The following is a 99,303-nucleotide window of genomic DNA, read 5'->3' as shown; positions in this document are numbered from 1 at the left end:
GTTGTGTGAGAACTCCAATCTTCCCAGTTCAGGGGGCACTTTCTTCAGTTCGACACGCTGCTACGCAGCTGATCCTTCGGTGGAATCAGGTTTAGTTATCGGCGTTGCGGCGCCGTCCTCAGCGAAGGTGAGCACCTGTTCGCTGAAGAAATCGCTGGCCCAGAGTTTTCCGTCATGCCAGCGAGGTGCCTCGAGAAACTGATGCCCGGTCGAGAATACTGTGGGTTGGTAGGTAGCCATCGCGTGAACTCCTAAGTCCGTGCGGGTTGAGGTACTGGGTGATTTTCACTCGGCTGTCAGGAATTGGGTCCCGTGCCAAGGATTCACACTTGGGCACGATTGTGGACTGGATCGGCTCCTTGTGGAGAGGGTGGTCGACGAAAGTTCGAAATCCTCTTCGGGAATCGTCGATTCCACTGCTCTAGATGGACGGCTCAAAGGTGAATGTCACGACAGGTATGAGCGTGTTTACCCTCGGTTCAGATCGGGGTGGTTGGTCAGGTGAGATCAGACAAGTTCGAATTGCTCCTGATATCCACCGGCAGCGGCCTTCTCGAGGATTTCGAGGTATACCGAAAGACCGCCGGGATACATGAGCATTTCGACGGTTTTGCCGGGTACGTTGGCGCCCATGTACCATGACTTGGCCAGCGGGAAGAGGGTGGCCGAGGTGAGATCTGCGATATGCGCACCCCAATATTGCTGGGCTTCCGGCTTGGCCTCGATGCGGGTATAGCCGTTGTTCCGCATGTGCTCGACGATTTGGATCAGATGTTCGCCTTCAAGTTCGGCGCATGTCGGACCATTGCAGAATGCGTTCGGGCTCTGGGGCCCGTAGACGTACAGAAGATTCGGGAAGCCTACTGTCGCCTTGCCCAGCGCTGTCCGGCTGCCGCCGCGGAACACCTCCTCGAAGGTCTCATTGCTGGTGCCGCGAATATCGATGGCAGTCAAACCTCCGGTGACCGAGTCGAAGCCGGTGGCCAGCACGATGACATCGACTTCGTGTCGGGTTCCGTCCGCGGTGACGATAGCGTCACTGGTGACCTCCCGGATCGGATTGGCAGAGGAATCGACGAGCTCGACATCGTCACGGCACAGGCTCTCGAAGTAGTTCTGCTCCAGGGAGACACGCTTGACGCCCCACGGATGGATCGGCTCGGTCGGTGCAAGCAGTTCCACCAGCTCGGGTCTGGTGATACGTTGACGTGTCTTGTCCCGCCAGAACGCATACAGGATGTCGTTGTCGTCCTTGTCGAACAGGACATTCAGGAAGCCACCCAGCCAGGGCTGCAACCCACCGTTGGTCCAGAGCTCCTCGAGTATTTCGTTGCGACGTTCCTCGCTCAGATCCTGGAGGTTCTCTTTGAGGAAGTCATAATCGAAACCGGCCCAGGTGTTCTTGCGGTTGGCGAATCGCTCCGGGTAGGTCTTCTTCATCTCGGCATTGTCCGCCTCAGTGAGCGCTCGCTGATTCATCGGAAGCGCGGTGTTGGGGGTGCGCTGGAACACCGTCAGATGATCTGCGACCTTCGAGGCCTCCTGGATTACCTGGATGCCGCTGGCTCCGGTGCCGATGACGGCGACCCGCTTGCCGGCAAGGTCGTAGCCCTCCAGTGGCCAGCGTGCTGTGTGGAAGTAGTCGCCCCCGAACTTCTCGAGGCCAGGGAGGTTGGGGAAGAGGGGCTTGGAGCCGGCACCGAGACACATGATCACGAACCGCGCCTGGGTGGTGAATTCCTCACCGGTGCGCTCGTTGCGGGAGACCAATGTCCACTTATGGGTTTCTTCATCGAACCGGCCTGCCAGGACACGGGTCTCGTAGCGGACGTCTTTGCTCAGGTCGAGCTTCTCGTCGACGTATTCGAAGTAGCGCACCAGCTCGTCACGACCGGGGTACATCTCGCTCCAGTTCCAGTCGCGCCAGAGCTCTTCACGCGAGAACTGGTAGACCGGCGCCCAGGTATCGACGCGTGCACCTGGATAGGAATTCCAATGCCAGACGCCGCCGAGTCCGGTGCCGGCCTCGTAGATCTTGACGTTGTAGCCGAGGGTGCGCAGCCGGTCGAGCTGGTAGACGCCGGAGAAGCCGCCGCCGATGACGAGGACGTCGAGTTCCTCGAGGAGTGTGGTGTTCACGGGAGTTTCCTTTCGGAAGGGGTACGAGGGAGATGGGGGAGTGCGATCAGACAGCCTTGTCGGAGGTCAGAGTGTCTCGGATTCGGTCACGCAGGACGAACTTTTGGATCTTGCCTGTCGCCGTCCGCGGTAGTTGTTCGACGACTTCGAGCCGCTCGGGCAGCTTCTGGGTAGCCATCCGATGTTCGCGCAGGAACGACGTGAGCTCGTCCAGGGCAGGTGGATGCGCCTGGTCGCTCGGTACCACATAGGCGCAGATGCGTTCGACCATGATCGGGTCGGGCATGCCGATCACCGCGATATCGGCAATACCGGGATATTCGAAGAGCAGGTCTTCGATCTCCTTGGCGGAAATGTTCTCCCCGCCCCGGACGATGATGTCCTTACGCCGGCCGGTGATCTGGATGTACCCGTCCTCGTCGATCACCGCCAGATCACCGGTCCGAAACCAGCCATCCGGGGTGAAGGCATCCGCATTGAGTGTCGAATCGAGGTATCCGGTGAACAGGTCAGGGCCGCGAACCTGCAGGTCGCCGACCGCGCCCGGAGGGACCGGAGTGTCGTGCTCATCGACAGTCCTCGCTTGTGCGGACCCGATGGGACGCCCGTCGGTGGTGGCGCGCTTGTCCAGCGGATCGCTCGCATTTCCGCCGGACAGAGTCGGGAATTCGGTCGATCCGTAGATGCGGGTCGCGGTGCAGCCCAGCTGCTCCTCGGCCTGCCGGATCAGTTCGGGGGGTACGTCGGCGCCACCGCAACCAAAAACCCGCAGGGCGATGTCGTACTCGGCGCGATCCGGGTGGTGTACCAGCCCGTGCAAGAAGGGTGTGGCACCGACGACGAACGTGCAGCGTCGGCGTTGCAGCAACTCCAGGCCGGCGCCGGGGTCCCAGATATCTTGGAACACGACATGGCTGCCGAGCATGAACGGCAACTGCAGTCCGTACAGAATGCCGGTGATGTGACCGACCGGTGAGGGCATGTACACGATGTCCTCGCCGGTCAGATCGAAGAGTTCGATGATGCTCCGGTTCTCGTAATCCAGGCTTTCGTGGGTGTGCAGAGCACCCTTCGGATCGGAGGTGGTTCCGGATGTGTACAGAAGCAATGCGATATCGATGCTGGCGTGCTCGACTGGATTGTCGAGTGGAGTTGCGCCCGAGAGGATTTGGTCGAACTCGTTGTCGGAACCGCGAACGGTGATCACATGCTCGAGGTCGGGGAGCGTGGGCGCCAGCTCGTCGAACATCCCGCGGTGGTCGAAGGTTCGGAACATGCCGGGCACAAACGCGATACGCGCTCGCGATTGCTTCAGAATGAACTGCACTTCGCGATGTCGATAGATCGGGATGATCGGGGTGGAGACCGCGCCGATCCGCAGCGCACCGTGATGTACGACGATCGCTTCGAGCCAGTTCGGCAACTGCCAGACCACCGAGTCGCCCGGCCGGATCCCACGCTCGAGTAGCACGCCGGCCAACCGGCGGATCATGGCGTCGAGTTCGGCATAACTGACCTGACGATCGCCATCGACCACAGCCAGCCGATCAGGGTGATGGTGTGCACACTCGGCCAAAGCAGAATCGATCGTGCTGCGGCTCCACTCGCCGCTGGTGAGGTAGCGGTCGCGGCGCGCGGAATCGGTGTGAGTTGCGGTGATCATCGGTCGACTCCGTCGGTCAGGCGCCGCGAACCGATGAGTGCGTGGAGTTCGTGCTCGTCCCCATACCAGGTCCGCAGGGCGAGGACGCGGCGGTAGTACCAGTGTAGGTCGTATTCGGTGGTGAAGCCGATCCCGCCATGCAACTGCAAGGCGTCCTCGACCACCTGTCGTCCGGCGCCGGCGGCATAGGCCTTGGCCGTCCACGTTGCCATCTCGATGTCGAAATCAACGTCAGCAGAGGCAATATCGGAAACCGTTGCCTCGCAGAGCGCCTCCATCGAGATGGTCGCCTGCGCCATCGACGCCGCAATGTGTTTCACGGCTTGGAACGATCCGACGAGCTTGCCGAATTGCTGACGTTGCGCGACGTACTCGACGGTTTTCTCGAGCATACGGCGGGCGATACCACTGATTTCGCAGGCGGTGAGAAGCCGGAACCATGCCCGGATCTGTCGTAGGAGTGTGGCCGCTTCGATTCCGGTGGCGAGGATCTCGGCGTCGGCGACAGTTCGCGATGCGATCTCCAGGCGCACGTAATGCGATGTGGGATCAGAACTGCTGATCGGCGTGAGCGTCAGCGCCGGGTCACTGCCCGGTAGGAGCAGCAGCGCCGGTCCGTCCGGGCCGTCGACTGCCAGTACCAGCGAATTGGCCTCGGCGCCACAGCGTACGAGTTCGATCGTTCCCTGGATCTGCCCCGATTCCATGTGCACGTAACCGATCGAGGAGGCCCAGTCGAGGGTGACGGCAGGGTCGGCGAAGGCGACGAGCGAACCTTCGGGAATGTCGAGGTACGCCGGCAGGATCAGTTGCTCGACCAGGGGGCCGGGTACGAGCCGATCACCGACCAAGGCGATCAGACCGGCGACCGCGGTCAGGTCGATGCCTAGACCACCGCGGTTTTCGGGGCGGGTCAGCTCGAACCAGCCGAGGTCGTCGAGTTCGGCGATCAGATCCGGGTCCCAACCGCCGCCGCTGAGCAGGGCATGACGGTAGTCGGATGTGACACGGCGGTCGAAGAATTCGCGGATAGGGGTGACGAGGTCCACGTCAGGTGCGGTGAGACTCATCATCAGCTCCTGGGTAGGCCGAGCAGCCGCTCGGCAACGATGTTGCGTTGGATCTGGGATGTACCGCCGTAGATTGATGCGGCACGCGAGAAGTAGTGATCGTGAATCAACTGTGCGGCGTTCAGGCCGAGAGGTTGTGATTCGGTGTCGAGGCGGAACGGTCCGAGAAGATCGGCGAGGGCGCGACCGACCACCTGCTCTGCGTCGTTGAGGACGAGCTTGTCGATCGAGTCGAGGGGATGTGGTCCCTCTTCGTCGATCAGGCGTTGCACAGTTCGGCGGATCTGGGCGTCCAACACCCGTAGCGCCACGTGTGACTCTCCGATGGCGGTGCTGATCCGACGATTGGTCGCCGATTCCGGGGAGGTGCCTCGTAGTCCGTCGATCGTCTTCTCGACACCCCAGCCGATCTCCACCTGTCGGCGCATTGCATAGTTGCCTCGTTCCTGAGACAGGGTGTCGAGGGCAATTCGCCAGCCGTCGTTTTCCTTGCCGACAAGGTTGCCGACCGGGACTTCGACGTTGTCGAAGAAGACTTCGCAGAATTCGGCATCGCCTGTCATCTGGACGAGTGGACGGACGGTGATTCCGGGGGAACTCATGTCGACGATGAGGTAGGAGATGCCGGCGTGCTTGGGACCGGCGTCGGGGTCGGTGCGGCACAGCAGTGCGCACCAATCGGCCTGATTACCCCAACTGGTCCAGACCTTCTGTCCGTTGACGACGTACTTGTCCCCGTGGCGAAGAGCGCGGGTCCGCAGTGATGCGAGGTCGGAGCCGGCGGAAGGTTCGGAGAACCCCTGACACCAGATGTCTTCACCGGCGAGCAGCGGTGGCAGAAAACGGGAGCGCTGCTCGGGCGAACCGTACCGGTGGATCGAGGGGCCGACCACATCGAGGCCGATCAACCCGATCGGGGCGGGTGCATGAGCGCGCGCCAGCTCCTCGGAAAAGACTTGCTGGTGGCGCGCGGTGAGGCCACGTCCGCCGGCTTCCCGTGACCATCCCAGCCCCATCCAGCCGGCATCGAATAGTGTGCGCTGCCATCGACGAAGGACGTTGAACCGTTCTTCCAGCTCCAACGGCACGGTGGGGATCTCTGCTTCGGCGAGCCACCTCCGAGCCTGGCGCCGCAGATCGGCGATCTCGGTGATCTGCTCGACCGGCACAGGTGAAACAGCATTCATCTCATGCTCCCGTGTAGGCCGGTGCGCGATGCTCGAAGAATGCTGCTACGGCCTCTTTGGCGTCTGAGTAAGCGGACAACTCGCCGGAAAGACCCTGCTCGAACTCGTAGCCGCCCTTGAGGTCCTGGTATTCGATCGCATTGAGGCTGCGCTTGGCGAACCGCAACGTGACCGGGGAGTGCCGAACCATCTTGGCCGCCACGTCGTAGGCTACGTCGAGTAGCTGATCGGGATCGACGACTTTCAAGACGCCGCCCTGCTGGGCGAGTTCCTCGGCAGACAGCGATTCGCCGGTGAGGTGCAGGTAGCGGACCAACTGCTGCGGTACCAGGCGTGAGGCATGTTTGGCGCCGCCCATAACACCGACGTTGACCTCGGGAAGTGTGAAGGTGGCGCCCTTGGCTGCGACGACCAGATCACACGACGCTGCGAGGGCCAATCCGGTGCCCACGGCCACTCCGTGGACAGCCGCGATCACCGGCAACGGGCAATCGTAGATCGACCAGAACGCTTCACGGACCGCAAGCATGCGCTCACCGGCGTTTTCCGGCGTCATCGTCTGGAATTCGGTGAGATCGTTGCCGCCGCAGAAGTGCTTGCCGGCGCCGGTCAAGACGATCGCCCGAGCCTCGGGGAGGTACTCCTCCGTGTGGGTGAAGAACCACTTGATCTCTGCGTACATCTCCCGGGTGACCGCGTTGACCGGTGGGCGGGTAAGCCAGACCGTGCCTACCTTCTGATCGGTCTTCCATTGCAGAAATTGCAGATCCTTCATCAAAGTTCCTTTGTTCGAACGGGTGTAAGCAGAAGCTGTGACCGGCCGGGTGCGGATGGTCACCTCCATGAGGCGGCATGTCCTTGATCCCTAGTGGTTTGCTTCACAACCTGATGTGCTTCTACTCACATTAGTAGGCCCCTCTCCGTAGATATGTCAATAGCTCGTATCTGAATATGTGGAACTGATCGGGGGCAGGAAGTTCAGAGGATGCATCATTGCACTTTCGTTCATTCGCAAACGTATGACCTGGTTGGGGCCGTAAACGCCGAGTAGGGAGGGCTGACTCCCCGCGAGTGAACCGCGGCAGCGCGAGGTGTGCCTCGCTGCGTGTTAAGACGAGAATGTCAGGCGAACGTATCTTCTGTTGAATCGAGCAGGTAGCATCTAGTCAAGGAAGTTTGTCCATGGCTCTTATCGTAAAATCTGCGTACAGTACGGACTGCGGCCGTAGTGGAGACCTCACCTACGCTCGGGCGCAGTGCGCCTGCGCCGCCCCGCGTGGGAAGGAGGCATTGCGTCCGATCGGCTCTCGAACGGCGGCAGTGCGGGATACTGCGGTGGACCGTCCGCCGCATCGCATAGGGGCGTCGAGGAGGAAAAGGGTGTCGTGACCGCATCGCAAATTGTGAAGGTGTCCACCGCCTCGCGCCGGCGACCCCGTGACCGGCGTGCGCAGATACTCCACAACGCCAGTGAATTGTTCACGAAATACGGGTTTCACGCCGTGCGGATGGAAGACATCGCTGAGGCAACCGACGTCACCGCACGGGCGATCTACCGGCACTTCGCCAACAAGCAGGATCTACTGTCGCAGGTGGTCCTCGAAGACCAGGACCGACTGCTCATGGCAGCCCAATCCGCCGAGAGCTCCGAATCCGGCGGCTGCAGCTTGGAGCAGTTGTTGACGTTGATGGTCGAGGCATCACTGGAGAGCCTTCGACTCGGCCCCCTATGGCAGCGAGAAGCACGGCACCTCACCGCCGATGACTTCGAGCGAGTGCGCGAGGGTACTCGTCGCGTCGGAGGCGCGGTGCGAAGGGCCATTGAAAAGGCCGATCCCTCCAAGAGCAGATTCGGTGCCGACGTACGCGCGTGGATGGCAGTGAGCATCATCACCAGCCCAGGGCACTACGACCGTTCGCTGTCACAGCGTCGCCTGTCCCCACTGCTGGTGTCTGCTGCGTTGGCAGCCATCAATACCCCCGAATGCGGTTCAGCGTCGCCCGATTCCGGCGATGCGCCAGCGGCGGAGGCTCCAGTCGCACATGAACGGCCAGGTACTTCACGTCGCGAACAGATCATCGCAGCAGCGGCGCGCGCGTTCCGGGAGCGCGGTTTCGGTGGAGTCAGCCTCGACGAGTTCGGCATCGCAGGCCCTGCCGTCTACAGGTACTTCGACAGCAAGGCAGACATCCTCTCCGCCTTGATCATTCGAGTACAGGAATGGATGGCCCTGGAAAGCTCCAGGGCGATGCATCACAGCGCCTCGGATGAACAGGTCATCGAAGGCCTCGTGAGAGGTTATGTGCGTATCGCAACCGAAGCAACGGATCTGCTCGCCGTTTCGGTTACCGAAGCCCTCAACCTCCCCGCCAGTGCTGCCGAGCGTAATCGGCGAGTCCGCCAGGACGACCTCGCCGAATGGGTCAAATGGCTACGAATCTCGCGTTCAGAAGTCACCGAGGCCGACGCACTCGCGCTGGTGAATGCGGTTCGCACGGCACTCAACGATCTTGTCCGTATTCCGCACCTCTCACGACACGCCGAGTTCCCCGAAGAGCTTGTTGCGTGCTCGCTGAATGCTCTTCTGAATACCCCGATGCCATCGGCACGATCGGGTCGGCGGCGTGATGAATAACCATGGTTGGCTAGAGAGCGGTGCCCGAGAGTCCGCTGCACCAGGGCCCCGAAAACGACTCAGGCCGTTGGCGAGCTGAGTAGCGGCATACTGTGCCGACATGGATTGCGAGCCGAGTCGGTCGAAGGCGAACCACGGGCACCGACGTGGGCGAGTGCCGCTCCGAGGTCAGTGTGTCCAGCGGCTCGTCCGTGGTAAGGCCTTTGCCGCACACGTGCTCCGCGGCACCGAGTTCGAAGCCTCCCCGCGAAGACCGCCACTCGCCCCCACGCCAGTTGTTCGATCGGCCCGGAACCGGGCTTGTCGGGGACTGACAGCCCGTAACGGGCTAACCTGCGCAGATGAGGTTCTTGGTCGGCTGCTCCTACGTCAGTGTGTTGTGTGCCTTACTGATCGGAGTGTGGGTGCTTCCCCAGCTGTTGACGAAGGGATATATCGATGTAGGCGGTTCCCCGGCCTTCGAGCCGTTGTTCATCTATCCAGGGGTGGTCGGGTTTGTCGTCTGCATCATGGCCGCTGCGACTTCGTTGGTCCTGATTGGACGCCGCAGACTTACCTCGGTCGGTCAACGCCTCATCGCGGCTGGCCAGGTGTTCACAGTCACCTTGTTCGCCGCATGCATTGCGTCGTTGTGGCTGCCATCGGCGACTGGATGGGAACTACTCGCACTGCCCGGAGCATTGCTGATCGGTCAGACCGCGGTGGGGGCCGGCTTGGTGTTTTCGAGATCGCTGAGGGGCACCTGATGAACGGGATGCTGTGAGCGCTTGCTTGCCGCGACTGGGCACGCACTTCGTGGTGGATAATCGCCTCGGCGAGCCGCACGTCGACGGGTGCGGCGCAGCCGCAACACGCCCTTGCCCTCCGCAGATAGGGCGATCCCGCCGTGACCACCGCAACCGGGAGATCGTTGGACGTGCCATGACCTCACGGTATGAAGCGAGGGTGCTAGCGTCGGCTTCCTTACTCGGGAACCAGGAGAGCTCCGCCATGAAGTACACCGTCTCGATCGAGATCGCCCTGCCTCTGGAGACAGTGGTACAGCTGCTCGCCGACTCGGCACACCTGCCGAAGTGGCTGCGGGGTCTGGTGCTGCACGAGCCGCTGAGTGGGGTGCACGGGCAGGTCGGTACCAGATCGCGAGTCGTGATGCAGATGGGGAAGCACAAGTTCGAGGGCACCGAGACCATCACGCGTCGGGAACCGGCAGACCTGCGCGGGATCCCGAAAGGGAGCGTCGTTCACTTCGACCGCGAGATCGTCGGCGAGGGCATGTGGAGTGCCGTGCGCGACCGGCTGACCGAAGCGGGTCCGGAGATCACGCTCTGGGTGAGCGAGAGCGAATACCGGTTCGACGGCTTGCTGATGCGCCTGGTGGGGCTCCTGATGCCCGGCTCCTTCCGCAAGCAGTCGCTACAGCACATGCAGGACTTCAAGGCGTTCGCCGAGCAGGGAAAGGACGTCCGCGAAGCGAAGGACTGATCTACGAGCAGCTCTCCCGAAGAGTAGGAGCAGCCGGACGTGACCTCATGAGGCACCGCAAGGGGTCCGCTTTCGGAAACCGCTCGGAAGCTCGAGGTTCCGATTCGGGCGATCGGGCTGGGCGAGCGCGGTGGGGACGAGTTGCGGGTCGCCGCGGCCGAGCTGGTACTTTGTGTGCAGTGCTTACCATAAGTCGTCTGTGACCCAGACCCTTAGCGTTGATTGTGTGCCGCGCCTTCGTGCGGTGGTGATTCCGTGTGCCTCGAGAGGGAACCCGTTGGCGGGTTCCCTCCTCCTGTCCTGCATTGGAATCGCCACTTGGAGCTCACTTGATCATTTCATCGACAACCATGTCCATGCCGCGTCGGCGGCGCCCGTTCGTCCTCCGCCGTGCTGAGCTGGAGATTCTGCGATGACCGCCGCTCCTGCGCCTCAGCGCCGTCAGGATCTGCGCGCCGACTGCGGAAGCTGTTTCGCTTTGTGCTGCACTGCGTTCGGGTTCTCCCGATCGGTGGATTTCGCCGAGGACAAGCCAGCCGGCACACCATGCCGGCACCTCGGTTCGGAGTTCTCCTGCACCGTCCACGCGGGACTCCGCTCACGGGGGTTCCGCGGCTGTACAGTTTTCGACTGTTTCGGCGCCGGCCAGGCCGTATCCCAGCGATTGTTCTCAGGGATCAGCTGGCGCGAGCGTCCGGATTTGCAGCAACGCATGTTTGCCGCCTTCAAGGTCATGAAGCAACTGCACGAGATGCTGTGGTACCTGCTCGAGGCGCAGGCGCGTACCTATGACCCGGACGCTGCACGTGAAGCTCGCGAACTCGCCTCAGTCATCACCGCACTGACTCGTGGCGGCCTGCCCGAGCTACTCACGGTCGATATGAATGCTCTGCATTCCGATGTCAGAGCAGTCCTCGTCGACACCAGTGAGGAAGTTCGAGCTTCCTACTTCGCCGAAAGTGGACACCTGGACAAGGTCCTCGCTCCCGGGGCGGACCTTGTCGGTAAGAATTTGCGCGCACGCAGATTGTGCGGCGCGGACCTACGCGGAGCCTGTCTGATTGCCGCAGACCTGAGGGAAAGCGACCTCACCGCGGTTGATCTGCTCGGAGCGGATCTTCGTGATGCCAGGTTGGAGGGCGCCGATTTGTCGGCCGCGTTGTACGTCACCCAACCTCAAATCAACGCCGCCCGAGGTAGCGGCGAAACGCGTTTGCCCACCGGTATTTCTGCTCCCGCACACTGGCACAGTCAGTAGCCGGTCGGCCGACCACATCGTTCCGTCACAGACTATTCCGCCGGATAGAGGGATGTCGACCGTCGGCGTGCTTGCTACGGACACCGGGCACTTGACCGATCTGGCCGCCGGTGTGGCTCACGGCATGGCCATCCCTCTATCCGGCCTGTTCGACGCAACGAAGCTCGGCGGCCTTCGGCAAACCCTCGCGACGCGGTGTTCGACGAGCTTCCTGCACCGTGATGCACTCACACATCTGTCGACACGGATTCGGAGCACGCGGGGCGCACTGCAGAACCGTGATCGGTGCGAGCTACCGGTGGACGATCGTGGCACCGAGACGAAGACTGCCGGTGAGAAACTCGGCGACTCGGTCGGGATCGGTGGGCGTGCAGCTCACCAGTATCTTCACTTCTACGTCGCGTTTCATCGCGTCAACGGTGAGCGCGACTGCGGTGATGCCGGTGGTCGAGTCCGTACCACGGAAATTATCGCTGTCCATGTCCACTAGATGTGTCGCAGACGTGGGGCCCATCTGGATGCGCCGAGGGTGACGGTTACTTTGCTGAGTGGAAGTTCTTGCGCTGGTTGGCATTGAAGCGCGCTTTCTTCTGACGATTCCCGCACGTGTTCATGTCACACCATTTGCGGGTGCGACTTTGGCTAGTGTCGAAGAAGGCGGCTTGGCAGGTTGGCGATGCGCACAAGGCCAATTTTCCGTCTCGTTCGCCTGCGATGATGCTGATGGCGTCGGCGGCGATCACGCCTAGGGCATCTTCTACGCAGGAAGCCGAGCTAAGTCGCCATCGCCGATTGCCTTCGGGCGTCAGGATAGCCGCGGCTCGGCCCTGAATGCTGCAGTCATTGATGACTTGGACAGCAGGCGCAGGGAGAGGGTCGTGGATTGCGGCCGCTGTTGCTGCGGCGTGAATTGATTCCCTCAATGCGCGAGCGAGTTCGAGCTGGGCGGGGGTGCAGGCGTCCACGGCGAGGCCGTTCGCGGCCAACCAGTCGATGAGGCGGTGCGGCGTGGGAATGCGCTCGACAGCGTTGCCATGACGCTCCGACAGAGTCCCGGTGAAGCTTGTCGCCAGCACATTACCGAGGCGAAAGTCAGGAAATCCAGCACGCATGGAACCACCTTAGCTGGTTGCGTGCTGACCTGAGGGCGTGTTAGAACCGTCTTAGCCGGTTCCACGATGATCGGGAGGTCTCATGCCCCGTCCAACGAGCGACGTGCAAGCATTTGAAGCCCACGCAACTGACGCTGAACTCGACGATCTGCGCTCGCGATTAGCCGCGGCGCGGCTACCAGAGACTGAGACGGTCTACCGCGCTGCGCCCGACCCTCGCCGATGGGAACAGGGCGTACCTCTCGCCGACCTCGTCGATGTCGTGGATTACTGGCGCACCGGGTATAACTGGCGGTCGTTCGAAGCGCGCCTTAACGGGATCGGCCAGTTCCGCACGAGCATTGATGACTGGGGATCCACTTCCTGCACCGCCGATCTGCGCGCGCGGATGCCACGCCTTTGATCTTGACGCACGGCTGGCCAGGCAGCATTGCCGAGTTCATTGATGTTGTAGACGAGCTGGCAGATCCGAAGAATCCTGGCGCGCCGGCGTTCCACGTCGTGGTCCCGTCGTTACCAGGATTCGGTTACAGCGACAAACCGGCCACCACCGGGTGGGGAACCGAAAAGATCGCGGCCGCATGGGTGGAGCTGATGGGAAGGCTCGGCTACGGCAGGTTCGTAGCCCACGGGGGCGACTGGGGAGGTGTGATCACGACCGTCCTCGGCGGCAGGTTCCCCGCGCACGTTCTAGGCATCCACACGACGACCGCGCAGGCACCGCCCGGGTTGACAACGGACGGGCTGACGGCGGACGAGCGCACATGGACCGAGGAAACCCGCGATTTCTGGCGCCACCACGCGGCCTACGCGAAGCAGCAGGCGACCCGACCCCAGACCATCGGGTACTCGCTCGTCGACTCACCAGTCGGACTTCTTGCCTGGATCCTTGACAAATTCGCGGAGTGGACAGACACCGAAGACAGCCCGTTCGAGACGATTTCGAGAGACAGTGTTCTTGACGACGTCACCCTGTATTGGCTGACACGGACCGGCGCATCGTCGGCCCGCATTTACTACGAAAGCCACAACTCGCTCGACCCCGAACTTCGGGTCGACGTCCCGTCAGCAATCAGTATGTATCCCCGCGACATCGAGAAGTGTCCGCGCCCTTGGGCGCAGGAGCGGTACCGACAGATCGTCCGATGGAGGTCGCCCGAAACCGGGGGACATTTTCCGTCGCTGGAGGTTCCCGCGTATTTCGTCAAGGATCTACAAGAATGCCTCGCGGCAGTGCTGGCCGCTAATCGGTGAGGCGGCCGGTTGCCGGTGTGTGATGTGCGGGTGAACGCCCGCCTCGTCCGGCGGGCGTTCACGTTGGTCAGTTCAGGGTGGCGGTGTCGATGACGAACCGGTATCGGACGTCTGAGGCGAGGACCCGCTCGTAAGCCTCGTTGATCTGGTCGGCGGGGATCACTTCGATGTCGGATCCGATGCCGTGCTCGGCGCAGAAGTCGAGCATCTCCTGGGTCAGGGCGATGCCGCCGATCATCGACCCGGCGAAGTTGCGACGGCCGCCGATCAGCGACATCACGTTCAGGCTGAGCGGCTCGGCGGGGGCACCGACATTGACCAGGGAACCGTCGACGGCGAGGAGTCCGAGGTAGGCGTTGAGGTCGATGGCGGCGCTGACCGTGTTGACGATGAGGTCGAACCGACCGGCGAGCTGCTCGAAGGTGCTGGGGTCGGAGGTGGCGTAGTACGCGTCGGCGCCGAGGCGGAGTCCGTCCTCCTGCTTCTTCAGCGACTGGGACAGCACGGTGACCTCGGCGCCGAGGGCGTGGGCGATTTTGACGGCCATGTGCCCGAGCCCGCCGAGGCCGACGATGGCAACTTTCTTGCCGGGACCGGCACCCCAGCGGCGCAGCGGAGCGTAGGTGGTGATTCCGGCGCACAGCAGGGGAGCCGCGGCAGCCGGGTCCAAGCTTTCCGGGACGGACAGGACATAGTCGGCATTAACGACGACGTGGGTGGAGTAACCGCCCTGGGTGGTGGTGCCGTCACGGTCTACGCCGGCGTAGGTGGGGACCATGCCGTCGGTGCAGTACTGCTCGTCGCCGCCCTGGCAGTTGATGCACCGGCCGCAGGAGTTGACCATGCAGCCGACGCCCACACGGTCACCGATTTTGTGGCGTGTGACGTCGGCGCCGACCTCGGCGACGGTGCCGACGATTTCGTGGCCGGGCACGACCGGGAAGGGTTGCGGACCCCAGTCGCCGTTGACGGTGTGGATGTCGGAGTGACAGATGCCGGCGTACTGAATCTCGATGAGGACGTCGTGGGAGCCGACGTCGCGGCGCTCGATGGTTGTGGGAACCAGCGGCTGGCCCGCGGCGGGAGCGGCGTACGCGTGGACGCGCATGGCAAATCTTCCTTCTTCTCTGGGGTCACTTCGGTAGTGAGTAGGGCAGGGTCGCGTGACCGGTGACGCATCCGTCTACGGGCGAGCACCGGGCGTGCGGGGTGTGGACTATCGCTTCTTGGTGTTCTTGAGGTCGTCAGCCAATGCACTCGCCTCGGCCGCGAGGAGGGTGGCACGGGCCTCGTCGCCCGCGTCGATCGCGCGCCAGTAGTCGATCTTCAGGTCGACGTAACGTTGGCGGAGTGCCATCTGCCGGGCCTCGACTGCAAGTTGCTGCCGGCGTTGGGTCAGCAATTCGATCTGCGCGGGTGCGGCCCCGGCCCCGAGTTGTGCGTTGGCGACGTACTCTTTCATGTCGCTGACCGACATCCCGGTTGCCGCCAGGCACGCGATTGCCAACAGCTGTCCCAAGTCGTTCTCGTCGTAGACCCTGTGTCTACTGCTCTCCCCACGGCTGATCGGCGCGATCACGCCGACCGACTCGTAGTAACGCAGCGTGCTGGCCGGAAGTCCGGTCAGTGCGGCCGCGTCCTTGATCGTGTAGTCGCGTGGGGTGGTTCGTGCACTCACGACATAAACGCTAAGAACTTCAAGTACTTGAAGTCAAAGGTTGAGTGGGTCACACCCGCGGACGTGGACGGACGATCGGCGCTTGCACACACTATGGGGCACCTTGCGGGTACAGCGCTGGCCGAGTGCGCCGTGATGCGGGTCGAGCGGGGAACGGACCCTGACCCACCGGCAGTCGGTCGGCGGCAAGGATGCCCCGGTTACCCGCTCTCGCGCAGCAGCGCAACGTCGGACACCATCCGGATGTGATCGGCCATCGCACGGGAAGCGCCTGCGGAATCCTGGTCGCGAATCGCCGCCGCAATGCGCCGGTGCCCCTCGAGGGAGGCTCGTGGGCGTTCAGCCTGGGACAGGGATTCGATCCGAGTCTCCCGGATCAGTCCGGAAATTTCGCGCATCAGCTTGGCCAGTAATGACGAGTGTGCGGCGACGGTGATGGCCTCGTGGAACTGCTCGTCACCGAGATCGCCACGATCGCCGGCGGCGATCTCGGATTCCATCGTCGCGAGTGCGTTGTCGATCGCCGCCATCTCCGCGTCGGTTCGCCGCTCGGCGGCAAGCCCGGCGAGCTTGACCTCGAGTGCCTCGCGGGCCTCGATCACCTCGGGAAGGCGGTCGGCGTGTTCGCGTAGCGCCTTGACCGCTCGTTCCTCGATGGGCCGGCGGACGAGCACGGCGCCGTCTCCGTGCCGGACCGACACCACACCCTGCACCTCGAGGGCGACGAGCGCCTGGCTCAGGGAGGCGCGGCTCACGCCCAGCTGGGCTGCGAGTTCGCGCTCCGCCGGGAGTCGGTCACCCGGCGTCATCTCGTGGTCGGCGATATGGGCACAGAGCTGCTCGACGATTACCTCGTACAGCCGCGGTCGCGCTACCGGACGCAGTTGCTCAGCCACTGGGCCACCCACTCTCCATTCCACTGAACCTACTCCACGGTATCTCGGAAAGTCGTGTAACCACACCCACAGTTGCTGTTGACAGTGATCCGCGACACTGCTTTTATGAAGTGGCTAGGCCAATCTGCCACTGAGTCAATTCACCTTTCCGGTGGCGGCCGAGACCAGTTGCCACTGCCACAGAACCGGAGACGTTCATGTCGACCGAGTTGATCCCCATCCTTGCGCTCGCTGTCATGTTTCTGGCGGCGACCGTGCTGCCCGTGAACATGGGCGCACTCGGCTTCGTTGCCGCCTTCTTCGTCGGAACACTGTCGCTGCACATGAGCAGTGACGACATCATCGCCGGATTTCCCAGCAGCCTGTTCCTGACGCTGGTCGGCATCACCTACCTCTTCGCGATCGCCCAGAACAACGGGACCGTCGACCTGATGGTCCGCGGGGCGGTGCGGCTGGTTCGGGGTCGTGTCGCGTTGATTCCTTGGGTGATGTTCGGGATCACCGCGGTGCTCACCGCGATCGGTGCGCTCGGCCCCGCCGCCGTGGCGATCGTCGCGCCGATCGCTCTCGGCTTCGCCGCCCGCTACAAAATCAACGCGCTGCTCATGGGCATGATGGTCGTGCACGGAGCCCAGGCCGGCGGTTTCTCGCCGATCAGCATCTACGGCGTCACCGTTAACGACATCGCATCAAAGGCCGGATTGACCAGCAGTCCGCTCACTCTTTTTCTGGGAAGTCTCCTGTTCAACGCGGCGATCGGGGTGCTCCTCTTCGTGTTCCTCGGCGGCCGCGACCTGATAGGGCGCAGCGTGCACGACGACGGTCCCGAGGGCGCAGCGGGAACCGGCGGCGAGGGCTCGGGCGGGGGAGTGCCCTCGACCGGAGGCAACTCGGGTCCGGGAGGAGCCACCGCGACCAAGGTGCGCCCGACGCCGACTGTTACTGACTCACCGGCACCCTCTCGTGTCACGTTCGATCAGGCCCTCACACTGGTCGGCCTCGCTGCACTCGCCGTGTTCTCGCTGATTCTCGACCTGGACGTCGGCTTCATCTCGATGACCGTCGCCGTCGTGTTGGCGCTCGCTTCGCCAAAGGCGCAGAAGGGCGCGATCGCGCAGATCAGCTGGTCGACGGTGCTGCTCATCGGCGGCGTCCTCACCTTCGTCGGAGTGCTGCAGGAAGCGGGCACCGTCGAGTACGTCGGAAACGCGGTCGCAAGCCTGGGCATGCCTCTCCTAGTCGCGCTGCTCCTCTGCTACATCGGTGCCATCGTCTCGGCCTTCGCGTCGTCCACGGCGATTCTGGGTGCGACCATTCCGCTAGCAGTTCCGTTCCTGCTCGCCGGTGAGGTCGGTGCGGTGGGAGTGATCGTCGCGCTCGCCATCTCCTCGACCATCGTGGACGTCAGCCCGTTCTCGACCAACGGTGCGCTGGTCCTCGCCAACGCGCAGAACGTCGATCGAGACCGGTTCTACAAGCAGATCCTGAAATACAGCGCCCTCGTCGTCGCGATCGGCCCACTCGCGGCGTGGGCGATTCTTGTGGTGCCCGGCTGGCTCTGACCGTAATCGGGTAGATCCGCTGCCTCTTCGCAGGCCACGGCGAATTTTCTCTCTTGACATCAGCCGGATCAGATGTTTCATTTAATTGGCTAGTCCACTAGCCCACTGAACCAACAGTCCAGCTCTCTCGGCTCTCGCCAGGAAGTAACGGTGGTTTCACATGTCCACGAAAACGATGGAGCGCACAGGTCCGCTGCAGGGAGTGGTCGTCGTCGATCTGACCCGCGCACTTGCGGGTCCGCACGCGGCGATGATGCTCGGCGACCTCGGCGCGGATGTCATCAAGGTCGAGACCCCGCGCGGCGGCGACGACACCCGCGGGTGGGGGCCGCCCTTCGTGGAGCCGGCCGACGCCGAACGGGAGTCGACGTACTTCCTGTCCGCGAACCGGAACAAGAAGTCGATCACTCTCGACCTGAAGACGGACGACGGCCGCGGGACTCTCGAGTCTCTCGTTCGGTGCGCCGACGTCCTGATGGAGAACTTCCGCACCGGTGTCCTCGACCGGTTGGGGTTCACGACCGAACGTCTCGCGGAGCTGAACCCGCGCCTGGTTGTCCTGTCGATCAGCGGTTTCGGTCACGACGGTCCCGAAGGCGGTCGTGCGGGGTACGACCAGATTGCCCAGGGCGAAGCGGGACTGATGTCGCTCACCGGACCCAATCCCGACGAGGTTCAGCGTGTCGGTGTTCCGATCGCGGACCTGCTCGCCGGCATGTACGGAGCGTTCGGTGTCGTCGCGGCCCTGCAGGAGCGTGAGCGCACGGGACGGGGTCGCGTCGTGCGAACGTCATTGCTGGCCAGTGTCGTCGGCGTGCACGCCTTCCAGGGCACGAAGTGGACCGTCGCGGGTGAAATCGGTGAGGCGCAGGGCAACCACCATCCCTCGATTTCGCCCTACGGGCTGTTTCGCACCGCCGACGGCGCCGTGCAGATCTCGGTGGGCAGTGAAGGACTGTGGCAGCGGTTCTGCGCGGGCTTCCACCTCGACCCGGACGCCCCCGGAGTGGCCACGAATGCCGAACGCGTCGAGAATCACAAGCAGGTCCTGGAATTAGTGGAGGATGCGTTCGGCGCGTACACCAGCGACGAACTTCTCATCGAACTCGACCGCATGGGCGTACCTGCCGGACGGGTCCGGACGATCTCCGAGGTCTACGAATGGGAGCAGACCAAGTCGCAGGGACTGCTCGTCGACGTCGACCACCGCACCCTCGGAACCATCACATTGCCCGGCCCGCCACTGCGATTCTTCGAACCGGACGGCACCGAGGTCACCGAGACCCGGCACACCGCACCACCGGTTCTCGGCGCCGACACCGACAGCGTGCTGTCGTGGCTGAAGGAGTGCAGCTGATGGCCCGCCTGACCGCTCGCGAACTGCTCGATCTCGTGGTCGACGACGGCACCTGGGAGTCGTGGGACACCCCTCCGATTCAGGTTTCGGGGGACTGCGAGTACGCCGACGAACTGCAGCGCGCACAGGAGAGAACCGGCCTCGACGAGGCTGTCCTGACCGGGGTAGGCACCATCCGCGGCCGTCGAACGGCGATCCTGGTCTGCGAGTTCGGTTTCCTCGGCGGCTCCATCGGCGTGGCCGCGGGGGAGCGGCTAGTCGCCGCGATCCGCCGCGCCACCCGCGAGCGTCTTCCGCTGCTCGCTCTGCCCACGTCGGGCGGCACGCGGATGCAGGAGGGGACGACCGCGTTCCTGCAGATGGTCAAGATCACGGCGGCAGTGGTCAAGCACAAGGAAGCGCATCTGCCGTATCTCGTGTACCTCCGGAGTCCCACGACCGGTGGAGTGTTCGCGTCCTGGGGTTCCCTGGGCCACGTCACCATTGCGGAACCGGGAGCGCTCGTCGGTTTCCTCGGACCCCGCGTGTACGAGGCGCTGTACGAGTCGCCGTTCCCGGCGGGCGTCCAGACCGCCGAGAACCTCCACGCGCACGGACTCATCGACGCGGTGCGGCCGCCGGACCAACTCGCCGAAATCGTCGACCGCTCACTGCGCATCATCACCTCCCGCCGCGGTGGCCGGCCGTCGCTCGCTGACGCCCCAGTCCACGGAACCCAGCCCGAACTGTCCGCGTGGGAGTCGGTGGTCGCCTCCCGCCGCGAGGACCGGCCCGGTGTGCGGGAGGTGATGTTCCACTCCGCGTCGGATGTCCTGCCGCTCAACGGGACCGGTCAGGGCGAGAACGATCCAGGTCTCATCCTTGCTCTCGTCCGGTTCGGTGACATGCCGTGCGTCCTGCTCGGGCAGGACCGCCGAGGTCAGACCACGCGGTCACCACTCGGCCCGGGCGCGCTGCGGGAGGCGCGCCGGGGAATGCGGCTGGCGGCGGAACTGAATCTACCGTTGGTGACCGTCATCGACACCGCGGGTGCGGCGTTGTCGAAGGAGGCGGAGGAAGGCGGCCTCGCCGGTGAGATCGCCCGCTGCATCGCCGACATGGTCTCACTCGACGTCCCGACCATCTCTCTGCTGCTCGGGCAGGGCACCGGCGGCGGCGCGCTTGCGTTGATCCCGGCCGACCGGGTGCTCGCGGCCCGACACGGCTGGCTGTCCCCCCTGCCACCCGAAGGGGCGAGCGCAATTCTGCACCACGACATCGCGCACGCCCCGGACATGGCCGCCCGACAGGGAATCCGATCGTCAGATCTCCTCGCGAATGGCATCGTGGACGAGATAATTCCCGAATATCCTGATGCCGCAGAAGAATCCACGGCATTCTGCACTCGTGTCGGTGCCGCACTCCACCGCGAGCTGTCGCTCCTCGACGCGGCAGACGCCACCCAACGACTCTCCGACCGTGCGGAGCGATTCGACCGGATCGGTCTGTTGCAGCCCGCACCTGCATGACCGCGGTGCCGGGGATCCCGATCGGATCCCCGGCACCGCGGTTTTCGGGGGAAGATGTGCGTCCGCATCGGACGAGAGGGAAAGAGACGAACTCTCTTCCACTTTCAATGTATAGCGCACCCGGGGTCTTGCGGCAAGGCCCGGGTTGTGCCGCACACTTACCGGCCTGAGCCGGAACCGGCGGAATTGGGGGACATGGAGTGCGTGTGTTGTTGTCGACGTATGGGTCGCGCGGTGATGTCGAACCGTTGGTGGGACTCGTAGTGCAGTTGCAGGACCTCGGCACGGAGGTGCGGGTGTGCGCGCCGCCGCACGAGGACTTCGCGCAGCGCCTGGCTGGTGTCGGCGTATCGATGGTGCCCGTCGGGCAGTCGGCACGTGCGCTGACGACCGCGGCACCGTCTTCGGCGGACCTGCCCCGGCGCGCGGCTGAGTTGATCGCCGCTCAATTCGAGGCGGTTACTGCTGCTGCCGAGGGAAGTGACGGGTTGGTCGCGACCGGTGTGATGCCTGCGGCGGCTGGTGCGTTGTCGGTGGCCGAGAAATTGGGAATTCCGTCCGTGTCCGTGACCTTTCAGCAGCTCACCTTGCCATCACCGCATCGCCCGCCGCTGGCGTATCCGGGCCGGTCGTTCCCGCCAGATGTGACGGACAACCGGACACTGTGGGACCTGGACGCTCAGAGCATCGATGCGCTTTTCGGTGAGGCGCTCGACACCAACCGGGCGTCGATCGGCCTGCCCCCGGTACGCCACGTTCGCGACTACGTCTTCGGCGACCGGCCGTGGCTCGCGACGGACCCGATTCTGGACCCGTGGCGGCGGACGTCAGACCTCGACGTCGTCCAGACCGGCGCGTGGATCCCGCCCGACGACCGCCCACTTCCTGCCGACTTGGTGGCATTTCTGGACGCCGGCACACCGCCGGTGTATGTGGGCTTCGGCAGCATGCCCATGGGAGCGGCGAAGGACGCCGCCAGGGTGGCAATCGAGGCGATCCGCGCGCAGGGGCGCCGCGCACTCGTCGGTCGGGGCTGGGCGGACCTGGCGCTGATCGACGACCTCGACGACTGCTTCGCCGTCGGCGAGGTCAATCAGCAGGCACTGTTCACCCGGGTAGCCGCCGTCGTGCACCACGGCGGCGCTGGAACGACGACGACGGCCACGCGGGCAGGCGCGCCACAGGTGGTGGTACCGCAGGTGGTGGACCAACCGTACTGGGCTGGACGAGTGGCCGCTATGGGTATCGGCGCAGCGCACGACGGTCCGGTTCCGACCTTCGAGTCGCTGTCGGCAGCACTCACGGCGGTGCTGACTCCTCAGACCAGAGCACGGGCGGCCGCCGTGGCGGGCACGATCCGCACGGACGGGGCAGCGGTCGCCGCGACACTGCTGCTCGACACGATTGACCGACCGACGGATCGGAGCCGATGACTGTGAACCCCTTGACTACTACGGCATTCGACCTTCCCGACCATCTCACGGCCAAGGCCGACCCGGCGCTGATCGCCGGGGACGAGCGGCACTTCGCCGCGATCGCAGAAAGCCTCGAACAGTCCATCGCCGACCTGTCCCGCCGCATCGATGCCGAACGCAAGGCGCCCCGCCGTCTGGGCCAGGAGGCGATGGAGCGGGACATGATGGTTCACGAGCTGAACGCTCAGCTGCGCGCCTTGCGCCGCTTCGGCTTGGACCTGTGCCTCGGACACATCGTCAGCGCCGACAACCCCGAGCCCGTGTATGTCGGACGCCTCGGCCTCATGGACAGCGCGGGCAATCAGCTGCTGGTCGACTGGCGTTCGCCCGCGGCCGAGCCGTTCTTCGGGGCCACCCACGCCAACCCGCTGGGCCTGACCCGCCGTCGCAGGTATCGCTGGACCCGCGGGCGGATCAGCGATTACTGGGACGAGGTGTTCACGCCGGACGGGTTCGAAGGGAACGCGGCGCTCGACGACCAGTCCGCGTTCATCGCCAGCCTCGGCAGCAACCGGACTGCCCGAATGCGAGACGTGCTCGGCACCATCCAGGCCGACCAGGACGCCATCATCCGCGCGGGATCGAGCGGGGCCCTCGTCGTCGACGGCGGCCCGGGTACAGGTAAGACCGTCGTCGCTCTGCACCGCGCCGCGTACCTGCTCTACTCCGACCCCCGACTCCGTCACGGGGTGCTGTTCGTCGGACCACACGAGCCCTACCTGGCCTACGTCGCCGACGTCCTGCCCAGCCTCGGCGAAGAGGGCGTCCAGCTGTGCACCCTGCGCGACCTCGTCACCGAGGGCGCCGCCGCCCGGGTCGAGCAGGATCCGGAGGTGGCGCGGCTGAAGTCGTCCGCGGATCTGGTGAAGGCGATCGGCGCGGCCGTCGAGTTCTACGAGGAGCCGCCCACCGAGGGCATGACGGTGGCGACCGACTGGACCGACCTCTGGTTGAGCGCCGACGACTGGGCCGAGGCATTCGCAGCGCCGGAACCCGGCACTCCGCACAACGAGGCGCGGGAGCAGATCTGGGAGCTGTTGCTCACGATCCTGATCGACAAGTACGACGGTGACGTCCCAGCCGCCCAACTCCGGAAGTCGTTGCAGCAGAACGACGAATTACGTGCAACCCTCGACAACGCATGGACCCTGGTCGAAGCCGCCGACCTCGTCGCAGACCTGTGGTCGGTGCCCGCCTACCTGCGCAAGTGCGCACCCTGGCTCAGCGACGACGAGATTCGGAAGTTGCAACGCGCGGACACCCAGAATTGGACGGTGTCCGACCTGCCACTGTTGGACGCGGCACGGCAGCGGCTCGGGGACCCGGAGGCGTCACGACGCCGACGTCGGTACGACGCCTCCGTCGCTGCCGAACGCGCGCGCATGAGTGACGTCGTCGACGACCTGATCGCGGCCGACGACTCGGAAATGCTCGTGATGTCGATGCTGCGTGGCCAGGATCTGCAGCAGTCCCTGGTCGACGAGACCGCTCTGCCGAGCTCCGACCCGGACTTGCTCGCCGGACCGTTCGCGCACATCGTGGTGGACGAGGCTCAGGAACTGACGGACGCGGAGTGGCAGATGTTGTTGCTGCGCTGCCCGTCCCGCAGCTTCACCATCGTCGGGGACCGGGCCCAGGCCCGGCACGGGTTCACCGAGTCGTGGCACGAACGGCTCGGGCGGATCGGGTTCGATCGGATCGACCTCGCCGCACTGAGCATCAACTACCGGACCCCGGAAGAGATCATGACGGTAGCCGAACCGGTCATCCGTACCTTCCTCCCGGACGCCAACGTGCCGACATCGATCCGCAGCAGCGGCAACCCCGTCGTACACGGGTCCACGTCGGAGCTGGGCTCGATCCTCGACGCCTGGCTCGAATCGAACTCCGACGGGATCGCATGCGTCATAGGCGAGCCCGCGTTTCGGTCGACGTCGCGTATCCGGTCGCTGACACCGGAGCTGTCGAAGGGGCTCGAGTTCGACCTCGTCATTCTGGTCGACCCGGCGTCGTTCGGTGAGGGGATCGAAGGAGCCGTCGACCGCTACGTCGCCATGACGCGGGCAACCCGGCAACTCGTCATCCTCACGAGTTCCTGACGCCTGCCGACCACAGGCAGGGGAGCTGCCCTCTCGGACTACATCAGTTCGCCGCCAGTCGCCTGCAATTCCAGATAGTCGCGCACCAACAGGGGAGAGCAGGGTGTGGACACGTCAGCCCAGGGAGAGTGGTCGGGTAGTTGCAGTGGCAGCGTTTCCGGTATCGCTTCGCGACACCGGATGCCGGCCCGCAGTGGCGGCGTCAGAGAGTTCCACCACGTGTCGAGGGCGCATCTGCAGTGGGCGAGGTAGTCCGAGAGTGGTCCCTGCAGAAGCGCTATCTGCGGCACCGAATCAGCTTTACCACTGATAGCCGCGACGCACGAGTTTCCGCACACGGTCATCACCTGACCGATGAATTGCGGCGGCATTATGCCTTCCGGGTTTCGCAGCAGGGCGAGGCGCGCGCCGGCGGAAAGGGCTTCATACGCCGCTTCGGGGTCGATTGCCTCGTCACCCATGCCACGACGGTACTCGGATGTGGTCGTCTGCTACCAGGAACCGCGCTAGTCGGTTTTCCGGTCCGGTGAAGGATCGCCGAGCGGCCGGCGACCCTTCACCAGGTATTGGGTCTGCCGGTCAGCTCGTCATACTGGCGAACATGCCGGGTTCGTAGGACCCGGCCGGATTACGCACGATCACGTTGATCCGGTTGGCGGCATTGATCAGGGCCACCAGGGACACCAGCGCGGCGATCTGGTCGTCGTCGTAGTACTTGCGCACCTGCGACCAGGTCTCGTCGGACACGCCGTGGTGGGCGTCGGCGAGCCGGGTGCCCTCTTCTGCGAGTGCCAGCGCGGCCCGCTCGGCCTCGGTGAACACGGTGGCCTCGCGCCAGGCGGCGACCAGATTGAGCCGGATCGGGGTCTCGCCGGCGGCCGCAGCATCCTTGGTGTGCATGTCGGTGCAGAAGCCACAGCCATTGATCTGGCTGGCCCGGATCTCGACCAGGTGCTGGGTGGCCTTCGGCAGCGGCGATTGGTCGATCACCAGGGCCGCGTTCGCGAACCGCTTGGCGAACTTCATGGCAATCTCATTGTCGAACAGGTCGAATCGGGCATCCATGACTTCGTCCTCACTCGTGGTGTCGTGCTGATCTGTACGAACATGAGATGCCGGCCACCCGACCGTTGTGACACATGTTTCGGATGTCACAAAACGGCGGCGTCCGGTGTCTGGTGTGTGACACAAAACGACAGAGAAGAGGAGCCACCCATGGCCGGCACGTCGCAGACCACGCCCCCAGATCGTGGCGGGAGCCAGGATGATCATTCGGATCCCGCTACCGACGCGTTCGTCGCCCACCGCAACCTGCTGTTCACCGTTGCCTACGAGATGCTCGGCTCGGCCACCGACGCGGAAGACGTCCTCCAGGAAACCTGGCTGCGCTGGGCAGGCGTCGATCTCGACGCCGTCCGCAATCAGCGTGCATATCTCGTCCGGATCACCACCCGCCAGGCCCTCCTCAGGCTGCGGACGCTCAGTCGGCGCAAGGAGTCGTACGTCGGCCAGTGGTTGCCCGAGCCGCTGCTGACCGCACCCGATGTGGCCGAGGACGTCGAGTTGGCCGACAGCGTGTCCATGGCGATGCTGCTGGTGCTCGAGACGCTCGCGCCGACCGAGCGGGCGGTGTTCGTGCTGCGTGAGGTGTTCGATCTCGAGTACGGCGAGATCGCGGAGGCCGTCGGCAAGAGCCCGGACGCTGTCCGTCAGATCGCGCACCGGGCGCGGGGACATGTCGCGGCGCGCCGACCGCGCGGCGTCGTGTCCCCGGCCGAATCCCGAGACGCACTCGAGGCGTTCCAGCGGGCACTCGAGACGGGTGATCTGCAAAGCCTGCTCGACCTGCTCGCACCCGACGTCGTCCTCTTGGGTGACGGCGGCGGGGTCAAGCAGGCTGTGCCGCGACCGATCGTGGGAGCCGACAAAGTGGGTCGCCTGCTGGCGGCCGGCCTGCCGCGGATCGACGGCCAGGTGTCGGTCGAGCCGGTGCAGATCAATGGCTGCCCAGCTCTGATCGTCCGGCTCGACGGTGAGATCGACGACGTCGTGGCGGTGCGGATGGACGACGGCATGATCACCGGGCTCTACGTCGTGCGCAATCCCGAGAAGCTCTCACGCGTCGAGCAGGAGAACCCGGTGAGCCGCTGAGGCGTCAAAGGGCCCGAGTACCTCTGATGAATCGATCGATACGCCGAACAGACCGAAAGGTTTGAACGAGGCGCCGACGGGAAATACCACACGCGGCGGCGCGTTGCAGGGGAAACGGGCTGGTACACCCTCATCTTTTGTCGGCGCGGCGCCAGGGCGATCCGGGGCGGCCCGTCCTGCTTGAAATTGAAACCAAACCCTTGACTCCGCTGTACCGAATAGTAGATTGAGAGCGGTCATGTGACCTACCTCTCGAGCTGAGAAGTCGGGTGGTCGGTCATACGTGGTGTTCTTCGACTGCGTGTTCGGGGCGTGACTCTCGGTTTGTGTGCCCGGAATGTAACGCGCCTGCGTTCCAGCAGATCGGAGTACGTGGATGAGTCCTGTCGCGACTGTCGCCACGCCAACGACCTATAGCAGCCAACCCATGCCCACCCTGGTACCAGCCACTGATCCCACATCGAGGACGGCGCAGACACAGCAAACGCCGCCCCAGTCGAGCCGGGACGGCGTTCGTATCGTGGAGCAGCCTGTATCAGGCTCCGCGTCGCTTGGCCTTGAGCAGGTCGAGACGCTCCTTGAGCAGCTCTTCCAGTTCTTCCTTGGAGCGACGCTCGAGCAGCATGTCCCAGTGGGTACGCGGCGGCTTGACCTTCTTGGCCTCGGGTGCGGTGCCCTCGACCAGGGTGCCCTCCAAGCCGTTGCGGCAGAGCCACGTGCCCGGGATCTCGGCGTCGTCCGCGAACGGGATGTCGAACACCTCACCGTTGTCGCACCGGTACTTGGCCATCCGACGGGGTGCGAGGTCGTGGTCACGGTCGGTCTCGTAGCTCACCGCTCCGAGTCGACTCCCTCGAAGTACGCGATCTGCCATGGTTGTGTCCTCTCCTCGATCGTCTCCGCGCGAGCACGCCTGGACAGCAGCCAAGCGTTCACACTCATCTACAACGCCACGGCTTCCCGATTGGTTCCCGCACGCCGCGCAGATGCAACCTCGCCATCTTACCGGGCGGGCATCGGGGGGTCGCGCAGTAAGGTGGTGGACCATGACCGGCGCATCCCGCAGACCCGACTCGTGCGTGTGGTGCGGCCGGGAAGTCGCGGAGTCCGGGATGGGGCGACGCCGCCGGTATTGCCGCCAATCGTGCCGGCAGCGAGCGTACGAGCAGCGCACCCAGGTCAAGGGCACGAGCATCCCCGCGGATGCCGTGGTGCTCACCGCCGAGGAAGCCTCCGCCATGGTCGACCGGATCTTCCAGGTTCGTTGTGCGGCCGAGGACGTGGCGACAGCCGTTGCCGAAGGTGCGGCGGCCCATGAGCTGGAGTCGTTGTGCGCCGACCTCCTGCACCTTGCACGTGAGGCCGAACGCTTCCGCTGAGGCCCGGCCACGGGCAGCGGGAAGTGCTGCGCATCCTGCTCGACCGGCCCCATCCGGGTCGCCGTCGCAGATCGATGGCGATTCCGGCACGAACATCACGAATCGACGCACACCGGACCCACGCGTGAAGCACGATCAGTACAGCGTGGCGGACCGGCGACAGTCGGTTCGTCCCACGCGCTGGGTCTGCGCATCCACAGTTTTGATACCTGCTGGGGGAACGAGATGACGAGTTTGACTTCGCCGCAGCCGAACGAGCGCGCCGCCGAGGGGAACGTGCCCGACGGGGCGTTCCCACTGTCCTCGGTGCAGAGGAGCATGTGGTTCGCGCAACAGCTGAGCCCCACGGTTCCCAAGTTCATCGCCCAGTACGTCGAACTGCGGGGCCACATCGACCTGGACCTGCTGAGTGAGGCCGCCGTTCGCGCCGCCCACGAATTCCAGTCGCCGTTCCTGCGGTTGCTCGATGTCGACGGGGAGCCGTATCAGATGGTGGATCCCACCATCGACCCGTCGATCGGGTTCCGCGACTTCCGCGGTGAGGCCGACCCGATGGCCACCGCGAAGGCGTGGATGGATGAGGACTGCGCGACTCCGCTGCGCCTGACCCGCGATCGGCTCGTCGAGATGACGGTGCTGCAGATCGGCGAACAGCACTACTTGTGGTACACGAGGATTCACCACGTCGCGCTCGACGGCTACAGCGGCATGACCATGGCCAATCGTGTTGCGGCACTCTACACATCCCTCGTCGAGGGCACCGAGCCCGAACCGAATCGGGCGCTCGATCTGCGCGAACTCTACGACCTCGATCAGAAGTACCGCTCCTCCAGCAGGTTCGAGAACGACCGCAAGTACTGGGCCGAGCGAATCGTCGGCATCGAGCACGGCAGCACCCTGGCAACCCACGACGCACCGGCCGCGGCGCAGAGCCGGCTCGAGAGCGCCACGCTGTCCGAGGCGGCCCTCGACTTCCTCGACGTCTCGGATCAGCGGGTGGGTGCGACTTCGGCGGCCGTGATGGTCGCCGGGTTCGCCTGCTATCTGTCGCGGATGACGGGTCGACGGGACGTCCTGATCAACCTGCCGGTGTCGGCCCGCACCACGGCCCCCCTCCAGCGGTCCGGCGGGATGCTCGTCAACGTCGCGCCGCTGCGTATCACCGTTCGTCCCGAGGACACTGTGGCGGAGCTCGTGCAGCGTGTGCAGTTGGAACTGATGGGTGCACTGCGCCATCAGCGGTGCAGCCTCGAGGACATCCGCCGCGACGCGGGATTGTCCGGGACCGCCGAGGGTTTGGCAGGTCCGATGGTCAACGTGATGCTGTTCCACCAGACGTTCACCCTGGGCTCGGTGGTGGGGGAGTATCACATCGTCACCTCGGGTCCGGTGGACGATTTGCTGGTCAACATTTATCAGGGCGGTGATGGGGAGACCCTCCTCGACTTCCGCGCCAACCCCAACCGGTACGGGCCCGAGGAACTGCGGGCGCATCATCGCAGGTTCGCCGAGTTGATCGAGGAGTTCATCACCGCTGATCCGCAGACTCGGACGGCTGCCATCCACGCCGAGAGTGCCCGGTTGGCGGCGCGGGTTCTGGAACGGCAGTCCCAGTTCGAGTTCTGGTCGCGCGAGTTGGCCGCGCTGCCCGAGGTGACCGCACTTCCGCTCGATCGGCCGCGACCGGCGGAGCGGGACGGTGCCGGCGAGGTGGTCGACTTCGACGTCGATGCCGAGGTGCAGCGGCGGGTGCACGAACTGGCACGCGACGCCGGCACCGGACCCTTCGTCGCCGTGCATGCGGCACTCGCGATACTTCTGGGACGACTCGGGGATACCGACGACGTCGTGATCGGGACGCCGATCGTCGGGCGGGATCCGATCGACTCCGACGACCCGGAGAGCGGCACGTTCTTCAACAAGGCCGTCCTCCGCTCGCAGGTGGACGGAGCGTCGTCCTTCTCCGATCACCTCGCGCGGATCCGGGACGCCGACCGCGCTGCCTTCGCGCATGCGGCGTTGCCGTTCGACGACCTGGTTGCCCGGCTCGTCACCGACCCGGACCCGTCACACGCACCGCTGTTCCAGGTGATGCTCGAGTTCACCGACGGCGGTCACCCGCACGACACAGCTGGGGACGTGCGCATCGATCCCATCGAGCGCGAACACCGGCCGCTGGGTCTCGATCTCGTCTTCTCACTTACCGAATCGGAATCGGGCGGCATCGACGGCCGGGTGTTGTGCGCAACGGACGTGTGGGATCGCAGCAGCGCCGAGGCGCTGGCGGGGCGTTTCGTGCGCATCTTGCGGGCGGTGACGACCGACCCGGCGGCGCCGATCGGGGACGTCGCCCTGCTCGAGCCCGCCGAATACGCGGAGTTGAGTCCCGTTCGCGGGGACGCCCCCGTGGAGCCGCGAACCCTGCCTGCGTTGCTGCGGCACGCGGTGGAGACGGGAGGCGACGGTGCGGCGCTGGTCTTCGAAGGCCGCACCCTGACCTATCCGGAACTCGACGAGCAGTCCGACCGCCTCGCGCGGATGCTGATCCGCCGCGGTGCGGGGCCCGGCACGGTCGTGGCGCTGGCGATTGCGCGATCGATCGAATCGGTGCTGGCCACCTGGGCGGTCGCGAAGTCCGGCGCCGCCTTCGTGCCGGTCGATCCGCACTATCCGCCCGACCGCATCGAGCACATGCTGACCGATTCCGGCGCCCTCGTCGGACTCACCGTCACCGCACATCGCGACGCCCTACCGCAGACCGCACCGTGGCTGATGATGGACGACCCCGTGTTCGGGCAGGCACTGGCCGCCCAGTCGCCCGGCGCCGTCACCGACGCGGACCGTCTCCGGCCGCTGCGGTTATCCGACCCGGCCTATCTCATCTACACCTCCGGTTCCACCGGCATCCCCAAGGGTGTCGTCGTCACCCATGTCGGGCTGGCCAACTTTGCTGCCGACCAACGCGCACGGTTCGGTGTCACGCCGGAGTCCCGCACCCTGCACTTCTCGTCGCCGAGTTTCGACGCCTCCATTCTCGAACTTCTCCTCGCGGTCGGTGGTGGGGCGACCATGGTGGTGGCCCCCTCCACGGTGTACGGCGGCAGCGAACTCGCGGACCTGCTCCGGCGGGAGCAGGTGACGCATGCCTTCGTCACCCCGGCGGCGCTGGCGTCGGTCGACCCCGACGGTCTCGACTCGATCCGGTGTGTCGTCACCGGCGGCGAGAGTTGTCCTCCCGCCCTGGTGGAGCAGTGGGCGCCGGGCCGGGTGATGTTCAACGCGTACGGGCCGACCGAGGCGACGGTGGTGGCCAGTGTCGCCGGACCGCTGGTCGTGGGGGAGCCTGTCACCATTGGCCGGCCGTCGCGCGGTGTCGACCTACTGGTGCTCGACGCACGCCTGCACCCCGTCCCCAAGGGGGTGCCGGGCGAGTTGTACATCACCGGTGACGGTGTGGCACGGGGGTACCACAACCGGCCGATCCCGACGGCCGAACGATTTGTCGCCGACCCGCACGGGGCCCCGGGACAGCGGATGTACCGCACCGGCGACCTGGCGCGGTGGAACCTGCGCGGCGAGCTGGAATACCTGGGCCGCACCGACTTCCAGGTGAAGATCCGCGGATTCCGCATCGAACTCGGTGAGATAGACGCCGTCGTACGCTCGCATCCCGCCGTCGCATTCGCGACCACGGTCGGGCGCACCGCACCCTCCGGAGACACGGTGCTGGTGACGTATGTGCTGCCCGAGGTCGGCGCCGAACTCGTCATCGAGAACGTCCTCGAACACGCGGCGGCCGTGCTGCCGGCGCACATGGTGCCCGCACGCATCATGGTGCTCGCCGAGGTCCCGCTGACCCCGGCCGGCAAGCTCGACCGGAAGGCGCTGCCGGAACCGCACTTCGAGGCCACCTCCACGGTGTACCGGGCGCCGGGAACTCACACGGAGATGCGGGTCGCGGAGGTGTTCGCGGACCTGCTGGGCGTCGAACGTGTCGGCGTCGACGACAGCTTCTTCGACCTGGGCGGTGATTCACTGGTCGCCACCCGGGTGGTCTCCCGGGTCAACACGGCGCTCGGCACGGACATCGGGGTGCTGGACCTGTTCGAGGCGCCGAGCGTGGCGCTGCTCAGTGCCCGCATCGACGCCCTCGGGCCCCGCACGTCGGCACGCCCGCCGCTGGCGCCGCGCACCACCGCCGGCCCGGTGCCGGTGTCGCTGGCGCAGCAGCGGATGTGGTTCATCAACCAGCTCGACACCGCGTCCCCGGCCTACAACATTCCGGTGGCCATCCGGTTGCGCGGCACCCTCGACGTGGAGGCGTTGCGCGCCGCGGTGCGTGACGTCCTCGAACGGCACGAGTCGCTGCGGACCGTCTTCCCCAATACCCCGAACGGGCCGTTGCAGGTGGTGCTGCCGGTTGCGGACGTCAGTCCGGACCTCGACGCGGTCGAGGTAGCTCCCGACGAGCTCGACATCCATCTGCTCGCGGAGGCGGCGACCGGGTTCGATGTGACCGTGCAGCCGCCGATCCGCGCCAAGCTGTACCGGACGGCGACCGAGGATCATGCGCTGGTCTTCGTGGTCCACCACATCGCGGCCGACGGACTGTCGATGACGCCGCTGACGCGGGACGTCATGGTGGCCTACCACGCCCGCGCCGCCGGTGAGGTTCCGCAGTGGGCGCCGCTCGAGGTGCAGTACGCCGATTTCTCCGTGTGGCAGCGGGAGCTGCTCGGTTCCGCCGACGATCCCATCAGCGTGCTGTCCCGGCAGCTGTCGTTCTGGGCCCGCACCCTCGACGGCGCACCGGAGGTGCTGGACCTGCCCACCGACCGGCCGCGCCCGGCACGGCAGTCGATGGTTGGCGGCACGACGGATTTCACCATCCCGGCACGTCTGCACGCCGCGCTGCTCGACATCGCCGGCGCCCACGACGCCAGCCTGTTCATGGTGGTGCACACCGCCCTCGCGGTGCTGCTGTCCCGGTCGAGCGGATCGTCCGATGTATCCATCGGCTCCCCGGTGTCGGGTCGCGGCGAGCGGCAACTCGACGACGTCGTCGGCATGTTCGTCAACACCGTGGTTCTGCGCACCGAGGTCGATCCGGAGAGCAGCTTCCCCGAGATCCTCACCCGTACCCGGGCCGCCGACCTCGCGGCCTTCAGTAATACCGACCTGCCGTACGAGCTGCTGGTCGACGAGCTGAAACCGACACGCTCCGAAGCCCATTCGCCGCTGTTCCAGGTGATGCTCGTGCTCCAGGGCTTCGCGGACACCCGGCTCGAGCTTTCCGGGCTCGAGGTGGAAGTCCAGGGGCTCGAGACCGGTGCCGCCAAATTCGACCTACAGGTGATCCTCACCGAGCACATCGAGAGTTCCGGCGCTCCCGGCCCGATCGACGCCCAATTCTCCTACGCCGCAGAGCTGTTCGAGCCATCCACGATGGACGCCCTCGCGGAACGGTTCGTCACGCTGCTCGACACCGTCACTACCCACGCCGAGGCGAAGGTCGGCGACATCGAGTTGAGCGGGCCCGACGAGAACCGCCGGATCCTGCAGGAGTGGAACGACACCACCACCGTCGTACCGTCCTCGGCCACCCTGGTCAGCCTCTTCGAGGCCCAGGTGCGGCGCACGCCGGACGCGGTGGCAGTGGTGTTCGGTGAAGACGAATTGCTGTACGCGGAGTTCGATGCTCGCGCCAACCGGCTCGCCCGCGAACTCCTCGCCCGCGGCGTCGGGCCGGAATCCCGGGTGGCCGTGTCGTTGCGGCGTTCGCTCGAGTTGATGATCGCCATCTATGCGGTCGAGAAGACGGGGGCCGCCTACGTTCCCCTCGATCCCGACCATCCGGCCTCGCGTATCGCCTACGTTCTCGACAATGCCGCCCCGACGTGTGTCCTCACCTCGTCCCGTGATCGCTCCGAAGGGCTGATGAGCGAAGCCGGGAACTCCGCGATCGAGATCGACACCCTCAACCTGGCGGCCCGGGCGAGCACACCGATCACCGACGCCGAGCGGGGCGGAGTCATCCATCCCGATTCGACGGCCTACGTGATCTACACCTCCGGTTCCACCGGTAGGCCCAAGGGCGTTGCAGTCAGCCACCGGGCCATCGCGAATCGGTTGCTGTGGATGCAGGACACCTATCACCTGGACCACACGGACGTGGTGCTGCAGAAGACACCCGTCACGTTCGACGTGTCGGTGTGGGAACTGTTCTGGCCGCTCGAGGTCGGGGCCCGGCTGGTGCTCGCGGCGCCGGACGGTCACCGCGACCCCACGTATCTGTCACACGTGATCGCCGACCATCAGGTCACGACCATGCACTTCGTGCCGTCGATGCTCGCCGTGTTCACCGCCGGCGCCGAGCTCGACCTGTGCGGTTCGCTGCGCCAGGTGTTCTGCAGCGGTGAGGCACTCCCGCCTGCCACGGCCGACGCCTTCCGGGACTTCGGATCGGCGGCGCTGCACAACCTGTACGGCCCGACGGAAGCCGCCGTCGACGTCACCTACTGGGAATGCACCGAGGCCGACCGGGTGTCGGTGCCGATCGGTGCCCCGGTGTGGAACACCCAGCTCTACGTCCTCGACGCCCGCCTGCATCCGGTGCCGGTCGGCGTACACGGTGAGCTGTACCTGGCCGGTGTCCAATTGGCCCGCGGATATGTCGGGCGTCCCGACCTCACCTCCGACCGCTTCGTGGCCAACCCGTTCGGCGAGCCCGGTCAGCGCATGTACCGCACCGGCGACATCGTCCGGTGGCGTGCCGACGGCAACGTCGAGTACATCGGCCGGCGCGACTTCCAGGTGAAACTGCGCGGCCAGCGGATCGAGCTCGGCGAGGTGGAGGCCGCGCTGCTGGCGCATCCGTCGGTGGCGCAGGCCGTGGTGACCGTGCATCGCAGCGAGGCAACGGGGGAGAGCCTGGTCGGCTACGTGATCCCGGTGGCCGGCGTGGAGATCGACACCGCCGACATTCGCGACACCGCGGCCGAGTCGCTGCCTGCGTACATGGTGCCCACCCGCATCATGGTGCTCGACCGGTTCCCCCTCGGCGCCACCGGCAAGTTGGATCGCGGTGCCTTACCCGAGCCGGAATTCCTGAGTCCGTCAACCGAATTCGTGACTCCGCGCAATCCGATCGAGGAGATCCTCGCCTCGATTTTCGCGGACCTGCTCGGAGCACCGCGGATCGGTGTGTACGACAGCTTCTTCGACCTCGGCGGCAACTCCCTGGTGGCCACACGGTTGGTGGCGCGGGTCAATGCGGCACTGGGCAGCCGCATCGGTGTCCGGGAAATCTTCGACGCCCCGAGCGTCGCGACCCTGGCCACGCGGATCGAGTCCGAGGCCGTCCACAACGCCGAGCGTCCACCGCTGGTCGCCGGCGATCGGCCGGAGCGGGTGCCGGTGTCGCTGGCGCAGAAGCGCATGTGGTTCATCAACCAGTTCGACATCGATTCGCCCGCCTACAACATCGCTCTCGCGGTGCGACTGACCGGTGACCTCGACGACGACGCCATGCAGGACGCCGTCGCCGACGTCCTGGAACGGCACGAGTCGCTGCGCACCCGCTTCCCGATGGTCGACGGCGAGCCCGTCCAGGTCGTCCTCGACACCGAGGACGTGGTGCCGGATCTCACCCCCGTCGGAACATCGGAAGACGACCTGCCGCAACACATTGCGCGTCTGGCCGGCGCCGGATTCGATGTGACGGTCGCGGTGCCGGTGCGCGCGGCCCTGTTCTGCACCGCACCCGAGGACCACGTGCTGGTCATCGTCGTGCATCACATCAGCGCGGACGGCTTCTCGATGGCGCCCCTCGCCCGGGACGTGATGACCGCGTATGCCGCCCGCACCGGTGGCCAGGCACCCGACTGGGCGCCACTGACCGTGCAGTACGCCGACTTCGCGCTCTGGCAGCACCGGGTGCTCGGCAGCGCCGACGATCCGGACAGTCTGCTCGCCGCCCAGCTCGACTACTGGACCCGAACCCTCGCCGGACTCCCGGAGTTGCTGGCGCTGCCCACGGACCGTCCACGGCCGACCCAGCAGTCCTTCCGCGGTGGTGTTCACTCGTTCAGCATCGACCCCCAGGTGCACAGCCGGTTGATCACTACAGCGCGAGAACACAATTCGAGTGTCTTCATGGCAGTGCACGCGGCCCTCGCCGTCCTGCTCGCCCGGCTCGGTGACACCGATGACGTCGCGGTGGGAACGCCGATCGCCGGTCGCGGTGACGCTGCCCTCGACGACATGGTGGGCATGTTCGTCAACACCCTCGTGCTACGCACCCCGGTGAAGCCGGGTTGCTCCTTCTCCGAACTCCTGGCCAAGGTCCGCGACACCGACCTCAGCGCCTTCCATCACTCGGACCTCCCGTTCGAGCGGCTGGTGGACGCCATCTCGCCGGAACGCGCCACGTCGCATTCACCGCTGTTCCAGGTGGTACTCGAGTTCCGCAACAACGAGCGGCCACGTCTCGAGCTGCCCGGGCTGACCGTCACCGGGCTCGACCTCGCCACCGACATCTCCAATTTCGATCTCCAGCTGACCCTCACGGAGGAATTCGGGGTGTCGGGGGAGCCGGCCGGCATCTCGGCCGCTTTCACGTACGCGGCGAGTCTGTTCGACGCGTCGACGATCGCCGGTTTCGCCGATTACCTGCAAAGGATCTTCGACGCCGCCACGGCGGATCCGGAGCGCGCCGTCGGGGACATCGAGCTGATGGTGGCCTCCGAGCGCGCCGCGCTCACCCCGGTGATGGACGCACCCGACACCGAGCTGCGCACACTTCCCGAACTGCTCGCGGCGGCTGCAGCGACGGATCCAGAGGCGGCCGCACTGATCTACCAGGGTCGGGAGGTGTCGTACCGGGATCTCGATCAGCGATCGAACCGGCTGGCCCGGCTACTGATCGGGCGCGGCGTGGGCCCCGAATCGGTGGTGGCGCTGGCGATGGGCCGGTCCGTCGAATCGGTTCTGTCCCTGTGGGCTGTGGCAAAGACCGGCGCCGCGTTCGTGCCGGTGGACCCGGATTACCCGACCGACCGGATCGTGCACATGCTGACCGACTCCGGTGCACAGCTGGCCCTGACGGTGACCGAGTTCCGGTCGGATCTACCCGAATGCGTCGACTACCTGGTCGTGGACGCACCCGAGCTCGGTGACGACCTGGCCGAACAGTCGTCTGCCGCCGTCATCGATGCCGACCGCCCGCTGCCCGTCGCCTTGGAGAACACCGCGTATCTGATCTACACGTCAGGATCGACCGGCATGCCCAAGGGCGTCGCCGTCACCCACCGGGGCCTGGCGAATTTCGCGACGGACGAACGCACCCGATTCGGCATTACCGCGACCTCGCGCACCCTGCACTTCTCCTCTCCGAGCTTCGACGCCTCGATCCTCGAGCTGCTGCTCGCCGTCGGATCCGGAGCGACGATGGTCATTGCACCCTCGATTGTCATCGGCGGTACCGAACTCGCCGATGTGCTTCGTGAGGGCCGGGTCACCCACGCGTTCATCACCCCTGCTGCGATGGCGTCGGTGGAACCCGTGGGTCTCGATCACCTCGAATGTGTCGTGACCGGTGGTGACGTGTGCCCGCCGGAGCTGGTGGCGCAGTGGGTCACCGCAGGAAGGCGGATGTTCAACGCTTACGGGCCTACCGAAGCGACTGTGGTGTCGAGCGTGACCGGTCCGATGGTGCCCGGCGAACCCGTCACCATCGGCAGGCCGCCGCTGGGTACGGGCGAAATGGTGCTCGATTCGCGGCTGCACCCGGTGCCGAACGGGGTGACCGGCGAGTTGTACGTCACCGGCTCGGGACTCGCGCGGGGCTACCGGAACCGGGCCGGCACGACGGCCGAGCGGTTCGTCGCCAACCCGTACGGCGGACTGGGTGCCCGGATGTACCGGACCGGTGACCTGGCGCGGTGGAACCGCGACGGACAACTGGAGTACCTGGGCCGCAGCGACTTCCAGGTGAAGATCCGCGGCTTCCGCATCGAGCTCGGCGAGATCGAGACGGCCCTCGCCCGCTACCCGGGCGTGGCCCATTCGGTGGTGTCGGCGCACAAGGGCAGCACCGGGGTGAACAGGCTCGTCGGCTACGTCGTGCCGACCAACGGCGCCGAGCTCGAGCCGGAGGCCGTCCTCACCTTCGTCGGCAGCTTCCTTGCGCCCTACATGGTGCCGTCCGCGTTGATCGTTCTCGACGCGCTGCCGCTGACCCCGGCGGGCAAGCTGGATCGGCGGGCACTGCCTGAGCCGGACTTCGGCGCCCGCGTGTCGTCGGGGCGCGCACCGGTCTCGGAGATGGAATCGGTGCTGGCCGACCTGTTCGCCGAAGTCCTCGGACTGGAGTCGGTGGGCGTGGACGATTCCTTCTTCGCACTCGGCGGCGACAGCATCATGTCGATCCAATTGGTGGCCCGCGCCAAGTCGGCGGGTGTGGTGCTCACCCCGCGGGACGTGTTCGAGGCCAAGACGGTGGCCGGGCTGGCGGCGGTGGCGTCGTGGGTGGGCGACTCCGACGTGGTGGTGCTCGAAGAGCTGCCCGGTGGCGGCGTCGGTGCCATGCCGACCACCCCCATCACGGCGTGGCTCCTCGAGCGCGGTGGCGAGTTCAACCGCATGTCGCAGTCGATGTTGCTGACCGCGCCCCCGAATCTGCGTGCGATCGAACCGTTGATCGAGACTTTCCAGGCTGTCCTCGACCGGCACGACATGTTGCGGGCGCAGCTGATCGTCGGGCCCGACGAGTCGCATCTCGAGGCGTGCCCGGTCGGCTCGGTGGCCGCGCGCAACATTCTGCGTCGGGTGCCCGTGTCCGCAGCTCCCGGCACCTCCGAGTTCGCCGGCGCCGTCATAGCGGAACTCGATGCGGCACTGGACCGTCTCGACCCGGCGTCGGGTTCGATGCTGCAGGTGGTCTGGTTGGATGCCGGTGACGCCGGCGGCCGGTTGCTCGTGGTCGCACACCACCTGGTGGTCGACGGGGTGTCGTGGCGGATTCTGGTGCCCGATCTCGCGACGGCGTGGGCGCAGGTCTCGGCGGGTCAGGAGCCGATCCTCGAGCCGGTCGGCACGTCGATGCGGCGCTGGGCGCACGGACTGGTAGATCAGGCGGGTGAGCGGGCCGTCGAACTCGACCTCTGGCAGCGGATCCTCGACTGCGAGGACCCGCTGATCGGTAGCCGACCACTCGATCCGAACATCGATGTGAACGCCACCGTAGGCAGGATCACCGTCGAGCTGCCGGCCGAGGTCAGCGAGGCGATTCTCACGGCCGTGCCGGACGCGATCCACGGCAGCGTCAACGACGGGCTGCTCACCGCCCTCGCGATGGCCGTCACACAGTGGCGCAGGTCGCGGCTCGTCACCGGTGCCCATGGGCGGCCCGTCGACGGGACGCTCGTCAGCCTCGAAGGCCACGGGCGAGAAGACCAGGTGGTCCCCGGTGCCGACCTCGGCCGCACCGTCGGCTGGTTCACGGCGATGTTCCCGGTGCGACTGGACCTCTCGGGCATCGACCTCGAGGAGGCTTTCGATGGTGGCCGGGCCGCCGGCTCGGCGATCAAGGCGATCAAGGAGCAACTGCTCGCCATCCCCGACCACGGCATGGGTTACGGCATGCTGCGGTACCTGAACCCCGACACCGCACCCGTGCTCGCGGATCGCTCGCTGCCTCAGATCAGCTTCAACTACCTGGGCCGGTTCGCCGCCGACCTCTCCGAGGCCGCGACCCGCGCCGGGTGGGCGCCGACCGGTGAAGTCGACATGGACCGCGCCCAGGACCTCGACACACCCGTCACCTCCGCCATCGACATCAACGCAGTCACCACCGAGGTCGAGGACCGTCCGCAGCTGCGAGCGACGTGGGCCTACGCGGCGGGTGTGCTCGACGTGACCGAGGTGCGGGAACTCGCGGAACTGTGGGTGCAGGCGCTGACCGCGCTCACCACCTACGCGTCCCGCCCCGACGCCGGCGGAATCACCCCGTCGGACCTGGACCTGGTGTCCCTCGACCAGGACACGATCGACCGCGTCGAGGACCGCTTCCCGGCGCTGTCCGACATCTGGTCGCTGTCGCCGTTGCAGTCCGGTCTGCTGTTCCACGCACTCCTGGCCGAGGAGTCGATCGATTCGTACACCGTGCAGATGACCATCGAGCTTCGCGGTGCGGATTCGGCGCGGCTGCGGTTGGCGGGGCAGGCCCTGCTCGACCGGCACGCGAATCTGCGGGCATCGTTCGTCTACGACGAAGGCGGCACCCCGATCCAGGCGATTTCCCGGCAGGTGGAGCTGCCGTGGACGGAGATCGACCTGTCCGGCCTCGACGCCGACGCTCGTGCAGCCGAGATGGACCGCATCGCCGACGCCGACCGGCGACGTGGCTTCGACATGTCCACCCCGCCGCTCATCCGGTTCACGCTCATGCAGGTGGGCGGGGACGAACAACATTTGATGGTCACCAACCACCACATCCTCCTCGACGGCTGGTCCATGCCGTTGCTGATTCGCGACCTGCTGACGCTGTACGCCACCGCGGGCGACACCGCCGCACTGCCCCGGGTGAACCCCTACCGTGACTACCTCGCCTGGATGTCGCATCGCAGCACCGAGGAGTCGCTCGGCGTGTGGGCGCGCGCCCTTGACGGTCTGGAAGGACCCACCCTGCTCGCACCGGCTGACGCGGCCGCCCAGAGCACCGACGAATCGAGTGAACTGATCGTCGAACTCGACGACGACGACACCGAACTCCTCAGCGCGCTCGCCCGGGAGCGGGGCATCACGCTGAGCACCCTGATTCGCACGGCATGGGGAATTGTGTTGGGCAGCTTGACCGATCGCACCGATGTCGTCTTCGGTGGCACCGTGTCGGGCCGGCCCCCGCAGATCCCCGGAATCGAGTCGATGATCGGCTTGTTCATCAACACGCTGCCGGTTCGCGTCGTGCTCGACCCGTCGGAGACGCTGGGGGAGTTGCTCGAGCGCATCCAGAGCGAGCAGGCGGCGCTGCTCGATCACCACTATCTGGGGCTCACCGACATTCAGGGCGTGGGCGGCGACGGCGCCGTTTTCGACACCCTGACGGTGTTCGAATCGTATCCGGTGGACCGGGCGGGCCTCACCGAGAGCACCGACATCGCCGGCATGAACGTTCTCGACGTGCACGACCGCGCCAATGCCGCGCACTATCCGCTGGCGGTGATCGCCTCCGCGCACGAACGCCTGCAACTGAAACTCGAGTACGTTCCCACCTTGTTCGACGGTGACGCCGTCGCCCGCATCGGTGACCGAGTGGTCCGGGCCCTGATGGCACTCGCCGAGCGGCCGAATCTGCGGTTGGCACAGTTGCGGCTGCTCACCGAGGCCGAGGAGACCGCGCTGGTTCCTGTCCGGGGACTGCCGGGCCGTTCCGTGCGGACACTGCCCGCGATGTTCGCGGAGACCGCCGCGGCGGCCGGCGACGCCACCGCGGTCGTGGCCTCACACCGCCGGTTGACCTACCGGGAACTCGACGAACGGTCCAACCGCTTCGCGCGACTGCTCCTCCGCCGCGGTGTCGGACCGGAAGATTTCGTCGCCCTGGGGATTTCGCGCTCCCTCGAATCCATCGTCGCAGTGTGGGCGATCGCCAAGACGGGTGCAGCGTTCGTGCCGGTCGATCCGAGCTACCCGCGTGAGCGAGTCGAACACATGCTCGGCGATTCGGGCTGCAGGTTCGGTGTGTGCGTGAGTGCCGACCGCGGCCGGTTGCCGGCCGCCACGACCACGTGGCTGATGCTCGACGACCCCGAAATGGTCACTGCCGCAGCCGAAATGTCGTCCGATCCGGTCACCGACGACGACCGTGTCGTGCCACTGCGATTCGCGCACCCGGCGTACATGATTTACACCTCGGGTTCCACCGGCACCCCCAAGGGGGTCATCGTCAGCCACCGTGGCCTCGACAACTTCGCCGAAGAACAGCGCGCCCGGTACGGGACCGACTCCACGTCGAGGACGATGCACTTCTCGTCCCCGAGCTTCGACGCGTCGGTCCTCGACTATCTGATGACGTTCGCGGTCGGCGCGACGATGGTGATCGTGCCGACATCCGTCTACGGCGGTGACGAACTGACCGAATTGATCCGATCTGAGGGCATCACCCACGGATTCATCACCCCGGCGGCGCTGGCGTCGGTGGACCCGGAAGGCCTCGACGGCTTCCGTACCGTGGTGGTCGGTGGCGAGGCCGTCCCGCCGGAGCTGGTAACGCGTTGGGCGCCGGGCCGAAAGATGTTCAACGCCTACGGCCCCACCGAGTCCACCATCGTCGCCAACCTCAGTGATCCCCTGGAGGCCGGCGAGCCGGTGACGATCGGCGGACCGATCCGCGGCACCGCGGAAGTCATTCTCGACGCCTGGCTGCAGCCGGTCCCCGTCGGTGTCGCCGGGGAGCTGTACATCAGCGGTGAAGGACTTGCCCGCGGCTACCATGCGCGGGCGGGTCTCACCAGCGAACGGTTCGTCGCGAATCCGTTCGGTGAGCCGGGCGAGCGCATGTACCGTACCGGTGACCTCGCGCGCTGGCGTCCGGATCGGACAGCGGAATACCTCGGCCGCAGCGACTTCCAGGTCAAGGTTCGTGGTTTCCGCATCGAACTCGGTGACATCGACAGTGCCCTCGCCGGGCATCCCTCGGTGGCGTTCGCCGTCACTCTCGGGCGCCCGGGGCCGACGGGCGACACCGCACTCGTGTCGTATGTGCTGCCCGAGGCCGACACAACGCTCGAGCCGCCGGAGCTGAAGCAGTGGGCGGCGGAACTGCTGCCCGCCCACATGGTTCCGTCGAGCATCATGATTCTCGACGAGATCCCGTTGACCCCGGTGGGCAAGCTCGACCGGGCGGCTCTACCGGAACCACAATTCCTGCCGACGACGGACGAGTTCCGCCCGCCGTCGACGGTGCTCGAGCACACCATCGCCGACGTGATCACCACCGTCCTCGGGCTCGAGCGGGTCGGCATCGACGACAACTTCTTCGACATCGGTGGTAACTCGCTCATCGCCACCCGCGTGGCCGCCCGGCTCACCGCCGAGTTGGACACCCAGATCGGAGTGCGGACCCTGTTCGAGGCGCCGACGATCCACGCCCTCGCCCGCATGATCGAATCGACCGCGTTCGCCCCCGCCGGGGACGGCGACCACGCCAGGGTTCCGCTCGAGCCGAGGCAGCGACCGGAGCACGTGCCGGTGTCGCTCGCGCAGAAGCGCATGTGGTTCCTCAACCAGTTCGACACCTCGTCCGCCGCGTACAACATTCCGCTCGCCGTTCGGCTGACCGGACGGCTGGACGTGGAGTCGCTGCGCGCGGCCGTCACCGACGTCTTCGTCCGGCACGAATCGCTGCGCACCGTGTTCCCCTCCCACGATGGGGAACCGACGCAGGTGGTGCTCTCGCCCGGACAGTGGACACCGAATCTCGAGATTGCCGACGTGGCGGACAGCGAACTCCACGAGCACATCGCCGCGCTCGCGACGGCAGGGTTCGACGTGACCGCCGACGTGCCGATTCGTTCGGCACTGTTCGCTCTCGCGCCGGACGAGCACGTGCTCGTCATCGTGGTGCACCACATCTGTGCCGACGGCTTCTCACTCACTCCGCTCGCCAGGGACGTGATGGCGGCCTACGCGGCCCGCATCGCGGGTAGCGCACCGCAGTGGAGCCCCCTGTCGGTGCAGTACGCCGACTACACGCTGTGGCAGCTCGAACAACTCGGCAGCGAAAGTGATTCCGGGTCCCTCATCTCCCAGCAACTGCGGTACTGGACAGAGCAGCTCGCGGACCTGCCCGAGATCCTGCAGCTGCCCACAGACCGCGCCCGGCCGGTTCAGCAGTCGTTCCGCGGCGCCCAGGTCGACTTCACGATTCCGGCCGAGCTGCACCGCTCGCTGTCCGCGCTGGCGCGCAAACACAACTCGACCATGTTCATGGCCGTGCACGCGGCCCTGTCCGTGTTGTTGTCGGCGTTGTCGTCCACCGAGGACATCGCGGTGGGGACACCGATCGCCGGTCGCGGTGAGGCGGCACTCGACGAGATGGTCGGCATGTTCGTCAACACCCTCGTCCTTCGGGCCGCCGTCGACCCCGCCGGGGGCTTCGGCGAACTGATCGATCAGGTGCGGGCCACCGACCTCGCGGCATTCCACCATTCGGACGTGCCGTTCGAGCGGTTGGTCGACGTGCTGGCACCGGAACGGTCCACCGCGCATTCCCCGCTGTTCCAGGTGCTGCTCGAATTCCGCAACAACGAGACCCCGCGACTCGAGCTTCCGGAATTGACCGCTACAGCAGTCGATTTCGATCTCAAGGTGGCCAAGTTCGACCTGCAGCTCAGCGTCGAGGAACGCTTCGACGAGGAGGGGACCGCAGCCGGAATCACCGCGGCGTTCGTCTACGCCACCGACCTGTTCGAGGCCGGAACAGTGCGCACCATCGCCGACCGGTTCCTGCGGGTCCTCGGTGCGGTGACCGCCGATCCGCACGCCCCCGTCGGTGACATCGAACTCACCGACGCCGCCGAACGGGCCGCGATGGCGACCGAGTGGAACACCGTCGGCGTCGATGCCGGTCACGACACACTGGCGGACCGCTTCGCGCAGACCGTCGCCCGGTTCCCCCAGGCCACCGCGGTCACCTCCGAAGACGTGGCGTACACGTACCGTGAGCTCGACGACCGCTCGAACCGGTTGGCGAGGCTGCTCATCTCGCGTGGAGTCGGCCCGGAAACCCTGGTCGCGGTAGCACTTCCACGTACCTGCGATCTGATCGTCGCGTTGCTCGCGGTGATCAAGTCGGGCGGTGGATATCTTCCGGTCGACATCACCTATCCCGCAGACCGGCTGGCGTTCGTCTTCGAGGACGCCGCACCGAACTGTGTGATCACCACCGTCGGCGACGCCTCGGCGCTTCCGGAATCCGGGACGCCCGTCATCCTCCTCGACGACATCGAGACCGACGCCGATCTCGGCCGGCTGTCCCCGGCGGCGATCACGGACGACGATCGGGTCAATCCCCTCGATGCGTCGTCGGTGGCCTACGTGATCTACACCTCCGGGTCGACGGGCCGCCCGAAGGGTGTGGTCGTCTCGCACCGCAACGTGCTCACCCTCTTCGCGAACACCCAGCCGCTGTACGGATTCGACGAGAACGACGTCTGGACGATGTTCCACTCGTATGCCTTCGACTTCTCCGTGTGGGAGTTGTGGGGACCGCTGCTCTACGGCGGACGACTGGTGGTCGTCGACTACTACACCGCCCGGTCACCGGAAATGTTCCACGAACTGCTCCGCAACGAGCAGGTGACGGTGCTCAACCAGACGCCGACCGCGTTCTACCAACTGGCCGAGACCGACCGGATCGTCTCGGAGATCGACGTGACCGCAGCGGCACTGGCGTTGCGGTACGTGATCTTCGGCGGCGAGGCCCTCGACCTCGGTCAGCTGGGACGCTGGTATGCCCGGCACGACGACTCCGCGCCGACCCTGGTCAACATGTACGGCATCACCGAGACCACGGTCCACGTCAGCTACCTGCGGCTCGACCGTGCGTTCGCCGAGTCCGCCTCGGCCAGTGTGATCGGACGCGCCATCGCCGGGCTGCGTGTGCACGTGCTCGACCGGCGCCTGCATCCCGTACCGCCGGGCACCATCGGCGAAATGTATGTGTCCGGCGAGCAGGTCACCCGGGGCTACCTCGGCCGTGCGGCGCTCAGCTCCACCCGGTTCGTCGCCGACCCGCTCGGGTCCGGCACACGGATGTACCGGACCGGCGACCTGGCGCGCTGGAACGCCGGCGGTCAACTCGAGTATTTGGGCCGCAGTGACTTCCAGGTCAAGATCCGCGGTTTCCGCATCGAACTCGGTGAGATCGAGTCGGCGTTGCTCCGCTACCGCGGGATCGCGCAGGCCGTCGTCCTGACCCGCGACGACGGCCACGGGGGCAACCGGCTGATCGGATATGTGGTGCCCGAGTCCGGGTCCACCGTGGAGGTGTCCTCGGCGCTGGAATTCCTCGGCACCCAGCTCACGTCCTACATGGTTCCCGCGACCCTCGTCGTCCTCGACGCCCTGCCGCTCACCGGCAACGGCAAGCTCGACCGCCGCGCGCTGCCCGAACCGGACTTCGGCGCCCGGGTGTCCGCGAGCCGGGCACCCACCACCGAAATGGAAACGGTGCTGGCCACGCTGTTCGCCGAGGTTCTCGGACTGGAGTCGGTGGGTGTGGAGGATTCGTTCTTCGCGCTCGGCGGTGACAGCATCATGTCGATCCAGTTGGTGGCCCGCGCCAAGGCTGCGGGTGTGGTGCTCACCCCGAGGGACGTGTTCGAGGCCAAGACGGTGGCCACCCTCGCCGAGGTGGCGTCCTGGGCCGGGGCTGCCGACGTGGTCGTCCTCGAGGAGTTGCCAGGTGGCGGTGTGGGCGACATGCCGATCACCCCCATCACGTCGTGGCTGCTCGAACGCGGCGGCGACTTCCGCCGCTACACCCAGACGGCGCTGCTCGCCCTGCCCCCGGCAACCGACCGCACGATGCTCGAGCGCACGATCCAGGTGGTCGTCGATCACCACGACATGCTGCGTGCCCAGCTGGCCGGGCCCGCACCACGGTGGCGTATCGAGGTGTGCGGGCCCGGGTCCGTCGACGTCCGCGAGTTCCTCCACCGCGTCGAGGTGCCCGCGGTGACCGGTTCCACCTTCGCCGAGATCGCCACCCGCGAACTCGACGAGGCCGCGGGACGACTGGACCCGGTGGCCGGTGTCATGTTGCAGCTGGTGTGGTTCGACGCCGGTGACGGTGGCGGCCGGTTGCTGGTGGTCGCTCATCACCTCGTGGTCGACGGGGTGTCGTGGCGGATCCTCGTCCCCGACCTGGCCACCGTGTGGGCGCAGCTCTCCGCGGGCCAGGAACCGGTCCTCGAGCCGGTCGGTACGTCGATGCGCCGGTGGTCCCACGGTCTCGCCGGCGCTGCCGTGGACCGCGCAGGGGAACTCGACCTGTGGCGCGAGGTGCTCAGCGGTGACGACCCGCTGATCGGGTCACGGCCACTCGACCCGGACGTCGACGTGGCGGGCACCGTGGAGAAGCTGACCGTCGAAGTGCCCACCGACGTGACCGACGCACTTCTCACGAAGGTGCCCGAGGCCTATCACGGCGGAGTCAACGACGGACTGCTCGCGGGACTGGCGCTGGCACTGGCGCGGTGGCGTGCCCGGTCGGCGCGGCGCACCCACGGTGAAAGCTGCGCCCAGTCACTGGTCAATCTCGAAGGCCACGGTCGTGAAGACCAGGTGCTGCCGGGCGCGGACCTCGGCCGCACCGTCGGCTGGTTCACCGCGATGTTCCCGGTTCGCCTGGACCTGTCGGGCATCGACCTCGACGAGGCCTTCGACGGCGGCCGGGCCGCCGGCTCGGTGATCAAGGCGATCAAGGAGCAACTGCTCGCCATCCCCGACCACGGCATCGGCTACGGCATGCTGCGGTATCTGAACCCGGACACTGCAGAAGAACTGCGCGCGCTGCGCCAACCTCAGGTCACGTTCAACTACCTCGGACGGCTGGGCGGGGCAACGTCGACCGATACCCACGGACATCCGTGGGTCCCGGTCAGCGACACCAAGCTCGACGACGTTCCCGCCTCCGACATCCCGGTCGCCTCGGTGCTCGACATCAACGCCGTCACCGACGCCGCCGCCGACGGAAACCGGTTGCGCGCGACATGGGCGTTCCCGGCCGGTGTCCTGACCGAGGCGGAGGTACGCGAACTCGCCGAACTCTGGGTACAGGCACTCACCGCGTTGACTGTCCATGTGTCGCGGCCCGGTTCGGGCGGTGTGACGCCGTCCGATCTCGATCTCGTCAGCCTCGACCAGACCGCGATCGACCGGCTCGAGGACCGCTTCCCGGCACTCGCGGACATCTGGTCGCTGTCACCTCTGCAGTCGGGGCTGCTGTTCCACGCGCAGTTCTCCGACGCCGCCGTGGACCCCTACATGGTGCAGCTGACCCTCGAACTGCGCGGTCAGGTCGATGCCGACCGGATCCGCCGCGCCGGCCAGGCACTGCTCGATCGGCATCCCAACCTGCGGGCCGCGTTCGTCCACGACAGCGCGGGGGCCTCCGCCCAGATCATCCAGAACGGTGTCGTCCTGCCGTGGTCCGAGTTCGACCTCTCGGATCTGGAACCGGCCGAGACCGAGCGGGAATACGACCGGATCCTGGAGCGAGACCGGGCGGTCAAGTTCGACATGTCGCAGGCACCGCTGCTGCGGCTCGCGCTGATCCGGCTCACGGAACAGGACTACCGGCTGGTCCTGACCAATCACCACATCCTGCTCGACGGCTGGTCGACGCCACTGGTCATCCGTGACCTGCTCACCCTGTACGCCACCGACGCCGACGGCAGCCTGCTGCCCCGGGTGCACTCGTACCGCGACTACCTGTCGTGGATGCGACGTCACGACATCACCGAGTCACTCGCGGCGTGGCGCGCCGCTCTCGACGGAGTGGACGAACCGACGCTGCTCGCGCCGATGGACCGGGCCGAAGCGCATTCGGCGATGGCCGAGGAAACCGCCTTCACCCTGTCGGAGGAACAGACCACCCGCCTGCGTGAGCTGAGCCGTGAGCGCGGACTGACCCTCAACACGGTCGTGCAGACGGCGTGGGGCATCGTGCTCGGTGGACTGATCGGACGCACCGATGTGGTGTTCGGCGGAACCGTGTCGGGCCGGCCGCCGGAGATCCCCGGCATCGAATCGATGGTGGGTCTGTTCATCAACACCCTGCCGGTCCGGGTGGCGCTGAACCCCCGGGAACCGTTGGGAGAGCTGCTCACCCGCGTCCAGAGCGAGCAGGCGGCACTGCTCGATCACCATTACGTGGGGCTCACCGACATCCAGTCGGTGGCCGGGCTCGGGGCGGGCTTCGACACGCTGACCGTGTTCGAGTCGTATCCGGTGGACAAAGACGGGCTGACCGAGCACACCGATATCGCGGGCATGTTCGTCACCGGAATCGGGGGCAAGGACTCGGCGCACTATCCGCTTGCCGTGGTTGCGTCCGGTGACGAGCGACTGAACCTGAAATTCGAGTACCTGCCGGAGGTGTTCGAGGAGCGCGCGATCGACGAGATCGCGGATCGCCTGCAGCGAGTACTCGCCGCCATCGCCGATCGGCCCGAGATCCCCCTGGCGCACATGCAGTTGCTCACCGAGTCCGAACTCGCCGAGTTCGCTCCGGTGCGGGGGCGCCCCGGTTTCTCGGTCCGGACCCTCCCGCAGATCTTCGAGGACGCTGCCGCGCTCGATCCGAACCGCACGGCGCTCACCTTCGAGGGCCGGAACGTGTCCTACCGCGAACTGAACGAGCGTTCGAACCAGTTGGCGCGGGTTCTGATCGCGCGCGGCGCGGGCCCGGAGGCGTTCGTGGCGCTGGGAATTCCCCGGTCCATCGAGTCCGTTCTCGCTGTCTGGGCGGTGGCCAAGACGGGCGCAGCCTTCGTCCCGGTCGACCCCAACTACCCGATCGACCGCATCGAGCACATGCTCACCGATTCCGGTGCCACCATCGGCCTCACCACGACGGCCTACGAGGAGGACCTCCCCGACACGGTGCCGTGGCTGCTGCTCGACTCCCCGAAGTTCGAGAAGGCGTGCCAGGCGAAACCGGCTCTGCCCGTGGCAGATTCGGATCGGAAGTCGCCGATCAGTCTCGACAACGCTGCCTACATCGTGTACACGTCGGGTTCGACGGGTAAACCGAAGGGCGTCGTGGTCACGCACGAGGGACTCGACAACTTCGCCGAGGATCAGCGTCAGCGATTCGGGGCCACCCAGACCTCGCGCACGCTGCACTTCTCCACTCCGAGCTTCGACGGGTCGATCTTCGAGTACCTGCAGGCCTTCGGCGTCGGCGCAACCATGGTGATCGCCCCACCGACCGTCTACGGCGGTGCCGAGCTGGCCGAACTGATCCGTGCCGAACACGTCACGCACGCCTTCGTGACCACGGCTGCTCTGGCCACGGTCGATCCCACGGATCTCGACGAGTTCCAGCACGTGACCGTCGGTGGGGAAGCATGCCCGCCGGAACTGGTGACGCGGTGGGCCCCCGGCCACAACCTGTTCAACGGGTACGGCCCCACGGAGACCACCGTGATGGCCAACATCAGCGACCCGTTGGCGGTGGGCGAGCCGATCACGATCGGCGGACCCATCCGCGGTGTCGAGGAGCTGGTCCTCGACGCCCGGCTCCAGCCCGTCGCGGTGGGTGTGCCCGGCGAGCTGTACATCACCGGCGCCGGCCTGGCGCGGGGCTACCACCAGCGGCCCGCGCTCAGTAGCCATCGCTTCCTCGCCAACCCGTACGGTGAGCCGGGGGAGCGGATGTACCGCACCGGCGACATCGTCCGCTGGCGTGCCGACCACTCGGTCGAGTACGTGGGGCGCAGCGACTTCCAGGTCAAGATCCGCGGCTTCCGCATCGAACTCGGCGAGATCGACGCCGAGATCGCCACCTTCCCGGGCGTCAGTTTCTCGGCCACGCTCGGCGTGCCGGGGCCGTCCGGGGACACCGTTCTGGTCACCTACCTGCTGCCTCTGACGGAAGGCGGGGTCGACCCGGCCGCGTTGACGGCGCACCTGTCCACACGGCTTCCCGCGCACATGGTGCCGTCGAGCATCATGTTCCTCGACGAGATCCCGCTGACACCGGTGGGCAAACTGGATCGTTCGGCGCTGCCGGCGCCGGAGCTCAACGTCCACACCAAGGAGTTCCGCGCGCCGTCCACCGATCTCGAGCGGACGATCGCGGACATCTTCGCCGACGTCCTCGGACTCGAGCGGATCGGCGTCGACGACAACTTCTTCGACCTCGGTGGCAACTCCCTCGTCGCGACCCGCGTCACCGCCCGGCTCCGTGATGCGCTCGACACCGACATCGGAGTTCGGGCACTGTTCGAAGCGCCCGACGTGCGATCGCTCGCCGAGCGAATCGGCGAGGGTTCCGTTCCCGGCGGGGGTGCCCGCCCACCGCTCGCCCCGGCCGAGCGACCCGAGCTGATTCCGCTGTCCCTGGCGCAGAAGCGGATGTGGTTCCTCAACCAGTTCGATCCGTCGTCGCCCGCCTACAACATTCCGCTCGCGGTGCGGCTCACCGGACGGCTCGACGAAAAGGCGCTGCGGCTGGCCATGTCGGACGTGCTCGAGCGGCACGAGACGCTGCGCACGGTGTTCCCGACCGTCGGCAACGAACCGACCCAGCGGATACTTCCGGCGGAACTGGTCCGGCCGGAATTCACGACCGCCACGGTGACCGCGGAGGAGCTCCCGGCGCGCATGCGGGACCTGGTGTCCCGCGGATTCGACGTCAGCACCGACCTACCCGTGCGCGCCGCCCTCTTCCGGACCGAGCCCGACCATCACGTCCTCACGATCGTGGTTCATCACATCTGTGCGGACGGGTTCTCCCTCGCCCCGTTGGCGAGGGACGTCATGGTCGCGTACGGCGCGCGGCTCGACGGAGACGGTCCGCACTGGGCGCCGCTGCAGGTGCAGTACGCCGACTACACCCTGTGGCAGCACGCCGTGCTCGGGTCGGAGGACGACCCGGCGTCGCTGATCAACCGTCAGCTCCGCTTCTGGTCGCAGACTCTCGCCGGACTGCCGGACGTCATCCAGTTGCCGACCGACCGGCCACGCCCGATTCAGCAGAGTGTCGAAGGCGATCGGGTGGAGTTCGCAATCGACGCCGACCTGCACCGGCGGTTGACAGCGCTCGCCCGGGAGAACAACGTCACCATGTTCATGGCGGTCCATGCCGCCCTCGTGGTACTCCTGGCTCGCCTGGGCAGCACCGATGACGTCGTCATCGGGACACCGGTCGCCGGCCGCGGGGAAACCGCTCTCGACGACATGGTCGGCATGTTCGTCAACACGCTTGTCCTGCGGAGTCGCATCGATCCCGCGACGACGTTCACCGAGCTGGTCCGTCAGATCCGCGAAAGCGATCTCGCCGCGTTCGCGCACTCGGACCTGCCATTCGAACGGTTGGTGGAGGAGTTGAACCCGAGGAGGTCCACGTCCTACTCACCGCTGTTCCAGGTGGCTCTCGAGTTCCAGAACAATGAGCGCGCGTCGCTCGAGCTGCCGGACCTGCGGGTCGAGGGCGTGGATCTCGAGACGAGGGTGGTCAAGGAAGACCTCGAGGTCATCCTCGCCGAGCAGTTCGATTCGACCGGTGCACCCGCCGGGATCAGCGGTGGCCTCGACTTCGCGGTGTCGCTCTTCGACGAGGAAACCGCCCGCAGGATCGCCGACCGGTTCGTCCGCGTCCTCGCTGCCGCCACCGCCGACCCGGAGCAGTCCATCAGCACCCTGCCCATCCTCGACGAGGCGGAGCAGGAGGAGTTGGCACCCGCCCGCGGCAAGCCGGAGGTCCGACCCGAGCTGTGGCCCGACATCCTCGCCGCCGCGGCGGCCGTCGCCCCCGAGGCGACAGCCCTCACCTTCGAGGACCGTCACGTCAGCTACCGCGAACTCGACGAATGGTCCAACCGACTGGCCCGGGTCCTGAGGGCTCACGGTGTGGGCCCGGAAACGTTCGTCGCACTGGGCATGCCGCGCTCCATCGAAGAGGTGGTGTCGATCTGGTCGGTGGCCAAGTCCGGCGCGGCGTTCGTGCCCGTCGATCCGACGTATCCCCGTGATCGCATCGAATACATGCTCACCGACTGCCGGGCATCGGTCGGTATCACCGTTGCCGAGCGTCGGGACAATCTGCCGGAATCCGTCCCGTGGCTGGTGCTCGACGACGAGGAATTCGCGGAGCAGGTGGCAGTGGTGTCCTCCGAGCCGATCACCGACGCCGACCGGACGCGGCCCCTCCACCTCGGGCATCCCGCGTACCTGATCTACACCTCGGGTTCGACGGGCAAGCCCAAGGGCGTCATCGTCACCCATCGGGGCATTGCCAACCTCACCGCGGAAGAGCACGAGCGTTTCCTGGTCACCCTCGACTCGACGGTGTCGCACCTGGCGTCGCCGAGCTTCGACGCCTCGGTGTTCGAGCTGATGATGGCGTTCGGCGCCTCGGCTCGGCTGCTGATCATCCCCCCGACCATCTTCGGCGGCGACGAACTCGCGGAACTGCTGCGCAGGGAACAGGTGACTCACGCGTTCATCACCCCGACCGCGCTGTCCTCGATGGAGGATCGCGACCTCGACACGCTGCGGATGCTGGCCGTGGCCGGCGAGGCGTGCCCGCCCGAGTTGGTCGAGGTCTGGGGCCGCCACCGCCGCATGCACAACGGGTACGGTCCGACGGAAACGAGCATCCAGGCCAGTGTCAGCGCCCCGATGCGACCCGGTGGGGTGGTGAACATCGGTGCTCCCGCCATCGGCTTCGAGTACCTGGTACTGGACGAGCGGCTTCAACCCGTTCCGGCGGGCGTCCCCGGTGAGCTGTACATCGCCGGGCCCGGATTGGCGCGGGGGTACCACAAGCGCGCGGCCCTCACCTCGGAACGGTTCCTGGCCTGCCCGTTCGGCGAGCCCGGACGGCGCATGTACCGGACCGGTGACGTGGTGCGGTGGCGCGGGGATCACACTGTCGAGTACATCGGGCGCACCGACTTCCAGGTGAAGGTGCGGGGCTTCCGCATCGAACTCGGTGAGATCGACGCGATTCTCGCCCGCCATCCGGCGGTGGCCTTCGCGGCCACGATCGGGCACACCGGGCCGTCCGGAGATACCCTGCTCGCGGCCTACGTGCGTGCCGTCGACGGCCACGACCTCGATCCCGCGGAACTGCGCACCTACGCGGCCGAGCGACTGCCCGCCCATATGGTTCCCTCGGCCGTGGTGGTGCTCGATCAGGTGCCGATGACCCCGGTGGGCAAGCTCGACCGCAAGGCGTTGCCGGCGCCGGAGTTCGGCACCACCGCGGCCGCATTCCGCGCACCCGACACCGAAACCGAACGCGTCGTCGTGGAGGCGTTCGCGGAGGTACTCGGAGTCGATCGGGTCGGGACGGCGGACAGCTTCTTCGACCTCGGCGGCAACTCGATCGTCGCCACCCGCGTCATCACCGTTCTCCAGGAACGCCTCGGCCGGCGGATCCCGCTGCAGTCGATGTTCCTCGATCCGACACCGGCGGGACTGGCGCGCCGGATCGAGACGGACGGCGGCGGCGAGTCGGCCGTCGACGAGGCGCTGCGTGTGGTGATTCCGCTGCGACCGACGGGGGAGACACCGCCACTGTTCTGCATCCATCCCGGGATCGGGCTCTCGTGGGGTTACGCCGGGTTGCTGCAACACCTGTCGCAGGACCGTCCCGTCTACGGCCTGCAGTTGCCGAGCATCAGTGGGGGACCGACCTTCGACTCGATCGAGGAGTTGGCCCACCATTACGTGCGCGAAATGCGGAGCATCCAAGGTTCCGGGCCGTACCACCTGCTCGGGTGGTCCCTCGGCGGCATCATCGCGCAGGCCATCGCGGTGGAGTTGCGGCGGGAGGGCGAATCCGTCGCCACCCTCGCCCTGATGGACAGTTACGTGCTCGGTGACGCCGACGCCACCCCGGACAGCCTCACCGTGTCCGAGTTGCTGCACGGTCTGGGGCTCGACCTGGAGTCCGAGGGCGAGGACGGAGATCTCACCTACGAGCGCGCCGTCGAACTGCTCGACGAGGCGTTCGGGCAGAAGACGGGGATCACCCCACAACACCTCGAGCGCATCAGCCTCGGGTTCACGAACTCGTCGAGACTGATGAACGGGTTCCGTCCGCAGCAGTTCGACGGGGATCTGCTGTTCTTCACGGCGGCGTCGTCACCTGCGGAGCACTCACCCGAGGAGTGGGCGCAGTGGGTGAGCGGACGAATCCGGGAAGTGAAGCTCGAGTGCGAGCACAACCAGATGATCGAGCCGGAGGTCCTTGCGGTCATCGGGCCGGTGCTCGAGGAGTATCTCGATCTGCCCTGAGCCGATGCGTGCCCGCGGCCCCGCTGTGACCGGTGGGCCGGTCCGATTGCAGTGACGTAACGGACCGGCCCGGATACCGATAACACCGGGGAACTCGGTCACACTCGAACTCGATTCCAGGAGGCGATATGGGGCGCTCACCCAGCAAGGGCCTGTCAGCACGCGCCGTGTGCGCGGTCTTCACCGCGTGCGTCGCCGTGGCCGGCGCGGGAGGTGTGGCCGCCGCAGCACCGATCTACCCTGCCTCCGAGACGGATCCCTTCTACGTGCAGCCGTCGAATCTCGAGTCCACCGCGGCCGGGCAGCCGATCGCCACCCGGCCCATGCCTCCGCTGCTCGCGTTCCCCGACACCGATGTTTGGCAGGTGAAGTACCGCACCACCAATTCGCAGGGCCGCCCGATCTCCTCGGTCAGCACCGTGTTGGTACCGCACACCCGGCCGGTGAACGGTCCGCTGCTGTCCTACCAGCACATCATCAACGCGCTCGGACCGCGGTGCGCGCCGTCACGCACCCTCTACACCAACGACCCGGACCTTCAGATCAAGGAGGCGCCGGCGCTGAATCTCGCACTGCAGCGGGGCTGGACGGTCGCCCTTCCCGACCACCTGGGACCCAACAGCGCCTACGGCGCGGCCAAGCTCGGCGGGTTCATCACCCTCGACGGTATTCGCGCCGTGCAGCGTGTTCCGGAACTGAACGTCGCGCAGAGCCCTGTCGCGCTGGCCGGCTACTCCGGGGGCGGCATGGCGTCGGCCTGGGCTGCGGCTCTCGCGCCGGAGTACGCCCCGGAGCTGAACATCGTCGGGGTCGCCGAGGGTGGTGTACCGATGAACATCGGGAAGATGGCCAACGGCCTGGGCATGCAGCCGCATCCCGCGTTCGGCCTGGCGATGGCGGCGGCGCTCGGCCTCGAACGGGAATATCCGGACCGGCTGCCGATCAGTGAGCAGCTCAACGATCGTGGTCTGGCCATGCGCAGCGATATGGCGAATGCGTGCACCAACGGCATCCTCGCGGCGGGGGCCGGTCGCAGTGCGACCGAGGTGGCCAAGACCACGGACCTCATGAGCAGCCCGCAGGCGTGGGAAGTACTCGACGAGAACAGTGTCGAGCTGTATCCCGGTGTGCCGACCGCGCCGATCTTCGAATGGCACAGCCCGACCGACGTGCTCATCCCCGTCGACTCGATCGAGACGACAATCGCACGGTACTGCGCGGCCGGTGTTCGGGTGCAGTCGGAACTCTTCCCGAGTCCCGACCACCTTTCGACGGCGGTCCTGGGTCTTCCCACCGCCCTGGATTACCTGGACGCGCGGTTCCGGGGCGATCCGGCACCGAGCAACTGCTGACCGACCACCCCACTCCGGGCGGTGACATGTGTGATCGTCATCGGATTGTGTTCTGCCTGAACGGTGTCCGGATAGCGCGGCGTTTGAGTGCCGGAAACCACGGGTACCCAAAATTATGCATGCCAGCGCACTCAATGCCGTCGTGACGGGATCGGACTCGGGGATCGGCCGGGCCGTCGCGCTGGCACTCGCGGACGATGGTTTCCACCTCGGGCTGGCATATGCCACGGAACGAGACCGCGCGGAGGCCACGGCCCGCGAGGTGAGGGCCAGGTCGGTGCGCGCGGTGGTGCGGAAGATGGACCTCGCCGAGCTACCCCACTCGGCCACCGCGGTCGACGAGTTCGCCCGGGAACTCGGCGGAATCGGTGTCCTCGTCAGCTGCCCGGGCAGCACGGCCGTCGAATGCATACAACGCGGTGTCCGGTACATGATCGCCGGCGGGCAAGGTGGCCGCATCGTGAACATCACCGCCTCGGCTTCGTCGCTCGGCGGGCTGACCGGTCTCCTCGCCGCCGAGTTGTCGCGGTACTCCGTCACCGTCAATTCCGTCGTCGTCCCCGCCGCGGATCCCGCGTTCCCGTCCTCGGGCCGCGACGACGGGGAAGCCGCCACCGTCGCGTCGTACCTCACAGCGCCTGCCGCGATGTTCGTCACTGGCGCCCAGTACATGGTGGAAGGTCGCCGAGTCACCATTACCCCGCACAGCCTGACCGACCCCGGCCCTCGCCGTCCCGGTTCCCGGGGAAGCCACCGCATCCGCTCCTACGCCGGTCGCTGGGCACCGACCCGGTGGACCCGTTGACCCTCCGTTGTGTGAAAACCCGGTGAAGGACGAGCGTCGCTGTACCGTTGTTCCAGGGGGCGTGAAATGAGAGTGACGGCTTCATGCAGCCCGCAGCGAAGATCAAGGTGGGGAATCTGCCTCACGAGCTGACGAGTTTCGTCGGTCGGCGTCGAGAGATCGCAGAAGCGCGCGGCCTGCTGGCCACCTCACGCCTGGTCACACTCACCGGAATCGGAGGAGTCGGCAAGACCAGGCTGGCCCTGCGGGTTGCGCTCGATTCGAGTCGGGCGTTCGAGGACGGCGTGTGGCTGGTCGAACTGGGCGAACTCGAGGAAGACGCCCTGGTAGTCGGTGCCGTGGTCGCAGCTCTGAAGCTGCGTGAGCAGCACTCCGAGGCACCCGAGGTGGTAGTGCGGGAGTTCCTGGAGCCACGGTGCGTGCTGCTGGTCCTCGACAACTGCGAACATCTCGTCGACGCCGTCGCCGGCCTGACCGAGTTCCTGCTGCGGAGCTGCCCCGATTTGCGGATCCTCGCCACCAGCCGGGAACCACTCGGAATCCCGGGCGAGGCCACCGTTCGGGTGCCACCGCTCACCCTGCCCCACTCGGGCCATCCCGCGTCGGTGAAGGCCCTCGCCCAGTACGAGTCGGTCGCACTGTTCGCTGAGCGCGCCGCCGCGGCCGTCCCCGGATTCCATCTCACCGAGGACAACCATGTTGCGGTCGTGCAGATCTGTCAGCAACTGGACGGTCTGCCATTGGCGATCGAACTGGCCGCAGTGCGACTCCGGGTGATGTCGGTCGAACAAATCCTTCAGCGGCTGACGGACCGCTATCAACTGCTCACGACCGGATGCCGCGGCGCGCCCGCACGCCAGCAGACGCTCCTGTGGTGTATCGACTGGAGCCACGAACTGTGCACGCCGCAAGAACGGGAACTGTGGGGAAGGCTCGCCGTCTTCGCCGGGGGCTTCGAATTGGACGCGGTCGAGAAGATCTGTTCAGGATCATTGCGCCCCGCCGAGGTCGTCGACGTGGTCGCCTCGCTGATCGACAAGTCGATCCTGATCCGGGAAGAGGCCAGGGGCGCGGTGCGCTACCGGCTCCTCGAGACTCTCCGCGAGTACGGCCGCGAGAAGTTGCAGGAGACCTCGGAGTTCGCGTCACTGCTGCGCCGGCACCGGAATTTCTACGAGCAATTGGCGGTGCAGGCGCGGTCCGAATGGGTCAGCGCCCGGCAGGTCAGGTGGATCGAGCGCCTCGACGCCGAGCAACCGAACTTGCGAGCCGCCCTGCATTTCTGCCTGACGTCACCGAAGGAAGCGGCGGCGGGGCTCCGCATGGCCGCAGCCCTGTACCCGTTCTGGCGGTCGCGGGGACTGCTGAGGGAGGGCAGACGCTGGATCGACCAACTGCTGGCTGTCCGCGGCGCCGGTTCCGCGGAGGAACGGATCCGCGCCCTCTACGTCGCGGTCATGTTGTCCGAACTCAACAGCGACGTCGAGGCCTCGTCCGCGGCGATCGAGGAGGCTCATGCACTCGCCCAGGGGGTCGCCGACCCGATCTCACACGCACTGATTGCTCACGCCGAAGGTGGTCGCGCGATGTTCGGCGGACACCTCGACGCGGCCCGGGCAAATTACGAGGCCGCGTTGGCCGTGTTCCGCACCGACGACAATCTTCTGCACCTGGTCTGGGGGCTTCTCGGACTCGCGCTGGCGACCGGTTCGACCGATCCGGATCGGTCCGCGCAGTGTCAGCGCGAGATACTCGCCCTGACCGAAGCGCACGGCGAGTCGGTGTATCGCAGTTGGTCACTGTGGGCGGCAGGTATGTCGGCGTGGCAGCACCGCGACTTCGAGGGCGCGGAGGGTCTGCTGAAACAGGGTCTGCAACTGGCCGGGATGGTCGACGACCGCATCAGTGCTGCGGGATGCCTGGAAGTGCTGGGCTGGATCGCAGTGGGCAGGGGAGACAGCCACCACGCGGCCGAACTGATGGGGGCCGCGCACGCGCTGGCGCATGCGGTCGGCAATCCGAACACGGTCTATCCGAACCAGCGCATCCATCATCTCGACTGCGCCGAACAGGCGCGACGGGACATCGGTGACCGCGCGTTCGAGGCAGCCTTCCATCAGGGAATGAACACCTGCCTCGAGGAGGCCGCAGCGGCCGTGCTGGGGACGAAGCAGCGCACGAATCCGAACACCGATCAATCGCACACCGCCCTGACGCGCCGCGAATGGCAGGTGGCCGAACTCGTCGCCGACGGGCTGACCAACAAGGCGATCGCCGCCACCCTGGTCATCTCGCAACGCACCGCCCAGGGACACGTCGAGCACATTCTGGCAAAACTCGGCTTCACCTCCCGCACCCAGATCGCGGCGTGGGTCGTGGAGCACGCGCAGGATCGGCACGTCTGACAACTGCACGGCCGGGACGGGGGAACGCGTCGCGGGGGGCGAAACAGGTATGTGCCCGGGTCGATCGGCCGCTGTACTTTCCGGCGGCACGGGTCAAGCTCATACGCGTCCCCCTTTCAGCCGGTACCACCCCCGAGGCCCCCGATGTCCCCTACACCGCGAACACACCGAAAGCCCGACTACCACCGCGCTCGGCCCCCGATCCTTCGGCGGCCTCACCCGACCGATGGGTGTCGACTCCGGAGCGGGGGGAAACGGAGGTTGTACGGCATGGTGGGTCGGGGGACACCGCACAGCAGGCCGTTACCTTTCGCGTCCGTGACGCCGACGGTAGGTCTCACCTTCGCCGGGCGGGTGACGGTATGAGCCCGGAACGACACAGCCGCGGGCATGCGCTCGCGAAGGCGTGCGCGCTGATGATCCAACGCTGCCGCAGCTGCACGACCCTGCTGGCACCGCTGATGGCCACGTGCTCGACGTGCCAGGGTTCCGATTTCGAACAGGTGCCCTCGTGTGGTGTCGGTTCGATCGTCTCGTCCAAATCGGTCGAACGTGAACGGCGCGGCCGGGATCGTGCCACCGCCCCCTGCACGATCGCGATCGTGGAACTCGACGAAGGCCCCTGGGTGTACACCTGGATCGACGGCGAGGTCCCTGCCTCTTCCTCCCAGCAACCCGTCCGTGTCGAGTTCCGGCCGGCGGCAGCGGCCGAGCAGCTACCCGTGTTCGCGATCCGGCACTCCAGCGAGGGCTGACCCATGCAGACGCGTCCTGCGGTCGAGCCCGGCGAGAAGTACGACGCCGAGTGGATCCGCTTCTGGCTCGGCCGCTGTGAGTGGCTCGAGCGGACCCATTCGCTGAGTTCGGACGGCCGCTGGATGGCGGTCTTCGCCATTCAGTGGGCCCCGTTCGGCGGTGCCGCCGCGGCGGACCTGATGGAACGTTTCGGCGTCGAGCGGGAGCGTTTCCTGGAACTCGTCCTCGCAGCACTGGCGCCGCGCAGCTCTGATCTGCAGCGGATTCGCGCGGTGAAAAGTCGTCTGCGGGCCTCCCTCGAGCACGCGTGGCGGCGAATCGAGTAGTCGCGCCGCGGTCAGTCGTGCAACAGATCGTCGAGGTGGATCGGTACCGCCCTGACCCGGATCCCGGTGGCGCTGCGCACCGCGTTCGCCACGGCAGCGGCGGCACCGACGATCCCGATCTCCCCGGCGCCTTTCGAGCCGATCGGATTGGCGTGCTCGTCGACATCTTCGAGGCAGACGGCGTCGAGGTAGCGGATGTCGGCGTGCGCGGCGATGTGGTAGCTCGCGAGGTCGTGGTTGACGATGTGGCCGAAACGGGGATCCCCGACGCTTTCCTCGTGCAGGGCCATCGACACTCCCATCGTCATGCCGCCGATGAGTTGGGAGCGGACCGTCCGCGCATTGACGACCCGTCCGATGGCGAACACACCGAGCATCCGCTCCACCCGAATCTCACAGGTGTCGCGATGGACGTGCGCCTCCACGAAATGAGCGCCGAACGAATGGAGTGCGAACTTTTCGGCGTCGGGGTTACCCGGTGTCTCCGCACTCGCTTCCGCCCCCGGGTGCGGCGCCGTGCCGTGTGTGTCGCGGAACGCCCGGGCCGCGGCGATGACGGCACTGCCCCAGGAACTGATACCTGTGGAACCTCCGGCCACCGTGGCGGACGGTAGGTCGCTGTCGCCGATCTCCAGGTCGATCGCGTCGAGAGGACAGCCGAGGGCATCGGCCGCGATCTGGGTGAGGGCGGTCCATGTTCCGGTGCCGATGTCGACGGACCCGATCTGCACCCGGTACCTGTCGCCCTCGTAGCGAATGCGCGCAACCGACCCAGGTGACGTGTTCGCCGGGTAGGTCGCGGCGGCCACTCCGTACCCGACCGACCAGTCCGAGCCGGAGCGAATCCCGGCCTTGGTGTCCCGGTCGGCCCAGCCGAAACGGTCGGCGCCTTCGCGGAGGCAATCGACGAGGCGCCGGCCCGACCACGGGTGACCGGACTCCGGGTCGGTGGCCGGTTCGTTTCTGATGCGCAGTTCGATCGGGTCGATGCCGCACACCTCGGCGAGTTCGTCCATCGCCACTTCCGCCGCGAACATTCCGGGGGTCTCGCCCGGGGCCCGCATCCAGGACGGCGCGGGCACGTCGAGGGCGACGAGGCGATGTGAGGTGTACCGGGCGGGGGAGGAATACATCATCCGCGACGGCACCGCCGCCTGCTCGGCGAATTCCTTGATCCTGGCGGACTGGGTGAGCACCTCGTGGGAGACGGCGGTCAGGTGACCGTCGGTGTCCGCGCCGAGCCGGATGTGCTGCAGCGTCGGGGCCCGGTAGGCGGACAGCGCGAACATCTGCTGCCGGGTGACCGCGAACTTGACCGGCCGGCCGGGTACCCTCTGCGCCGCCATCGTCACCAGCACGTTGTGCGCGTGAGGCAACCCCTTCGATCCGAAGCCGCCACCGACGTGTGGTGCGATGACCCGGATGTCCTCCGGTTCGAGACCGAACGTCGGCGCCAACGTCTTCCGGACCGAATGAACGCCCTGCGTCGAATCGTGCAGTGTCAGGACGGGGCCCGGTCCGCCCGGCCGCCACTGGGCGATCGTGGTGTGCGGCTCCATCGGATTGTTGTGCTCCATGGCCGTGGAGTACACCTGGTCGACCGTCCGTGGGGCGGCGGTCAACGCCGCCTCCACATCACCGCTTCGCGTGTCGGTGGGAAAACCGGCATTCACTGTTTCCGGGGCGTAGAAGTCGCTCCGGTCGGCGCGGAAGTCGGTGTCGTGGTCACGCACGTCGTACTCGACTCGGATCAGGTCGGCAGCCTGCCGGGCAGCTTCGGGCGACTCCGCGACCACCGCGCCGAGGAACTGGCCCCGGAAGTGGACCTCGGGGTCCTGCAGGATCGCGAGTTCGCCGTCGGAGGTGTCCGCGAGCCGCGGCGCATCGAACACCGTCAGTATGGTGACCACCCCGTCCACGGCCTGCGCGTCCCCTGCATCCATGGCGGTGACCTTCCCGCGGGCGATGCTCGACAGGAAGGGATGCAGATACGTCGGATCCGGCACTGCGTGCTCGAAGGCGTACCGCGTTGCACCGGTCACCTTGTCGTGACCATCGAGGCGCTCGGTGGGCGTCCCGACGACCCTCGGTTCGAACAACGCCATCAGCGTGCCTCCTCGGTGAGGGAACGGAGCGTCGCGGACAGTACGCGTCTGGTGAGGGTCACCTTGAACTCGTTACCCGGCAGAGGGCTCACCGTGGACAGTTCGGCGTCGGCCGCCGCCGCGAAAGTCTGCTCCGTGGGTGGGGAACCGTTCAGCACCTCTTCGGCTCGCTCCGCACGCCACGGTCGGTGCGCCACCCCGCCGAGTGCGATCCGCGCGGAACCGATGCGGTCGTTCTCGATCGTCAGTTCCGCCGCCACGGACACGAGTGCGAACGCGAACGACGCCCGGTCACGCACCTTGCGGTACGCCGACCGGCTTGCCGGCACCGGCGGTGGAAGCTCCACCGCGGTGACGAGTTCACCGTGCGTGAGCTCGGTGTCCCGGTCGGGGCTGTCCCCAGGGAGCCGATAGAACTCGGCCAGGGGAATGCGCCGGTCGCCGTCGACACTCCGCACGACCACCACTGCGTCGAGCGCCGTCATCGCGACGGCCATGTCGGACGGATGCACGGCCACGCAGTGCTCGGAGGCACCGAGGATGGCGGAGTAGCGGGCATACCCTCCGAGAGCAGAGCAGCCGGTACCCGGTGCCCGTTTGTTGCACGGTGTCGTCATGTCCTGGAAGTACACGCACCGAGTGCGCTGGAGAAGGTTGCCCGCGGTGGTGGCGAGATTGCGGAGCTGACCCGACGCGCCGGACAGCAGTGCCCTCGACAGCATCGGGTACCGGGAACGGACGAGTTCGTGCGCGGCCAGATCGCTGTTGCGGACGGTGGCACCGATCCGGAGTCCGCCGTCCGGGAGTTCGTCCACGTCGCCGAGGGGAAGCGAACTGACATCCACCAGTCGACCCGGCTGCGCCACACCGAGTTTCATATGATCCACGAGGTTGGTCCCCCCGGCCAGGAAGCGCGCGTCGGGGTCCGCGGTGACGGTGGCGACGGCTCCGTCGACGTCGGTGGCCCGTTCGTAGTCGAACGGGATCATGCCTCTGCCGCCTGACGAATCGCGGCCAGAATATTCGTGTACGCGCCGCAGCGGCACAGGTTCCCGCTCATCCGTTCACGGATCTCGTCGTCGGTCAGCTCGGGCGGCGCGGTGAGATCCTCGGTGACGTTGCTCGGGTGCTGCGCCCAGAACTCGTCGAGCATTCCGACGGCAGAGCAGACCTGACCGGGTGTGCAGTAGCCGCACTGCAGCCCGTCCTGCTCGACGAATGCCTGCTGCATCGCGTGCAGCTCGTCGCCGTCGGCCAGGCCGCTCGCCGTGGTGATGCGGGCACCGTCGTGGGCGACGGCGAAGGTCAGGCAGGTGGTGGCCCGCCGACCGTCCAGTAGCACGGTGCACGAACCGCATTGGCCGTGATCGCATCCCTTCTTGGGTGCCGTCACACCCAGATGCTCCCGCAGGGCGTCCAGCAACGTCGTCCGCGTGTCGACCTCGAGGGTGCGATGCTCGCCGTCGACGTCGAAGGCGATCTTCGCGTGCCGTGCGCCCCGCGGACCGGAAGGGAGATTCATGTGTTGAGGCGTACCCATGAGCCCAGATTCCGAACCGCATCTGCCGCTAGCCCTGGTCGGGGAGGACTCCGGTCTCGAGGAAGATCACCCGCCTGCCGATTTCGACGGTGTGATCGCAGAACCTTTCGTAGAACCGGCCGAGGAGGGTGATGTCGACCGCAGCCTTGACACCGTGCGGCCAGTCCTCGGCCTGCGTGATCGCGAAGAGTCCGCGATGCAGGTCGTCCATCGTGTCGTCGGCGGTCAACAAACCCCTGGCGCGCTCGGGGTCGCGGTGCTGCAGGACCTGCTCGGTTTCCTCGGCCTGGGCCACCGCGACCGCACCCATCCGGGTGAACACCTCGAGCACCTCGTCCGGGACGACATGCTCCGGATGCCGTCGGCGGACGATCTTCGCGATGTGCACCGCGAGGCCACCCATCCGATGCAGGTCGGCGGAGATGTGGAGACCGCCCACCATGAATCGGAGGTCGTGAGCGACCGGTGCCTGCAACGCCAGCAGTGAGAACGCGCGCTGTTCCCAGCGGGACGCGGCTGCGTCGAGCTCGCCGCTCACGTCGATGACGTGCTCGGCGAGCCCCAGGTCCGCCTGCAGCAACGCACCACTGGCCTCCCGCATCGCCGTCACGGTGAGCCGGCACATAGCAGCCAGGTCACCGGCGAGACTGTCGATGTTCTCCGCGAATCGTGTGCGCATCGGGTCAGCCTAGGTGTGTTCTGTAGCAATTGCGTTGCACTAGCGGGGGTCCGCGTGCGCGAGCTTGCGGTATCCCCGCGCCCCTGCGCGGTCGACCGCAGCTCGGACCAGACCGAAAATCGTGCCCTGCACGGCGGCGGCGATGAATACCTCGCGATCGGTGCGGGAGAGATCCTTCGGGTCCGGCGCCTCCGGTTCACCCGCCACGCGCTTCCACACCTGGCCGAACACCGCCCCCGCCAGTATTCCGCCGCCGACACTCGCGGCGAGGGCCAGTGGTTTGTACATCACTTTCGATACGGCACTCATGTTCTCGTCCTTTGCGGCGTCGTCGCGGGTCGCGGTAGTCGGTGATCTGGTCTTCAGGGGCCGGGGCGATCGACCTCACCGCGCCATGCATCGGTCTCGGTGCCACGGGACTCGATGAACTCCTTGAACCGGGCCATGTCGCCTTTCACTCTCTTGCCCAGCACGCCCAGCTTGTCGGCCACGTTCTCGACGAACCCGTCGGGGTCGACGTCCATCTGCGCCGTCACGCGTGTCTTGTCGTCGTCCAGACGGTGAAAGGTGATCACCCCGGCGTGATGGGGGCCGTCATCGGACTTCCATGCCACCCGTTCGTCGGGGTGCTGCTCGGTGATGGTGGCATCGAATTCGCGTTTCACCCCGGCGATCGACACGACCCAATGGACGTGTGTCGGATCGATCTGACGGATTTCGTCGACACCCTCCATGAATCGAGGGAATTCTTCGAACTGCGTCCACTGGTTGTATGCCGTGGTCACTGGAACGGACACGTCCACGGCCTCGGTGATGGTGCTCATTTCGTCTCCTGTCGGTCGGTGTCGCGGTGAACGCGTACCCCGAGGGGGCCCGGGTCAATCCGGCGAGGAGGACCGGGCCCGCACGGACCGGCGGCTCGTGTTTCAGAATTCCCCGGGTGGGGCAATGCCCCCTATATGGCCAACGAATCAACTGGAGGGCCGCCGCGGATCGTCGTGGTGGGAAGCGGCTTCGCCGGATTCGAATGTGCGCGGCGACTTCGGCGCTCACTGCGCGGCACCGGCGCCCGCATCATCATGGTCTCGCCCAACGACTACATGCTCTACACCCCGTTGCTGCCCGAGGTGGCGGGCGGCATTCTGGACGCCCGGTTCGTCACCATCGCACTGTCGGACGCGCTCCCCGGCGTCGAACTCGTCCGGGGCGCTGTCGATTCCATCGACCTCGACAATCGCACCGTGCACGTCACCGATTGCGAGGCGGGTGCGGAGGTGCTGTCGTGGGACCGGCTGGTGTTCACGCCCGGCTCGGTGACGCGACTGTTCGACATCCCGGGCCTCCTCGACCACGGCCGGGGACTGAAAACGCCCGCGGAGGCGCTGTACTTCCGTGACCAGCTCCTCACCCAACTCGAAATGGCCAGCCGCGACACCGATCCGCGGGACGCGCGAGCGCGGCGGACATTCGTCGTGGTGGGCGCGTCCTACGCCGGGACGGAGTTGATTGCCCAACTGCGCGCTCTGGCCGACAGCGCGGCCGCCCGCCAGGGCCTCGACCCGACCGCGGTCCGGTTCGTGCTCCTGGACGCCGCCGACAAGGTGATGCCGGAAGTGGGGGAGAAGCTCGGTGCCCAGGTGCTCGACGTGCTGCGGTCGCGCGGTATCGAGGTGCGGCTCGAGACGACGCTGACCGAGCTCACCGAGAACAGCGTGACACTGAGCGACGGCACGGTGCTCCCCACCCGCACGGTCGCGTGGGTGACCGGAGTGACCGCGAATCCTCTCGTCGACTCGCTCGGCCTGCCCACCGAGAAGGGCAGGCTGAAGGTCGCCGCGGACCTGTCCGTCGAGGGACACCCCGGGGTCTTCGCCGGCGGGGACGCCGCGGCAGTCCCGGATCCGCGCCACCAGGGGTCGATCACACCACCGACGGCGCAACATGCGGTCCGTCAAGGGCGCACACTCGCCCGCAACGTCGCGGCCAGCCTCGGGGTCGGCGACGCGAAACCCTATGCGCACCGCGACATGGGCCTGGTGGTCGATCTGGGACCGGGCTTCGCAGTGGCCAACCCGCTTGGCATCCCGCTGTCGGGACTGCCCGCGAAGATGGTGACCAGGCTGTATCACCTCTTCGCCATGCCCTCGCCGGTCAACCGGTGGGCAGTCGGCCTCGCCTATCTCACCGACCTGCTGTTCCCTCGCCCGTTGGTGTCGATCGGCTTGGCCACCGAATCCCAGGCGCAGTTCGCGGCCAGCCAGGGCATCGGTGCGCGGAACTGACCGCGGCGCCGGGTACAGAAGGGTTGTCGAAGAGGAAGGAATGCGATGGCATCGCAGGTGCAGGACAATCCGCAGCGGAACCGTTATGAACTGATCGCGGACGGTGACGTTGCCGGGTTCATCGACTATTCGGCGGGCGACGGTGTGCTCACCCTGACCCACACAGAGGTGGGTGACGCGTTCGAGGGCAAGGGGTACGCGGGCCGGCTTGTGGAGGACACACTCGACGACGCCCGGAGCCGTGGGCTGGGAGTCCTTCCCGAATGCACATACGTGCAGCAGTGGATTCGCAAACATCCGGACTACCGGACTGTGGTGCCGGAAAACGATCGGGGCCGGTTCGACCTGGAACGGAGTGACGATGAGTGAGGACAAGAGAACATTCGTGGCACGGCGCCTCGACGAGGTGATCCACGAGTGGGAGGCCGACGCCCCGCCCGGTTCGGGCACCGGTCAGGCGGACGGGCCGCTGGTGACGGCGCAGCGCCATCGCGCCGAAGTAGACACCGCGACCGACGAACGCGTCGACGAGATCGCCGCCTCGTACCCGGATATCGCCGCGGCCTGGTCCTCGCACCGGGACTGATCGCCGGCGCAGACGGGCGCCGCGGCACGTAGCGGCGACGGCGGAGGTCACCGCTTGAAAAGACTTGCGAGCGCACTCGATTCGAGTCCGTCCGCAAGGGCTTGCGCGTCGTCGTACACTTCTTTCGCGCCGGCGTCGAGCAATTCCCCGCGAGAGATGCCGCCACTGAGCAGACCGATGAAGGGCACCCCGGCCTCGGTGGCCGCCTCGGCGTCCCATACGGCGTCCCCCACCATCACCGCGGTGTCGGGTGATGTGGACGATCGCTCCAGTGCGGTCTTCACCACCTCGGGATCCGGTTTCGCCTGTCCGACATCGCCCGAGGACGTCGTGTGCGCGATGCAGGAATCCACGTCCAGAACCGCACGAAGCACCGAGAGTTCGTCCTCGGGTGCGGAGGTCGCCAACACCACCTGCACGCCGCGACGGTGCAACTCGCGGATCAGCTCACGGGCACCGGGGAGTGGCCGCATACTCGGCTGCAGATCCAGGTAGTACTGCTTGTGCAGCTCCTTCGCCCGATCACCCACCTCGCCGGCGGCGTCGCCCAGCAAGGTGTCGAGCAGCAACTGCGAGTCCAAGCCGATGGCGCGGTGTATCCGCCATGCGTCGATGTGATGCCCGACTTCGGCGAACGCACGTTGCCACGCATCGACGTGGAGGTAATTCGAATCCACCAGCGTGCCGTCGACGTCGAACAACGCCGCCGTGGTGCCGGACCCTGACCCGGGATCTGCCACGATGAACCTCCTCGAAAACCGACACGTGTGGTCGAGCAAACCACACGGGTACGATCGCGGCCAGCCGTAGCCCGGGTGGTTTCGCGGGCGGCGGCCCCGGGTATGCGGCTGTCACCGATGCACCAGCGCGAGGGAGTGATCGTCATCAAGGCTCAATGGGATACAACAGCTTCGGTGTCTGCCGTCTGGTCCGTCCTCGCCAATGGGTGGTTGTATCCGTCCTGGGTGGTGGGTGCGTCTCGCATGCGCGCCGTCAACGCGGAGTGGCCCGCCGTGGGCAGTCAGCTGCACCATTCGGTGGGCGTCTGGCCGGTACTCATCAACGACTCGACGGAAGTCCTGGAAGTCGACGAGGAGCGAGAGCTTCGGCTGCTGGCCCGGGCCACGCCCGCGACGAAAGCCGTCGTGCACCTCCAGCTCGAGCCGAGAGGCTCCGGCTGCCACCTCGAGATGGACGAGAAGGTGGCGACGCCACCGCTGAAGTGGATCCCGCGGTCGGTGCAGGACGTGGCCGTCTATCCCCGCAACCGCGAATGTCTGCGCCGGCTCGCCTTTCTGGCCGAGCAGACGTCCACCCCTTGACAAACCCGCCGCCGACTGCACGACACCCCCGGACTGCCCCCATGAACCGCGGACAACGGTAGGGGCAGCGGAGAGGCCCACTCTCAACGCGGGACGAGTTCGAAGAATGCGCCGTCCTCGCCGGCGTCGGCATCGCGGTAGCGGAAGGCGAGTGCGAACCGGTCGAACGCGGAGAACCAGTCGTCCCACGAGATGCGTTCTAGGGCTTCCTCGGAAGCGCCGCCGGCGAAATCGAGTCGAAGTAGGACGGTCTCCGGGGAGCTGGCGTTGCCGACTCTGGCCGGAGCCCCGTCGTGTCGGTCCACCCACCGCCGGATCTCGGTGTGGTCCGTGGTGGTTCGGGTGTCGGTCACGGCGTTCCGGTTCCGGCCGACATCACCGCGACACCAGCTTGAAGAAGGTGCTGTCCTCGCCGCTGGCCTTGTGCGCCTGGTACAGGAATGCCAGGGACGAGTCCTCGAATTTGTCGAACCAGGTGTCCCAGTCGATGTGTTCGAGCGCATCTTCTCCTGCGCCACCGGGGAAGTCGATGCGGAGCACTCCCGCGGCGTCACCTTCCTCGGTTCCCCGGACGGTCGCCGGAACGCCGTCGTGCTCCTCCACCCAGGTGCGTATCTCGTCGTGATCTGTCGTCGTATGAGTTTCGGATGCCATCGCAGTCTCCTCTGATGTCAGGCGGTCGAATCTTGGCCCACGTCGAAGCGCTCCCGGTAGCGGTGCGCTGCTTCGTCGAGAACCGAATGGCTCAGTCGGGCGAGAGGCCGGATATCCGTCAGCAGCGGTTCGTGATCCGGGCCCCGCCCGACGACTCGGCCTTTGAGTAACCAGGCGAAGCGGCCCTCCTGCTGAGACAGTTCGGCGTACTTGCGGATCCGTCTCGCAACCCAGTCCTCGACCGGCCGGTGCCACCACGGCTCGGGGGAGATGGTGGTCACCGACAAGCCGGGCAGGGTGAGTTCGGCCTCGTAATCCTTGCTGGGACCCTCCACCGCGTCGGCCCTGGGCCCCTTGGAGTGACGCAGGTAGACCTCGGAGTCGGAGGCGACGATGTCGGTCAGCGCTTCGAGGCTGTCGATCACCGGAAGATCTTCGTCGCCCACCGGGCGGCTGTGATGATCCGAAGAGCGGATCATCGGCTTCGCCGGTTCGGTATCCCCACTCGGCATGTGCGCGTCGATCATGTACTCACCAACGTTCAGCTCATTGCAGGGCCGGCGTCCGACGATCCGGTCATGTCCTTGAGGAACTCGTGGCAGCGGCGTGCGCGGTCGGAATCTTCCGCCATCACCTGCTCGAAGAACGACGCGATGTCGTCGCGGCCGGCGTTCTTGGCGTCCCGCACATATTGCCCGTAGTCGTGACCGGCCTTGAGCGAATGGTATTGGACGGATACCAGGTCGTAGCTGACGTCGTCGAATCCGGTTTCTCCGGTAGCCATGATGTTCTCCTTTGTTCTCGTTGAAGTCCCGCCGCCCGGTGTGGCGGCGGGCGATCGAGGGATAACTCGGGGCTGGGTTACCGCGGGGGGACCGCGGTGGTGTGTCCGGTCGACCTCAGCCGGGGAAGCAGGAGGCCGAGCGCGATCATGCCGACACCCAGCGCGAAGTGCAGCCAGTTGTCCGCAGTGTTCACGGGGACGAAGTTGGCCGCGCTGTCCTGGTCGATGAGGAGTCCGTAAATCCACAGGACCAGGTAGATCGCGCCGCCGCCGACGAGGAAGGCCTTCGCCGTGTTGGCGGCGCGCGCCATGACAATGCCTGCGACGCCGAACAGGATGTGCACGATGTTGTGCAGAATCGACACCTCGAAGATGCCCAGCAGCATGGCGTGCGACTCGTGCCCGGCGACGGCCATCATGTCGTAGTCGGTGGTCACGCCCGGGATGAACCCGAGAATGCCCACCAAGAGGAATACCGCTCCGACCACCAGCGCCGCAATCTGTACGGGTGTGGCGGTCATCGAGCTTCGGGTTGAGGTCGGTCGTGTCATCGCCCTACTCCTTCGGGTGCGTTACCGGTAGTTCGCGGTCTACCCGCCGTGTACCTCGCCGCCATCACCTCAAACAGGGAATTCCGAATGTTTTTGTCGCGTCTTCCTCGCACGCCGGGAGGGGTGGCCGCCGCCGACCGCAATTCCTGCAGACCTGGGAGGATGGGGTTTACGCTGTAGTCCAATAGTGTCGACCGTGGAGTTGGACATGACGGCAACTGGTGTGCGCCCGATCGAAGCCCGCAGGCCCTATCCGCCGCGTTATCGCCGCAAAGGGTCGTTCATCTACGACATGATCTCGACGACGGACCCGAAGACGCTGGGTTTGATGTATCTGGTCACCGCCTTCGGGTTCTTCCTCGCCGGCGGATTGATGGCGATGCTGATTCGCGCCGAGCTTGCGGTGCCCGGCCTGCAGTTCTTGTCGAACGAGCAGTACAACCAGCTGTTCACCATGCACGGCACGATCATGCTGTTGCTGTACGCCACCCCGATCGTCTTCGGCTTCGCCAATTACATCCTGCCGCTGCAGATCGGTGCCCCCGATGTGGCCTTTCCCCGGCTGAATGCCTTCTCGTACTGGGCCTTCCTCTTCGGCGGCCTCATCGCCTTCGCGGGGTTCATCACCCCCGGTGGCGCCGCGGACTTCGGCTGGACCGCGTATTCGCCGTTGACCTCCGCCATACACTCTCCCGGGCTCGGGGCGGACCTGTGGATCATGGGCCTCGCGCTGTCCGGGCTCGGCACCATCCTCGGTGGCGTCAACATGATCACCACGGTGATCTGCCTACGATGCCCCGGAATGACCATGTTCCGCATGCCGATCTTCACCTGGAACATCTTCATCACCAGCATCCTTGTGCTGCTTGCGTTCCCGATCCTCACCGCCGCACTCATGGGGCTGGCCGCAGACCGGCACCTCGGAGCCCACGTCTTCGACCCGGCCACGGGCGGCACGATCTTGTGGCAGCACCTGTTCTGGTTCTTCGGGCACCCCGAGGTGTACATCGTCGCGTTGCCGTTCTTCGGCATCGTGACCGAAATTTTCCCCGTCTTCAGCCGCAAGCCGATCTTCGGGTACAACGGCCTGGTCTTCGCAACCATGGCCATCGCGGCCCTGTCGATCGCGGTGTGGGCGCACCACATGTACGCCACCGGCGCGGTGCTGCTGCCGTTCTTCGCGTTCATGACCTTCCTGATCGCGGTGCCCACCGGGGTGAAGTTCTTCAACTGGATCGGCACCATGTGGAAGGGGCAGTTGACCTTCGAGTCGCCGATGCTCTTTGCCGTCGGGTTCATCATCACGTTCCTCTTCGGTGGTCTCACCGGCGTCATCCTGGCCAGCCCCCCGCTCGACTTCCACGTCACCGACAGCTACTTCGTGGTCGCCCACTTCCATTACGTGCTGTTCGGCACCATCGTGTTCGCCACCTACGCGGGCATCTACTTCTGGTTCCCGAAGATGACCGGGCGGATGATGGACGAACGCCTCGGCAAGTGGCACTTCTGGACCACGTTCATCGGCTTCCACGGAACCTTCCTCGTGCAGCACTGGCTGGGAGCCGAGGGTATGCCGCGCCGGTACGCCGACTACCTGCCGCCGGACGGGTTCACCACGCTGAACACGATTTCCACGGTCTTCGCTTTCGTCCTGGGCATCTCCACGCTTCCGTTCCTGTGGAACGTCTTCAAAAGCTACCGGTACGGCGAGGTCGTCACCGTCGACGACCCGTGGGGTTACGGCAACTCGCTCGAGTGGGCCACCACCTGCCCGCCGCCGCGGCACAACTTCATCGAGATTCCGCGGGTGCGCTCCGAGCGTCCAGCGTTCGAGCTGCACTACCCGCACATGGTCGAGACGATGCGGGCCGAAGCGCACATCGGCCCGGGTGGCCACAAGCAGACGGCCGTCGACGTCGAAGACACCGCCCAGCGTTCGGAGGAGCCGGGAGGACCGGCAGGGGACCGGTGAGGCTCCCCGGTGTCGAGGGCGAGGGAGGGCGATCAGATGGTCACGGTCTCGCCGCGGTCGACGTAGACGACGCGCTCGGCCAGCGAACGTTTCTCCATCTCGACCCGAAAGTCTCCCAGGGCCGAGGCGAACACGGTGTAGTCGTCGAAGTGGACGGGTACTACCCGGGGAAGATCGAGTAGCTCGACCGTGTCTGCGCCCTGCTGCGCGTCCATCGTCACCGTGAGCCCGAACGGTAGCCGGCGTCCGGCCGGCAGACGGGTACCACCGAGGTGCAGCACGCCGCCGTCGACGGGAGGAAATCGCTTTGGAATCTCCTGCAGTTCCTGCACGAACAGGGTGTCCCCGGAGACGTAGAGGCGACGTTCGACCGAACCCGAACGCGGGCCGAACTCCAGCATCGTCCCCATCACGGGTGGAAGCAGACCATGCGTCCACCCGGGCGCGTGGCGGCCGGGCAGGGACGTCACCGTCACGTGCACGTCGTCCTTCGAGATGGTGGTCGATTGCCACGTCTGCAGCCCGGAGGCCTGAGAGAACCCGCGGCGCACCAGTCGCTTCACGGCGTGGGGTGTGGTGAGGACCGGGAGGTCGTGGTCGAGGTCTTTCTGGGCGGTGCGGTCCCAATGGTCGCCGTGCATGTGGGACAGGACGATCACATCGAGGGGCGGTAACTCGTCGATCCGCAGGGCCGGGTCCTTCAGGCGCCGCGACACCAGGCCGTAACCGAGATAGGCGTGCTGGCCGCGGTGCAGAAAATTGGGGTCGGTGAGCACGGTGATCGGGCCATAGCCGAGGAGAACGGTTGCGTTCCCCACGAAGGTCAGCGAGACAGTCATCACTGATCGGTCGTCATGCGTGCCCGCGAGCATCTATCCAGTCGAGAGCCTTGCGTACGGAGTCGCAGGTGGGGATCTTCGTGTCGAGTCCGGTTGCCTGAATGGGACGCAGCACCGCCCGGTTGCCAGCAAGCGCCCAGGTCATGTGCCGCTGCCGTGCGGACTCTGCGAACGTCGAGAGCACCGACAGCGCTGAGGTTCCGACGAAGTCGACGCCGGTCATGTCGATGACGAGCGCGGCGTCGTCCTGCGCGAGGTCGGCCAGCGCCAACGCGAACGACGGTGCGGCAAGCACGTCGATGTCACCCGAAATTCGGCCGATCGTGGCGCCCCCGGGCGCGGCCGCTTCGACCGCGACACCGATTTCGTGGTCGTGCGCGAGGCGCGATCCCCGGTCGCAGTGCGGTGCGGCCACGGCGCTGACGCTGCGTGAAGATTTCATGACCCTCCGATCGCATGCAATCTGTGGGCGTCCGTGCGCGTCGGTTCATTTCGCGGCGTGGACACACCAAGCGCAAGCGTCGGTGGCCCGATGCCACGTACAGGGCGCACAACCTCCGTCCATTGCGCATCCTGCGGCGTCCGGACTACGTGCGGCTGTGTTCTCAACCACGCGCGATCAACCCTACGTCCACGCACGGCACGCTTTCAACCGATTGGCGGTTCCGGTCGCTGGGTACGCTGCGCGAAGATCCACGCACCTGCGACCGAAATGTGGAGTGCAGATGGCCGAGATCGGCGAATTCGGGAAGCTTCGAGCGGAGCCGGGTTCACCTGTCGAATTACGGGTGACTGCCGAGTTCGATCAGCTTCCGGTGATCAGGGCGGTGGCCGAAACCCTCGCTGCCCTCGCTGATTTCGGTGCCGACGAGGTAGCGGACATCAAGCTCGCGGTCGATGAGATCGCCTCTGAGCTGATCGGCGCCGTGGTCTCTGATGTGGATCTGACGTGTTCGTTCGTGACCTCGGATTCCGCGCTGGCCGTCACGGTGGCGGCCAGAATTCGGGCGGGCAACGTGCCGGACCGCGGGGCCTTCGGGTGGCGCGTCGTGGAGACGGTGACCGACGGCGTGACGGTCACCGAGAGTGAGCTCGATTCGGCGGCACCGGAACGGCAGGTGGCTGTCGAATTTGTCAAACTTCGCGGACCGCAATGAGTGCCGGGCGGGGTGCTGTCCTCGTGTGGACGGTGCGCGGGCGGGTACTCGGCGAGGATACGCGCGGCTCGTGCTCGCGAAATGTCGAATCAGGACAGAGAGGATCGTCGCCATGACCGCTCAACCCCCGGATCCGGACCCGGCCGAGACCCCCGATCTCGAGCCGGGGGGTGGCGTCAGCCCCGGTTCGACCCCACCTGATGCGGCGCAGACCTCGGGGACCTCGTTCTCCGAGCCCCGAACCGGCAGACACTTTCCGCCTACGGGCATCGCGACAATGGTGGCAGTCGGTGCGATCGCCGCGGTGTTCCTGGCAATTGCCGTCCTGCTGATTCTCGACCTCGCCGGCGTGTTCGACTGAGTAGGAACGAGGCCCGCGTCAGCTCGGGTCGTCGTCCTCGCCCTCGGCCTGATCCGGTTGATGTGTGCCGGACAGCAGATTCTCCGGGTCCGAATCCGGGTCTTCCGCCGGGTCGTAGGGCTTTTCGGACTCACTGCTCGTGCCTGGCGTTCCCGCGTCTTTCGTCATGGCAACTACTCAGTCCTTTCCTTGTCACTCACGTACGGCGTCGCGGTGTCGATGGTCATGGTCGCTGCCCGATTCCGGTCGCGAATTCCCGGAGCCGACCACCTACCGTGTCCCCGTGCAGGGGTGGCGTGGGCAACCCGGCACCATCGCGCAACCCACCCAGAAATTCCTCGAGGGTTTCCCGGGGCGTGTAGCGCGGCTGCCACCCCAATTCCGTCCGAGCTCTGGTCGTGTCCATGATCGGTAACTGCAGAACGGTGTCGAGGAGTCCGGGGGAGGCGGGTACCGCGTGGGTGTGCCACGCCGCCCACAGAACACCGCGGACCGCGGGCCGCGGAAGGGGAATCTGACGGGCACCGAAAAGTTCGGCGAGGTAGGCGCCATCGACAGGCGGTTCCGCCGCAAGGTTGAAGGCACCGCGCACCGGCCTGAGTACCGCCTGGACGTACGCCGCAGCCGCATCGGTGGTGTGCAGAATCTGCGCACGCAGATCCTCGACGAGGGGAACGGCCGGGATGAGCCCGCCCCGGACCAGCCGGCCGGCCAGCAGGGGCCCGACGAACAACCGACGCTGCGCGGTGGCCGACTCCCGCTTGAAGATGAAGCCGGGACGCATCCGCACCACCCGCATGTCCGGGTTGCTCAGCTCGTACGCGTCCAGCCACCGCTCGAGATACGCCTTCTCACGCGGGTAGGCGGCGCCGGGCCAGCCGTGGGTGGGCCAGTCTTCGGTGACGCCGGTGTCGGACGGCCCCGGCGAATACGCCGCGACCGAAGAGGCGTATACGAGGGCCGGTACCCGTTCCTCGGCCACGGCCTCGAACACGCGGATGGCACCGAGGACGTTGTTTTCGAATGTGACCTCCGGCTTGTGGGTGGGCTGGAACAACCAGGCGAGGTGGATGACGGCGTCGGCGCCCCGCACGATCGGCCGGAAGTCGTCGACGCTGGCATCGGCGAATATCCACCGTGTCTTCGAGCAGGTCCAGTCGGTGTGCCTGCGCGCTACGCCGACGATCTCCTCGACCGACGGCTCCTCGCTCAACGCCTCGACGATGCTCGTTCCGACATTGCCGGTGGCACCGACGACGACGACCTTCAGCCGCTGCTGCTCGCTCATGGCAGCCGAATACCCACCGAACGCACTCGTAATCGGCAGGGTCACCGGGTCCCGTCGAACGGCGATCGGCGGCGCAGCACAGGACTGTCTCCGGCATCGCCGCCGATGACGCCGCGTACCGCCGCGTCGAGCGTGTCCTGCGCCGAATACCGGGGTTCCCACTGAAGTTCGCGGCGGGCCCTGGCCGAATCGAGCAGGGGAACCGAATAGGCCAGATCGATCCACCCGCGGTGGACAGGTTGCAGGTGGGCACGCCACGTCACGTCGACGAGAAGCGTGAGCAGCGAGCGCGGCACGTGCACGGGGCGGGCGTGAAGCGCCGCACCGAAGTTGTCCGTGCCCAGCGGGGGATCGACCGACAGATTGAACGCCCCGGTTGCCCGCTCGAACACCATTCGAGCCAGCGCGTCGGCAACATCGTCGGCGTGGACGGCCGGGATCGCCAGCGAGCGGTCCAACGGGAGGACCGGAAGAAACTTCAGAACGCCCGCGGGAATGCCCCGCGGCAGGGTGTAACGGCCGAGTTCACTGCCCGCTGCCTGCTGGCCGATGAATCCCGGCCGTACCCGGGTGACGGCCACCGAAGTGTTCTTTTCGAAATCGTCGAGTCCCGCCTCGGCGGCGGCCTTGTCGACGCTGTACACCGAGCCCGGCACACCGCCGCGGGGTGCGGACTCGTCGACCGTCCGTCCGGGGTCCGGTGAGTACACCGCCCCGGACGACATATGGATCAGATGCGCGACACCGGCGGCCTCGGCTGCGGCCGCCACCGCCAGGGTGCCGTCCACGCCGACGCGTCGGAGATAGTTCCGGTCGTGGGTGGGCTGGAACGCCCACACGAGGTGGATCACCGCGTCGGCGCCCTCGAAGATGGGCCGCAGTAGGTCGATCGCATCGGGGTGCGCCACGTCGATCGCGTGCCACTGCAGCCCGTCGTACGGCGGGACCTGCGCGGGAGGTCGTCGTGCGAGCCCCACCAGCTCGAGGTCCTGGTCGAGGTGCTCGGATCCGCCTCGGAGCCGGTGGAGCAGGGAGGTGCCGACGTTACCGGTCGCCCCTGTGATGATCAGCCGCATCGCTGTGCCTCGCCGTCCCCGAGTCCGTTCGACACGAGCTGAAAGCCGGAATCTCTCAACACGGCGGGGTCCAGGAGGTTTCGCGTGTCGACGATCGCCTTGCGCTGGGCGAGTGTGCCGACGAGGTCCCAGTCGAGGGTTCGGAAGTCACTCCATTCGGTCAGGAGGACCAGCACCGCCGCGTCTTTCGCTACCAAGTAGGGGTCGTCGACCACTTGCACACCGGGGATCGTCGGGGAGTCCGGCGACACTCCGGGATCGTAGGCGGTGAGCACTGCTCCTTCTTCGGACAGTGCGGCCGCGACGGTGAGCGCCGGGGAGTCGCGGACGTCGCAGGTGTCGGCTTTGAACGCCAGGCCCAGCAGCCCGATGCGTACCCCTTCGAGGGAGCCGCCTGCGTCGATCCCGGCGGCCTGCCGCGCTTTGGCGACCACCCGGTGCGCCTGCGCGGCATTCGTCTCGAGCGCCGCACGCAGCAAGGGAAACGACACGCCCCCGCGTTCCGAAGTCGCCAGCAAGGCGTGGGTGTCCTTGGGAAGGCACGATCCTCCCCAGCCGGGCCCGGGGTTCAGGAAGCTGGTCCCGATACGGTGGTCGGCGCCCATGGCCCGTCCGACGTCGCGGATGTCGGCGGCGAAGTGATCACACAGCTCGGCGAGGGTGTTCGCGTAGGACAACTTGAGTGCGAGGAACGCGTTACTCGCATACTTGGCGAGTTCGGCACTGGCCGGATCCATCCGCAGAACCGGCGCCTCGACGCCGGCATAGAGGTCGACGACGCGTTGCCCGGCGTCCGCGTCCGAGGCGCCGACGACGATGCGGTCGGGGTTCAGGAAGTCCTGTACCGCATGGCTTTCCCGCAGAAATTCCGGATTACTCACCACGGTGATCCCATGGGGTTCGAGGCGTTCGCCGATGCGGATGGTGGTTCCCACCGGCACAGTCGATTTGGTCACCACGATACTGCCGGGTGCGAGCAGTGCCGCCAGTTCGGTAACCACGGCGTCGACGGAAGACAGATCGGCGGCGCCGTCCTCACCCATGGGGGTGGGCACGCACACGAATACGGTGTCACACGACGCGAGTGCGGTCCGGTCGGTGGTGATGTGCAGGCGTTCCGATGCCACACCCTGCGTGACGAGCCGTTCGAGTTCCGGCTCGAGGAAGGGCAGCTCACCACTGCGCAGGGCCTCGACGCGGTGCGCGTCGATGTCCACCAGGGTGACTCGGTGTCCCAGATGGTAAAAGCCTGCGCCGCTGGTCAAGCCCACGTAGCCGGCGCCCACGACGCCGACGTGCCGGTCAGACATCCAGCCCTCCTTCCATCACGTGCTTCTCTGCACATACCTCGCCCACGGCGCCCAGCACGTCCTCGACGGTGATCGCCGCGAGCCCGGGGTCGAGACTGTTCCCGTGCGGGTCACCGCGCCGTCCGGACCACAGGCACGCGTGCTGCGGGCGACGAGGCGGTCCCCAGTGTGCGGGTGAGACCGGACCGAACAGGATCACCGACGGAGTGCGAAACGCGGTGGCCAGGTGCGCGATCCCGGTGTCGCCGCACAGGACCAGTCGCGCATCGGCGACCACTGCCGCGGTCCCGCGCAGCGATGTCTCGCCCGCCAGGACGGCGCCCGGCGGCAGTCCGGCGGAATCGGCGACCGCTTCCGCGAGTGGCCGCTCACCTGCACTGCCCGTGACGACGATGCGATGCCCCTGGTCGGCGAGGACGCGGGCCACCGCTCCGAAACGGTCCACCGGCCAGCGGCGGGCAGGGGATGCCGCCCCGGGATGTATGACGACCGCGCCGGGTGCGGCGGACGCCTCCGGTGGCGGGATGAGATCGAGATCTTCTGCGTTACAGGGGATTCCGAACCACTCGAGGAGGGAACACCACCGCTGCACCTCGTGCTGGTCCGCCACCCATTCCGGCCCCGGGAGGTCCGGGTAGTCGGTGTGCCGATAGGTCAGGGTGCGGGGCGGATTCTGGCGCAGCAAATCCGCGATGCTCTCCGGACCGCGCCCGTGGAGATTGACCGCCAGGTCGAGCTCTCCGCCGCGGAAGTCGAGGGCGCCGAGACCGGCGGTCGGGACGAGTTCGTCGACTGCGCCGATCAACTCCACGAGTGGCGTCAATTCCGCGGGGGCCGCGAGGGCAAGACGCCGGTCCGGACAGGACCGGCGGAGCCCGCGCAGAGCGGGCACCGCGGTCAGGAGGTCACCGATGCCGAGCGCGCGCAGGACGAGGACGGTCGGCGTCAGGGCCATGAGCTCTCGGTCGACGAGCACACGACCATCTCTCGAACCTCACATCCGGGGGGCTGGCTCAGGGCGAACAGCACCGTGTTCGCGACGTGCGCCGGATCGTTCAACTTGGCATCCGCGGGCGGCTTGTACTGCTCGTCGCGTCCGTCGAAGAAGGGAGTGGTCATTCCGCCGGGAATCAGCAGCGTGACGCCCACCTCGCCCGCGGTCTCGGCGGCGAGAGCCCGGGTGAAACCCACGACACCGAATTTGGCCGCGCAGTAGGCGGTGGCATCGCTGACCGCTTTGATCCCCAAGGTCGATGCACAGGTCACCACCGTTCCGCGGGACTCCCTCAGGTGCGGCAGCGCCGCACGAACCACCGCCACCGTGCCCAGGAGATTGACGTGCACCACGCGCTCCCAGTCCTTCGTGGGGACGGTGTCGAGCCGGCCGCAACTGTCGATACCGGCGGCCGTGAACACGCCGTCCAGCCGCCCGCCCGCCCTCTCGACGAGGTCGTGCACGGCCTGTTCCGCCGCACCGGAGTCGGCGAGGTCGGCGATCACGTACTCGACGTCACCCTCCGGCGCCACCCGGTCGATCACGAGCGGCCTACCGCCGCGCTCCCGCACGGCGCGGACCGTCGCCGCGCCGAGACCGGACGCACCACCGGTGACGAGTACGGTACCGATCTGATCGTTGCTGGCTGTTGTCATCAGGGCTCCCTTCGAAAGTTGAGGGCCGTCACCGCGGCCCGGGGTAGTTGCGGCCGTCACGGGATTCGGCTCGGGTTGCCGCCCGGGCGGTCGCGAGCATCCGGGTCGTCGAGTAGCCGTCGACGACCCGCACGAACACCACGTCACCGCCGTGCCGCCGGACCACCTCCGCTTCCGGAATTTCCTTGTCCGCGTAGTCGTCGCCCTTCACCCACACATCCGGGCGCAGGCGTTCCAGAATTTCGGCGGGCGAGGACTCGTCGAAAATCACCACGGAGTCGACCGAACCGAGTTCGGACAGCACCCGCGCGCGGTCCTCGGCGCGTACGAGGGGACGGTCGGCGCCCTTCATGCGGCGCACCGAGTCGTCCGAATTGAGGCAGACGATCAGCGCGTCACCGAGCATGCGGGCCTGCTGAAGCAGGCTCACGTGCCCGCGGTGCAGCAGGTCGAAACAGCCGCCGGTCGCCACCAGCCGTCCACCGTTCCGGCGTACGCGGTCGGCGAACGCGTACGGGTCGGTGTGAGCGTCGCCGCCGCCGAGGGCAGGCGCCTGCGTGGAGGAACACACCGAGACCGCGGAGGCCCCGCCGAGGCCGACGAAGCGGGCGGCCGATTCGACCGCCGCGGTCACCGCCTGCTCGACCGAAGCCCCGTCCAGAAGTGCGGTGGCCGCCGCACTGGCGAAGCGATCCCCGGCACCGCACGTGTCGGGCCTGCTCGCCGCGGCGAGACGGGCCGATTCGGGGACGGCGATCATTCCGCTCGTGCCGGGCGACCGGGTGGCGAGTGCTGCCCCAGCGGCTCCGACCGTGACCGCCACCGCGTCGCTGTCCCACCGCACGGTCAGCCCGGCGGCCCGGTCGAGTGGTCCACGCGCCTCGGGTTCGGCTCGGGTGGCCTCCGCGTCGTTGGGTGTGATCAGCCGGGCGCCCGGCACCGGTGCCGGGCCGCGGGGATGGGGATCCCACACCACCGGAACGTGCGCGGCGCGTTCGGCGACGAGCGCCCGGATCTCGGGGTGGTTCGCCATTCCGCGTCCGTAATCCGACACGAGGATGGCACCCGCACCGGTGATCGCCTCCCGCACCTGGGCTCCCAACGGCTGGGTTGTCGCGATCCCGCCGCCGGAATCGAGGCGGACCAGGGACTGACCTCCCGCGCGGACCCGGGTCTTGCAGACCGTGGTGCCGACGAGGGGCACCGCGACGACCTCGACACCGGAGCCGAGCAGATTCGTGAGCCGGTCGGCGTCGGCGTCGGTGCCGAGGGCGGTGACGAGCACGACCTGCCCGGTGGATCTCGCTGCGAGGAGTGCGGCGAGGCCGGCGCCGCCGGGCCGTTCCCACCGCCGCTCCACGTCGACGACGGGCACCGGTGCCTCCGGGCACAACCTGTCCGCGCTACCTTCGATGTCGACGTCGAGCAGGGTGTCACCGATCACCACGAGCGGCGTCACGAGGTGACTCCCAGTTCGGCGTCGAGGGCGGCGCACAGCACATGCACCAGCGCAAGATGCATCTCCTGCACCGTCGCCACCGTGGGCGCTTCCACCGCGATGGCGTCATCGCACAGTGCGGCAAGAGGATTCGGTGCCGGACCCGTCAGAGCCCAGGTGGTCACGCCGATGTCGTGGGCGGCCTTGGCTGCGGCCACCACGTTGGGACTGGTTCCGCTGGTGGACAGGAGCACGAGGACGTCGCCGCGGCGTCCGTGCGCCCGGACCTGCCGGGCGAACAGCTCTTCGACGCCGTAGTCGTTGAGAATGGCGGTGGCGGCCGAGGTTTCGGCGTGCAGGGCGATGGCCGACAACGGCCGGCGTTCGTCGCGGAAACGGCCGACCAGTTCACCCGTCAGATGCTGCGCCTCAGCGGCACTGCCCCCGTTCCCGCATGCCAGTAGCCGCCCATCGGCCGCGAAGATCTCGGCGAGGCGGCGGCCCCAGCGGGCGATGGTCGGTGCGCACATTCGGTTACGTGCCAGCGCATCACTGAGTTCCGCGAAATGCTCGACCGTGAACGTCCGGTCGTCTTCCGCTCTGTGGTCGTCGATCACGGCGTACCTCCTCCGTCGGTGCGGACATCCGGGTGCGCGGTCAACTGCTCGATGGCCGCGAGAACCTCCTCGGTGGTGACAGTGTCGAGACAGGGATGACCGGGCACGGGGCACTCGCGCGCCCGCGTCCCGGCGCAGGGTGCGTTCGCGCGCCCCAGAAGCCGGTGCGGAACCCCGTAGGGTGCCCACCTGTCGGCGGGCACCACCGGTGCGAAGAGGGACACCACCGGCGTGCCCACGGCCGCGGCGAGGTGCGCCGGCCCGGTATTCGGGGCCACCAGCACCCGCGCGCCGGCGAGGATTGCGGCCATTTCGAACATGTCGGTCGCGCCGCCCAGATCGGTGGCCCAGTCCCCGGCGACGTCGCGGGTGAGATCCCGTTCCCCAGGTGTCCCGGTGACCAGCACGCGAAGACCCGCCGCCACCAGTCCGCGGACCAGGTCGCGGCTCCGATCCACGGACATCCGGCGGGCGGGCACCGCCGCCCCGGGATGGACGACGATGTACGGGGTGTCCCCGGTGACGGTGGATACGTCGGGCAGGGGTCGCCGAACCTCGAGCCGGCCGTGGTCACCGGCCGGCAGCGCGTACCCCGCGGCGGTGGCCAGCGACAGCGCGCGCTCGGCCTCGGGCGGGTCGCCGCCGACATGATGGCGTAGGTCGAGCAGTGCCCCGGGGTAGTCCTCGCTGATCGCCCCGATCCAGGGCACCGCGGCCATCCGGAGTACGAGGGCGAGGGGGAGCGGTGACTGGTGGAACGAGGTGAGGATCAGCGCTCGGTCGAGTTCGAGTGTCTCGATCTGTTTGATCAGTTGGTGCACCGATTCGGCGGTGACGGGGGAGTGCTCGAAGTCGACCCACGGCGCCTGCCACTCGATGATGTCGTCGACGCCGGGCAGCAGTTTCGCCGCCGCACGGCCGCGGGGGCCGACCAGCATGGTGAGGCGGGCGCTCGACTGCGCCACGGCCCGAACCGCCGGACCGGCGAGCAGGACGTCGCCGGCGCTGTCCAACCGGGCCACCAACGCGTTCCCCGTCATCGCCGATCTCCCATCGCCAGAGCGACCGCGGCCACGAGAGTCGGGGCCACGGCCGCCTTGCGGTGCGCGGCCGCCACCTCCTCGGGCAGTGTCCGCGTCGTCGGGACGAGGACCGCACGCGCACCGGCGGTCAGGGCGGCGTCGACGTCCGCTCCGGTGTCGCCGATCAGCACGCAGCGGCGTACATCCACCCCCAGTTCCTCCGCTGCCCGCCGGACCATCGTGGGATGCGGTTTGCGGCACTCGCAGCCGTCGGCGGCGTCGTGCGGGCACACCTGCCAGGTGTCGAACGGCCCGAGAACCTCCTCGACCCGCGAATTGACCGCGGCCAGCCGCTCCGGGGAGATCAGGCCCTTCGCGACGCCCGACTGGTTGCTGATCACCCCGATCGGAACCCCGTGTGCGCGCAACCGCCCGAGAAGTTCGACCGCACCGGGAACGGGCCGCACGAGGTCCGGGTCCGAAAGATAGGGCACGTCGACGATGATCGTGTCGTCTCGATCGAACAGGACGGCGGCCGGACGTTCCCGCTCGGCCCGGCGCACCTGAAACTCCCCGCGTAGCCGCCACCCGCACGCGACGGGGGGAATGAGGACGCTGGTGAGCGCCATTCGGAACACCTCGCGGGGAGTACGCGGTCCGGGAAGGATTCGGCGCACCGCGAAGTCGACGGTGCTGCCGGCCCACAGTGCACCGGCGACCACCGCCGCCCGCCGCTTGCCGACCAGGCCCAGCGCCAGGGCCAGACTTCCCGCCGCGGTCGCGAGGACGTGTCCCCGCATGCGTCCGGGACCCTCGCCGATCTCGTGTCGCCAGTGCGGGCCGAACTTGCGGCGCATCAGGGCGTTGTCCGCATTGCCGGCCTGCGCCCGCACACTCGTCAACATGGTTCCGCGTCCCGGCGGATGCGTGGTGACGCGGGCGCCGTCCACGATGCGGTACCCGGCGCGAATCACGCGCAGCGCCAGGTCGGCGTCTTCCCGGAAGGCGCGGGGAAACCGCTCGTCGAAGCCACCGACGGCCTGGAGCGCGGACCGGCGATACGCCATGTCGGCGGTGATCCATCGGGCACCGGCCAGGGCTGCGGTCCTGCGTTCGTCGTCATCGGGCGGGCGGGACGTCGGGAGCGGCACCACGATGCGTGCCTGCGACGCTCCGACCGGGTCGTCCGCCGCGGCCGCGGCGGCCTCCTTCAGGTCGGCGGCGAGGTCATCGAACCAGGTGGGTACCACCATCACGTCGTCGTCGAGGAACGCGATCCATCGGCTCGACGACGCCCGCCAGCCGACGTTGCGGGCGGCCGCCGGACCGCGGCCTCCCGAGGAGAGGACTCGCACGGGCAGATCGCCGCTAGGCACCTGGAGTGGGCCGTGGTCGCCGGGACGGTCGTCGACCACTACGATCTCGTGCGGCCGCGGACCCGTGGCGGAGGCGAGCGCCCCGAGGAGACGTTCGAGGCTCGGCCTGCCTACCGTCGGGATCACGACCGAGTAGGCGACTGCACTGTCTCCAGGTGCAGTGTCTCCAGGTGCGCTGTCTTCGACTGCGCTGGGTCCGCGCCGATCGTCCTCGCTCATGACCGGGTTCACCGACCGGTCACCGACGGCCGCGTCACCACGAAAGGCCCGATCGCCAGCAGGTCGACGGGGGCCGAACCGAAACACTCGAGCGCGTCGCGGGGGCTGTCGACCATCGGCCGGCCTGCGGTGTTGAGGCTGGTGTTCACGACGACCGGCAGGCCCGTGAGCCTCTCGAACTCGGTCAGCATGCGCGCGACCAGTGGCTCGGCCCCCTCGTCCACGGTCTGGATGCGCGCGGTGCCGTCCACGTGGGTGACCGCCGGGATCCGGTCCCGCCACGCGGGGTGCACGTCGTGCACGAACAGCATGTAGGGGCTCGGTATCGGCCCGCGGCTGAAGATGTCGGCGGCGCGATCCGCCGCGACCATCGGCGCCACCGGGCGGAACTGTTCCCGGCCCTTGACGTCGTTGAGTCGTTCGAGGTTCTCGGCGCGGCCGGGGTGAGCCAGGAGAGAACGGTGCCCGAGGGCCCGGGGACCGAATTCGGCGCGTCCCTGAAACCAGGCGACGATCTTGTCGTCGGCCAGCGCCTCGGCCACGACGGCTGCGACATCGTCCGGTTCCGTGAACGGGACCTTCGCGGCGACGAGGGCTCCCCGGATCTCCTCGTCGGAGAATCCGCGGCCGAGGGCGGCGCCCGTCCACCGGGGCGGCGGTTCACTCGCCTCGGCGGCGATGCCGAGCGCGGCGCCGAGTGCGGTCCCGGAATCTCCTGCGGCGGGCTGTATCCACACCTGTTCGAACGGACTGTCGGTGTGGATGCGGGTGTTGGCAACACAATTGAGGGCGATACCGCCGGCCAGGGTCAGTTGGGTGGCATTGGTGCGCCGGTGCAGCCACGAACACAACTCCAGCAGAACCTCTTCGAGGCGGGTCTGGATGGAGCACGCGAGATCGGCGTGTTCGGGGGCGAATTCGCCGTCCGGGGCGCGGCGGGGAGCAAGCGTGTCCCAGTTGATCGGCAGGGTCCGGAATCCGCCGTCGTCGGTGGTGAAGACCCGTTCGCGAAGGTACTCGAGATGGCGGGGTTTGCCGTAAGACGCGAGCGCCATCACTTTGTACTCGTCGCTCGAGCGCGCGAACCCGAGGTGCTCCGTCAGGTCCTCGTACATCAATCCGAGTGAGTGCGGAAGCTGCTGCGTGGCAAGGATATCCAACTTCCTGTCGCGGTACTCACCGGCAAGCATCGAGGTACTCTCACCGCGTCCGTCGAGGGTGAGGACGGCCCCGTCGCCGAAGGGGGCGACGAGCCCGGCGGACGCCGCGTGTGCGACATGGTGCCGCACGAACTGCACCTTGTCGGGGTCGAGGCCGGGTAATGCGGTGGCGAGAAAGCGCGGCGCGCGACGCGCATACGTGGTGCGCAGCTCTTCCCACCCGGGATCGAGGCCGTCGAGACTGTGGTCGACGAGTTCCGGGTCGTACGAGTAGCCGACGGCGTCGAGATCCTGCGGACGGAGCCCACCGACCTCGAGACACCACTTGGCAGCCTGCTCGGGTAATTCCCAGGTGGAGAAGGGTACCGGCCGCTTCCCGTGTTTCCGCCGGGAGAATCGTTCCTCCTCGGCGGCGGCCACGATCTGCCCGTCGACGACGAGCGCGGCCGCGGAATCGTGGAAGACGGCATTGATGCCCAGAATCCGCATAGCGCCTCTCTCGTTGTGCTCGATTCGGATGACCAGCGTGGCACGGAACGGTGTCGCCCGATCTGGGTGGCGATTACCCCCGGAAAGGGACCATAAACACCTATAGGTGATTTACCCGTTCACGCCGCCGCGGAGCGCTCCGTGACCCATCGGACCGTGCGGCGCAGCCCCTCGTCGGCGCCGACGCGCGGTGCCCAGCCGAGCGCGCTCCGGGCGCGGGTGATATCCGGACATCGCTGCTGGGGATCGTCCTGAGCAGCGGGTATGTGCACGATCGGCGATCTGCTGCCGGTGAGATCGAGGATGCGTTCCGCCACGGACAGGACCGTCATCTCGTCCGGATTCCCGATGTTGACCGGACCCCGCTCCCTCGATTCGGCGAGCGCGCACAGGCCGGCGACGGTGTCGGTGACGAAACAGATCGACCGCGTCTGCCGTCCCGTCCCCGCCACGGTGATCGGTTCGCCGCGCAAGGCTTGACCGAGGAAGGTGGGGATCATGCGCCCGTCGGCGTCGCGCATCCTCGGCCCGTAGGTGTTGAAGATTCGCGCGATGGCGATATCGCAGAGCCCCGCACGGCCGTACGCCGCGCACAGCGCCTCCGCGTACCGCTTGGCCTCGTCGTACACACTGCGCGGACCCACCGGGTTGACATTTCCCCAATAGCTCTCGCGCTGAGGATGTTCCAGTGGGTCTCCGTACACCTCACTCGTCGAGGCGAGGAGGAACCGGGCCCCCTGCGCCACCGCTAGGTCAAGTCCGTTCTTCGTACCGTGCGACCCGGCCAGCAGGGTTTGCACCGGCAGTCGTTGATAGTCGACCGGCGACGCCGGCGACGCGAGGTGAAAGACGACGTCGACCGAACCGACGTCGGGAAACGGTTCGCTCACGTCGTGGTCGACGTACTCGAACAGGGGGGAGTCGCGCAGTGCCTGCACGTTGGCCGGAGTGCCGGTCGACCCGTTGTCCATGCAGCACACCGCTGTACCCGACCGGACCAGTTCCTCACACAGGTGGGAACCGACGAAGCCGGCGCCACCGGTGACCAATGCGCGTTCGAATCGTGTCATGAGCGTGTGGCCCCGGGTTCCGGTTACCGCGCGACGACGGAACCGGCGCCCTGCTCGGACGGGTTGATGCGCTGATAGGCCCGCACCGTGTCCGAGGCAATCCGATCCCAGGAGTACCGGGAACGGGCCCGGTCGTGACCGGCGGCACCGAAGGCGGCGCGCGCCGAGTCGTCGGCCAGTAGGCGTCGCAGCGCCGCTGCCAGCGCATCAGGATCCCGTGGGGGCACCAGCCGACCCGTTCCGCCGTCGACCACCGTGTCCAGCATGCCGCCCACCGCGGCGGCCACGACGGGAACGCCGCAGGCCATGGCCTCGACAGGGACGATGCCGAACGGCTCGTACCACGGCGTGCACACCACGGCGTCGGCCGAGCGCAGCAGGGCGGGCATCCGTTCCCGGCTGATCTGGCCGGGCATCAGGACGCGATCCCGCACCCCGAGCTCGTCGGCGAGGTGGAGCAGCCGGGCGGCCTCGGGGTCCTCGGCGAGGCAGCCGTGCGCGGGACCGCCCGCGATCACCAGCTCCACGTCGGGCAGCTGCGGGAGAGCGGAGATGGCGATGTCGAACCCTTTCCTGGGCACCAGCCGCCCCACGGTGACGAGCCGGTGACGCGCCCGCGTCGGTTCCACCGGGCCGGTGGGGGTGAACAAGTCGAGGTCCACCCCGCACGGCACAACGGAAACACTCGAACGGCGAAGACCCATCCGCACCAGTTCGAATACCTCGTCCGAGCAGGTGGCCACGATGCGGTCGGCGGCTTTCGCGAGATCGAGCTCGAGCCGAATCCTGTCGTGCGGGCTGGTGTCGGCATCACCCTGATAGCGACGTTTCACCACGCCCAGCGCATGAAACGTCTGCACCGTGGGCACGCCGAGGGGGCGGGCAGCGGACTGGGTGGCCAGTCCGGACATCCAGAAGTGGGCGTGGGCGACATCCGGTCGGTCCGCGGCCCAGGCGCCGCGCAGGTAGATCCCGAAATCGTCCATCCACGGCAGCAGGTCGTCCTTCGGGAGAACCCGGGGCGGACCCGCCGGCACGTGAACCACCCGATAACCGGCGGGAGTCGGGACCTCGTCGGGCAGCGTGGTCGAATCGCGACGGGTGTACACGGTCACTTCGTGTCCCATCCTGACCAGGCCGGCCGACAGTTCGGAGACATGCACGTTCTGTCCGCCGGCGTCAACGCCACCGAGAGCGGCAAGGGGACTGGCGTGTTCGGACACCATCGCGATTTTCATCATCCTCCGTCCCGGCTCGCGCCGTTTGTGTTGTGCGGGTGTTCTATTCGGAAGTCTCGGCCAAGAGTTCGTCCCACCGATCGAGGAAGGTGCCCAACCCGAAGTTCTGGAGGGCGAAGTCGCGCGCCGCCTTCCCGTACAACTCGGCCCGGTCCGGTTCGTGCACGAAATCGGCGACGGCGCGTGCGAGTACAGAGACATCGGCGGCGATGACTCCGGCCTCCGGCGGAACCGAAGTCGGCACCTCCGTCGATGCCACCGCCACCACAGGCATTCCGAGGTGCATCGCCTCGACGAGCGACAGCCCGAGCGAAGTCCAGCGCGCCGTGTGCACGAACACGCGTCGCCGGGCGACCTCACGGTGCAGTTCGGCGGTGAGCAGATCACCACATCCACGCACGCGACCTTCCGATCCGGGCGGTGTCCAGGTGTCCGTTCCGATTCCGAACACATCCACCGGCGCCGCCGCCGCGAGGGTCGGCAGCAGATCGCTGCCGGTCACCCGCCACCGTCGCTGCGGTTCGTTGATCATCGTCACGGCCCTCGGTAGTTCACCGGTGTAGAGGTGTCCCGGGTCGACGATCCCGTGGGAGATCACGTGCGTGCGGGCAGAACCGTTGTCCCACATCAGGTTATTGAAATGAGTGACGTGGACGATCGGTATGTCGGACTGGCCGGCGAGTGGATGCGGGGTGGTGGCGGCCCCGGCGGCGGGGGTGTTGTGTTCGAGATACAGTGCAGGAACGTCGCGTCCGGGCTGCCGCCCGAGCCATTCCTGCGCGAGTTCGAGTTCGTGTGGGCGCTGCAGGACCACGACGTCCACATTCGATCGGCGCAGCTCCTCGGGAGAGACCTCGCGGGCCGATTCCGGCCAGGGGCGACCGCAGCGGCCACGTCCCCAGTCCCCACCCTCCGGCAAGGTCGGGATCAGGTACCGGTGGCGGCCCTGAACGAACGCCGTGGTCCACGCACCGTGTACGTGCCACAGCACGATGTCGAGTTCGCGCTTCGGCATGCGTACAGAGTGTCCCGAAGAAGGAGAAGTAAACCGACCACCCCGGGAATGGGCGCCGCGAGGGGCGTCCCGACGCACGACTGCAGGCCCCGTGACTCCTCGGCCCGGGGCCTGCAGTCGAACTGCTCGTCCTATTTACCCTGCTCGGCGCGCTGCCGGGCTTCCTCGGCCGCCGCCTCGCCGCGTGCCTTCTCGGCTGCTGCTTCCTTCTCCGCGACTTCGCGCTGAGCCTCGGCCTTGTCCTGCTGCGCCTGCCCTTCGCGAGTCATGCCGTCGTTGCCGGTCACAGCTCCCGCTGCTTCCTTCGCTTTGCCCTTGACGTCTTCGACGACACCCTTGACACCCTCGGCCGGACCTGACTTGTCGTCTGCCACTGAGATGCACCTCCTGGTCGGTGGACGCGCGCACGGACAATCCCCGCACACACGCTCCGACTACCCGGGCGCCGTAGCGGCCAAACGACAGCGATCCCTTAGCGTGTGCTGCGTATTCGGCTCCCACTGAGGGGGACACCGCGCGTCCGGGGCCCGCTCCGCTTCTTATGCTGGGGCCGAGAGTAGAACCGCAAACCTCCTGTTAGGGGATCCACCGTGACAGATCCGGACATGCGCACGAACTCGGTGGCGGTCGTCACGGGTGCGGGGAGTGGGATCGGAGCAGGACTCGCCAGGACGGCGAGGCGGCGCGGTATGCAGCTGGTACTCGCCGACGTCGACGCCGCGGCCGTGCACGACCTCGCCGCGGAACTGGGCGGCGATACCATCGCCGTTCCCACCGACGTCGCGGATCCGGCGGCCGTGGACGCGCTCGCCGACGCCGCCTTCGAGACTTTCGGCCGAGTCGATCTGCTGTTCAACAATGCGGGCATCATGCGGGCCGGGTTCATCTGGCAACTCGCTGAATCCGACTGGGACACCGTGCTGGGCGTCAACGTGAGAGGCGTCGTCAACGGAATTCGAGCGTTCGTCCCCAGAATGATCGACCAGGACGGCACCAGTCGTGTGGTGAACACCGCCTCCGTCGGCGGATTCGCACCCGGACCGATGATGTCGCCGTACAGCGCGTCGAAGTTCGCGGTGGTTGCCCTGACCGAATGCCTGCAGATGGAACTGGCGATGGTCGAAGCCCCGGTGTCCGCAAGCGTCCTCGCACCAGGACCGGTGAACACCTCCGTGTTCGAGAATCCCTACGGCCGGGTGTCGCACCCCGCAGTCGAGCGGATGGTCACGCAGATGCGGGACCTGCTCACCACGCACGGCCTCGACACGGACACCTTCGCCGATCGGGTCTTCGACGGCATCGATCGCGGCGACTTCTGGCTCGCACCGCAGGGGGACCACCTCGACGAGATGGTCAGAGAACACACCGCCGGCATCCTCGAACGGCGAGAACCCCTGATACGGGGCTCTTTTCGCTGACTTCGCCCCGTCTCCAGCCGGGACAGTCACCGCCGCAACCGGGGGAGGGGAAATCCTCCGGTCAGCCGATAGGGGATACAGCCCGGATCAATGACCTTCCTGGTCGGTGAGCGATTCTCCGTCGAGGGCCTTGACTCGCTTGCGCTCGAGGAGCACGAGTGTGGCGCCGCCGATGAGGCACACCACACAGATGATGGCGCCGATCACGGCCCAGCCTTCGAAACCGTAACCTGCTCCGACCAGCGTCGCCCCGAGCGCAGCGATTCCGGCGGCGATCAGGAAATACCCCGGCCAGTTGCGACTGTCGGTGATCGCTTCCCCGGCGTGCCCGCGGATGGTCCGCGCGTCGTCCTGGGGACGCTCGTTCTCTGAGGGGCCCTTCCCGGCCCCGGTATCCGGCTGATACGTCACTGCTGCCGACCTCCTGTGCTCATGTGACCTCGTCTATACGGACGATCCGGTGACGCACCCGGCTCATTCGTCGGGGTCATCGGATCCCGCCGATTCCTCGGCCAATTCAGGCGCGTTCTCCCGGGTAGCCATGCCACCGTCCTTGCCCTGATCTGCAGGACCGGGCCGGCCACCCTTGGGTGTGTCCCGGTCGTCGTTCGTGTCCTTCTGCATCTGAAATACGCTCCTAGGGTGGAGATCTCAGTGGGCGTTCCGCCGCCGCCGTACCACCAGCAGCACGAGGAGGAGGGAAGCGACGACGCCGACCGCTGCCACGCGTTGCGGTTGCTGCTTGAGCGTCTCGATGTCGTGGCGTGCGTGCGCCTTGGCCCGCGAGCCGATATCGATCTTCTTGTGCAGAGCATCGACGGTGGCGGCCAGTTCCGCCCGCTGTTGCTCGACCGGGGGGCTTGGCGTGGGGACCTCGCCGTTCGGCTGCTGTGCCTCGGTCATCGGAAGCCCTCCTTGACGGTGTCGACGTCCGCCCGGACGCTGCGGGTGGTCTGCTCCGGAACGGGAGGCAGCGCGTTCTTGGCGCGACGCCCGCCGACGGCTGCGGTGATCGACCCCGCGATGATCAGCACGGCGGCCACGATCAGGGCGGCGAGCCACGGTTCGAGGGCTGTGGAGAGCCCGAGCACTGCCGTGGCAACGAGCGTCGCCAAGCCGAACAGCAGCAGCAGAAGGCCCGCTCCCGACACGCCGACGCCGATACCGACCCGTGTGCCTTTCTCCTTGACCTCCGTCAGGGCGTGACTCACTTCGGTGCGGACGAGTTGCGACACCTGCTCGGTGAGCCGCTCGACGAGCTGCACGGTCGACAGATCGTCGACGTTGTCCGAGCGGCCCGCCGGGGTGGAACCGGGCGAACCGGTCCGATGCGCATCACTGCGATGGATGTCCGTCATGTCACTGCTCCTTTCGTACTCGAACGCCTACCCGGCTGCCGACAGCACGAAACGCCGAGGCCAGCGCGCGTCGGCGGTCTCACGTGTCCGAGGAGTCCTCGCCGCGGGCGCCTCGCCCCGATCGTCGCTGCATGTCGTCGATCAGTTTCGATGCGGTGACCTTGGTCAGGTCGTCGGGAACGGTCTCACCCAGCTCCTGGGCGAGAGTGTGCAGGTAGGACCGTTGTGGCCCGGTCATCGGTTCGTCTCCGGTGATCCAGTCGTCCGGATCCTTCTCGGGGGTCGGCGACGGTCCGGAGGATTGAGAGTCGGCCATGCCATTCCTGTCTGCTCGTTCGGTTCGGTTCGGGATTTTTGACCCGAGGACGTGGCATCCGAACGATTGCCCGCCGGCCGACATTCCGAAACGGCCGTATCTGCCGGAGGGGGAATTGGCGCCGCGCTCACTTGCGGTGTCGCCCCTGCAGTATGCGGGCGAACAACCACAGTCCGAGAAACAGGGCCACGGCCACTGCGGCGGCGGCGACTCCGACGACGGGTGAGACGACGAAGCTGAAGATGAGCAGCACCACTCCGATGAGCGCCATCGCCAGTGTGGTGATCCCGCAGATCGCCAGCCGGTGCGCCACGGCAACCAGGTCGTACAGGGCGTGCAGGCGGAACAGCATCCGGTGAATACCTACCGGGGCGACCAACAGCATGGTCGATGTCACCGAGAGGGCGACGGTGACGAGGTAGATGAGAACCTCGGCGTCCGTGAGCTCCCCGAACCTTTCCTGGAAGGGCAGCGTGAGAAGAAACCCGGTGAGCAGTTGGACCCCGGTCTGTACGACGCGTAATTCCTGGAGCAGACCGTTCCAGTTCCGGTCCAGTCGTTGCGTCTCGGTCTCGTGGCGGGCGCGGAAATTCCAGTCCGCGTCATCGCGCTCCAATCGGCCACTGTCCATCCGTCATCACTACTCTCTCGGCGTACCGAATTCGTTCATTCCGTGTGAATTCCGTACACCGCGTAAGCGGAGTGAATCACGGGTTGGGCAACATTGCGCACCCGAACGCCGCCAGGGGTGGTGCCGCGTTCGCGTCCCGCGTGGGCGTGCCCGTGCACGGCGAGGTCGACACCGAACTCGTCGATCGGTTCGCCGAGGAGATACGACCCGAGGAAGGGATAGATTTCGGGGGGCTCACCGTGCAAGGTGTCGGAGATCGGCGAGTAGTGGGTGAGAGCCACCCGGATGTCGGTCTCGAGGGTCGACAGGGCACGGCGTAGCTCCGCGGCGACCTCCACGGTATGACCGGCGAAGTCCTTCATCTGCCGCTCCCCGAAGGCGCTCGCGCATTTGCCCGCGAACCCGCCACCGAACCCCTTGATTCCCGCTACGCCGAGGGTCTGACCATCCACCGCCACGGTGGCGGTGGTTCCTTCGAGAACGGTGATGTCCCGGCTTTCGAGGAGTGCGGTGATCTCGTCGGCGGCATCGCAGTGGTGATCGTGGTTTCCGAGAACCGCGATCACCGGAACGCCGAGATCCCGGAATTCGTCGGCGACCACCGAAGCCTCTTCGACGGTGCCGTGGCGGGTCAGGTCACCCGCGAGCAACAGCACATCGGCGTGTTCGTGGAGTTTGTCGAGTGCGGGACGAAGCAGACCGCGCGCGTCCTCGGCGAGGTGCACGTCACCGACAGCTGCAATGCGCATCAGTCGAGTTCCTCTCGGCCTGCCGGTTCACGATTGTCCACGACCTGGACATCGTTGCGCACCGACATGGTGGGAAGATGCTCGCGCACAACGACTTCCAGATCGTCCCTGCGGTGGGCGCAGCTCACTTCTCCGCTCAGGTAGACCTGGTTCGCGCGTACCGAGATTCGCACGCCGAGTTCGGACGTGCGTGGGTCCTCCGCGAGCGCGCGCCGTAGATGAGCGACAAGGTACTGGGGCGGCTGCTCTTCCGGATTCATGCGCTCTCCTCCGTTGCCGGCGGCGACTGATGGCCACTGCCCGTGCCGTCGGAGATGTGAAGGTCGCCGAGTAGTGCCAAAAATGCCCGGGCGTAAGGTGATTCGCCGGCGCTGAGCTCCACCTCCTGCCAATCGACCTGCTCGCGCAGATCTCGGGCGATACGCAGCAGCGGGACGAAGTCGCATCGGTGCGCGTCCAGCACGAGGAGTTTGTCGACCATGAGGTCGGTAGCACTGATCACCAGCGCCGCGGTGGGGCCGACCCGCATCCACGTCGCGCGTTCGAAGAGCTCGTCGGTGACGGGCTGGTAGTTGGGCCGGAAGACCAGATCGACCAGCACTTCACCGTCGTAGACCTTGACGAGCCAGTCCTCGGGCGGAACCACCCGGGTCATCCCGGCGGCTTCGAGGGCGCGCAGTGCGGACTCCGCGTCCTCCTCTTTCAGGAAGATGTCGACATCGTGATCGGACGGCGGTCCACCGCGCGCGTAGACGGCGCAGCCGCCGGCGACCGCGAACCTGATACCCGTGTCGTTCAGCGTGCTCACCACCTTGGTGAGCGTCTGGAGAAGTTCGGTCTCGTCCATGTCGAAATCCGGTCGCTTTCTGCCCGGGCAGCCTCCGATGCGGAAGATCGGCGGGCGTGCTGTTCACACCTCCTGTCCGCTACGGGTGCCCCGACTCGCGCCGCGCGAAACGTGGCGGTGAGAGGCGCCCTCGGCACGGGTATTGCGGGACTCCCGAAATCCGGGTGCACGAGGGTCGGGGCAGGTGACGGTTAAGGGGAGTACATGCGGTTGCGGCACAGTGACCCGTCCGGGCCGGGCATTCGCCGGCGGCGTCGGGGCCGGGGTTTCTCGTACGACGCACCCGACGGCGCGGCCGGAGTGTCGGACGAGGACCGATCGCGGATCGACGCACTGGTCATCCCGCGCGCGTGGCGCAAGGTGTGGATCTGCCCGCACCGCAACGGCCACATCCAGGCAGTCGGACTCGATGCTGCCGGTCGCCGTCAGTACATCTATCACGAGCAGTGGCGGCAGGAACGGGACGACGAAAAGTTCGACCGGGCGCTGACCATGGCGTCACGTCTGCCGGAACTGCGGGAACGGGTCGATGCGGACCTGTGCCGCCGCGGCCGTGGGCGGGAACGGGTGGAGGCGCTTGCCTTGCGGCTGCTCGACCGCGGTCCTCCGGATCGGCAGCGAGGAGTACGCCGAAACCAACGGGTCCCGCGGGGTCGCCACCCTGCTGCGGAATCATGTGGCCGTGAAGGGCGGGGAGATTCGACTCGACTTTCCGGCCAAGAGCGGAGTTCAGCGCACCCTGACCATCGAGGACGGTCCGCTCGCGACGGCGATCCGGTCGTTGCTGCGCACCGGGGCGCCGTCGGATCGGCTGGTGGTCTACCGGAAGGGGGGCCGCTGGACGGAGGTGCATGCCGACGACATCAACGCGCGCTTCAAGGAGTGTGGCGGGGGAGGAGTACACCGCCAAGGACCTCCGCACCTGGCACGCCACCGTGATCGCGGCAGTGACGTTCGCGGACCTCGGGCCCGCTGGCTCCAAACGGGCCCGCGCCTCGGCCGAAGCCGAGGTCATGCGTGAGGTGGCGGAGGTTTTGGGAAATACACCGCAGCACGTTCGGTGACACCGAAAAAAGGGGCCTGCCCATCCTCGGATGGGCAGGCCCCTTTACTTCGGTTGCGGTCAGCGGCGGGCGGCGGTGCGTCCGGTGACCAGCTTGACGAGGAACAGGAGAATCACGGCCCCGAGGAGGCAGGTGAAGAAGCTGAACCAGAGACCGCCCCCTTCGACGTCCACATTGAGCAGTTTGAGGAGGAAACCACCGAGCAGTCCGCCGATGATGCCGACGACGATGTTGAGGAGGATACCCATCTGAGCATCGGTCTTCATGATCTTGCTGCCGATCCAGCCGGCGAGTCCGCCGATGATGATCCAGCCGATAATTCCCAGTCCTAGCACGGAAGTGTCCTTTCGGAAGCGAGCGAGCCCGGTTCGGCCGGGATCACTCGGTCAGGTGACGCTCGAATAGGTGACGCGTGTTCGGGTCGGACAGAAATGCCGACGATCAACGAGCCTGCGCCGCGGCCTGCTTCTCCGAGTGTGCGCCTTCGTTGGCGAGTGACCCACCCGAATTTTCGAGATGAGCGCGAACGAACCACTGGAACTTCTCGAGTTCGGCGGTCTGCCCGATCAGCAGGTCCTCGGTGATGGGGTCGATATCGCCGAATTCTTCGATGGCCTTGCGATTGTCCTCGATGACGCCGGTGTAGACGAGATCGAGCGCGGCCAGGTGCGCCTGGGCGGTGTCGCGGCCGACCGAGTAGTCGTCCCACGTACGGTCCCGTCCGATGGCCGCGGGTGTGCCGTCCGGTGACTTGCCCAGGGCGGCGATACGCTCGGCGGCCGCATCCGCGTATCCGCGGACCAGTTCGACCTGCGGGTCGATCATCTCGTGGACGCCGATGAAGTTCGGCCCCACCACGTTCCAATGGATGTGCTTGAGCGTCAGGTGCAGATCGTTGTAGGCGCTGAGCCGTTTCTGCAGGGTGTCGGCGACTTGCGAACCCTGCTCCGCGGACAGGCCTGGCACGGTGAATTTCGACATTCTCGATCCTCTCGTTCGCTACTGCCGTGTACCGGCAACGGTGTCGGTTGCGCGGGGGACGTCGTTCAGGACGACGAGTCGGCGGTCTCGGTGTCGGTGTGCTCGAACATCCACTCGAGCCGGTTCTTCAACTCTTCCGTCGACAACGTCCAACTGCCGGCCCGGGTCGATCCGGCGGGCGTGGTCACCGCGTACCCCCAGGCCGCAGCCGCGAACCAAGTATGTGAACCCGCCCACCGCAACTACTGTGCTCCATCACGCCCGTCGTCCTTCCCGATTCCTGGAACCTCTCGTCGGAAGAACCGGGGTTCTTCCGTGTTCCCTTCAGATTCGAACGATACGACCGTACAACAAAATCTATATCTGTCAAAACAGATCTTGTGTGGGCGCGCATGCGAATGTCTTCTGATTGCGACGACAAGGTGGTGGCGGCCCAAAGATTTCGATTCGGCAACCTCTGCGCGCAAATGGCGCCCATTCCGCGTTTCGAGACCCTATCTTCGGGGGAATCGACAGCGACACGGTCGTGTCCGGTGTTCGGAGGAGGCGCAATGCTCAACGTAACTCTGCTGGTGGGCCTGCTGGGATCGAGTCTGTGGGTGGCGGCCGCGCTCCAAGGCATGGCCGACCGGAGGTCGGTGCGATGAGCACCGGAGATACGCTGTCACGCTCGACGGATCGGGGCCTGCGCTCCGGGACCGTGCGATGGTTCAACGCGGATCAGGGGTTCGGATTCATCGCCCCCGACGACGGGTCCGAGGATGTGTTCGTGCACATCTCCGAAATCGCCGGAGACGGCCATCGCTGCCTCGCCGACGGGCAAACCGTGCGGTTCGAGGTGTGCCGGACGGCGACGGGGGACCAGGCGCGCAACGTGCGGATCCGCTGAAGGGCCGGTTCGCGACAACGGGGTGCGGTCCGGGTTCGGGTTCACACCACCCGGGCGGGGTAACCGGCGGGGTGACGAAACAGCCGAATTCGACCCTTCGGAGGTAACAGTGCGCGAACATGCCCCGGGGCGTTCCCCCCGAGATGTGGACACCTATTTTTATGCGGCGGTGGCCAGCGTAGCCGATCGCCGTTCGAACTCGACCGGGCAGATCTGGCCCAGGCTCGAATGCCTCCTTCTGGTGTTGTAGCGCGTGATCCAACGGAAGACCGCGGCGCGTGCCTCACCCGCACTGTTCCAGCGCTTCCGGCCCTGCAGTGTCTCCCGTTTCAACGTCGCGTTCAGCGACTCGGCGGCCGCGTTGTCCGCCGACGTTCCGACTGCGCCCCGCGACCGGGTCACCCCCAACTCGCGACACAGGTCGGCGAACTCGGCCGATGCATACTGAGACCCGTTGTCGGAGTGGAAAATTGACCCATCGAGACCGGTGACGCCGCGCACGGCGGCCGCCGCCCGCAGCGCGTCGGTGACCAACTCGGTACGCATGTGATCAGCGATCGACCAGCCCGCCAACCGGCGCGAGCCCAGGTCCATCACCGTCGCCAGATACAGAAATTCACCGTCACCCACCGGGAGGTAGGTGACGTCGCCGACGTACTTGGTG

83 protein-coding genes and 3 pseudogenes are annotated in these 99,303 nt (G+C 66.8%); 31 read left to right on the top strand and 55 right to left on the bottom strand.

The genetic code is table 11. The annotated features are described in order from the left end of the window. Positions 1–60 precede the first annotated feature (60 nt). The 6 genes from ACH49N_RS32215 to ACH49N_RS32190 form a co-directional block, all read right to left on the bottom strand. Positions 61–240: a hypothetical protein gene (locus ACH49N_RS32215; protein WP_358276678.1), complete on the bottom strand. Its 180-nt coding sequence runs from the start codon at positions 238–240 to the stop codon at positions 61–63. A 267-nt stretch (positions 241–507) separates the two neighbouring features. After that, entirely contained in the window at positions 508–2,139 is a 1,632-nt protein-coding gene (locus ACH49N_RS32210; RefSeq protein WP_213572187.1) for an NAD(P)/FAD-dependent oxidoreductase, read from the bottom strand. Positions 2,140–2,185: 46 nt separating this feature from the next. Beyond that, on the bottom strand, positions 2,186–3,802 hold the full coding sequence (locus tag ACH49N_RS32205) for an AMP-binding protein (protein ID WP_358276677.1): 1,617 nt from the start codon (positions 3,800–3,802) through the stop codon (positions 2,186–2,188). Continuing rightward, positions 3,799–4,875, bottom strand: a complete 1,077-nt coding sequence (locus ACH49N_RS32200) for an acyl-CoA dehydrogenase family protein (RefSeq protein WP_358276676.1) — start codon at positions 4,873–4,875, stop codon at positions 3,799–3,801. Before ACH49N_RS32200 ends, ACH49N_RS32205 begins: the two co-directional genes overlap by 4 nt. After that, positions 4,875–6,041 carry an acyl-CoA dehydrogenase family protein gene (locus ACH49N_RS32195; RefSeq protein WP_358276685.1) on the bottom strand — a complete coding sequence of 389 codons (1,167 nt, stop codon included), beginning with the start codon at positions 6,039–6,041 and terminating at the stop codon, positions 4,875–4,877. Before ACH49N_RS32195 ends, ACH49N_RS32200 begins: the two co-directional genes overlap by 1 nt. 19 nt (positions 6,042–6,060) lie before the next feature. Beyond that, positions 6,061–6,834: an enoyl-CoA hydratase-related protein gene (locus ACH49N_RS32190; RefSeq protein WP_317763954.1), complete on the bottom strand. Its 774-nt coding sequence runs from the start codon at positions 6,832–6,834 to the stop codon at positions 6,061–6,063. Positions 6,835–7,315: 481 nt separating this feature from the next. Between ACH49N_RS32190 and ACH49N_RS32185 the strand changes: the two are divergent. The 6 genes and pseudogenes from ACH49N_RS32185 to ACH49N_RS32160 all read left to right on the top strand — a co-directional run. Continuing rightward, positions 7,316–7,639 (top strand): annotated as a pseudogene (locus tag ACH49N_RS32185) (helix-turn-helix domain-containing protein); the annotation flags it as partial. 300 nt (positions 7,640–7,939) lie between these two features. Further along, positions 7,940–8,695, top strand: coding sequence for a TetR/AcrR family transcriptional regulator (locus ACH49N_RS32180; protein WP_250768603.1), 756 nt, complete (start codon positions 7,940–7,942; stop codon positions 8,693–8,695). Between the two features lie 341 nt (positions 8,696–9,036). Then, positions 9,037–9,441 (top strand): hypothetical protein, encoded by a 405-nt coding sequence (locus ACH49N_RS32175; RefSeq protein WP_159922261.1) that lies wholly within the window; start codon positions 9,037–9,039, stop codon positions 9,439–9,441. 244 nt (positions 9,442–9,685) lie between these two features. Beyond that, positions 9,686–10,177: an SRPBCC family protein gene (locus tag ACH49N_RS32170; RefSeq protein WP_159922263.1), complete on the top strand. Its 492-nt coding sequence runs from the start codon at positions 9,686–9,688 to the stop codon at positions 10,175–10,177. 412 nt (positions 10,178–10,589) lie between these two features. Continuing rightward, positions 10,590–11,435 carry a pentapeptide repeat-containing protein gene (locus ACH49N_RS32165; RefSeq protein ID WP_358276675.1) on the top strand — a complete coding sequence of 282 codons (846 nt, stop codon included), beginning with the start codon at positions 10,590–10,592 and terminating at the stop codon, positions 11,433–11,435. Between the two features lie 52 nt (positions 11,436–11,487). Further along, positions 11,488–11,925 (top strand): hypothetical protein, encoded by a 438-nt coding sequence (locus tag ACH49N_RS32160; protein ID WP_159922267.1) that lies wholly within the window; start codon positions 11,488–11,490, stop codon positions 11,923–11,925. 46 nt (positions 11,926–11,971) lie between these two features. Here the strand turns inward: ACH49N_RS32160 and ACH49N_RS32155 are convergent, their stop codons facing one another. After that, positions 11,972–12,547: an ABATE domain-containing protein gene (locus ACH49N_RS32155; RefSeq protein ID WP_250768211.1), complete on the bottom strand. Its 576-nt coding sequence runs from the start codon at positions 12,545–12,547 to the stop codon at positions 11,972–11,974. 82 nt (positions 12,548–12,629) lie between these two features. Here ACH49N_RS32155 and ACH49N_RS32150 point away from each other — a divergent pair. Next, a pseudogene (locus ACH49N_RS32150) lies at positions 12,630–13,801 on the top strand (epoxide hydrolase family protein). Between the two features lie 67 nt (positions 13,802–13,868). Here the strand turns inward: ACH49N_RS32150 and ACH49N_RS32145 are convergent. The 3 genes from ACH49N_RS32145 to ACH49N_RS32135 all read right to left on the bottom strand — a co-directional run bounded on the left by ACH49N_RS32145 (position 13,869) and on the right by ACH49N_RS32135 (position 16,375). Further along, a complete protein-coding gene (locus ACH49N_RS32145) occupies positions 13,869–14,909 on the bottom strand; it encodes an NAD(P)-dependent alcohol dehydrogenase (protein ID WP_159922273.1) in 1,041 nt (346 codons plus the stop codon). A 108-nt stretch (positions 14,910–15,017) separates the two neighbouring features. Next, on the bottom strand, positions 15,018–15,479 hold the full coding sequence (locus ACH49N_RS32140) for a MerR family transcriptional regulator (protein ID WP_159922275.1): 462 nt from the start codon (positions 15,477–15,479) through the stop codon (positions 15,018–15,020). Positions 15,480–15,679: 200 nt separating this feature from the next. Beyond that, a complete protein-coding gene (locus tag ACH49N_RS32135; RefSeq protein WP_358276674.1) occupies positions 15,680–16,375 on the bottom strand; it encodes a FadR/GntR family transcriptional regulator in 696 nt (231 codons plus the stop codon). Between the two features lie 197 nt (positions 16,376–16,572). Between ACH49N_RS32135 and ACH49N_RS32130 the strand changes: the two genes are divergently transcribed. The 5 genes from ACH49N_RS32130 (at position 16,573) to helR (ending at position 24,376) form a co-directional block, all read left to right on the top strand. Then, positions 16,573–17,937 carry an SLC13 family permease gene (locus tag ACH49N_RS32130; protein WP_317763968.1) on the top strand — a complete coding sequence of 455 codons (1,365 nt, stop codon included), beginning with the start codon at positions 16,573–16,575 and terminating at the stop codon, positions 17,935–17,937. 160 nt (positions 17,938–18,097) lie between these two features. Further along, positions 18,098–19,294: a CaiB/BaiF CoA-transferase family protein gene (locus ACH49N_RS32125; RefSeq protein WP_250768205.1), complete on the top strand. Its 1,197-nt coding sequence runs from the start codon at positions 18,098–18,100 to the stop codon at positions 19,292–19,294. After that, complete coding sequence (locus ACH49N_RS32120; RefSeq protein ID WP_358276684.1) at positions 19,294–20,802, top strand: carboxyl transferase domain-containing protein; 1,509 nt, start codon at positions 19,294–19,296, stop codon at positions 20,800–20,802. The genes ACH49N_RS32125 and ACH49N_RS32120 overlap by 1 nt, the downstream gene beginning before the upstream one ends. A gap of 200 nt (positions 20,803–21,002) precedes the next feature. Continuing rightward, positions 21,003–22,235 (top strand): glycosyltransferase, encoded by a 1,233-nt coding sequence (locus tag ACH49N_RS32115; RefSeq protein ID WP_358276673.1) that lies wholly within the window; start codon positions 21,003–21,005, stop codon positions 22,233–22,235. A gap of 2 nt (positions 22,236–22,237) precedes the next feature. Next, positions 22,238–24,376 carry an RNA polymerase recycling motor ATPase HelR gene (gene helR, locus ACH49N_RS32110; protein ID WP_358276683.1) on the top strand — a complete coding sequence of 713 codons (2,139 nt, stop codon included), beginning with the start codon at positions 22,238–22,240 and terminating at the stop codon, positions 24,374–24,376. A 38-nt stretch (positions 24,377–24,414) separates the two neighbouring features. Here the strand turns inward: helR and ACH49N_RS32105 are convergent, their stop codons facing one another. Together ACH49N_RS32105 and ACH49N_RS32100 are read right to left on the bottom strand one after the other, a co-directional pair. Then, positions 24,415–24,837, bottom strand: a complete 423-nt coding sequence (locus ACH49N_RS32105) for a hypothetical protein (protein WP_213572140.1) — start codon at positions 24,835–24,837, stop codon at positions 24,415–24,417. A gap of 118 nt (positions 24,838–24,955) precedes the next feature. After that, entirely contained in the window at positions 24,956–25,441 is a 486-nt protein-coding gene (locus ACH49N_RS32100) for a carboxymuconolactone decarboxylase family protein (protein ID WP_109329809.1), read from the bottom strand. 150 nt (positions 25,442–25,591) lie between these two features. Here ACH49N_RS32100 and ACH49N_RS32095 point away from each other — a divergent pair, with 150 nt between their 5' ends. Then, positions 25,592–26,527, top strand: a complete 936-nt coding sequence (locus ACH49N_RS32095) for an RNA polymerase sigma-70 factor (RefSeq protein WP_358276672.1) — start codon at positions 25,592–25,594, stop codon at positions 26,525–26,527. A gap of 535 nt (positions 26,528–27,062) precedes the next feature. On the opposite strand, the gene ACH49N_RS32090 is transcribed toward ACH49N_RS32095, so the two are convergent. Then, entirely contained in the window at positions 27,063–27,401 is a 339-nt protein-coding gene (locus ACH49N_RS32090; protein ID WP_005255751.1) for an RNA polymerase-binding protein RbpA, read from the bottom strand. 172 nt (positions 27,402–27,573) lie between these two features. On the opposite strand from ACH49N_RS32090, the gene ACH49N_RS32085 reads away from it, so the two are divergent. The 7 genes from ACH49N_RS32085 to ACH49N_RS32055 all read left to right on the top strand — a co-directional run bounded on the left by ACH49N_RS32085 (position 27,574) and on the right by ACH49N_RS32055 (position 60,586). Continuing rightward, positions 27,574–27,906 carry a hypothetical protein gene (locus ACH49N_RS32085; RefSeq protein ID WP_109329829.1) on the top strand — a complete coding sequence of 111 codons (333 nt, stop codon included), beginning with the start codon at positions 27,574–27,576 and terminating at the stop codon, positions 27,904–27,906. A gap of 225 nt (positions 27,907–28,131) precedes the next feature. After that, complete coding sequence (locus ACH49N_RS32080; RefSeq protein WP_358276671.1) at positions 28,132–54,942, top strand: non-ribosomal peptide synthase/polyketide synthase; 26,811 nt, start codon at positions 28,132–28,134, stop codon at positions 54,940–54,942. Positions 54,943–55,070: 128 nt separating this feature from the next. Continuing rightward, on the top strand, positions 55,071–56,294 hold the full coding sequence (locus ACH49N_RS32075) for a lipase family protein (RefSeq protein WP_358276670.1): 1,224 nt from the start codon (positions 55,071–55,073) through the stop codon (positions 56,292–56,294). Between the two features lie 115 nt (positions 56,295–56,409). After that, positions 56,410–57,099, top strand: coding sequence for an SDR family NAD(P)-dependent oxidoreductase (locus tag ACH49N_RS32070; RefSeq protein ID WP_358276669.1), 690 nt, complete (start codon positions 56,410–56,412; stop codon positions 57,097–57,099). An 83-nt stretch (positions 57,100–57,182) separates the two neighbouring features. Beyond that, positions 57,183–59,504 (top strand): LuxR C-terminal-related transcriptional regulator, encoded by a 2,322-nt coding sequence (locus ACH49N_RS32065; protein WP_358276668.1) that lies wholly within the window; start codon positions 57,183–57,185, stop codon positions 59,502–59,504. A gap of 362 nt (positions 59,505–59,866) precedes the next feature. Beyond that, positions 59,867–60,259: a Zn-ribbon domain-containing OB-fold protein gene (locus tag ACH49N_RS32060; RefSeq protein WP_159922302.1), complete on the top strand. Its 393-nt coding sequence runs from the start codon at positions 59,867–59,869 to the stop codon at positions 60,257–60,259. 3 nt (positions 60,260–60,262) lie between these two features. Beyond that, positions 60,263–60,586, top strand: a complete 324-nt coding sequence (locus ACH49N_RS32055) for a hypothetical protein (RefSeq protein ID WP_159922304.1) — start codon at positions 60,263–60,265, stop codon at positions 60,584–60,586. Positions 60,587–60,597: 11 nt separating this feature from the next. Here the strand turns inward: ACH49N_RS32055 and ACH49N_RS32050 are convergent, their stop codons facing one another. From ACH49N_RS32050 to ACH49N_RS32025, 6 genes are read right to left on the bottom strand one after another with little or no spacing between them, the layout of a single operon-like run. Continuing rightward, positions 60,598–62,691: a xanthine dehydrogenase family protein molybdopterin-binding subunit gene (locus tag ACH49N_RS32050; RefSeq protein WP_358276667.1), complete on the bottom strand. Its 2,094-nt coding sequence runs from the start codon at positions 62,689–62,691 to the stop codon at positions 60,598–60,600. Next, positions 62,691–63,680: a xanthine dehydrogenase family protein subunit M gene (locus tag ACH49N_RS32045; RefSeq protein WP_358276666.1), complete on the bottom strand. Its 990-nt coding sequence runs from the start codon at positions 63,678–63,680 to the stop codon at positions 62,691–62,693. The genes ACH49N_RS32050 and ACH49N_RS32045 overlap by 1 nt, the downstream gene beginning before the upstream one ends. Then, positions 63,677–64,213 (bottom strand): 2Fe-2S iron-sulfur cluster-binding protein, encoded by a 537-nt coding sequence (locus ACH49N_RS32040; protein ID WP_358276665.1) that lies wholly within the window; start codon positions 64,211–64,213, stop codon positions 63,677–63,679. The genes ACH49N_RS32045 and ACH49N_RS32040 overlap by 4 nt, the downstream gene beginning before the upstream one ends. 46 nt (positions 64,214–64,259) lie before the next feature. Further along, on the bottom strand, positions 64,260–64,910 hold the full coding sequence (gene phoU / locus ACH49N_RS32035; RefSeq protein WP_109329850.1) for a phosphate signaling complex protein PhoU: 651 nt from the start codon (positions 64,908–64,910) through the stop codon (positions 64,260–64,262). A 39-nt stretch (positions 64,911–64,949) separates the two neighbouring features. Then, a complete protein-coding gene (locus ACH49N_RS32030; RefSeq protein ID WP_159922312.1) occupies positions 64,950–65,219 on the bottom strand; it encodes a DUF4235 domain-containing protein in 270 nt (89 codons plus the stop codon). Positions 65,220–65,272: 53 nt separating this feature from the next. After that, complete coding sequence (locus ACH49N_RS32025; protein ID WP_159922314.1) at positions 65,273–65,734, bottom strand: SRPBCC family protein; 462 nt, start codon at positions 65,732–65,734, stop codon at positions 65,273–65,275. 135 nt (positions 65,735–65,869) lie between these two features. Here ACH49N_RS32025 and ACH49N_RS32020 point away from each other — a divergent pair, with 135 nt between their 5' ends. From ACH49N_RS32020 to ACH49N_RS32010, 3 genes are read left to right on the top strand one after another with little or no spacing between them, the layout of a single operon-like run. Continuing rightward, positions 65,870–67,192 (top strand): NAD(P)/FAD-dependent oxidoreductase, encoded by a 1,323-nt coding sequence (locus ACH49N_RS32020; protein WP_358276664.1) that lies wholly within the window; start codon positions 65,870–65,872, stop codon positions 67,190–67,192. Between the two features lie 45 nt (positions 67,193–67,237). Beyond that, positions 67,238–67,561 carry a GNAT family N-acetyltransferase gene (locus tag ACH49N_RS32015; protein WP_159922318.1) on the top strand — a complete coding sequence of 108 codons (324 nt, stop codon included), beginning with the start codon at positions 67,238–67,240 and terminating at the stop codon, positions 67,559–67,561. Next, complete coding sequence (locus ACH49N_RS32010) at positions 67,554–67,778, top strand: hypothetical protein (protein ID WP_109329860.1); 225 nt, start codon at positions 67,554–67,556, stop codon at positions 67,776–67,778. Before ACH49N_RS32015 ends, ACH49N_RS32010 begins: the two co-directional genes overlap by 8 nt. Positions 67,779–67,825: 47 nt before the next feature. On the opposite strand, the gene ACH49N_RS32005 is transcribed toward ACH49N_RS32010, so the two are convergent. Beyond that, on the bottom strand, positions 67,826–68,518 hold the full coding sequence (locus ACH49N_RS32005) for an HAD family hydrolase (RefSeq protein WP_358276663.1): 693 nt from the start codon (positions 68,516–68,518) through the stop codon (positions 67,826–67,828). A gap of 117 nt (positions 68,519–68,635) precedes the next feature. On the opposite strand from ACH49N_RS32005, the gene ACH49N_RS32000 reads away from it, so the two are divergent. After that, positions 68,636–69,100 carry an SRPBCC family protein gene (locus ACH49N_RS32000; protein WP_159927192.1) on the top strand — a complete coding sequence of 155 codons (465 nt, stop codon included), beginning with the start codon at positions 68,636–68,638 and terminating at the stop codon, positions 69,098–69,100. Positions 69,101–69,183: 83 nt separating this feature from the next. Here ACH49N_RS32000 and ACH49N_RS31995 read toward each other — a convergent pair whose 3' ends face one another. The 5 genes from ACH49N_RS31995 to ACH49N_RS31975 all read right to left on the bottom strand — a co-directional run bounded on the left by ACH49N_RS31995 (position 69,184) and on the right by ACH49N_RS31975 (position 71,059). After that, complete coding sequence (locus ACH49N_RS31995) at positions 69,184–69,453, bottom strand: hypothetical protein (protein WP_358276662.1); 270 nt, start codon at positions 69,451–69,453, stop codon at positions 69,184–69,186. 22 nt (positions 69,454–69,475) lie between these two features. Continuing rightward, positions 69,476–69,754, bottom strand: coding sequence for a hypothetical protein (locus tag ACH49N_RS31990; RefSeq protein ID WP_358276661.1), 279 nt, complete (start codon positions 69,752–69,754; stop codon positions 69,476–69,478). Positions 69,755–69,771: 17 nt separating this feature from the next. After that, positions 69,772–70,233: a DUF6098 family protein gene (locus tag ACH49N_RS31985; protein ID WP_358276682.1), complete on the bottom strand. Its 462-nt coding sequence runs from the start codon at positions 70,231–70,233 to the stop codon at positions 69,772–69,774. A gap of 62 nt (positions 70,234–70,295) precedes the next feature. Next, positions 70,296–70,538: an acyl carrier protein gene (locus ACH49N_RS31980; RefSeq protein ID WP_159922324.1), complete on the bottom strand. Its 243-nt coding sequence runs from the start codon at positions 70,536–70,538 to the stop codon at positions 70,296–70,298. A 77-nt stretch (positions 70,539–70,615) separates the two neighbouring features. Then, positions 70,616–71,059 carry a DUF4383 domain-containing protein gene (locus ACH49N_RS31975; protein ID WP_159927194.1) on the bottom strand — a complete coding sequence of 148 codons (444 nt, stop codon included), beginning with the start codon at positions 71,057–71,059 and terminating at the stop codon, positions 70,616–70,618. A gap of 238 nt (positions 71,060–71,297) precedes the next feature. Between ACH49N_RS31975 and ctaD the strand changes: the two genes are divergently transcribed. Beyond that, entirely contained in the window at positions 71,298–73,061 is a 1,764-nt protein-coding gene (gene ctaD, locus ACH49N_RS31970) for a cytochrome c oxidase subunit I (protein ID WP_358276660.1), read from the top strand. A gap of 32 nt (positions 73,062–73,093) precedes the next feature. On the opposite strand, the gene ACH49N_RS31965 is transcribed toward ctaD, so the two are convergent. Both ACH49N_RS31965 and ACH49N_RS31960 read right to left on the bottom strand, forming a co-directional pair. Next, the gene (locus tag ACH49N_RS31965) at positions 73,094–73,900 is read right to left on the bottom strand and encodes an MBL fold metallo-hydrolase (protein ID WP_358276659.1); all 807 of its coding nucleotides are present in this window, start codon (positions 73,898–73,900) and stop codon (positions 73,094–73,096) included. Between the two features lie 13 nt (positions 73,901–73,913). Further along, the gene (locus tag ACH49N_RS31960) at positions 73,914–74,342 is read right to left on the bottom strand and encodes an STAS domain-containing protein (protein WP_358276658.1); all 429 of its coding nucleotides are present in this window, start codon (positions 74,340–74,342) and stop codon (positions 73,914–73,916) included. A gap of 283 nt (positions 74,343–74,625) precedes the next feature. Between ACH49N_RS31960 and ACH49N_RS31955 the strand changes: the two genes are divergently transcribed. Together ACH49N_RS31955 and ACH49N_RS31950 are read left to right on the top strand one after the other, a co-directional pair. After that, complete coding sequence (locus ACH49N_RS31955) at positions 74,626–75,057, top strand: ATP-binding protein (RefSeq protein WP_358276657.1); 432 nt, start codon at positions 74,626–74,628, stop codon at positions 75,055–75,057. 112 nt (positions 75,058–75,169) lie between these two features. Next, positions 75,170–75,418 (top strand): DUF6480 family protein, encoded by a 249-nt coding sequence (locus ACH49N_RS31950; RefSeq protein ID WP_159922334.1) that lies wholly within the window; start codon positions 75,170–75,172, stop codon positions 75,416–75,418. 18 nt (positions 75,419–75,436) lie between these two features. On the opposite strand, the gene ACH49N_RS31945 is transcribed toward ACH49N_RS31950, so the two are convergent. From ACH49N_RS31945 to ACH49N_RS31875, 15 genes are all read right to left on the bottom strand, one after another. Next, complete coding sequence (locus ACH49N_RS31945) at positions 75,437–75,586, bottom strand: hypothetical protein (protein WP_204164929.1); 150 nt, start codon at positions 75,584–75,586, stop codon at positions 75,437–75,439. A 55-nt stretch (positions 75,587–75,641) separates the two neighbouring features. Continuing rightward, positions 75,642–76,706: an NAD-dependent epimerase/dehydratase family protein gene (locus tag ACH49N_RS31940; RefSeq protein WP_358276681.1), complete on the bottom strand. Its 1,065-nt coding sequence runs from the start codon at positions 76,704–76,706 to the stop codon at positions 75,642–75,644. A 41-nt stretch (positions 76,707–76,747) separates the two neighbouring features. After that, entirely contained in the window at positions 76,748–77,782 is a 1,035-nt protein-coding gene (locus tag ACH49N_RS31935; protein WP_358276656.1) for an NAD-dependent epimerase/dehydratase family protein, read from the bottom strand. Continuing rightward, complete coding sequence (locus ACH49N_RS31930) at positions 77,773–79,092, bottom strand: UDP-glucose/GDP-mannose dehydrogenase family protein (RefSeq protein WP_358276655.1); 1,320 nt, start codon at positions 79,090–79,092, stop codon at positions 77,773–77,775. The genes ACH49N_RS31935 and ACH49N_RS31930 overlap by 10 nt, the downstream gene beginning before the upstream one ends. Next, positions 79,085–80,047 carry a glycosyltransferase family 9 protein gene (locus ACH49N_RS31925; protein WP_358276654.1) on the bottom strand — a complete coding sequence of 321 codons (963 nt, stop codon included), beginning with the start codon at positions 80,045–80,047 and terminating at the stop codon, positions 79,085–79,087. Before ACH49N_RS31925 ends, ACH49N_RS31930 begins: the two co-directional genes overlap by 8 nt. Then, positions 80,038–80,742, bottom strand: coding sequence for an SDR family oxidoreductase (locus ACH49N_RS31920; RefSeq protein WP_358276653.1), 705 nt, complete (start codon positions 80,740–80,742; stop codon positions 80,038–80,040). Before ACH49N_RS31920 ends, ACH49N_RS31925 begins: the two co-directional genes overlap by 10 nt. A 28-nt stretch (positions 80,743–80,770) precedes the next feature. Then, a complete protein-coding gene (locus ACH49N_RS31915; protein ID WP_358276652.1) occupies positions 80,771–82,201 on the bottom strand; it encodes a PfkB family carbohydrate kinase in 1,431 nt (476 codons plus the stop codon). Further along, entirely contained in the window at positions 82,198–82,710 is a 513-nt protein-coding gene (locus ACH49N_RS31910; protein WP_159927196.1) for an SIS domain-containing protein, read from the bottom strand. The genes ACH49N_RS31915 and ACH49N_RS31910 overlap by 4 nt, the downstream gene beginning before the upstream one ends. An 83-nt stretch (positions 82,711–82,793) precedes the next feature. Next, positions 82,794–83,837: a glycosyltransferase family 9 protein gene (locus ACH49N_RS31905; RefSeq protein WP_358276651.1), complete on the bottom strand. Its 1,044-nt coding sequence runs from the start codon at positions 83,835–83,837 to the stop codon at positions 82,794–82,796. Then, complete coding sequence (locus tag ACH49N_RS31900; protein ID WP_358276650.1) at positions 83,834–85,414, bottom strand: HAD-IIIA family hydrolase; 1,581 nt, start codon at positions 85,412–85,414, stop codon at positions 83,834–83,836. The genes ACH49N_RS31905 and ACH49N_RS31900 overlap by 4 nt, the downstream gene beginning before the upstream one ends. A gap of 8 nt (positions 85,415–85,422) precedes the next feature. Then, a complete protein-coding gene (locus ACH49N_RS31895; protein WP_358276649.1) occupies positions 85,423–87,063 on the bottom strand; it encodes a carbamoyltransferase C-terminal domain-containing protein in 1,641 nt (546 codons plus the stop codon). Positions 87,064–87,182: 119 nt separating this feature from the next. After that, entirely contained in the window at positions 87,183–88,133 is a 951-nt protein-coding gene (locus ACH49N_RS31890) for a UDP-glucuronic acid decarboxylase family protein (protein WP_317764011.1), read from the bottom strand. 23 nt (positions 88,134–88,156) lie between these two features. Continuing rightward, positions 88,157–89,371 carry a glycosyltransferase gene (locus ACH49N_RS31885; protein WP_358276680.1) on the bottom strand — a complete coding sequence of 405 codons (1,215 nt, stop codon included), beginning with the start codon at positions 89,369–89,371 and terminating at the stop codon, positions 88,157–88,159. A 43-nt stretch (positions 89,372–89,414) separates the two neighbouring features. After that, a complete protein-coding gene (locus ACH49N_RS31880) occupies positions 89,415–90,386 on the bottom strand; it encodes a glycosyltransferase (RefSeq protein WP_358276648.1) in 972 nt (323 codons plus the stop codon). Positions 90,387–90,517: 131 nt separating this feature from the next. Further along, complete coding sequence (locus ACH49N_RS31875; RefSeq protein ID WP_109329899.1) at positions 90,518–90,760, bottom strand: CsbD family protein; 243 nt, start codon at positions 90,758–90,760, stop codon at positions 90,518–90,520. A 216-nt stretch (positions 90,761–90,976) separates the two neighbouring features. Between ACH49N_RS31875 and ACH49N_RS31870 the strand changes: the two genes are divergently transcribed. Then, entirely contained in the window at positions 90,977–91,804 is an 828-nt protein-coding gene (locus ACH49N_RS31870) for an SDR family NAD(P)-dependent oxidoreductase (RefSeq protein WP_159922358.1), read from the top strand. 87 nt (positions 91,805–91,891) lie between these two features. Here the strand turns inward: ACH49N_RS31870 and ACH49N_RS31865 are convergent, their stop codons facing one another. The 9 genes from ACH49N_RS31865 to ACH49N_RS31825 form a co-directional block, all read right to left on the bottom strand. Beyond that, positions 91,892–92,215: a hypothetical protein gene (locus ACH49N_RS31865; protein WP_213572108.1), complete on the bottom strand. Its 324-nt coding sequence runs from the start codon at positions 92,213–92,215 to the stop codon at positions 91,892–91,894. Positions 92,216–92,278: 63 nt separating this feature from the next. Then, positions 92,279–92,428 (bottom strand): hypothetical protein, encoded by a 150-nt coding sequence (locus ACH49N_RS31860; RefSeq protein ID WP_201453577.1) that lies wholly within the window; start codon positions 92,426–92,428, stop codon positions 92,279–92,281. A 27-nt stretch (positions 92,429–92,455) separates the two neighbouring features. Beyond that, the gene (locus ACH49N_RS31855) at positions 92,456–92,707 is read right to left on the bottom strand and encodes a hypothetical protein (protein ID WP_159922362.1); all 252 of its coding nucleotides are present in this window, start codon (positions 92,705–92,707) and stop codon (positions 92,456–92,458) included. After that, a complete protein-coding gene (locus ACH49N_RS31850; RefSeq protein ID WP_250768134.1) occupies positions 92,704–93,162 on the bottom strand; it encodes a phage holin family protein in 459 nt (152 codons plus the stop codon). The genes ACH49N_RS31855 and ACH49N_RS31850 overlap by 4 nt, the downstream gene beginning before the upstream one ends. A 79-nt stretch (positions 93,163–93,241) precedes the next feature. Further along, the gene (locus ACH49N_RS31845) at positions 93,242–93,478 is read right to left on the bottom strand and encodes a DUF3072 domain-containing protein (RefSeq protein ID WP_159922366.1); all 237 of its coding nucleotides are present in this window, start codon (positions 93,476–93,478) and stop codon (positions 93,242–93,244) included. 127 nt (positions 93,479–93,605) lie between these two features. Then, the gene (locus ACH49N_RS31840; protein ID WP_358276647.1) at positions 93,606–94,109 is read right to left on the bottom strand and encodes a DUF6328 family protein; all 504 of its coding nucleotides are present in this window, start codon (positions 94,107–94,109) and stop codon (positions 93,606–93,608) included. Positions 94,110–94,144: 35 nt separating this feature from the next. Further along, positions 94,145–94,861 carry a metallophosphoesterase gene (locus tag ACH49N_RS31835; protein WP_201453618.1) on the bottom strand — a complete coding sequence of 239 codons (717 nt, stop codon included), beginning with the start codon at positions 94,859–94,861 and terminating at the stop codon, positions 94,145–94,147. Then, positions 94,858–95,118 (bottom strand): BON domain-containing protein, encoded by a 261-nt coding sequence (locus ACH49N_RS31830; protein WP_201453578.1) that lies wholly within the window; start codon positions 95,116–95,118, stop codon positions 94,858–94,860. Before ACH49N_RS31830 ends, ACH49N_RS31835 begins: the two co-directional genes overlap by 4 nt. Continuing rightward, positions 95,115–95,705 carry a nucleotidyltransferase gene (locus ACH49N_RS31825; RefSeq protein ID WP_201453619.1) on the bottom strand — a complete coding sequence of 197 codons (591 nt, stop codon included), beginning with the start codon at positions 95,703–95,705 and terminating at the stop codon, positions 95,115–95,117. The genes ACH49N_RS31830 and ACH49N_RS31825 overlap by 4 nt, the downstream gene beginning before the upstream one ends. Before the next feature lie 204 nt (positions 95,706–95,909). On the opposite strand from ACH49N_RS31825, the pseudogene ACH49N_RS31820 reads away from it, so the two are divergent. Together ACH49N_RS31820 and ACH49N_RS31815 are read left to right on the top strand one after the other, a co-directional pair. Next, positions 95,910–96,056 (top strand): annotated as a pseudogene (locus ACH49N_RS31820) (DNA topoisomerase IB); the annotation flags it as partial. Positions 96,057–96,234: 178 nt separating this feature from the next. Next, the gene (locus ACH49N_RS31815) at positions 96,235–96,726 is read left to right on the top strand and encodes a hypothetical protein (protein WP_358276686.1); all 492 of its coding nucleotides are present in this window, start codon (positions 96,235–96,237) and stop codon (positions 96,724–96,726) included. Positions 96,727–96,828: 102 nt separating this feature from the next. Here ACH49N_RS31815 and ACH49N_RS31810 read toward each other — a convergent pair whose 3' ends face one another. The 3 genes from ACH49N_RS31810 to ACH49N_RS31800 form a co-directional block, all read right to left on the bottom strand. Next, positions 96,829–97,104: a GlsB/YeaQ/YmgE family stress response membrane protein gene (locus tag ACH49N_RS31810; protein ID WP_109329916.1), complete on the bottom strand. Its 276-nt coding sequence runs from the start codon at positions 97,102–97,104 to the stop codon at positions 96,829–96,831. A gap of 106 nt (positions 97,105–97,210) precedes the next feature. Beyond that, on the bottom strand, positions 97,211–97,750 hold the full coding sequence (locus ACH49N_RS31805; protein ID WP_159922372.1) for a Dps family protein: 540 nt from the start codon (positions 97,748–97,750) through the stop codon (positions 97,211–97,213). Between the two features lie 65 nt (positions 97,751–97,815). Continuing rightward, entirely contained in the window at positions 97,816–97,938 is a 123-nt protein-coding gene (locus ACH49N_RS31800) for a hypothetical protein (RefSeq protein WP_358276646.1), read from the bottom strand. A gap of 497 nt (positions 97,939–98,435) precedes the next feature. Here ACH49N_RS31800 and ACH49N_RS31795 point away from each other — a divergent pair, with 497 nt between their 5' ends. Further along, complete coding sequence (locus tag ACH49N_RS31795; protein ID WP_358276679.1) at positions 98,436–98,639, top strand: cold shock domain-containing protein; 204 nt, start codon at positions 98,436–98,438, stop codon at positions 98,637–98,639. 159 nt (positions 98,640–98,798) lie between these two features. On the opposite strand, the gene ACH49N_RS31790 is transcribed toward ACH49N_RS31795, so the two are convergent. After that, positions 98,799–99,303, bottom strand: a 505-nt coding sequence (locus ACH49N_RS31790; RefSeq protein WP_397504834.1) for an IS3 family transposase, incomplete at its 5' end; no start/stop codon positions are given.

It is taken from the genome of Rhodococcus sp. NPDC019647 (genome assembly GCF_044389235.1).
GTDB lineage: Bacteria > Actinomycetota > Actinomycetes > Mycobacteriales > Mycobacteriaceae > Rhodococcus_F > Rhodococcus_F oxybenzonivorans.
This window is presented reverse-complemented; position numbering and strand designations above follow the sequence as displayed.

Coding starts and splice junctions, on each gene's coding strand:
- ACH49N_RS32215 (WP_358276678.1), bottom strand. CDS start 240: ATGGCTACCTACCAACCCACAGTATTCTCGACCGGGCATCAGTTTCTC.
- ACH49N_RS32205 (WP_358276677.1), bottom strand. CDS start 3,802: ATGATCACCGCAACTCACACCGATTCCGCGCGCCGCGACCGCTACCTC.
- ACH49N_RS32200 (WP_358276676.1), bottom strand. CDS start 4,875: ATGATGAGTCTCACCGCACCTGACGTGGACCTCGTCACCCCTATCCGC.
- ACH49N_RS32190 (WP_317763954.1), bottom strand. CDS start 6,834: ATGAAGGATCTGCAATTTCTGCAATGGAAGACCGATCAGAAGGTAGGC.
- ACH49N_RS32175 (WP_159922261.1), top strand. CDS start 9,037: ATGAGGTTCTTGGTCGGCTGCTCCTACGTCAGTGTGTTGTGTGCCTTA.
- ACH49N_RS32170 (WP_159922263.1), top strand. CDS start 9,686: ATGAAGTACACCGTCTCGATCGAGATCGCCCTGCCTCTGGAGACAGTG.
- ACH49N_RS32165 (WP_358276675.1), top strand. CDS start 10,590: ATGACCGCCGCTCCTGCGCCTCAGCGCCGTCAGGATCTGCGCGCCGAC.
- ACH49N_RS32160 (WP_159922267.1), top strand. CDS start 11,488: ATGTCGACCGTCGGCGTGCTTGCTACGGACACCGGGCACTTGACCGAT.
- ACH49N_RS32155 (WP_250768211.1), bottom strand. CDS start 12,547: ATGCGTGCTGGATTTCCTGACTTTCGCCTCGGTAATGTGCTGGCGACA.
- ACH49N_RS32145 (WP_159922273.1), bottom strand. CDS start 14,909: ATGCGCGTCCACGCGTACGCCGCTCCCGCCGCGGGCCAGCCGCTGGTT.
- ACH49N_RS32130 (WP_317763968.1), top strand. CDS start 16,573: ATGTCGACCGAGTTGATCCCCATCCTTGCGCTCGCTGTCATGTTTCTG.
- ACH49N_RS32125 (WP_250768205.1), top strand. CDS start 18,098: ATGTCCACGAAAACGATGGAGCGCACAGGTCCGCTGCAGGGAGTGGTC.
- ACH49N_RS32120 (WP_358276684.1), top strand. CDS start 19,294: ATGGCCCGCCTGACCGCTCGCGAACTGCTCGATCTCGTGGTCGACGAC.
- ACH49N_RS32105 (WP_213572140.1), bottom strand. CDS start 24,837: ATGGGTGACGAGGCAATCGACCCCGAAGCGGCGTATGAAGCCCTTTCC.
- ACH49N_RS32100 (WP_109329809.1), bottom strand. CDS start 25,441: ATGGATGCCCGATTCGACCTGTTCGACAATGAGATTGCCATGAAGTTC.
- ACH49N_RS32095 (WP_358276672.1), top strand. CDS start 25,592: ATGGCCGGCACGTCGCAGACCACGCCCCCAGATCGTGGCGGGAGCCAG.
- ACH49N_RS32090 (WP_005255751.1), bottom strand. CDS start 27,401: ATGGCAGATCGCGTACTTCGAGGGAGTCGACTCGGAGCGGTGAGCTAC.
- ACH49N_RS32085 (WP_109329829.1), top strand. CDS start 27,574: ATGACCGGCGCATCCCGCAGACCCGACTCGTGCGTGTGGTGCGGCCGG.
- ACH49N_RS32080 (WP_358276671.1), top strand. CDS start 28,132: ATGACGAGTTTGACTTCGCCGCAGCCGAACGAGCGCGCCGCCGAGGGG.
- ACH49N_RS32075 (WP_358276670.1), top strand. CDS start 55,071: ATGGGGCGCTCACCCAGCAAGGGCCTGTCAGCACGCGCCGTGTGCGCG.
- ACH49N_RS32070 (WP_358276669.1), top strand. CDS start 56,410: ATGCATGCCAGCGCACTCAATGCCGTCGTGACGGGATCGGACTCGGGG.
- ACH49N_RS32065 (WP_358276668.1), top strand. CDS start 57,183: ATGCAGCCCGCAGCGAAGATCAAGGTGGGGAATCTGCCTCACGAGCTG.
- ACH49N_RS32060 (WP_159922302.1), top strand. CDS start 59,867: ATGAGCCCGGAACGACACAGCCGCGGGCATGCGCTCGCGAAGGCGTGC.
- ACH49N_RS32055 (WP_159922304.1), top strand. CDS start 60,263: ATGCAGACGCGTCCTGCGGTCGAGCCCGGCGAGAAGTACGACGCCGAG.
- ACH49N_RS32050 (WP_358276667.1), bottom strand. CDS start 62,691: ATGGCGTTGTTCGAACCGAGGGTCGTCGGGACGCCCACCGAGCGCCTC.
- ACH49N_RS32045 (WP_358276666.1), bottom strand. CDS start 63,680: ATGATCCCGTTCGACTACGAACGGGCCACCGACGTCGACGGAGCCGTC.
- ACH49N_RS32040 (WP_358276665.1), bottom strand. CDS start 64,213: ATGAATCTCCCTTCCGGTCCGCGGGGCGCACGGCACGCGAAGATCGCC.
- phoU (WP_109329850.1), bottom strand. CDS start 64,910: ATGCGCACACGATTCGCGGAGAACATCGACAGTCTCGCCGGTGACCTG.
- ACH49N_RS32030 (WP_159922312.1), bottom strand. CDS start 65,219: ATGAGTGCCGTATCGAAAGTGATGTACAAACCACTGGCCCTCGCCGCG.
- ACH49N_RS32025 (WP_159922314.1), bottom strand. CDS start 65,734: ATGAGCACCATCACCGAGGCCGTGGACGTGTCCGTTCCAGTGACCACG.
- ACH49N_RS32020 (WP_358276664.1), top strand. CDS start 65,870: ATGGCCAACGAATCAACTGGAGGGCCGCCGCGGATCGTCGTGGTGGGA.
- ACH49N_RS32015 (WP_159922318.1), top strand. CDS start 67,238: ATGGCATCGCAGGTGCAGGACAATCCGCAGCGGAACCGTTATGAACTG.
- ACH49N_RS32010 (WP_109329860.1), top strand. CDS start 67,554: ATGAGTGAGGACAAGAGAACATTCGTGGCACGGCGCCTCGACGAGGTG.
- ACH49N_RS32000 (WP_159927192.1), top strand. CDS start 68,636: ATGCACCAGCGCGAGGGAGTGATCGTCATCAAGGCTCAATGGGATACA.
- ACH49N_RS31990 (WP_358276661.1), bottom strand. CDS start 69,754: ATGGCATCCGAAACTCATACGACGACAGATCACGACGAGATACGCACC.
- ACH49N_RS31985 (WP_358276682.1), bottom strand. CDS start 70,233: ATGATCCGCTCTTCGGATCATCACAGCCGCCCGGTGGGCGACGAAGAT.
- ACH49N_RS31980 (WP_159922324.1), bottom strand. CDS start 70,538: ATGGCTACCGGAGAAACCGGATTCGACGACGTCAGCTACGACCTGGTA.
- ACH49N_RS31975 (WP_159927194.1), bottom strand. CDS start 71,059: ATGACCGCCACACCCGTACAGATTGCGGCGCTGGTGGTCGGAGCGGTA.
- ctaD (WP_358276660.1), top strand. CDS start 71,298: ATGACGGCAACTGGTGTGCGCCCGATCGAAGCCCGCAGGCCCTATCCG.
- ACH49N_RS31965 (WP_358276659.1), bottom strand. CDS start 73,900: ATGACTGTCTCGCTGACCTTCGTGGGGAACGCAACCGTTCTCCTCGGC.
- ACH49N_RS31960 (WP_358276658.1), bottom strand. CDS start 74,342: ATGAAATCTTCACGCAGCGTCAGCGCCGTGGCCGCACCGCACTGCGAC.
- ACH49N_RS31955 (WP_358276657.1), top strand. CDS start 74,626: ATGGCCGAGATCGGCGAATTCGGGAAGCTTCGAGCGGAGCCGGGTTCA.
- ACH49N_RS31950 (WP_159922334.1), top strand. CDS start 75,170: ATGACCGCTCAACCCCCGGATCCGGACCCGGCCGAGACCCCCGATCTC.
- ACH49N_RS31945 (WP_204164929.1), bottom strand. CDS start 75,586: ATGACGAAAGACGCGGGAACGCCAGGCACGAGCAGTGAGTCCGAAAAG.
- ACH49N_RS31940 (WP_358276681.1), bottom strand. CDS start 76,706: ATGAGCGAGCAGCAGCGGCTGAAGGTCGTCGTCGTCGGTGCCACCGGC.
- ACH49N_RS31935 (WP_358276656.1), bottom strand. CDS start 77,782: ATGCGGCTGATCATCACAGGGGCGACCGGTAACGTCGGCACCTCCCTG.
- ACH49N_RS31930 (WP_358276655.1), bottom strand. CDS start 79,092: ATGTCTGACCGGCACGTCGGCGTCGTGGGCGCCGGCTACGTGGGCTTG.
- ACH49N_RS31925 (WP_358276654.1), bottom strand. CDS start 80,047: ATGGCCCTGACGCCGACCGTCCTCGTCCTGCGCGCGCTCGGCATCGGT.
- ACH49N_RS31920 (WP_358276653.1), bottom strand. CDS start 80,742: ATGACAACAGCCAGCAACGATCAGATCGGTACCGTACTCGTCACCGGT.
- ACH49N_RS31910 (WP_159927196.1), bottom strand. CDS start 82,710: ATGTGCGCACCGACCATCGCCCGCTGGGGCCGCCGCCTCGCCGAGATC.
- ACH49N_RS31905 (WP_358276651.1), bottom strand. CDS start 83,837: ATGACGGGGAACGCGTTGGTGGCCCGGTTGGACAGCGCCGGCGACGTC.
- ACH49N_RS31900 (WP_358276650.1), bottom strand. CDS start 85,414: ATGAGCGAGGACGATCGGCGCGGACCCAGCGCAGTCGAAGACAGCGCA.
- ACH49N_RS31895 (WP_358276649.1), bottom strand. CDS start 87,063: ATGCGGATTCTGGGCATCAATGCCGTCTTCCACGATTCCGCGGCCGCG.
- ACH49N_RS31890 (WP_317764011.1), bottom strand. CDS start 88,133: ATGACACGATTCGAACGCGCATTGGTCACCGGTGGCGCCGGCTTCGTC.
- ACH49N_RS31885 (WP_358276680.1), bottom strand. CDS start 89,371: ATGAAAATCGCGATGGTGTCCGAACACGCCAGTCCCCTTGCCGCTCTC.
- ACH49N_RS31880 (WP_358276648.1), bottom strand. CDS start 90,386: ATGCCGAAGCGCGAACTCGACATCGTGCTGTGGCACGTACACGGTGCG.
- ACH49N_RS31860 (WP_201453577.1), bottom strand. CDS start 92,428: ATGCAGAAGGACACGAACGACGACCGGGACACACCCAAGGGTGGCCGG.
- ACH49N_RS31855 (WP_159922362.1), bottom strand. CDS start 92,707: ATGACCGAGGCACAGCAGCCGAACGGCGAGGTCCCCACGCCAAGCCCC.
- ACH49N_RS31850 (WP_250768134.1), bottom strand. CDS start 93,162: ATGACGGACATCCATCGCAGTGATGCGCATCGGACCGGTTCGCCCGGT.
- ACH49N_RS31845 (WP_159922366.1), bottom strand. CDS start 93,478: ATGGCCGACTCTCAATCCTCCGGACCGTCGCCGACCCCCGAGAAGGAT.
- ACH49N_RS31840 (WP_358276647.1), bottom strand. CDS start 94,109: ATGGACAGTGGCCGATTGGAGCGCGATGACGCGGACTGGAATTTCCGC.
- ACH49N_RS31830 (WP_201453578.1), bottom strand. CDS start 95,118: ATGAATCCGGAAGAGCAGCCGCCCCAGTACCTTGTCGCTCATCTACGG.
- ACH49N_RS31825 (WP_201453619.1), bottom strand. CDS start 95,705: ATGGACGAGACCGAACTTCTCCAGACGCTCACCAAGGTGGTGAGCACG.
- ACH49N_RS31815 (WP_358276686.1), top strand. CDS start 96,235: ATGCGGACCTGTGCCGCCGCGGCCGTGGGCGGGAACGGGTGGAGGCGC.
- ACH49N_RS31805 (WP_159922372.1), bottom strand. CDS start 97,750: ATGTCGAAATTCACCGTGCCAGGCCTGTCCGCGGAGCAGGGTTCGCAA.